The organism is Pseudomonas sp. ArH3a, from assembly GCF_022648765.1.
Classification (GTDB): Bacteria; Pseudomonadota; Gammaproteobacteria; order Pseudomonadales; family Pseudomonadaceae; genus Aquipseudomonas.
In genome coordinates this window covers 3787255-3895443 of sequence record NZ_CP080330.1, presented here as the reverse complement: position 1 = coordinate 3895443, position 108189 = coordinate 3787255, and the positions used below count along the sequence as shown (strand labels likewise).

Below are 108189 nucleotides of genomic sequence, written 5' to 3'. Positions count from 1 at the left end.
AGTCGTCGGGCGAAATTGTAAGGTAACTTATAGTGCTGAATGGGGCGGCGAGGGTGGTTTTTTTGTAAACGTTTTAAGTGGCGAGGGTGTGGCTTTATAAACAGGGAGCGTCTTATGCTTTTTGTTGGTTTTCTCGGCTGCTTTAATTTCGTTAAAGTTGGTTGATAAGTTTAGAACGTTGCTAGCGTTGATTCAGTAGCAATGTAGTCCACGTAAAGCAGTGACCTGTGCTGTGTTGACGGTCTTTTACGCGTGAAAAAACACTGTGTAAAAAAGTGAGAGGGGACGCTCTCATACCTGTCAGCCAGCGAGGTCGTTGAGATGGTCAATTCCTGCTTGTCATTTGATAAGGCCTGGTACTTGAATGCCAAAGCCCAGTGGTCTGAGCCTTTCATGTATCAAGAACGTACACCTGGAAAGCTCGTGCGAACGGAGCTTGCGTGGGCGCTCTGCGCATTCTACGGCTTGCCTTGCGCCCAGGCGCACGTGTTGTGCGCTGCCATAGAGCGAATAAACCTGTCTTCATTGATACATGACGATCTGCTCGATGGGGACAGTTTGCGCCGTGGAATTCCAACGGTGTGGAAGCAATATGGCGCAGAGGTCGCGCTGGTGTCAGGGATGTACGGCTACTTGGATGGGCTGAGAGTGCTCGCTGAATTAAATGATATGAATATTGTGCGTGCCGGCATAGAGAGCCTTGAGTGCCTGCACGTCGGTCAATACCTCGATGCTCAAGTAAGTGCCGGTGAAAAGTTGCCCTCCCTGGAAGAGTATGGGTGCATTGCACAGGCCAATACCGGTTGTTTTTTCGTGGTTTTATTAAAAGCCTGCCAATGTTTAAGGCCGCTGGATATTGACACGTATAGTCTGCTCGAATCGATGATGCTTCTACTGGGTGTCTATTATCGCTACGTCAATGATTACTGCGATATTAATCATATTCCTCATTTTGAAAAGAAAGGCTTTGCGATGGATCTGGAAGGCGGCCCAAAATCGTTCTTGATGATTTTGGCAAATGCCCCATTGGTCAAGGGCGCATTAACGGCGGATCAAAAAAATCAAATTATTCGGGCCTTCGGGGAGGCGGGTGTATTCGACGCCGCTCTGGCGTTGATGGAGGAAACGTATGCACAGCTTCTAAGTTACTTAGACGCTGTGAGGCAGCGCGAGGGGGCGGCTAACATCAAAGTGTTGGAGGCGTTTTTAAGTAGTGTCCATTTTCAGCCGGGGCCGGATGACAATTACTACGCGCGCGTGCTGGCGTAGCGTCGTCGCGGCCACGTGTGTCCGCGACGGTCGGAAACAGGCGCGTCGCTTAGTGATCCATCGCACTCAAGATCGCATAAGCCACCTTGACCCGCTCAGCATTCGGGTAGTTCTTGTTCGCCAGAATGACCACGCCCATGTCCTTGCTTGGCACGTACACCACGTACGCGCCAAACCCGCCGGTTGAGCCGGTTTTGTTGTACAGCACATTGGCCGGTTGCGGCTGTGCCGGCGTCAGCCAATTGGCCTTGTGCGGCTCCATCGCCATGGGCGTGGAGTTGCCCTCCAGCAACGCTTGCAGCGTGATCGGGTAAGGGTAGCGCTCCCAACCCAGGCCCTGGGTCATGCCGTTCACGGTGTAGTAACCGGCGTGGGTCGCCGCGATGGCTTGTTGCAGCGGCTTATCCAAGGTTTCCGGGTGCATGTTCACCATCACGTAGTGAGCCAGGTCCTGGGTGCTGGTCTTGATGCCGTAGGCTTCGCTGTCCAGTGCGCCGGGGCTGACGCGTGTGGGTTTCAGATTCTTGTCGTAGCCTTGGGCGTACAGGCCGCGCTTGTCAGCAGGCACGCTGACGTGGGTGTTGTTCAAGCCCAGCTTGGGCAGCAGGGTTTTCTGCAAGGCAACGTTGAACGGCTGGCCAAGGCTTTGCGCCGACAGGTAGCCGAACAGCCCGATGCTCGGGTTGGAATACAGGCGTTGTGCGCCCGGCCCGTAAGTCGGTTTCCAGTGCTGGAAATAGCCGAGCATGGTCTCGGCGCTGTCGGCAGCATCCGGAAACTGCAGGGGCAGGCCGCCTGCGGTGTAGGTCGCCAGTTGCAGGAGGCTGATCTGGTCAAAGGCGCTGCCGGCCAGAACGGACAGGTGCTCGCTGGCCTTGTCCGAGAGCTTGAGCTTGCCGGTCGCCTGGGCATAACCGCCAAGGGTGGCGGTAAAGGTTTTGCTCACCGAGCCGATTTCAAACAGGGTGTTTTCGCTGACGGGCTGCTGGGTTTCCTTTGAGGCAGTCCCGTAGTTAAAGTATTGCGCCTTGCCGTTTTGTACGACAGCAACCGCGAGGCCCGGGATGGCCTGTTGTTGCATTAACGGTTTTACGCTGGCGTCTACCACGGCTTGCAGGTCGTTTGCGGCCAGGCAGTTGCCGGCGGCGAGCAATGCGGCCAGAGCCGTTAAATTACGTACTCCAAGCAAGGACAGTTGGGGCATGATGGTGCTTCCATGAGAAGATTCGATAGAATAAAGAGCCTGCGCAGGCGAGGCCAATGTAGGCAGTTTGCCGGCTGCGAACAAACGATGATATCTCGCACCAGCCATTAGAAAATTTAGGGTCAAGCATGCTGCGTTCCCACCTGCCGCTCAATGCCTTGCGCGCCTTTGAGGCGTCGGCTCGCCATTTGAGCTTCACCCGCGCGGCCATTGAGTTATGTGTGACCCAGGCGGCGGTCAGCCATCAGGTCAAAAGCCTGGAAGCCCAACTCAATGTCACGTTGTTCAAGCGCCTGCCACGCGGTTTGATGCTCACCAGCGAAGGCGAAACCCTGCTACCGGTGGTGCGCGAATCGTTTGATCGCATCGCCCAGACCCTCAGCCAGTTCGAAGGCGGGCATTACCGCGAAGTGCTCACCGTCGGCGCGGTGGGCACTTTTACCGTGGGCTGGCTGCTGCCGCGCCTGCCGGACTTTCAGGCGCGCTACCCGTTTATCGACCTGCGCCTGTCCACCCATAACAACCGCGTTGACGTGGCCGCCGAAGGCCTGGATTACGCGATCCGCTTCGGCGCCGGGGCCTGGCACGGCACGGATGCCTGTGAGCTGCTCGCAGCCCCGCTGACCGTGTTGTGTACACCCACGCTTGCCGAACAATTGCGCACGCCAGCCGACCTGTTGAAGCATACCTTGCTGCGCTCCTACCGCGCCGATGAGTGGACTCAATGGTTCCAGGCCGCCGGCCTGCCCGCTGACACCGTGGTGCCGCGCAGCATCGTGTTCGACTCGTCGCTGGCGATGATGGAAGCGGCGCTGCAAGGCATCGGCGTGGCGCTGGCACCGGCGATGATGTTCTCGCGGCAATTGGCTACGGATGCGATTCGCCAGCCGTTCGAGGTGGGCATCACCACCGGCAGTTACTGGCTGACACGCTTGCAGTCGCGGGTTGAAACAGCCGCCATGTTGGCGTTCAAGGGGTGGCTGGAGGAACTGTCGACAGCGCAGCGAAAACTGTCTTAATGCCACTATTTTGAAACAAAATGAAACATTCTCTCGGGAGTAGAGATCTACCCCATCTCCCGCACTGAGTTCATCCATGAAAACCCCGCGCCCCGCCGACCGCATGCCCCACCTCACGCAACTACGCAATTTGAAGATGGCACGCTCCGCCCATGCCTATGTGCGGGGCAGTACGGTGCAGTTTTACGAATGGTTGCACAGCCAGTCCGGCCGCCGCTTGCCCCATGGCCCGGCCATCTGGATCTGCGGCGATTGCCACGCGGGTAATCTCGGCCCGACCGGTGATACCAAAGGCCGTATCGACATGCACATCCGCGACCTCGACCAGACCGTGATCGGCAACCCGGCCCACGACCTGGTGCGCCTGGCGCTGTCCTTGGCCACCGCCGCACGCGGTTCGGACCTGCCAGGGGTGACCACCGCGCGCATGCTTGAAGAAATGATGGTCGGCTACGCGCAAGCCTTCAAAGACAAACCCGACGAAGCGCCGCCACGCCCCTCCCAAGTCAAGGCCGGTATGCGCAGCGCTGTGGAGCGCACCTGGAAAAACCTCGCCCGTGAACGCATCGAAAGTGCCCGGCCGACGATCCCGCTGGGCAAGCACTTCTGGTCATTGTCTCGGGCAGAGAAGGGCGCCTTGCAAACACTGTGCGCCTCCGATGACATCCACCAGTTGGTCACCTCACTCAAAGGCCGCCCCAAAGACGCCAAGGTTGAACTGCTGGACTCAGCCTATTGGGTCAAAGGTTGCAGCTCCCTGGGCTTGCTTCGCTATGCCGCGCTGCTGGGCGTTGGCGACAAGGAGGATCAGGAATATTGCCTGATCGACATTAAGGAAGCCGTCGGCGCCGCTGCACCGCGAGCGGCACGTGCGAAGATGCCCAGGGATAACGGGCGGCGAGTGGTGGAGGGCGCGCGTCAGCTTTCACCGAGCTTGGGCGAGCGCATGGTCGCGACGCGTTTTCTCGACCATGGTTTTTTCATTCGTGAATTGCTGCCCCAGGACATGAAGCTTGAGCTGGATGAACTCAGCGAAATCGATGCCATGCACGCCGCCGGTTACCTGGCCCGCGTGGTCGGCATCGCCCACGCCCGGCAGATGGACCGCGATACGCGCAAGCAGTGGATGGCGGTGTTGCAGGAGAACCGCTCGAAACAGTTGGATGCACCGTCGTGGTTATGGACCAGTGTGGTGCAATTGGTGGGCAGCCATGAGCAGGGGTATCTCAACCATTGTCGGCGGTATGCGTTGGAACATTGATCTGAAAAAAAGCGACTAACCAATGTGGGAGCGGGTGGTGTTGTGTCAGGGGTAGTGGCTTATGCCTTGGGTTGCAGGCAATCCAGTGCGCGGTCGGCCAGTGTGCGGGCCATGTCGATCAGGTGTTCGGTGGCACCGGCCATGTGGCGTTGATCGCCGGTCAGGCCTTGGAGGGTGTCGGCGGCGGTGGCTGCAGCTGCAGCACAGCGCAGTAGGTCGCAGACCTGATGTCGTTTCCACACGACAAATATGGATTGCTGGCCTTTAATAACGCATGTCGACCGAGCGTCACAGATCAAATGTGGGAGCTGGCTTGCCTGCGATAGCGCCGGGCCGGCCAGCATATTTGTCACTGCAAGACCGCCATCGCAGCATAGGTATCTACACATCTTTTTATGGGTTGAGTTCTTTGGTTGTCGCGGGGGCGCGGGGTACATATCCGTTATTTGGGTAACGGCTGCTATGGGTTCCGCTCTTACAGCGGGTCACTTTTGGAAAAGAGCCCCAAAAGTAACCAAAAGGGCTCTTGCCCCACCACTCGGCACCTCGCTTAGGCTCGGTGTGCCCTCACTTCGGCTTTGGACCGTGGGCCGCCGCCATGGGCCATCCTTGGCCCATCGCGGCTAAACCGGCGTCCTGCCGGTTTACCCACGCTCCAAAGCCTGCGTTCGGCCAGCGTGGTTTAACGGGGCGCCTAAGATCAAGATCAAAAGCAAGAGCACGGCGGCCTAGTAGCCGACCTGAGTGGTTAGATCAAAAGCACGGCCGAGGCGGCCTGACAGCCGACCTGATATTTGAAACTGAACTCAATCTAATGTGGGAGCTCATTACATCAGCTGGATAGGGTGGTGCTCTGCTTCTGCTTCTGCTTCTGCTTCTGCTTCTGCTTCTGCTTCTGCTTCTGCTTCTGCTTCTGCTCTGCTTCTGCCTTGCTTTTGCTTCTACCACTCAGGTCGGCTACTAGGCCGCCGTGCTCTTGCTTTTGATCTTGCTTTTGATCTTGATCTGAGGCGCCCCGTTAAACCACGCTGGCCGAACGCAGGCTTGAATCCGTGGGTAACCCGGCAGGACGCCGGGTTAGCCGCGATGGGCCAAGGATGGCCCATGGCGGCGGCCCACGGATTCAAGCCGGAGTGAGGGCATGCCGAGCCTAGGCGAGGTGCCGAGTGGTGGGGCAAGAGCCCTTTTGGTTACTTTTGGGGCTCTTTTCCAAAAGTGACCCGCCGTAAGGGCGGAACCCTACGAAGCCGTTACCGCAGCAACGGATATGTACTCAATCTACCTAAACCATCGCAGGCTAAAAGCAACACAAAAAGTTGCGTAGATACCCATGGCCATCGCAGGCAAGCCAGCTCCCACAGTTAGATTTGGGCTAGGCCAGGTATTTGTGAAACCAGCCGAGGGTTCTTTCCCACGCCAGATTCGCCGCCGCCTCGTCATATCTCGGCGTCGAATCATTATGAAACCCATGGTTGGCGCCCTTGTAGATAAACGCCTCATACGTCGTACCCGCCGCCTTCAACGCCTTCTCATAAGCAGGCCAGCCTTCGTTGATCCGCGTATCCAACTCGCCGTAGTGCAGCATGATCGGCGCCTTGATGCGTGGCACGTCCTTGGCTTCCGGCTGACGCCCGTAGAACGACACCGCCGCGCCCAATTCGGGGTAGGCCACCGCTGCCGCATTGGTCACGCCGCCGCCGTAGCAGAAGCCGGTAATCCCGACTTTGCCGGTGCTGTTGTCGTGGTGCATCAGCCATTCGATGGCGGCGAAGAAGTCGTTCATGAGTTTTTCGGGGTCGACTTTCTGTTGCAGTTCCACGCCTTTTTCATCGTTGCCGGGGTAGCCGCCCACGGAGGTCAGGCCGTCCGGCGCCAGGGCGATGAAGCCGGCTTTGGCCAGGCGCCTTGCCACGTCTTCGATGTAGGGGTTCAGGCCACGGTTTTCGTGGACCACCACCACGGCCGGCAGTTTGCCGCTGGCTTTGGCCGGGCGCACCAGGTAGCCGCGCACTGTGCCGTTGCCTTTGGGCGAGGGGTAGGTGATGTAGTCGGCGATGATGTCGGGGTCGGTGAATTTGACTTGTTCGGCCAGCGCGTAGTTGGGGCTCAGGGCCGCCAGCAGCGCGGAGGCGGTGAGGCCGCCGAAGGTGAACAGCGCTGCGCGGTCTAGAAATTCGCGCCGGTTGAGCTTGCCGTGGGCGTAGCCGTCGTAGAGTTCCAGCAGTTCGGGGGCAAAGTCTTTCGCGGTGAGACGAGTCATCGGTGCATTCCTCGATTAGCGGTGCCAGTCAATGTAGACCAGGATCAGCGCACGCGGCCATGGGCGGAATCTGACAGTTGCCGGGTGTCGACGCGCACGAACACCGAGTCGCCGATGGCGGTGAGCACGTCTCCGGCGTACACCTCGCAGACCACGCGGCTTTTACGCCCCACTTCGCCCTCCACCCGCGCGCGCAGGCTCAGCGTTACGCCCATGGGCGTGGGTTTGATGAATTTGATGCCCAGGTTGCCGGTGACGCAGTCGATGCGCGGCAGGCTGCCGGGTTCGCGCTGCTCGGCGCGATAGTGGTAGGCCATGGCGGTCCAGTTGGAGTGGCAGTCCACCAGCATGGCGATCAGGCCGCCGTAGACCAGCTCGGGCCAGCCGCTGTATTTGGCCTCGGGCTGATGCTCGGCGATGACATGGACGCCATCGGCATACCAGCGGCTCTTGATATGCAGGCCATGCGGGTTGCTGCCGCCGCAGCCGTAGCAAATGCCTTCGGGGGCGGTGGTGTCCTGCAGGGAAGGGGTGTGCATGCAAAGTCCTTATTGTTTCTTTTGGCGACTACTCTGTTTAGCAGGGCACGCACCGAAAGGGAATAAATCCATACCGTGGCGTGTTAGCTCAGCACGTTTGTCCTTTGTTTTGCGGAGTGTTCCATGAAGTGTCGAATGTCCCTGGTCGTCCTGCTGGCCCTCGTCTCTGGTTGGTTTGCCAGCGCCCAGGCGGTGGAATACAAAGACGTTAACCGTACGGCCAGCCAGATCAGCTTTACCTTTCAGCAGTTCGGGCAGCGGGTGTACGGCACCTTCAGCGACTTTGAGGGCACCCTGAGCTTCGATACGCAAAAGCCCGAAGCGGCGCGTGCGTTGCTCAAGATCCAGCTCGCCAGCATCGATGCCGGCAGCCAGGACGCCAATACCCAGTTGCAACAGGCCGCGTGGTTCGACACCGCGACCTATCCGGTCGGTGTGTATGAATCCAGCGGCGCCACGGCGCTGGGTAATAACCGCTACAAGATCACCGGCAACCTGACGATCAAGGGCATTACGCGGCCGGTGGATATCACGGTGTTGCTCAAGGAGCAAAGCGGCATCGGTGTGTTCGACGGTGAGTTCGTGCTCAAGCGCGCCGACTTCAAGATCGGCGAGGGCGAGTGGGCGGGCAACAGCGTGGTGTCCAACGACATCAACATCAAGTTCAAGATGGTCGCGCCGCAACGCTAGCGTGCGAACCTTTTTGCCCCTGCCACGCAGCCGATCACCGCAACGGTTACCAGCAGCATGCCCAGGCTGACCTGCTCATGCAGCAGGCCCGCCGCTAGCGCCAGGCCAAAGAACGGCTGCAGCAGTTGCAACTGGCCGACGGCGGCGATGCCACCCTGGGCCAGGCCGCGGTACCAGAACACAAAACCGATCAGCATGCTGAACAACGACACATAACCCAGGCTCAGCCACGCTGGCAGGCTGATGCCGGTCAAGGTCGCGGGCGCCAGGATCAGGCTCAACGGCGCCACCACCGGCAACGACACCACCAGCGCCCAGCAGATCACCTGCCAACCGCCCAGGCTGCGCGACAACTTGGCGCCCTCGGCATACCCCAAACCGCACACCAGCACCGCCAATAACATCAGCACGTCACCGGCGGGCGCGGCGCTCAAGCCTTGGGCAACGGCATAGCCCATCACCAGCAGGCTGCCGAGGATAGAAAACAACCAGAACACCGGGCGCGGCCGCTCGCCGCCACGCAGCACGCCAAACACCGCCGTGGCCAGCGGCAGCAGGCCGATAAACACGATGGAGTGGGCAGACGTCACGTATTGCAGCGCCAGCGCTGTGAGCAATGGGAAGCCGATGACCACGCCGAACGCGACGATTGCCAGCGGCGCCCATTGGCCGCGCGCGGGGCGTTTCTCCCGGAACAGCCACAGCAGGCACAGCCCCAGCGCAGCGGCGAGGGTGGCGCGGATCATGGTCAGGAACACCGGGTTGAATTCCATCACCGCCAAACGTGTGGCCGGCAGCGAGCCGCTGAAAATCACCACGCCGATAAAGCCGTTGATCCAACCTTGGGTGCTGCTGTCGAGGGTGTTGAGGCGTGAGGTGCGTTCCATGAGGGCGTGCTCGAAAAGGATAAGTTGCGTTTGGCCATCCTAGGATTGAAGATTAAGACAATCAAAAAATTGTCATGGATACATCACCGATGCCACGCGCCCGCTACAAGTCGTTGGTCGACACCTACGCCGAGGACATCCGCAGCGGCGCACTGGCGCCCGGCACACGCTTGCCCACCCACCGGCAATTGGCCGCCGACCACGGCCTGGCGCTGGTCACCGCCAGCCGGGTGTACACCGAGCTTGAGGCCATGGGCCTGGTCAGTGGTGAAACCGGGCGGGGCACTTTTGTGCGTGAGATTTCGTTACCGCCGGGGCAGGGCAGTGGGCAGATGAGCGTCGCAACCGGCATGCTCGACCTCAACTTCAACTACCCGTCGTTGCCGGGCCAGGCCGATCTGTTGCGCACGGCTTTGCGCCAACTGGCGCTGTCGGGCGACCTCGACGCCTTGCTGCGTTACCAGCCCCACGCTGGCCGCCTGCACGAGCGCGCGGTGGTGGCGCGGCACCTGTTGAGCCGGGGCCTGAGTGTTGAGGCCGAGCAGGTGCTGGTGGTCAGCGGCGCGCAGCATGGGCTGGCGGTGACCATGATGGCGTTGCTCAAGCCTGGGGATGTGGTCGCCGTCGATGCACTGACCTATTCAGGCTTCAAGGTGCTGGCCGAAACCCTGCACCTGGAAATCGTCGCCATCCCGGTCACTGCCGGCGGCCCGGACCTGGACGCACTGCAACGCCTGTGCAGCAAGCGCCCGGTGCGCGCGGTGTACAGCATTCCGACCTTGCACAACCCGTTGGGCTGGGTGATGAGCCTGGCGCAGCGCGAGCAACTGGTCAGCATTGCCCGTCAGCACCACCTGATAATCATCGAGGACGCGGCCTACGCGTTTCTGGCCGCAGAGGCACCGCCGCCACTGGCGACCTTGGCGCCTGAGTGCACGGTGTACGTCGGCGGGTTTTCCAAGAGCGTCGCCACCGGCTTGCGCGTGGGGTTTGTTGCAGCGCCGGCGCCGTGGGTAAAGAAGCTGGAACGCACCATCATGGCCACCACTTGGAACGTGCCCGGGGTGATGAGCGCGCTGGCCGTGGCCTGGATCGAGGACGGCACCGTCGCGCAGTTGGAAGCGCAAAAACGCCAGGATGCCCAGGCGCGGCAGGCCTTGGCGGCGCAGGTGCTCAAAGGCGTGGAGTACATCAGCCACCCGTCATCGTATTTTCTGTGGTTGCCGCTGGGGGAGGACGCGCGGGCTGATCAGGTCGCCATGGTGTTGCAGCGCGAGGGTATTTGCGTGTCCACCGCCGAGCCGTTTACGGTGTCGGCGATCGTGCCGCATGCGTTGCGGTTGGCGCTGGGCTCGGTGGACATGGCGGCGCTGCGTGAGGCGCTGGTGACGGTGCGCGAAGTGGTGCGGTGGTGAGCCGCACCGATGGCGATCAGTACTTGTAAGCCTGGCGCCCGATCAGCAGCCATTGGCCTTTTTGCTTCTGCCAGACCTGGAAGTTGTCGATGTCGGTGGGCGTGTCTACGCCGCTGTTCACCGCCAGCGCGTGAAAGTGGTTGCGCACCAGGGCGGTGTCGCCGTCCAGGGTGATGGTCTGGTTCTGCATTTCGAGGGTCTTGAAGGCGCTGGTGTGGGTTTCAAGGTCCGCGATAAATTGCGCTTTGTTCTGCACCTTGCCGCTGGAGTGGCCGTAGGTGAGTTTGTCGGAGGTCAAGGCGTGAAGCTGTTTGAGGTCCAGGTGCAGCATGGCTTGGGTCAGTTGGTCGACCGCTTGGGCCACATCCTTCTCGGCGGGGGCAGGCGCAGCTGCGACGCAGCCGGTAAACAGGCACAGAAAACCGATCAGCACTTTGACGTTTGGCATGGGTGCTTCCTTATTGTTGTTAGGGGCGAACACGACAATTTAAGTTGTCGTACAACCATGCAATATTTCGAGCGGTGAAGGAAAGTGAAAATTTGAAATATTTGAAAGTGATGGGCTAAAAGGCATTTTAAGAGCCTGTTGCCCTTGTACGATATCCCAACACATTGGGTGGGTTTCAAGGACTGATCTTGCCGCTTCCTGCCCAAGTAGCACATCGCTATGCTACTGCCGAAACAACAATCGCCCGGTGAACACTATGGATTTTGACTGGCACAGCGACCCCATCACCCGCGCTACGCCCGTGACGCCACACTACAAAAATACCCAGAACGTACGCCGCTTCATGCTTTTACACTGTGGCCCCGCGTTCAAGTTCGACCGGCCATTTATGGCCTGGATTCGCAACGACATTCCCAAGACCCTGGGCGATGTGGTGGTTGAGTGGCAACGTCGAAACGAGGACTCACGCCCATGACACGCGACGAAAAATACCAGGCCGCTCAACAGCGCATTGGCTATCAGCTGAACGAATTCAAAATCGGCGGCAACTACACGCCGTGGGTGCGCGAGGGCAACCACTTGTACATCAGCGGCCAGATTCCCCGTGTGGGAGACACCATCGTGCTGCCGGGCAAAGTCGGCGACAGCCTGACCCTGGCCCAGGCGCAAATCGCCGCCGGTATCAGCGCGCTGCGTTGCCTGGGCTTGCTCAAGCAGGCGCTGGGTTCGCTGGACCAGATCAAGGCCATCCCGCGCATCAACGTGTATGTGCGCAGCGCTGAAGATTTTGATCAGCAAAGTGAAGTGGCCAACGGTGCCTCGGACCTGTTGCACGAGATTCTCGGCAGCGCCGGGGTACATACGCGTACGTCGCTGGGGGTGATGCAGTTGCCGAAGTCGGCGGCGGTGGAGATCGACATGATTGCCGTGGCTCACGGTTGACTCGCACATGATCACTCAGGGCTTGGTGGTACTGATCAACTACGCCACCTACGTAGCGCCTGGGCTGGTGTTGTTTGGCGTGTGGTTTGCGCTGACGCCCAGGGTGCTGACTGCGATGCGCATCCTGATCTTGTTGGCGGCGTTCGTGTTGATGCGTGATGCAATGACGCCGATGGGCCTGTGGGCGCTCAGCCGCGAGGTGCAGATTGCATTCAGCGCCAATGCGTTTGTGCTGGCGGTACTGGGCGGGCTGTCGGTGTTGTTGATTATGCTGTTGGCACGCATCGCGCCGGAGTTGTGGCGGCTGGTGCGCTGGACCATCGGTAACCCGGTTGTTGGCCTGGGTGCAGGGCTGATAGTTGGCTGTTTGATCGGTGTGCCGCTGCGGGTTTACCAAGGCATCGAGGCCAGCGAGATCCATGGCTACTGGGTCTGGCTGCCGGGCATGGTGGTCTTGGCCTATGGCGCTAATGCATTGGAAGAGGTGCTGTTTCGCGGGTTCTTGCAGGGTTACCTGGAGCAACAACTGACACCATTGCGTGCGGCATTGATCAGCGGCGTAGCCTTTGCGGCCTGCCATGCATTCCTGGCACTGAGCGTGACCCAACTCGGCTGGCCGGTGTTGCTGTTCACCCTGATCGAAGGGTTGGCCTGCGCGCTGGTGCGCCTGCGTTATGGCGTACTGGCGGCGACCGCCACCCACGGCACGGCAATCTTGCTGATTGCCGTGCCCTACATGGCTTGAGTTGAAACACGGCAAAATCTGTGGGAGCTGGCTTGCCTGCGATAGCTGTCTTTCAGTGACAAATAGGCCGGCTGAGCCACCGCAATCGCAGGCAAGCCAGCTCCCACATTTGGACCGCGTTTAGCCTGCTACTGATCGCCGTACCCTGCATCACTTGATTTGAAACACAGGCCAATGTGGGAGCGGGCTTGCTCGCGAAGGCGGTGTGTCAGCCAATACATCCGGTGACTGACCCAGCGCTTTCGCGAGCAAGCCAGCTCCCACATTTTTTTGCCCGCGTTTATTCTGCTGTCAGCGGCGGCGTGCGCGGTGGGATCTGGCGTTTGCTGCCGGTGGCTTCATACGCGCACGCAAACCGCAGCAGCGCCGAGTCATCATAGGCACGCCCGGCGAAGGTCAGCCCCACCGGCATGCCGATGTCTGCCATCACGCCCATCGGCACGGTGACGGTGGGCACGCCCAGATGGCGAATCGCGAGGTTGCCGTTGGCCACCCAGACGCCGTTGCTCCAGGCAATGTCGGCGCTGGCTTCGTTAACATCGGCATCCGCCGGGCCAACGTCGGCCACGGTGGGGAACAGCACCGCGTCCAGCCCCAGCGTGTCCATCCAGTCTTCCAGGTCGATGCGCCGGGTTTGCTCCAGGCCACGCAGGCCATCCGGCACGGTGCTGATCTCGTTCCACGGCGTGATGCCGCGCTCGGCCATGCGCACGTATTCGTCCATGCCGGCGGCCAGGTCGTCTTCACGGTTGGGCAGGGTGCCGGGGTCGTGTGGGAAGATTTTCGGCCCGTCCACGTCAGCCAGGCGGTTCAGGTGCGGGTCGCCGTTGGCGCGCAGGAAGTCATCGAACGCCCAGGCCGACAGCTCCCACAATTCGTCGTGCAGAAATTCCTTAGAGACCAGGCCGCGGGTAAATACGGTCGGCGCGCCAGGGCGGTCGCCTTCGCAGTTGGACACCAGCGGGAAATCCACCTCGATCACTTCAGCCCCGGCGGCTTCCAGCGCCTGGCGCGCGTCCTGCCACAGGTCGATGACGCTGGCGCGGGTGTTGATCTTTTGCCCAGTCGGCCCGCCGATCCCAGGCTTTTCGCTGGTGCCGGCGTCGGGGTCGGCGTTGATGTACATGCGCGGCACGCCGAAACGTTTGCCAGCGAGGGATTCACTGCTCACCGCCAGCTCCGCATAAGACGCTGGGCGCACCGAAGCCACGCTGGGGATTGGCACCCAGGGTTGCAGGCGCCACAGGTCGCCACGGGTGTCGGGGTCGTCGGCGACCACCACGTCGAGTACTTCGAGCAAGTCGGCCATGGTGCGCGCATACGGCACCACCACGTCCATGGTTGGCGTCAACGGCCAGTTACCGCGCACCGAAATTACCCCGCGCGACGGCGTGTAGGCACACAAGCCATTGTTGGACGCGGGGCCGCGCCCGCTTGACCAGGTTTCTTCGGCCAGGCCGAAGGCGGCGAAGCTGGCAGCCGTTGCCGTGCCCGCGCCGTTGGAGGAACCGGAGGCAAACGGTGCGGTGAGGTAGCCGGCGTTATACGGGCTTTCTGCGCGGCCATACACGCCGCGCTGCATCCCGCCGTTGGCCATCGGCGGCATATTGGTCTTGCCCAGGCAGATGGCGCCGCCGGCGCGCAGGCGTTCAATGGTGAAGGCGTCACGCTGCGCCACCAGTTTGGCGAAGGCCGGGCTGCCGGAAGCTGCCGTCAGGCCCTTGACCAAATAGCTGTCTTTGGCGGTGTAGGGAATACCGTCCAATGGCCCCAAGGTTTCGCCTTTGGCCCGACGTGCATCGCACGCCTGGGCTTCTTTGAGCGCCTCGGGATTGCGCACCACCACGGCATTCAAGGCGGTGGCGGTCTGCGCGCCGTCATAGGCCTCGATCCGCGCCAGGTAAGCCTGGACCAGTTCTACGGCAGTGGTCTGGCCGCTTTCAAGTGCCGCGCGCAGTTGGGCAATGGAAACTTCAGTAACGTGCATCACGTGTTTTTCGCCGCCTTCAAGTTGGAGGTATGGCGGCAGTCTACGTACAGATATTTCACAAAACCAGCGCGGCATAATCCGCATAGCCAGCGCGCATCACTTGCCACGTGGGCTCGTCAGCCGGAATCAGATGTTCGATACGCAGCGAGGTGAGCGTGATGTCCTGGGGCATGCCGAACGTGGTGAAGGTCGACAAGAAGTTCAGCTCGCCCCGGCTTGAGCGGATACGCGTCAACACCAGTGGCGGCATGTCGATGGGCAGTTCGGTACGGGGCGGCGCCGGCAAACTCGCCAGCAACGCCGCCAGTGCCGGGTTGCCCAGAGCCTCGCGCGTGGCGCGTTGCCAGGCGACGGTGCGGATCTCTTCGGCGTTGATCAGGTGATCACCCAGGCCGCCGGTTTGCAGCAGGGTTGTCAGCAGGTTTAGCTCGTTGGCCGCATTCGCTTTGATCCCCACCAGCTCAAATAAAACGCAGGTACTGGCATTGGTGGCGAGGACTTCCCACTGGCTGCCCAGCAGAATCGCCGGGGTGGGGTTGTTGGCGTGCAACACGTGGCTGACCGCTTCACGAATGGCGGCCATGGCCGGTGACGCGAGCGGTGTAGCGGTGTAGCGCGGCGCATAACCGGCGGCGAGGAACACGCGGTTGCATTGCTCCAGCGGGGCGTCCAGGGCCGTGAGCAACGCATGCAACGTGCCCGGGCTCGGCTTGGCGCGGCCGGTTTCGATGCAGCTGAGATGGCGCTGGGAAACACCCGTGATCAAAGCCAGGTCCAGCTGGCTCAGTTGGGCGTGTCGGCGCAATTGGCGCAGGTGTTGGCCGGCAGTTGAAGGGGTATCCATGGCCAGATTATGACCTCCGAGGTCATTGCGAGAGGCGCAACCTTATCACTATGTTGAGCCTCGATCATTTCAAGGAAGGCACCATGCACAGACCCTATATCGCCTTGGCCGGCTTGCTGGGATTTTCGTTGTACACCCTGGTCACGATGCTCACCGCGCAGCAATCGCTGCTCGCGTTCGGGTGGGAACTGATGTCTCGGCCGGACACCGCGCAGGTGGTGATCGACCTGTATCTGATGGCGCTGCTGGCGTGTGTGTGGATGTACCGGGATGCGCGAGGGCGAGGGCGTTCGGTTGCCTGCGTGGTGCCGTACTTTTTGCTGACGGTGGTGTTTGTGTCGGTGGGGCCGTTGCTTTACATCGTCGTGAATGGGTACCGAGATGAATGAACGGCTGCATTCCAACCTTGAGGATTTCGATGTGGCGAGCGGGCGTGCCCTAATGCCGTTCAGTTAAGCGCAGCTCCCACATTTAATCTTCGCTGCTTTGGGCATTGCGTTCGCTTAACTGAACGGCATTAGGGCTTGCCCCGCGTTGGGCTGCGAAGCGGCCCTAAAACCTGCCGCCGCGGTCTCACAGGTAGAAATGCAGCGCCTGTGATGGGGCTGCTGCGCAGCCCAACGCGGGGCACGCCCGCTCGCCACAACTAGCTGTGCAAGCCTGGGCCAACAGTGCCGATGTTCGGCCGGTCAGACGCCTTTGGTCGAGGGCAGCAAAATCGTCAGGATGCCCGCCAACGGCAGGAACGAGCAGATTTTATAGACGTACTCGATGCCGTGGTTGTCGGCCAGCAAGCCGAGCAACGCGGCGCCAATGCCGCTGAAGCCAAACATCAGGCCGAAGAAGATACCCGCGATCATCCCCACATTGCCCGGCACCAGTTCCTGGGCAAAGACCACGATGGCCGAAAAGGCCGAGGCGATGATGAAGCCGATCACCACGCTGAGCACGGCGGTCCAGAACAGGTCAACGTAGGGCAGGGCCAGGGTGAAGGGCGCGGCGCCCAGGATCGAGAACCAGATGACTTTCTTGCGCCCGATCTTGTCGCCAATCGGGCCACCGGCAAAGGTGCCGACGGCCACCGCGCCGAGGAACAGGAACAGGTACATCTGCGAGCTGGCCACCGACAGGTGGAACTTCTCGATCAGGTAAAAGGTGAAGTAGCTGGTGAGGCTGGTCATGTAGAAGTATTTGGAGAACACCAGCAGCGCCAATACCACCAAGGCAAAGGTCACGCGGCCTTTGGACAAACCGTGGGTGGCCTTGCCGCCTTGCTTGAGTTTGAACAGGTTGAGGTGGTGGCGGTACCAACGGCTCAAGCCGTACAGCACCATGATCGCGAACACGGCGAACAGCCCGAACCAGGCGATATGAGTTTGGCCGTACGGAATGATGATCGCCGCCGCCAGCAATGGGCCGAAGGCGCTGCCGGTGTTGCCGCCGACCTGGAAGGTCGATTGTGCCAGGCCATAACGCCCGCCCGAGGCCAGGCGCGCCACGCGTGAGGTTTCCGGGTGGAAGGTCGACGAGCCGACACCGACCAGCGCCGCCGCCAACAGGATCAACGGGAAGGTGCCGACAAACGCCAGCAGCAGGATGCCGACCAACGTGCACACCATGCCCGCCGGCAACAGCCAGGGCTTGGGGTGGCGGTCGGTGTGGTAACCGATCCAGGGTTGCAGCAAGGACGCGGTCAGTTGGAAGGTGAGGGTGATCAGGCCGACTTGGGTAAAGCTCAGCCCGTAGTTGGCCTTGAGCATCGGGTAGATCGATGGCAACACGGCCTGGATCAGGTCATTGATCATGTGCGCCAGGGCGCAGGCGCCAAGGACGCGCATGACCAAGGGGCTTATTTGCGGCGTAGTGGTTGCTGTGGCGGGTGGCGCGGTCAGGCTCGACATGCAGGCATTCCATACAAGGCAGCGAACAGGGGCAGTGCGTACTTTAGCGCGCTGCCCGTTTCTAAATGTTGCGGCGTTTATGCTAGATTCGCAGAAAATGCCTGTCTCGCGTAATTCGGGCGCTAACCATCGCAAAAAGGGCGAAATCATCAAATCACTGGATGTATTTCTGCGGGAGATCGACGAAGGCGACTGGGCTGTGATCAGTTCCGCCACCGATTACCCCGAAAACTGGGTGATCCCCGAGCATAGCCACGAGAAGCATCAACTGCTCTACGCCGTCGAAGGCGTGATGGTGGTGTATTCGGCGCTGAACCAATGGACGGTGCCGCCCAATCGCGGCTTCTGGATGCCCTGCGGGCAAGTCCATTCACTGCGCTGCGTGGGCACCCTGAAGATGCGCAGCGTGTTTGTGCGCCCGGACCGCTTTCCCAATTTGCCCAGCGAACCCAAGACCGTGAGTGTGTCGCCATTGCTGAGCGAGCTGATCAAGGCCTCGGTCAGCTTGAAGCCGCCGTACGCCGAGGATTCGCGCGACGCCCGAATCATGCACCTGATCCTCGACGAACTCGCCATCCTGCCGGCCTTGCCGCTGTCGCTGCCGCAGCCAGTCGACCTGCGCATCAACCGTATTTGCCAGGCGCTGCAACAGGAGCCGGGCGATGCCTCGACGGTGGCGGATTGGAGCGAGCGACTGGACCTGGATCAGAAAACCATCCAGCGCTTGTTTCGCAAGGAAACCGGCCTGACCTTCGGCCAATGGCGCCAACAAGCACGCTTGCTGCTGGCGCTAGAGCGCATTGCGGTAGGGGAGAAGATCATCGATGTGGCCATCGAGTTGGGCTATGAAAGCCCAAGTGCCTTTACCAGCATGTTCAAGAAGCAGTTTGGCAAGACGCCGAGTCAGTTTTTTAAATAGTGCATCACGTGACGCTTTTTTATTGCGAATGCCTCTAAAGAACTGTGAATGTTGACAGTTGGCAATCGCGCAGTGAAAAAGTAATTTTGTCAGGCTCAAGCAAAATAGTGGGTGAGCGGCATTAAAGGATAATTCACAGTGAGGTGACAGTGATGGCTGAAGATGATGAAATTAGTTTGGAAATTACATTAAATACAACCGAGCCTATGGAGATTTTTTACTCCCCCCGCGCGGGAAAAGAGGTGTCCATTAGAAAAATCAAAGCGGCCACGGTTGACTATAAAATTTCACCTAAAATAGGAATCTGCGTATCCCTGTGCGTCCGTGCGCTGGATGGTAGCGGCCTGAAGGAAAAGACGACATTCAGCGTTAAAAATGAAAGTCTATCTAAGATTGACATAGACGCGGGCGGGATGACTACGTTAAATCACGGTGAAAGCATGCAATTAACCTTCGGTCCTGATAAGTCGAGTTATTACGTAGGCCTTACCCCTCCCTACGATGACAGTCCTCATTGAATAATGCTGCGTTAAGAGTAGAGCACGTCAACCCGCGGTTTGACGTGCCGCTCAAACCTAATCAGCGCTGGTTCCGCAAGGAAACCGGCCTGACGTTCGGCCAATGGCGCCAACAAGCACGCTTGCTGTTGGCGCTGCAGCGCATTGCGGTAGGGGAGAAGATCATCGAGGTGGCCATCGAGTTGGGCGATGAAAGCCCAAGCGCCTTTACCCGCATGTTCAAGAAGCAGTTTGGCAAGACGCCGAGTCAGGTGCTCGGGTAATTTGGAGCGCTTAAATACGCACTTTATTATTGCGAATACTTATAAAGAACTGTAAGCATTGACAGTTGGCGATTGCGTCTTACATCCCCATCCTCGACCTTGTTGAAACACATCATTGTGTGAGCGATTTTCATTAAAATGCTAAATAGGGTGGCTGCGATGTTTAAGAATCAAGTCAAGTTAAAATTCACATTGACGACGGCGGGGTCTATACAGCTCTCTTGTGTGAACCTGTATGACAAAATCGAAGTGTTCGAAAGAAAGGTAAGGGGGCCGGTTTCCGATTACACGGTGACGGCTGAATTGGACGGTGCAGTGATCTTTAACGTTCGGGCAATAGACGGGAGTGATTTGAGTGTCAGCGAGACCATAGGGCTCACAAATGAAAGTGATTTTGAGCTTTTTATCACTTCCGAGGCGGAAGTGGAAACTGATTTGAAAAGTCGGCAAAAAGTGGATTTGGTGTTTGGTTCTGGTAGTGAGGGTTATGAAATCGTTATGCCGGAAGAATATAATAACTATCTATAGTCGGCTGAACTATACAGAGTTAATTAAGAAGAGCCTGCGTTGTCCACGCATCATGTTTGACTCTTCTTAATTGGGTTTTCTTCACCGTGCATTTTTTCTGCGTGATCACGCCAATACGCGTTTGCTGCGCGGAATGCAGGCAGATGGGGCAGACAACCAACTTCCGCCACAACTTTCGAACTCAGGTATCACTGATAAGCCGCCGTCAAATTAGCGTAGAAAATACAACCGATCAGCCGCGCAAACAGGCTCAGGGTTTCCGGCAGATTAGGGTCGTCAAACAGCATCGCCCGCGAATCCAGGGCGCACAGCGCGCCGAACAGGCGGCCATCGGGCAGGAAGATCGGCGCGCCGGCATAGCTTTCGATGGCGTATTGCTTGACCACCGGGCGTGCGGCAAACCGGCCGTTCTGGCTGATTTGCGGGATGAACAATGTTTGAGGGTCGATGCAGAACTCACTGCACAGCGTGGTTTCCAGGTCGAGTACGTCGTTGACATCAATGCCCATTTGCAGCGGGTCATAGGCCGAGCACACCACCCATTCCTGGTCGGTGAATTTGGCGATACCGGCAAAGCGCATGCCGGTCAGGCGGGTAACCAATTGCAGGACGCTGGTGGTGGCTTCGATTTCGGCGATGGCAGCGCGCTCATCGGCGCTGAGTAATGCGTGTGCTGCGGTGACGCTTGGAACCATGCTTAAGCACTCCAATGGCGTGGCGGCGCGGGCCGCCACGCAGGGGCAGGGGTTAATTAATCCGTGGATGCTGCTGCACCAGGTTCTGGCGCTTGGCTTCCAGCTCGGCAATTTGAGTGTCGATGTCTTCGATCTTCTGCTCGATATTGTCGTGGTGCTCTTGCAGGATTTCCTTGGCTTCGGCCATGTCCGAGGCCGCCGGTGCCGCGCCGCGCAGGGGCTTGTTGGCGGTTTCCTTCATGGTCAGGCCGGTGATCAGGCCGACCACAGCAAACACCATCAGGTAGTAGGCGGGCATGAACAAGTTGTTGGTGCTTTCCACCAGCCACGCCACGGCGGTTGGGGTGATACCGGCGATCAATACCGAGACGTTGAACGCACTGGCCAACGCGCTGTAACGCAAATGCGTGGGGAACATTGCGGGCAGGGTCGAGGCCATCACGCCGATGAAGAAGTTCAAGATCACCGCGAGGATCAGCAGGCCTGCGAAGATCAGGCCGATCTTGCCGCTGGTGATCAGCATGAACGCCGGAATCGACAGGAACAGCAAGCCGACACTGCCGGCGATGATGAAGGGCTTGCGGCCGATCTTGTCGCTGATAAAACCAATGAACGGCTGCACGAACAGCATGCCGACCATGATCGCGATGATGATCAGCACGCCGCTGTTTTCTTTGTAGTGCAGGTTGTGCGACAGGTAGCTGGGCATGTAGGTCAGCAGCATGTAGTACGTCACGTTGGTGGCCGCGACGATCCCGATGCAGGTCAGCAGGCTGCGCCAGTGTTGGGTGGCGACCTCTTTGAACGACACTTTGGGGCCGTGGGTCAGGCCTTGGAGGTCGCCTTGCTCGAGTTTGTCCATGTGCTGCTGGAAGGCTGGGGTTTCTTCCAGCGCGTGGCGCAGGTACAGGCCGATGAGGCCCAGGGGCAGGGCGAGGAAGAACGGCAGGCGCCAGCCCCAGGCTTCGAAGTCGGCTTCACCCAGGATGGTGGAAATCAGTACCACCACACCCGCGCCAAGCACGAAACCGGCGATGGAGCCGAAGTCCAACCAACTGCCAAGGAACCCGCGTTTACGGTCCGGCGCGTATTCGGCGACGAAGATCGAGGCGCCGGTGTACTCACCGCCTACCGAGAACCCTTGGGCCATTTTGCACAGCAGCAGCAGGATCGGTGCCCAGATGCCAATCGAGGCATACCCGGGAATCAGGCCGATGGCGAAGGTGCTCAAGGACATGATGACGATGGTGGCGGCGAGGACTTTCTGCCGCCCGTATTTGTCACCCAGGGCGCCGAAGAACAGGCCACCCAATGGGCGAATCAGGAACGGCACAGAGAAGGTGCCCAAGGCGGCGATCATTTGTACGCTGGGCGAGGCGTCGGGGAAGAACACTTTGCCAAGTACGTAGGCGACAAAGCCATAGACGCCAAAGTCGAACCATTCCATGGCGTTACCCAGTGCGGCGGCGGTGATTGCCTTGCGCACCTTGGCGTCGTCGACGATGGTGATGTCTTTCAATCCGATGGGTTTGACGCTTTTCTTACGTAATTTCATGCGAGCCACTCTAAAACTGAACAGGGGAGGTGCCATCGTTGCGATGGCACCGCTCTGTCAGTTCAGATACAACCAGACATGAAATAATTCACCTCTATTTGCTTTTTTTTGCAAATGAATTGAACTTCATGGCTTCAACAGGGAATTATCCGAATGCCTGTCACCGCCTCACGCCTGACCTACCGTAAGCCCGAACCCAGCGACGTGCAGCGATTGTTCGCGATCTTCGCCGACCCGCAGACCAACCTGTTCAATCCTGCGGGCCCGATGGCCAGCCTGGCCGACGCTCAACGCCTGCTCAATCACTGGCGCGAGCAGTGGGCTACCCAAGGCTACGGCTGGTGGGCGATTGCGCGCCGCGCGGCACCGGAGCACATCATTGGCTTTGGCGGCGTGGCACCCCTCAATTACCTGACCGAGCGGCGCATCAACCTGGGTTATCGCTTCGCCGTCGAGGCCTGGGGGCAGGGCTACGCCACTGAGCTGGGGCGTGATGCATTGGCGATGGCGTTCCAAACCCTCGGCTTGCCTGAGGTATTCGGGCTGGTGCGGCCTGATCACGCCGCCTCGATTCGTGTGTTGGAGAAGCTTGGCATGCAGCCCTTTGGCGCGCTCGACGATGTGCCGGGCCAGGCGCCGAGCCTGGTTTTTCGCCTGCGTCATCCTACAACCTCTGCTAGCTGAGTATTTTAGTACCCGCCTGACACCTAGATAAACCGCAATCTTTCAGATTGACAGCGTTCTGGGAGCTCGCTATAAAAGTCACAGTTGTACGACGACATATGACGTTGCGTATGTCCTATCTAACAAAAATAAAAAGTGATGCCATGAATTTGAATGAGCCCCTCAACGCCCATCGCGTCGGCACGGCCGTCGGCAACTATCGCTGGACTATCTGCGCGATGTTGTTCTTCGCCACCACCGTCAATTACCTCGACCGCCAGGTCCTCAGCCTTTTAGCGCCGCAGCTGTCGACACAATTTGGCTGGAGCAATACGGACTACGCCAACATTGCGGCGGTGTTCCAGTTTGTCTATGCGATTTCCATGCTGTTTGCCGGGCGGTTTGTCGACAAGATCGGCACCAAGGCCGCCTATGTGGTGGCGATCTGTATCTGGTCCACCGGCGCGATCATGCATGCGTTCTCGGTGCCGATGGGTGAGGGCATCGCTGCCGTGAGCGGTGCCATCGGCCTGGCGGTGATCCCGGTGTCGATTGCCGGCTTCATGCTGTCACGCGCGGTGCTGGCGATTGGCGAGGCGGGTAACTTTCCCATTGCGATCAAGGCCACCGCCGAATACTTCCCGAAAAAAGAACGCTCATTTGCCACCGGTATCTTTAACTCCGGGGCTAACGTGGGAGCGATCCTGGCGCCGATCTGTGTGCCCTCGATTGCCGGAATGTGGGGCTGGGAAGCGGCCTTTATGGTCATTGGCATGTTGGGCTTTGTGTGGGTCGCGGTGTGGGCAATGGTTTACGAAAAACCGGAACAGCAAAAACGCCTGTCGGCCGCAGAACTGGCCTATATCCGCAGCGACCAGACGGTGCAACCGTTCACGCCTGAACCCGCCGGTACAATCCCGAAAAAAGTCTCGTGGTTCAAGCTACTGACCTATCGCCAGACCTGGGCGTTTGCCTTCGGCAAGTTCATGACCGACGGCGTGTGGTGGTTCTTCCTGTTCTGGCTGCCGACTTACCTGTCGGCGCAATACGGCATGAAAGGCGCCGATATCGTGATGCCGCTGGCGGTGCTGTACAGCATGACCATGGTCGGCAGTATCGGCGGCGGCTGGTTCCCCAGCTACTTCATGGCCCGTGGCGATGCACCCTATGACGGCCGCATGAAAGCCATGCTGGTCATCGCACTGTTCCCGCTGGTGGTGTTGCTGGCGCAGCCGTTCGGCTACCTGAGCTTCTGGGTGCCGGTGCTGCTGATCGGCGTGGGCGCCTCGGCACACCAAGCGTGGTCGTGCAACATCTTCACCACCGTGTCCGACATGTTCCCGCAGAAAACCGTGGCCTCAGTGGTCGGCATCGGCGGCATGGCCGGTGGGCTGGGCGGTGTGGTGATGACCAAGATTGGCGGTTGGGTGTTCGACTACTACAAGTCCATCAACGACATTCATACCGGCTACATGATCATGTTCGCGATCTGTGCGCTGGCGTACCTGGTGGCGTGGAGCGTGATGAAGGCGCTGGTGCCACGCCATAAGGAAATCACTGATTTGTGAGCTGCGCATGCCCGCGCTGGTGGCAGCGTGGGCGTGCACTGTAGCTTCTCGGGTTGTCTTGTTGGGCTGCGTAGCAGTTCCATTTTGGGGTCGCTTCGCAACCCAACGCGGGGCAAGCCCGCTCGCCATGGTGAGCCAGATTGCTACAGTTGCAGTGTTTGCCCTTAACTGACGGGTGTTAGTCAAATAGGGCTGGTTTTTTCAACGATGTTGAAAGGGCTGGCTCTAAAAAATGGACCAGATGAGCTGCGATGGCTTCTGGCGCGTCCTCTTGTACGAGATGCCCCGCTAGCGGGATGCGCAGGTAGGTGACGTCGGTGATCCTGCTGTGGAGCACGTCGCCCTGAGCGGCCGGGATCCAAGCGTCTTCTTCACCCCATAGCAGCAACACCGGGCAGCGGATTTCGCCGAGTCGGTGCTCGATCTCGTCGGTGTAGCGTTGATCCATCTGCGCAATCTGTCGGTAAAAAGCCGCTTGGCCTTGCTCGCCGGTCCACGGCGTGACATAGGCTTGCAGTACCTCGGCAGGCAACGGCGTGTAGGCGGCGCCCTGGAGATAGGCGCGCACAATCGCTTCGTGAATGTAAGGCGGCGCTTCGCTGAATGCGTGTTCGTGACGGCGCACATGCTGGATCAGGTCAGAGCCCCAGGGGGCAATCGCCACGGGATCGATCAGGCTTAGGCTGGCGTACTCGCAGCCATTTAACAGGTGCGCGCGTAACGCGGTGGCGCCGCCAAAGTCATGGGCGAGCACGTGCGGGCGCTCCAGACGCCAATGCTCAAGCAGCGCTGCCAGCACGGTGTTTTGCGCACCCAGGGACACATCCTGGCCCGGTTTTTTTGCCGACAGCCCATAGCCCGGCAGGTCGTAATAGAACACGCGATAACGCTGCGAAAACAACGGCGCAATACGCCGCCATACATGGGACGAGAAGGGCGTGCCATGCACCATTACTAACGCGGGCCCGGCTGTGCCGATTTGCCCCCAGCGGATAGCCTGGCCTTGAAAATCAAAGGTTTCGGGCAGTGCAAGTGAGTCGCGGGTGCAGGTCATCATTGGGTCTCCCATCAGTGTTCAACGTTAAGACGGGCTTTGCGCCTGTCAGGATAATACGCACCGCCAAGACCACGCCGACCAGCACCGCCGCCAGCCCCGTGGCTTCCATGACAGAAGGGCCACGACCGTGGAACCACAGGCCGAGCAGGGTGGCGAACAGTGATTCCAGGGCGATCAATTGGCCGCTGAGCACCATCGGCAGCCGCCGGGTGGCTGCGTTCCAGGCCCAGGCACCGGCCACGGTGGACATCACTGCGATGATCAGGCTCCAGGCATACAGCGCACCTGCCTGAGGGAGGCCAAATCCCAGGGTTGGCAGCTGGAGCAGGTCGAATGCATAGAGCACCGGCAACAGGCAGGCGGCAGTGCCGCCGGCGCCCACCAACATCAACGCGGTCCAGAGGCCGGTGGCTTGGGCAGGAAGGGTTGTCAGGTGTTTTTGGTTAACCACGCTGAACCCCAGCCACAAGGCAACCGCACTCAACGAAAAAAACAGGCAGGCCAGCCACGAAACTGCACTTAACGCCGGTTGGTGCAGGCTGCTGATGTTCGAAAGCAAGAGCCCCACGGTCAGGCACAATAACGGCGCCGCCAGCCGACGCCAGGGCACTGTCTTGTTGCGGGCGTTACCGACCAGGGCCAGTAACACCGGCACCATGCCGACACAGGCAGGCGTCAATACCGGGCCACCAAACATAACGCCTGCGGCGATGCACACGCCGTACGCCAGGCAACCGGATGCGCCAAGCGCTGCGGCGAGCCAGCATTGCCCTGGGCTGAGCAATCGCAGTTGAGCGCGGCACAGGATCATCCCGCAAACGCCCAGCACACCGACCAGCAGAAACCGTACGGTCATCAGGTCATACAGGCTGTAGTCACCGGTGACGTAGGGGGCGATGAAGTTCAGCGCCCAGCCCAGTGTGGCAACACTGGCCAGTAGCACACCGGTGAAAACAGAGGTTCGCGTTGAGGTCATCAGAGGTATCCATGAGGTAATGGATTAATGGTGCACACCCACAGGGCTGTGCTACAAACGAGTTCTCGACCCAGGATGCATAACCTCAGCTTATGAATACGCTTGGCAAAAACTTGCCGCCCCTCGCCAGCTTGCTACCGTTTGAAGCGGCGGCCCGCCTGGAAAGTTTCTCCAAGGCGGCGGATGAGTTGCACATCACCCAGGCCGCTGTCAGCCGGCAAATTCGCGGGCTGGAAGATAATCTGGGGGTGAAGCTGTTTTATAGGCGCAATCGCGCGGTCTTCCTCACCCAGGAAGGGCGTGAACTGGGGCAGGTGGTCAGCCATGCGCTGCACAGCATCAGTGACGGCGCTGCGGGTTTGCGCGCGTCCACTGACCACCGTCGTGTGGTCCTGCTCTGCCAGCTGTGCGAGGCGTTTTATTGGTTGATGCCGCGCCTGTCGACGTTTCACCAGCAATACCCGCACATCGAAATCCAGGTGGTGACCTCCACCCGGCCGCTCACTGAGTTCAATGACCACTTCGACGTTGCCCTGCAAAGTACCCGGCGTGCCAGTGGCGCTCACCCCTTGATGTTCACCGCTTCTGACGAGGTGTTTCCGGTCTGCAGCCCTGCGTATCTCAGCGCCGAACAACCCCTGCCGCTCAGCGTATTGCGCACCCACACGTTTTTGCACCACAGCGCCGCGCCACCGCACTTGATGGAGTGGGGTGAATGGCTGCAAGTGTTTGGTCAGGTATTGGCCGTGGATGCGCGCAGTGCCACTTTCGACAGCTACCCGCTGATGTTGCAAGCCGCTGTGGAGGGGCACGGTGTCGCCATGGGCTGGCGTCGCACCGCCAGCCGCTTGATTGAAAGTGGGGCGTTGGTAAGACCCTGCGCCGAGAGTGTGCATTTGCCCGAGGCGATTTCGGTCTACAGGCAGCAAGGCACAGGCCCGCGCAGCGAGGTTGTGGCGCTGCTGGCCTGGCTTGAAGCGCAATTGCAGGGTGATGGCTGACAGGGGCGCGACCGCCCCTGTGCTGCAAGGGCTATGGGTTACGTGTCACGCGCCAAATGGTATTGGCCAGGTCGTCGGCGATGATCAGCGCACCTTTAGGGTCCACCGTCACACCCACCGGGCGCCCACGGGTCTTGCCGTCATCCCCACGAAAGCCGGTGGCGAAGTCGATCGGCTCACCCGCCGGTTTGCCATTGCTGAAGGGCACGAAGATCACTTTGTAGCCCACCGGGTTGTCGCGGTTCCAACTGCCGTGCTCGCCGACAAACACGCCGTCGGCGAATTTCTCACCCAGGGCAGGGATGGAGAAGTCCACGCCCAACGCTGCAACGTGGGAGCCTAGGCTGTAATCCGGCTTGATCGCACTGGCGACTTTCGCTGGGTTCTGCGGTTGCGCGCGCGGGTCGACGTTCTGGCCCCAGTAGCTGTAGGGCCAGCCATAGAAGGCGCCTTCGCGCACCGACGTCAGGTAGTCCGGCACCAGGTCCGGGCCGAGTTCATCGCGTTCGTTGGCTACCGCCCACACTTGGCCGGTGCCGGGTTGGATGGTCAGCGCGGTGGGGTTGCGAATGCCGGTGGCGTAGGGTTTGTGCGCGCCGGTGGCGGCGTCGATCTGCCAGACCATCGCGCGGTCGATTTCCACTTCCATGCCACGCTCGGTGATGTTGCTGTTGGAGCCGATGCCCACGTAGAGCTGGCGCCCGTCCTCGCTCACCGCCAGGGACTTGGTCCAGTGGTGGTTGATCTGCGCCGGCAGGTCGGTGACTTTGGTTGGCGGGCCGCTGGCTTTGGTCTGGCCATCGGTGTAGTCGAAGCGCACCAGCGCGTCTTGGTTGGCGACGTAGAGTTTGCCGTCAGCGAAGGCCAGGCCGTAGGGCGCGTTGAGGTTGTCGGCGAATACCGTTTTCAGTTCATACGTGCCGTCACCGTCGGCATCGCGCAGCAGGGTCAGGCGGTTGCCACCCTTGACCTTGGTATTGCCCTCGGCCTTGATCAGGCTGGCGATCACGTCCTTGGGCTTGAGCTTGGCCGCGCTGCCGCCACGGCCTTCGGCGACGAGGATGTCGCCGTTGGGCAACACCAGTGTTTGGCGCGGGATGGCCAAGTCAGTGGCAATGGCGGTGACGCTGTAGCCGTCGGGTACCTTGGGTTTCTGCTTGCCCCACGGCGCCGGCTCGGCAATTTTCATGCTCGGCAGCAGGCTGCTTTGTTGCTCGGGTAATTTAGGGTCGGGGCCGCGGGCCTGGGTTTTGTCGCCTTCACCGCCACAAGCCGTGAGTAACAGGGCAGCGCTCAATACGCTTAGGGTATGAAGTGTTTTCACTTGGCAACTCCTGCGCGCAGGTTGGTCAGGCCGATCCAGGTGGCGGCGATTGCCAGCACCGTGACGATCACCGACAAGATCAGGCCGCCCGGCATCATGGCGTAAGCGTCCTTGGCATGCTGAAAGGCGTTGACCAGCCCGAGCACCCAAGCGACCAACAGCAGCAGGAAATAAGCCGTGGGGCGCCCGGCCTTGTGGTCGGCACTCAGCAGGTTGACCAGCGCAAACAACAGCGCAAAGCCACTCAATACCAGGGCACCGGCGATTAGCCAGGACGCAAAGTTGGCCCACTGGATCTGGTAGGTCTGGCCGTAGGCAATGTCACTGAGCAAGGCACCGAGAAACAACGGTACGCTGCCGGCCAGCAGCATTGAATGCAGCGGGCCTGGTCTGACGGTGGGGTAGGCGGGGAGGGTAGTCATGTCGGTGGCGGCTCCTTATCGTTCAGCACCCTGGAATCAGGGCACGATGACTTCGCATAGGAAAGGAGCCTGGTGTTTGTAAGAAAGTTCACTGAGGCTTCGTGTCGTGATGTTTGTTGTGGCGAGCGAGATTCAACTTGATTCGCGCGTTAAGGTGGTTAAGTGAACCCCTGGCAGCGCCGTGCGCCTAACTTCGTATATTCTTAACGATCGCTCATTTCCAGGCCTTTCCATGACCCACCCTCGCATCGGCTTTGCCTGCCAGTACAAACACCCTGAACGCCTGCCATCAGCCAGTGCGCTCAAGATGATCGAAGGCCCTTTCAACCCGCGCACCACGACGTTGCGCTGGATGGACAGCGTTGAACCCCTGGTCGCCCGCAGCAAATTGGTTGAGGTGGTGACACATAATTTGGCAGCGCAATTACGCCTGCTCGCCTATGTCGCCGAGCTGCCGGCGACGCTGCGCATGTTGCGCCTGAGCAGTGATTTGTTGCCGTTCTACAGCCACCCGAAAGTGGCGGATGTGTACAAGGACCCGGCCATTCAACGTCAGCTGATCGAGGGGTTCGCCGCGATTGGCGACCTGGCGCGCACCGCGGATATCCGGCTGTCATTCCACCCCGGCCAATATTGCGTGCTGGGCTCGGACAACCCCGGCGTGGTGGAAAACAGTGTGGCTGAGTTCGAATACCACGCCGACATGATTCGCATGATGGGCTACGGCCGACGCTTTCAGGACCTCAAGTGCAACCTGCACATCGCCGGCCGTTTGGGCGTTGAAGGCACGCGTGCGGTGTGGGCACGCTTGTCCGAGGTGGCGCGTAACTGCATCACTTTCGAAAACGACGAAAAGACCTACGGCCTGGACCACTGCCTGCAAGTGGCCGACCTGGCGCCAGTGGTGCTGGACATCCACCACTGCTGGATCAACGAAGACGAATACATCGACCCCGATTCGCCACGCGTCGCCCGCGTGATCGACAGCTGGCGCGGCGTGCGCCCCACGATGCATTACTCCCAGCCTCAGGAAAGCCTGCAAACACTGGGTTTTGACGCCGAGCAAAAATTGGAGATGGGCGCGCTGTTGCAGGTGGTTTCCAAGCGCGACTTATACGCCCACAGCGCGCAAATGTGGAACCGCTGGACCAATGATTACGCGCTGCAGTTTCTCGAGCGCTTCGACATCATGCTCGAAGCCAAAGACAAGAACGTCGCGGCCTTGGCATTTTATGAGTATTGGCAACATCGTTCGGCGTGAAAAAATGGCATGCTGGGTGGCTAATACCGGCCCGTTAAGGTTTAGCACTGTCACTGTGGCGAGGGAGCTTGCTCCCGTTGGACTGCGTTTTAGGGCCGCTTCGCGGCCCAACGGGAGCAAGCTCCCTCGCCACAGGTTAACGGCTGCCCACGCTATCGTTTAATTGACGGGCAATAACGCTTGATGGCCCGACATAAGGAACCGCTCCATGCCAACCCTGCATCTGCTGTGCGGCAAGATCGCCTCCGGCAAATCCACACTGGCTAAGACCCTGGCCGCCGAGCACGCCGCCGTCGTGCTCAGCGAAGATCACTGGCTCGCGCAGCTCTATCCGGGTGAGATCCTGTCGGTTGCCGATTATCTGCGCTGCGCCCAGCGTGTTCGCGGGGTGTTGGGGCCGCTGGTGAGTAACCTGCTGCAATCGGGCGTCAACGTGGTGCTGGATTTTCCCGCTAACACACTGGCCAACCGCGAATGGCTGCTCGGTCTGGCGCAGACCGCTCAGGTGCCGCACCGCCTGCACTACCTCGAATTGGACGACGCCACGTGCCGCGCGCGCCTGCATGCGCGCAATGCCCTGGGCGAGCATGATTTTGCCGCAACCGATGCCGAGTTTGACCTGATCACCCGGCACTTCTGTGTGCCGAGTGAGGCCGAAGGTTTGGTGATTGAGGTGCATCGCCCATGAGCGCCGTTCAAGGTGTCGATGTGAATGGTTGCGTGCTGACGGTTGCCGATGCGCCCATCCAACCTGAATTCCAATCGTTGCTGGCCGATGTGCGCGCGTCTCTGTCACCCGCAGGGCTGGGGCTGCACAGCGTTTATCTCTACGGCAGTGTCGCCAGGGGCGATGCCAGCCCAGGCGAGTCCGACCTTGATCTCACGCTGGTACTGACTGACCCGCCGGACGCGCAAGTACTCGAGCAGTTGGAACAGCTGCGCCAGGCGCTGGAACAACGGCACGAAGGGGTGACGAAGATCGACTTCGATATCGGCCACCGCGCCGAAGTGCTGGCGCCCGAGAACCGCAATCGCTGGGGCTTCTGGCTCAAGCATCACTGCCGTTGCCTGTGGGGCGATGACCTCTCGCTGCGCTTCGAACCGTTTGCGCCCTCGCGTGACATCGCCCTGGCGCTCAATGGTGATTTTGAGCCGGTGTTGAACGGCTACCTCACGCGCATCGAACATGCCAGCAGCGCGCCCGAGCGGCTTCGCTTGCAGCGCGAAGCGGCACGCAAGTTGATTCGGTCAACGCACACGTTGCGCGCGGCCGATGCCTCAGGTTGGCCTCAAACCCTCGAAGAGCATGTTGCCTTGTTCGTGCAGCATTACCCGACCATGCGCATCCAGATCGCCTACTTCCTGTTTGAGGCGCGCAACCCGAGCGCCGAGCGCGAGGCGTTTTTCGCGCGGCTGCAGGCCTTTGTGAGCTGGATGGTTTCAGTGCAGGCATAGACAGGTATTAGATCGATTCCAACCCGTTGGCGATGTGGCAACAGATCGCGGCGTTGCAGCGCAGCACGCTTTAGGATGTGAAGCGCAGCACTGTCAGAGGGTGTCTTTCGTCGCCTGTACCGAGTCTGCCTTGATCTCCTCGGCGAACTTGCGCATCAGCCGCACCAGGTTGTCGAAATCGCCTTCGTCCCAGGTCGAGAAGATCGACACGCATATGCGCTCGCGAGCGTCATCCACGCGGTCGGTCATGGCCGTGCCTTTTTTTCGGTGATCACCGACTCGCGTACAAGCGCACGCTGTGTTCTGGGCCTAGGCCTACACCATGAATGCCTGGTTGGCCGATCACTACCGCGTCGGGCAGGTGTTTCTGGTGGGTGACGCTGCGCATATTCATCCGCCCCCCGCGCGGCGAGTGCTTCAGCGGCGGCATCAAACACCGCTACGTTGCTGTGTGCCGTATGGAGGCAGGTGATTCGCATCGGTCAATGTCTCCTGGCTCAAGGGGTGAACTCAGTTAACCTGGCTTCGCTGGGCGAAACAACGTTATGTTTGTTTCCCTGAGTTGAACGTCATCATTAAGGACGAAGGATGTCATTGATTACGCAGCGCGTAGAACTGGCCCGTAACGGCGCCAACGATAAAGTCATTTGCCGTATGGCGTCCGGCTGGGCAGTGATGGGCGACGTGCAGTTTCTACCGGGTTACTGCCTGCTGCTGCCTGACCCTGTAGTCGCCAGCTTGAACGACCTGGACAGCGATGCCAGGGCAACCTACCTGCTCGACATGGCCCGCCTGGGCGACGCCGTGCTAGAGGCGACCGGCGCGCTGCGCATGAACTATGAGATTCTGGGCGACTCCGAGCCGGAACTGCACTGCCACATTTTCCCTCGCTACGCCTCGGAACCGGCCGACAAACGTAAGATGCCCGTCTGGTTCTACGACTGGAAAACCGCTACACCTTACGCTGAAGAACAGCACGGCGACCTGCGTAAGAAAATCGCACAGTTGATCAGCCGTTAACTCGCAATGGAAGCAAGCGCATGATGCAACGAAATAAACTCGTCCCAGAACTGATGGTTACGGATCTGAATAAGAGCCTGGAATTCTGGGTGGCGCTCCTGGGTTTCAAGGTTGCCTATCAACGCCTGGAGGACGGGTTCGCCTACCTCGATCTGGAGGGCGCGCAGGTGATGCTTGAGCAAGTCGACCCGCTCGCCAATCAATGGCAAACCGGCGCGCTGGAGCCGCCGTTTGGGCGCGGTATGAACCTGCAAATCGACGTTGCGGCCGTACTCGCGGTTATTCAGCGGCTTGGCGCTGCGGCGTATCCCTTGTTCACGGCAAGCAAAGACGTGTGGTACAGGGAGGGCGAAATCGAGGTCGGCCAGCGCGAGTTCCTGGTGCAGGACCCGGATGGTTATCTGGTGCGGCTGGTTGAGCGGCTGGGTGAACGCGAGAGTAACGCTTTTCAAAAAGGAACAACGTCAAATGCGTGAACGAAAGGCTTCCCGATTACTGGTGATCAACCCCGCTGGCGACGTCCTGCTTTTCAGGTTCGTGCATAAGGACGGTGCATTGGCCGGCAAAAATTACTGGGCCACGCCGGGTGGCGGCGTCGAGGAGGGCGAAAGCTTTCACGCGGCGGCCCTACGTGAATTGCGCGAGGAGACCGGCATTGTGCTCAGCGCTGTTCAAGCCTCTGTGGCAGAGCGCAGTTTTCCGCTGATGCTGCCCAGTGGCGAAACCGTGTTGGCGATTGAGCAGTTCTTTGTCGTGCAGGCGCCCAATACCGTGCTTTCAAGAGACGAATGGACGCAGGAAGAGGCCTTGGTCATGGCCGATCACCATTGGTGGACCGCAGACCAATTGCGCTCAACCACCGATACGGTATGGCCGCAGGACCTGTCTCAAATACTGGTGGACGCGGGTGTGTTTGACGCTGCGGCGTCTTGAAAAAAGCGCGCTGGCCGGCAGGGCAGCAGTGAGGCATGTGCCTGGCTGTCGAGAATTTCTTCACTGGCCAGGCGCCCGACGATTGCCGCCAGCGCCACGCCGGGGTGCATCGAGCACACGTACACACCGCCGGCCGTGGGTAAGTAGCCGATCACAGGCAGCCCATCCACCGCGATGGGCCTGAGCCCGACACAGGCCATTTGCGGTTCAAGTGAACGCACGCCCCTGAGTTCGTTGCAGATCGCTTTGCCGGTGTGCAGTGCAATTGCTGACGGATGATCCTCCACGGCGTCGCCCCGGTAGTCTTCTGCCACCAGCAACGTGCCATCCGCCGTTTGGCGCACCTCCATTTCCGTGTTGGAGATAAGCGTATTCACGAGGCCAGGCTGTGCTGCGTAGCGGATGAACACCGACGGCGAGGCCTCAACTGCAAGCGGTGCGCCGAGCATGCCCGTCAGCGCCTTGATGCCGGTGCCGGCGGCGAGCACGATCACATCGGCCTCCAGTGTGCCCGTCGCGGTTTCGACGCCGGTTACCTGGCCATTCACCGTTCTGAAACCCAATACGCGCGTGTGCGTGAGCACTTTCGCCCCCAGCGCCTGGGCACCTGAGATCAACGCCTGCGTGGCTTGCACCGCGTCCAACGCACCCTCTTCGGCTTTGAACAAGGCATGTTCAGGCGGGTTCTTCAAGGTCGGCTCAAGCTCAAGAATCTGTGAGCGCGGCACCGGAGTGGCCGAAGAGGCGTGATCCGTGGCCTGCAAGGCTGCATCGGTGCCTGCGCCGTAACACAAGGCCCCGGTCCAGCGTATCTGCAGGTCAGGCAGTTCGCGTTGCAGGCGGCGAAACTCGCCGATGGCTGCACCGCGCAAGGCGGCGATCGGGTCGGGCGCACTGTGCGAGGTGTTGATCCAGGCGAACGAAGTGGCGGTGACGCCCGAGGCGATTTCACCGGCTTCCACCACGGTGACCTTTGCGCCTTTGCCTGCCAGGTGATAGGCCAGTGACGCACCTACTATGCCGGCGCCGATGACCACGATGTGTTGGCCCATCTCAATCTCCAACCGCCAACAGTTGCGCCGTGTCGACGACCCTGGCGTAGTCCATCGCCAGGTTACTCAGGGACAGCGCATGCACATCCTCGGCAGGCCAGAGCCGCCCCGACAAATCGGTTTGATCAAAGGTGTAGCAGGCGTCCCCGGCCACGATCACGTCAAAGCCCAAGTTGCCGCCGGAACGCGCCGTAGATTCCACGGAGTTATTGGTGATCACCCCAACGATCACCAGTTGCTTGATCGACCGCATGTGCAGCCAGCGTTCCAGGCCAGTGGCGGTAAACGCATCCGGGACGTTTTTTTCCATCACGTGTTCATGTTTGAGCGGCGCCAGCGCCTGCTGGAATTCACAACCTGGCTGGCCTGGCCAAAACACCGAGCCGGGGCTGCGCGACATGTGCCGCACATGGATGATCGGGCGTTGAGACAGTCGCCAGGTGCCCAGAAGCTGCTGGATGTGCTGTTCGGCATCCGGGTTGTTGCGACGCCCAAGCTTCGGGTCGTTCATGCCTTGCTGCATGTCAATGATCATCAGCGCTGCATTTGTCGCTAACGGTTCCATGGCACATCCTTTTGCTGATCAAGAGCGAAACATATCAGCCCTTGCGTACACCCAAACAGGGATTTGTTCGAAAGCCGCTGCCGTTTGCCTTTAAACTGCTGCACCGCATCTTAGTAAGCGCGCTTTAGCAGTGCTCTCCAGGGGGGAGTCGTACGTTGATGAACATCAATCTATTGAGCGAATCCATGCTTGGCCACTGGCGCGTACGACCCGGTGTAGCACAGTGCGAATTTCAGTTTGGTACGCGACTGATCTACGTCGAGCACCGTGAGAATGAGTCGCCCCGTGTCCGGCTCGCGGCTGTGCAGGCCTTGGTTCAGGCGGCTTGGGATGACTTGCCTGCGGCATTGCGGTTCGCCGAGTCGCATTGTGAAACCTACATGGCCGAGCGGATGCAGGTGTGCCGGGCCCAGGCGTCGTCTGAGTCTGCGTTGTTCGTGTTCTCGATTCATATTGAACTCGATAACCCTCACCCCAGCTACACCATCGGCAAGAATCCGAACTTCGATTGGCATCTCGTCCACGGCGGCGAAGGCGAGGATTTCTGGCTGCCTATCAGTCGTTTGGGGTTTGAGCAATTTGAATGTGACCCTTAAACTTTCTGCGCCAACCCGAGTTCATGCCTTATGCCTGCCCACATTCGAATAGCTCTACCCGATGACGCGCCTCTATTGCCCCGTATCGAACTGAGCGCAGCTGAGGTATTCCGCGCGCTCGATGGCTTGAGCTGGCTGGCGGACACCGCCACGATGAGTGTCGAGCGTCACCGGCAGTTGATCGCGCTGTCAACCTGCTGGGTTGTCGTCGACGCTGACGCTCAGCCTCAAGGCTTCCTCAGCGCAGAGCGCCAGGGCGACGCGCTGCATATCCATGAGGTGTCGGTCGCGCAAGCAATGCAGGGCCAAGGCTGGGGACGCAAACTGGTCGAAACCGCGATGGAGTCTGCGCGCTCAACCCCGTTGCGTTCGGTGACCTTGACGACGTTCAAGCACGTGCCGTGGAATGCGCCGTTCTACAGTCGCTTAGGTTTTAAACCTGAAGTGGATCAGCGCCTGGCAGACATTCTGGCAGACGAATATGCCCACGGCTTTGAACCGGATAGCCGGTGCGCCATGGCGTGGCGCACCGTTTGACTGCCCGTCAACGCAGCTTCTCGAGCATCTGGTAGTACCACATCCCCACGGCCAGCATCGGGTTGCCGAACACATCGCCCAGCGGCACCTTGATGTGTTTGCACCCGGCAAAAGTGTCGAACTTTTCCAGGGTGCCGGTCAGTGCCTCAGCCATGATTTCGCCCATGATGTGGCTGGTGGCGATGCCGTGCCCGGAGTAACCCTGGCAGTACCAGGCGTTGTCCGACAGCTTGCCCAGCTGCGGGATGCGATTCATTACAATGCCCATCGCACAGCTCCATTGGAACTCGATGTCCACGCCCTTCAGCGCCGGGAATGTGCGTTCGATGCACGGGCGCAACTCCGCTGCGATGTCGCGTGAGTCGCGCCCGGAATAGTTGGCGCCGCCACCAAACAGCAAACGTGCGTCGCCCGTCAGGCGGTAGTAATCGAGCACAAACCGGCAGTCGTACACCGCCAGGTCGTGCGGGTTGATCTGGCGTGCCAGTTCGCCCAGCGGCGCGGTGGTGACGATGCCGCCCATGGCCGGGAAAATCTTGCCCTTGAGCTGTTTGGCTTCGAGCTTGTGGTACACGTCGCCGGCCAGCAGCACCTGGCGCGCATCGATGCGGCCCTGGGCGGTGATCACGGCGGGTCGCTCGCCATGCACGATGTCCAGCACTTCGCAGTTCTCGAAAATCAGCGCGCCCAGGCTGTGCGCCGCGCGTGCTTCACCCAGGCACAGGTTGAGTGGGTGCAGGTGCAGGTTGCGCGTATTTTTTAGCGCGCCTAGGTACAGCGGGCTGTCCAGATGCTGGCGCACAGCGGCCTCATCGAGCAGGCTGACTTGATCGCCCATGCCACGCCGTTGCGCTTCATCGTGAAAGGCGCGCAGCTCGGTCATGTGCGAGGGTTTCATCGCGGTATGCAAGTGGCCGTGCTTGAGGTCGCAGTCAATCGCGTACTTGCTGACGCGTTGCTCGATGATGTCGTGGCCGCGCCAGCGCAGGTGCCAGATAAAATCGTCCACGTCATCGCCTAGGCGGCTGCGCATTTGCGCGCGCATGGCCTCGTCGCCCGACAGGCTGCCGGTGACTTGCCCGCCATTGCGCCCGCTGGCGCCCCAGCCGATACGGTTAGTCTCGACAATCGCGACCTTGAGCCCGCGTTCAGCCAACTCGACGGCGCTGGCAACGCCGGTAAAACCGCCACCGATAATCACCACGTCAACGCTGACCTGGCCTTGCAACGCTGGGTACTGGGTGGCGTCGTTGAGGCTGGCGGTGTAATACGAAGCGCTGCGCTGGGCAGCACCGATGACAGGGCGCATAGCGGCGGTCATGGGATGATCCTTCTGATAAATGAATGCCGGGCAGGCAATTTCGACTTAATCAGAAGCACGCATCGGGCGGGCGCGCATGACGGCAATGCCACAGCGCCCAGAAGGCCAGGATGATATTGAACAGAGGATTTTCGCAGGAACGCGCCTGCACCTTCGCGAAGGAGGGAAGCAGGTGACGACGGATCAAGCATGGGCGCGAAATCATGGTCGCCGATGCTCCCATCGTGCGCAGGTGCGTTCAATCGTCGTTTGTGAACCTTCAGTTATGGCTTTGTTAAACAATCAACGCGTCGACACAACGACCGTTCACACCACGCTTGCGCGATACAGGCTGCTGGTATGGCCCACACCTGCGGCCTTCAACCGCTCGACCAGATCTTCCCGCGCCGCACGCCCACCGGAACGCACGTACTCGAGCTCCGACGCGGTGATCAACACCACCGGTACCAGGCGCACGGGCGACAGCGGCATGTCTTCCAGGCGGGTCGGGAAGTCGGGTTCCGGCCCGCCGAGCAGCACGCCGGCGGCATCGTCGTCGGTGACGAACAACTTAGGCACTTGCTCGCTCATCTGGTGCGACAGGCTGAACCCCGGCAGTTCCAGGGACAGTACGCCATGGTTGTCCAACTGATGCGTGATGCCGCCTGCATTAGCCACGGTTTTGGCCACGTGTTCGATCAGTTCGAACGCCCAGCTACGGCGTAAAGGGTCGACATCACCCAGCTCGCCACGCGCGTCGTTGGGGATGTCTGCGGTTTCCAGGAACAGTTCCATTTCGAACCCATTGCCCAGTCCTTCGGCATCGTCGAAGGGGTCAGACAGGCCCTCGGTGGCGAGAATGATGGCGCCGTCACGGCGCACCACGCGGTAGGCCTGGCGGGTGGACGGCCAGTGAGGGCCGCCGGTGAAGCTTGGGCTGATCATGTATGTCAGCACATCACGCTCCACAGTGCCCACGGCCTGCCAATGCCGGTCCAGGCATGCTTCGCTGGCAATTCGGGCGGCCGTATTGGCGGCATCCGCTGGGGTTTCAACCGGGTCAACCGGCGTCGGCAGGGCCGCTTCGGTTTCGGGCTTTTTGGCTGCGCCGAACAGCTTTTTGAAGAAGTTCATGTGCATTCCTTTGCTGGAGATGAGTGCTTTACAGGTGATTGAGCGCGTTCACGTAGGCGCGAAACATATCAGCCATTCCGTCGGCGTAAATAGCTATTTCTGCGGCGGTACGCGGGCTGCCGGAAAAATCCTTACCCACCGAACTGAGCGTGGTCAGGATCAAGTCACAGGCCAGCGCGCGGGTTGGCTCAGGCACTTGCGGCAGCAATTCCAGCATGAAGGTCTCAAAGGCCTGCTGGCCCGCCGCGCGGACTTCCACGGCTTCGGGCGCATCCCGGTACAACGGCGCGGCGTCGTTCAGCGCCACGCGCATCTGCGCTTCTTCGCATTCGGAATGGATAAACGCATGCACCAAGGTGCGCAGGCGCTGCAGCGGCGGTACGTCGGTTTTATCCAGAATGTTACGCAGCATCTGCGTGGTCTGCTGCCACTCATCGCTTTGCAAACGGAACAGGATCGCGGCCTTGTTGGGGAAGTATTGATACACCGAACCCACACTCACGCCGGCCTTTTCCGCCACCCGCGCGGTGGTGAAACGGGTGGCGCCTTCCTTGGCCAAAACCTGAATAGCCGCTTGCAGGATCGCGGCCACCAGCTCAGTGGAACGCGCCTGCTGTGGTTGCTTGCGTGAGGAAATACGGACGGTCTGCCGGGTTGTCATCAGGAGCTCCAGCGGCGGGGCTAACGCGAATAGCGAATGCGAGGAATCACTCGCATACTTTTAATGCGACGAATTAGTCGCATCCTAGCCCCAGCCAGCTTAGCCTCAACCTGACGGAAATCAATCATGGCAACCCTGACCTCTGCGCCACTGGCGCCCTTGATCGAACGCCTTTACGCACAAGCCGGCGCGGCGACCAGCCCGCTCATCAACAGCGTATCGCGTGAAGAACGCGAGCGGATGATGCACAGCAAAACCGACTACCTTGAGCTCTACACGATGCTCAAAGACCTGTGGCTGCCGGTCTCCCGCGACACCGGCCACTTGCTCTACATGCTGGCGCGCAGCAGTAAGGCGCGGGCGATTGTCGAGTTTGGCACCTCGTTCGGTCTGTCCACGTTGTTCCTGGCCGCCGCGCTGCGCGACAACGGCGGCGGCGTGTTGATTGGCAGTGAGTTCGAGCCCTCGAAGATCGCCCTGGCGCGCAAGCATTTCATTGAAGGCGGCGTGAGCGACCTGATCGACATTCGTGAAGGCGATGCACTGGTCACCCTGGCCACAGACATGCCGGAAGCGGTCGACTTGCTGCTGCTGGACGGCGCCAAGGCCCTGTATGGCGATGTGCTGAACCTGGTGGAAAACCACCTGCGCGCCGGCGCGCTGGTGGTGGCTGACAACACCGACTACTGCCCGCAATACCTGGCGCGCGTGCGTGATCCTGCGAATGGCTATTTGTCGGTGGCGTTTGCCGATGACATCGAACTCTCCATTCGCCTGCGCTAAGGCTTAGCGTTTGCTGAACGCCAAGCGCGCGGCAAACAACACAAAGATCAGGCCGGTGGTGCGGTCCATCCACCGGATGACCTTTTCCTTGCGCAGAAATCCGGACAGGGGCCGGGTGGCGCCAATCAGCACCAGCGACCACGCCAGGCCCAGTACCACATGAATGCTCACTAGGCCGAAGGTCCAGGCAACCAACGAATGGCCTTGGGGAATGAATTGCGGCAAAAACGACACGTAGAAAATCCCCACCTTGGGGTTCAGCACATTGCCGAGCATGCCCTTGAGGAACCAGTTGCCACTGGGCTTGTTTTCGGCCTCAACCGTTGACAGTGAGTGGCGCGGGCGCAGCAGCATGTTCAGTCCCAGCCACGCCAGGTACGCGGCGCCGCAGTACTTGAGCAGGTTGTACGCCAACTCCGACACCGCGATCAGCGCGCCCAGGCCAAAGGCCACGGCCGCGCCCCACAACAGGCAACCGGCGTTGATGCCCAGGGTGGCCTGCAGCGCCTGGCGCTTGCCTTCTACCGTGGCGGTTCGCAATACCAGCGCGGTGTCGAGCCCGGGCGTGAGCGTGAGCAGGGTGGCGGCGAAGGTGAAGGCGAGGAGGTTATCGGTGATGGACATGGGCGCATGACTTCAACATGAGGTGGACGAAACGTTAGCACCGATCGGCAGGCAATTCGGAAAACCCTGAGACTTCCCGGCGAAAATCTTCATAATGGCGGCCAATTTGTTTAGCTCGTTCTGGTGTGCCCGCATGGAAATTAAGGTCAACTTTCTCGACAACCTTCGGCTTGAAGCCAAGTTCGATGACTTCACGGTGATTGCCGACCAACCGATTCGCTACAAAGGCGACGGTTCGGCCCCGGGTCCGTTCGATTACTTCCTGGCTTCGTCGGCGTTGTGTGCGGCGTACTTTGTGAAGCTGTATTGCCAAACGCGCAACATCCCTACGGACAATATTCGCCTGTCGCAGAACAACATCGTTGATCCGGAAAACCGCTACAACCAGATCTTCAAGATCCAGGTCGAGTTGCCGGCGGACATTTCCGACAAGGACCGACAGGGCATCCTGCGTTCCATCGACCGCTGCACGGTGAAGAAAGTCGTGCAGGCCGGGCCGGAGTTTGTCATTGAGGAAGTCGAAAACCTCGACGCCGATGCTCAGGCGCTGTTGATGCCAAGTTCCACGTCAGAAGCCGGCACCTACATTGCGGGCAAGGACCTGCCGCTGGAGCAGACCATCGCCAACATGTCGGGCATTCTCGCCGGCCTGGGCATGAAGATTGAAATCGCTTCGTGGCGCAATATCGTGCCTAACGTGTGGTCGCTGCATATCCGCGATGCACACTCGCCGATGTGCTTTACCAATGGCAAGGGCGCGACCAAGGAGGGCGCACTGGCGTCGGCGTTGGGCGAGTTTATCGAGCGGCTCAACTGCAACTTCTTCTACAACGATCAGTTCTGGGGTGAGGAGTTGGCCAACGCGCCGTTCGTGCATTACCCGGATGAGCGCTGGTTCCAGCCGGGGCGCAAAGACGAGCTTCCGACTGAAATTCTCGACGCCTACTGCCTGAAAATCTACAACCGCGATGGCGAACTGCGTGGCTCGCACCTGTACGACACCAACTCGGGCAATGAAGCGCGCGGTATTGTTTCGCTGCCGTTCGTGCGCCAGTCCGACGGCGAAGTGGTGTACTTCCCGTCCAACCTGATCGAAAACCTCTACCTCAGCAACGGCATGAGCGCGGGCAATACCCTGGCCGAAGCCCAGGTGCAGTGCCTGTCGGAGATTTTTGAGCGTGCGGTCAAGCGCGAGATCATCGAAGGCGAGTTCGCACTGCCCGACGTACCCGTTGAAGTGCTGGCCAAATACCCGGGGATTCTCGCCGGTATCCAGGGCCTGGAAGCCCAGGGCTTCCCGGTGTTGGTCAAGGACGCGTCCTTGGGTGGTGAATTCCCGGTGATGTGCGTGACCTTGATGAACCCCCGCACCGGCGGCGTGTTTGCCTCGTTCGGCGCCCACCCAAGCCTGGAAGTGGCGCTGGAACGCAGCCTCACCGAATTGCTCCAGGGCCGTAGCTTCGAGGGCTTGAACGACTTACCGCAGCCGACCTTTGAAGGCCACGCGGTGACCGAGCCGAACAACTTCGTCGAGCACTTTATCGACTCCAGCGGCGTGGTCTCGTGGCGTTTCTTCAGCGCCCAATCGGATTACGAATTCGTCGAGTGGGACTTTTCGGGCCAGGGTGAAGACTCCAACGCCCAGGAAGCCGCGACCTTGTTCGGTATTCTGGAAGGCATGGGCAAAGAGTCCTACATGGCGGTGTACGAACACCTCGGCGCCACCGCGTGCCGCATCCTTGTGCCGGACTACTCGGAAATCTACCCGGTGGATGATCTGATCTGGGACAACACCAACAAGGCACTGTTTTTCCGCGCCGACATCCTCAACCTGCACAGCCTCAGCGATGACGAGCTGAAGGCCTTGGCTGAGCGTCTGGTGGAAAGCGAGCTGGACGATTACACCGACATCACCACCTTGATCGGCATCGAGTTCGACGACAACACCGCGTGGGGCCAACTGACCATCCTTGAGTTGAAGCTGCTGATTTATCTGGCCTTGCAGCAATACGAAGACGCCAAGGAGTTGGTGGAAATGTTCCTGCAGTACAACGACAACACCGTTGAGCGCGGGCTGTTCTACCAGGCGGTGAATGCGGTGTTGGAGATGCACCTGGACGAGGACTTGGCGCTTGAGGATTATGAGGCCAACTTCCGCCGCATGTTTGGCAACGAGCGGATGGATGCGGTGATTGGTTCGGTGAACGGCACGGTGCGCTTCTATGGCTTGACGCCGACCAGCCTGAAGCTGGAAGGGCTGGACCGGCATTTGCGCTTGATCGAGAGCTACAAAAAGCTGCACTCGGCACGCGCCGACATCACTTCAGCCTGACGCTAAACCCCTGTGGGAGCAGGCTCCCACATTTGATCATTCCCACCCTCTGCGTGGGAATGCATCCCGTGACGCTCTGCGTCACCCTTTCCAGGCAGGGCGCGGAGCGTCCCAGGCGGCATTCCCACGCGGAGCGTGGGAACGATCAATGGGTTAGATCAGCGCCAACGCCTGGGCCAAATCGGCCCTCAGGTCTTCCACATCCTCAACGCCCACCGACAACCGCACCAACCCATCGCCAATGCCCAGCTGCGCCCGCGTCGCCGCTGGAATGCTAGCATGGGTCATGATCGCCGGGTGTTCGATCAGGCTTTCCACGCCGCCGAGGCTCTCGGCCAGGGCGAAGATCTTGACGTTTTCCAGGAAGCGCGTAGCGCCGGCCAGGTCGCTGTTCAAATCCACCGAAATCATCCCGCCAAACCCACGCATTTGCCGACGTGCCAGCTCATGCTGCGGATGTGAGGCCAGGCCTGGGTAGTAAACGCGCGACACTTGCGGCTGCTTTTCCAGCCAAGTGGCCAAATCCAGAGCATTGCTGCAATGGCGCTCCATGCGCAGCGCCAGGGTTTTTACCCCGCGCAGGGTCAGGAACGCATCGAAAGGCCCGGCAATCGCGCCGACTGAGTTTTGCAGGAAGCCCAGGCGCTCGGCGAGTTCCGGGTTATGGCCGACGATGGCGATGCCGCCGATTACGTCAGAGTGGCCGTTGAGGTATTTGGTGGTGGAGTGCACCACGATGTCGAAACCCAGCTCCAGCGGGCGCTGGATCCATGGGCTGGCGAACGTGTTGTCGGCCACGCAGATAATGCCGCGGTCACGGCAGATGCGTGCGATGGCGCTCAGGTCGGTGAGGCTCAGCAGCGGGTTGCTCGGGGTTTCGACCCAAACCATGCGCGTGTCGTCCTGCAATGACGCTTCAAATGCCGACAGGTCGCTCAGGTCGACAAAGCTGAAACGGTGCCCGGCGCTGCGTTGGCGCACTTTATCGAACAGGCGGAAGGTGCCGCCGTACAGGTCGTTGCCGGAGACGATATGCGCGCCGGCATCGAGCAGTTCCAGCACGGTGGAAATCGCCGCCAGCCCCGAGGCAAAGGCAAACGCCTGGCTACCGCCTTCAAGGTCGGCCACGCAACGTTCCAGGGCAAACCGCGTGGGGTTGTGGGAGCGGCCATAGTCAAAGCCCTTGTGCACGCCGGGGCTGTCTTGCAAATAGGTGGAGTTGGCATAGATCGGCGGCATCAGCGCGCCCGTGGTCGGGTCGGGTGATTGCCCAGCGTGGATCACGCGGGTGGCAAACGCACTTTTATCGGGCTGACTCATGCGAGGGATCTCCGTAGGTGATTAAGCAGGTCGACGCGAGTAATCAGGCCGTGGAAGCCTGAGGCGTCGGCGATGATGGCGACCAGGCCGCGATCCAGTTCCGCCTGCAGTTCAGTCAGGCTGGCACTCGGAGCCAGGGTTTGCAAGGTGTCGGACATGGCGCTGGCGACGAGCATGGAAAAGTCCGCCGCGTCATGGTGCAGCCCCAGCAGGATGTCGGATTCATCGATTACGCCCACCAGCTTCTGGCCATCGACCAGCACCGGCAGTTGCGAGACGTCGGCCAGGCGCATGCGCTGGAAGGCGGTGAGCAGCGTATCGTCGGGGCTCACGCTGATCACGCGGCCGTCTTCGAAGCGGCGCGCGATCAGGTCGCGCAGGTCGCCGTAGTGTTTGTATTGCAACAGGCCCGCGTCGTTCATCCACTGGTCGTTGTAGACCTTGGACAGGTAGCGCGTGCCGGTGTCGCAGACGAAGGTGACCACGCGTTTCGGGACGGTTTGCTCGCGGCAATACCGCAGCGCAGCGGCGAGCAGGGTGCCGGTGGAGGAGCCGCCCAGAATGCCTTCAGCCTTGAGCAGTTGGCGGGCGTGGTCGAAGCTTTCTTCATCGCTGATCGAATAGGCGTGCCGCACGCTGGAAAGCGTCGGCAATTGAGGGGATGAAATCTTCGCCGATGCCTTCCACGGCCCACGAACCCGGGGTGTGCATCTTGCCGCTGCGGCTGTATTCGGCCATCACCGAACCCTCCGGGTCGGCCAGTACCATGGCCAGCTCCGGCTGTACCCGTTTGAAAAAGCGGGTCAGGCCGGTGAGGGTGCCGGCCGAGCCGACACCCACCACAATCGCGTCCACATCATGCTGGGTTTGCGCCCAGATTTCCGGGGCGGTACTGGTTTCGTGGGCCAGCGGGTTGGCCGGGTTGTTGAATTGGTCGGCGAAAAACGAATCGGGAATGTCCTTGGCCAGGCGCGCGGCCACATCCTGGTAATACTCGGGGTGGCCCTTGCCGACATCGGAGCGGGTGATATGCACCTCGGCGCCCATGGCCTTCAAGTGCAGCACTTTCTCGGTGGACATTTTGTCGGGCACTACCAGCACCACCCGATAGCCTTTGGCTCGGCCGACCAGCGCCAGACCCAGGCCGGTGTTGCCGGCGGTGGCTTCGATGATGGTGCCGCCGGGGCGCAGGCGGCCATCGCGTTCGGCGGCGTCGATCATCGCCAGGCCGATGCGGTCTTTGATCGAGCCGCCGGGGTTTTGCGATTCAAGCTTGAGAAACAACGTGCACAGGCCGGTATCAAAACGGCTGACCTTGACGAGCGGCGTATTGCCGATCAGTTCGAGCACGGCGGGGCGGGAAAGGGTGGGCATGTCGTCACCTGATACGCAAGAGGATTGGGTGCGGGACAGCAAAAATGCAAAGCATGGCTTGGAACATAGGCCGGGATCGCGCCGGTCGCAACCGGGCGGTCCTGTGGATGTCTTTTTTTGGCGCATGAACGGGTTTTAATGATTAAGCGCCGCTGATTGAGACCTGCTGCAACCGCTCTATTACGGCCGTGCTGGCGGTTTGCATCGGGGCGCGCAACGCACTGCCGATCAACCCTTGCAGGGCCAGCGCGGCCTTCACCGGCGCCGGGTTAGGCTCCATAAACAGGGTGTTGATCAACGGCACTAACTTGAAAAAAGTCGCCCTGGCTTCGGTGAGCCGGTTATCCCGCACTTGCTGGCACAGCGCCACAAAGTCCTCGGTGCGCACATGTGCTGAGGCCGCAATCGCACCGCTGGCGCCCAGGCACAGCGCGTTGAAAATCTGCAGGTCCTCGCCGCACAACAGGTCCACGTCGCCACTGGCGAGCAGCGCCAAGGTGGTTGCCAGGTTGCCGCCACAATCCTTGATTGCGACGATTCGCTGATGTTTGACGATGTTCAGCAGCGTAGCCTGTTCGAAGGTCACGCCGGTTCGGTAGGGGATGTCATACAGGATGATCGGCACGCTGGACGCATCCGCCACCGTGCGGAAAAACGCCTCAAGGCCGGCCTGGGACGGGCGGATGTAACTTGGCGCCGGCACCAACAAACCGGCCACCGGGCGCTGCAGGATGTGGGCCAGGAACTGCAGCAGTTCGATTTGGTTGTTGCCCGCCAGGCCCATCACCACGCGGTGCGCGGGCACCAGTTGCAGCACCGCATCCAGCACGGCCAGCTGTTCCTGGCGGCTTAAGGCTGCGGCTTCGCCGGTGGTGGTGCACACCATGATCCCGGCCACGTGCTTTTCCAACAGGTGGCTGACCAGTCGGCGCAGGCCGATAAAGTCGATGGCGCCGTCATGAAACGGTGTGACGATGGGAACCCAGATACCTTGAAACGATGACATGCACTTTCTCCTGATGGTTGACCGCTTGAGTCACCGTCAGAAGGGCAGAGGCAATTGTGCAAAGGGAGGGAGGTCCGTCGCGCTCAATGTCCTGTCAGCTCATCTGACGGGACAGCGCGCCCCGGTCACATGAGCGACTGTTTCTTCGATTTGAGGGCGTGCGCCACGCAACCTTGCGCCTTGGCAATCAAGCCAATGGCGCAAAGGTTAACGAACGACGATGCATACATGCGTGGGCACACCCTGAATAAGGCCTCCATCTTCAATGGATGTGACGGAATGTGTCAACTGCGCGCTCGTACCACGCAAGCCAACTCAGTTAACTCACCCGCAGGCGGAGTGCACGGCCTTCACGGCGCTGTCGGGAAAGGCCTTGGCATGAAGAGGGCGGCTTCCAGTGCGGTGCCGTTGTACCAGAGGCAGAGCGTGTTTTTGGGAGTCATCTCAGGTCTCCTCGGTGTTTATCCATCAAAGCTGCTGCTCGATAGCCGCCTTATCGATCACCGACCAGACGCGGGCGATTTTCCCATCGACGATTTCATAGAATACGTTCTCATCGAAGCTCACCGTCCTGCCGTTGATCGGTAGCCCGAAGAATTCGCCTCGTGGGCTCACATTGAAGTTCAAGCGGCTGGCAATGGTCGGTGGGTCGGCGATCAGCAGTTGGACACGAAACACCAAATCCGGGATTTCGCGAAAGTCCCGTTCCAGCATGGCGCGGTAGCCCGCCAGGCCTACCGTGTTGGCGTTGTAAGTCACCTGCGAATGCACGAAATCGCCGAGGCGTTGCCAGTCCTGCTGGTTGAGGCAGTCGATATAGCCTCGGTAAAACTCGGCGAGTTCGTTACGGCGCATGCTGCGTTCTCCCAGGTTAAAAGCGCTCATCCAGAATGGCCGGCAAGGTGACGTCCTTGACGAAACTGGCGGACGACAGGCTCAAGATCATGCGTACCACCTGCACCACATCGTGCACCGGGATCAACTGGCCTTCACCGCGTTGTTCGGCGAGCGCGCGCGGCGTGCTCAACGGGTCTTCGGTATTCAAGTCGCCCAGGTTCAGGCACGTGACCGCCAGGCGCTGCTGCCGATAACCTTCGCGCAGTGCATCGGCTATACCACGCAAGGCAAATTTGGAGGCGCCGAAGGCGACTTCCGGCCGGCCACTTTGCGGCAGGCCGGAGGTCGAGCCGGTGAGGATGATCCTCGGGTTGGCGCTTTTGAGCAGCGCTGGCAACAGGCGTTTGATCAGCAGGAGGGTTGCAGTGATGTTGCAACTGACGATGGCTTCCAGCTGGTCGTCGCTGTCGCCCAGAAAACTGTACGCCGGGTCGAAGGCCAATTCTTCCCAAATTCCCAGGTTGTAAATCAGCGTGTCCAGGCCGTGCTCTGACACCGCTTCTTCAATAACTCGCGCAGCTTTGGCCGGTTCCGCCAGGTTGGCCTCGACCCACTGCACTTCTACACCGGCCTTGTGGTCCAGGTGCGCAGGCTGGGAGCGCGAGACGCCGATCAGCGTGTCCCCAGGTTCACCCAGCCCCTCGATAAATGCTTTGCCCAAGCCTTTGCTTGCGCCTACTACCAGGGTTCTCATCGACGTTTCCTTATGTCTGATTACGACTCGCCAGTGTCAACCGAGCTCGGCGCTGACTTCTTCGGCCCACAGACTACCTGGCGCTGCCGCGAGTGGGTCAATACGCCCGATCTCGTCCAGGCAGCGCGCCATTGTGTTGTCGCGTAGATGCTGCTGAAACACGCACAGGCACTGCGCAAACAGCGGCAGCGTAGCGTTGATAAAAACGCGCTGATTGTTGAAGTCGTGATTGAAATAGACTACCTCACGCGTTTGGCAGTCGAGTGCCAACACATCCCCAGACCCGGTATGCCCCAGCGGAAAATAGTGATCGGCAACCCCGAAAATCATCCGCCTGCGGGTCGCTTCTGTGTCGCTGTAAACGGCAAAACTCAGGAAGGGCGCGGCACCGTCCGGCAGCCCTTGTTTAACCAGAAACTCGGCGTCTTCTTCAGGCATAACGGGAAGCTGGCCGGCTTCCCAGAAAATGAACTCATCAAGCTGCAAGTCCAACCCTGGCGGCAGGGAAGGCAGCGCTGCGACAAACCGCGCTTTAAAGTCAAACTCGCTCATAGACCCTCGCAGCAGTGTTGGGATACTCGCCGGCGGCGACTCACGCCCGGCGGGCCATCAACAACACCGTCGCCGCCGCCGACAACAACCCCGCGCAGCAGCGATTAAAAATCCGCTTGCCACGTGGCTCCGCAAACCAGCGGCGCATATGCAGGCCCATATACGCGTAGGCGCTGATGGCAATCCATTCCAGCATCAGGAACATCGCACCCAGCAGTGCAAATTGCGGCGTGATCGGCTGGCCCGGCACTACAAACTGCGGCAGGAACGCGGTGAAGATCAAAATGGCCTTCGGGTTGCCCGCCGCCACCAGAAACTCCTGACGCGCCAACGCCCATAATCCCACCTTGCCCGCAGCGGCCTCAGCCTCTGCCTGCGGATTAGCCCGCCACAGCTGAAACGCCAAATAAAACAGATACGCCGCGCCCAGAATCTTGATTGCGTAGAACAACAACTCCGAGGTTTGCAACACCACCGCCAGGCCAGCGGAAGCGAGGGCGATCATGCCGGCGAAGGCCAGCAGCCGGCCGAGACCGGCGAGGCAGGAGGTACGGTAGCCGTAGCGGGTGGAGTTGCTGACCGACAGCAGGTTGTTGGGGCCGGGCGCCATGTTCAGGGCGAAGCAGGCGGGGAGGAAGAGGGCGAGCGTGGCGAGGTCCATGTGAACTCCGGTATCGACGGGGGCATAGGTGGTCACGAGGATAAGAGATGGGCAGGCGCTAAAACAACTGATGCGTTCAAGTTCGCAGGGCCAGTATCGATTAAAAGCCGCTGGCCCCACGTGATTGATAGCTCAACGCTTCAGGGTTTCACATTCGTTACGCAGGTTGCTGTCGCGAATGTTGCCGCAGCTTTGGCCATTGATTTTGGCATTGCAATAAGCGCGTTGATCGCTGTCGCTGATGTTGCCGCAACTTTGGCCACTCATTTCTGCAAGGCACGTGGCTCGAAGGTCGCTGCCGCGAATGATGCCGCAGCTTTGGCCATTGAGTTTGGCATTGCAATAAGCACGTTGATCGCTGTCGCTGATGTTGCCGCAACTTTGGCCACTGGTTTTGGCGTTGCAGTAAGCGCGCTGATCGTCGTCACTGATGTTGCCGCACCCGGCATATGCGTAGGCACTGAACATTAATAACATCCCAATGATGACTCTCATTTTTCTCTCCATGGCGTGCCAGGAAATAGCCTGAAGCTAAACGATCCCATTTATCTTGCTGTGGTGCGATGTAATCAAATTGACATCATTTTTGCGGGAAGTTCCATGGGAGGGATCGGGCATTCGCAGCATCCAAGCCCACAGAGGCGACGGCGATCATGCCGACGCGTTCTCTACGGGCGCAGTGCTCACTTCTACGGTGATAGGCGTCGCCTGGGTCCAACCGATAGTGAACACACCCACGGCAAACAGCAGAGGGCCACCGTAGAGTTTGTAGACTAACCAAACATTCCCCGCAGCAAAAAAGGCAATCAGAGCGTCAACGGTTGCCATCGTGGTGATCAACAGTGTGAGTAGAAGAACGTAGGTTCGCCATTCAGCCGGCGAACGCTTCAATCGCCCGCCGAACACTGCTCGCAGTAAATTGATACGCCATCCTGCCTCCAGGATTACGAGCAGCAGCGCGTACACTCCGAGCGCGACTGAAGGCCCGTACAGCAAGAAGTTTTTGCTGCCGATAATCCGATTGCCGAACGTCAGCCCGAGCACGATGACGCATAAAAAGCTGTACATGAAATGCAAAACGTAAGCGCGCCATAGCAGGCTGAACGCCAGGGAAAATCGCCGTTTTATCATGACTGCCTACATCCTTGTTGTTAGCGTTGCGGTTGAGTATTGAGTCAGTGAGTTATTCTGGGTGAAGGGTGTTGTTTTTAATCAGGGCCGCGGAGTGGGCTTCGATTGAACTGCACTTAATGAAGTTTTTGCTTAGGAAGTCGACAACCTGCGCTTTCTCTTTAAAAGCGGAAACTTCGGTGGCGTGGCGTTGGATTTCTTTGTTCAGGTTCTCTGCCAGCGCTTCATACGAGGCGCTGAGCTGGTGTGACAGGGCGTAATGCGTGTTGAATCTGGATTCATACTCTTTCTTCGCTTCTGGCTTGACCACCATTAGTGCGGCCGTATAAAACCCAGCGCAACGTATGTTCGCCATGGCAAGCGGCTCAAGGTTCAAGTCTTTTTGATCCGCTGACACGGTATGAGTCATGGCTGAAAGAGAAATTAAAAGTATCTTCAGGGGCTTGCATTGCATGTCTTCAGATCCGGTATAACGACTAAGAGGCCCTCGGTGGGGCCAACACCGCTTTCGTGAATGGGCAGACTGCTTCTGGCCTGGAATTGCCACTCACCGCCAGCATCAACTAGAGGAAATTTTTCGATAGGCCAGTCTACGTGCCCTGTGGCGGTGAGACTGTGACAATGTTTTGTTCTCGGCGCAATGAACCAGTAGAGCGGCCAGCTCAGGGTCCGTAGGAAAACCATCCTCCAGCCATTTAAGCGCCAGCCCCGCCCAATAGTCGGAATCTGACGTCAGCGCTGTGATCACCAGCGGTTGCAGTGCGATCCCGGTAGGCAGCGTGTATTTTTCGCTGAGGGCGCTTACCGCCTCTGGCAAATCAAGTGCTGCTGTTGCGAAAGGCTTTCAAGCAGCGGTAATAACCAGACATAGCTGAAGGGGTCTTTCATCTTCTTCCCGCGATGGCTAATGACTGACTTTCACTTCATTGCAAGGTCGGTTTGGGTGGGTGCACAACCGATAAGCATCAAACCGACGGCCAGCGGAAAGCGTAAGCGCGACCTTAATACCCTTTGAGGGTGAGTGACCGCAACCCAACTATGAAGGTGGCGAGACGGGCGACTGACCTTGCCGACAAAAAGTATGGCTTCACGGTCGAGGCCGACGGCACGCTTAAAGTGCTCGATACCGCCAGCCAGCTCAGTCGTTCGGATACCCAGCGGCTTACGGATCTGCTGAACAACACCCTTGGCCTCAAAGCGGCTGCGGTGAATTATCGCGATGCCTCTATCGCCTGGTAGACGCCGATTCACCTTGGTCCGGCAGCTACATGGGCTACTAGAGCCTGACCAAGGAAAACTTTGCTAACACCATTGACCTGGCGCCCTTGTTCAAAGACACGCACACCATAGTTCCCGAAGAGTTCAGGAGCGCGACGTTTTACACGCTGTTGTCCGACAAAGGCCAGCGGGCCACGCGCGAGACGGAAGCCGCGATGCTTGAACGGCGGGCAGCGCAGGGGTTTGTTGCGCAGGCTTGATGGGCAGGTCAATCGGCCGATTGAGGTCTGTCGCGAAGGACGGCAACCAGCCAGAGGCAGGTTTAACCGCCGAATGACGGCTAAGAAACCTGGTCACCTATCACGATGATAGATACGCCAAACGTTACGTCAGGTAGGCGGGTAACCTCAGCCAATGCCCGTAAAGGGGCCGGCAAGTCGACAAGGGTCAGTGGACTCATTGGACGGTATTGCAGCTCGTACCCCCTCAAGGCCCGGTGTGTAGCGCGATGAACGTCCGACCAGTCATAGGCAAAGAACCCACGCTTGGCAAATTCAACGAAAGCGTTTGCGCTGGGCATGGAGGTGGCCCGATCTACAGCGGACACCTGCGGCAATGAAAGCACCCATTCTTCTGAATTCTCGACGCTGGGAAGTGCGGAGTCAGGAATCGGCCCCGGACCACCCGTAGTGAAGAGCGCAACCTGCCCGAAGGCGTCAGAGGCGACCCATCCAAGATCTAAGTCATGAAGATCGAGCGGAGTCATCATTTGGACCTACTTTAGAAAAGGGGACTGGTTGATTTGCCCACACTACAGCTGCCGTGTGGAGGGATGGGGTCCTTGATCACCGCTTCATTCTATCCGGGCCATGGGTTGCCTGCTTTTAACCCAAGCGCTTGATAAAAATGCACGCGAGGGCGCTTTTTCACTGGGGTTCCAACGCGTCCCACAAACCACGGTGCCCCATGGCTGCCATTAAGGTTGCGTAGAGCGAACACGCATTGCTCGAACGTAACCTTGGCCGCATCGCTGGCACTCAATCAGCATGTCCATCCTCTCTAACAGGATTTCGGTGCAGTCTAAACCGGTCCTTGAGCCTATTTTGTTTGTCGGATCTTTGAAAATGCGGCGTAGACCACCCTTGTGTTTCACGTGGTCTGACCCTTATTTCACTTATCTTGCAGCCGTTTTTTTTCAAGCGCTCTCAGTACCGCATTGATGTGCCAGGTTTCCGGCCCAATCGCAATAGCGCCGCTCGGGTCAGATTCCAGCTCAATGCCGGTTGCTATTCCTTCGATAGCAAGCAAGCGCTGGGCATGCTCAAGGTACCTTCGCGTACCTGTAAGCCAACGTCGACCTGTGCTCGACAGGAGCGCAAAGCTTTGCGGGTAAGAACACTGCAACTTCTGTCGCAGATTGATGACCGCCTCTTTACTTTCACGAGAGAAGACCGGGACCAATACGTAGCACTTACCAGCCGCTGCATGAACGTCGCGTTTGTCTTGCAGGTACTCGTCAACACTGAAACAGCTGGCTACCGTCTCATGCGATCCGGTTCTGACGTCGACCAGATGGGCATTCACGCCGACAAGGCAATACTCGAACTTGCCGTGCACCACATAGTCCTCGGTGTTACAGCGAATCACCCAGAAGTTGCCGTCCGAAGACAGCTCACACGACTGAATGACGAATCGCTGCGCACGGCCATCTCTGATGGAACCTTTAAATAGCTCAAGGATGCTGGCGCTGGCTTGTTGTGCGGATACCATTTGTTGTGCTCAGGCTATAAGGAAATTGGCAAGAACAGGAACGACTCAGGTTGCCACGATTTTCTCTATCGTGGTCGACCATTCCGTCGTGCGCTCAGCGCCAGATTCAAAGGTGCGATGGCTTCCACGGTCCTCCACGAGGCTCATGGCTCGCGACAAAAGAAGGGATGGCCCTCGGCGTTCGGCCTCAGCATAAACAGCGTCCCAGCCCGTCATGGATAAAACCTCATCGTGCGTAAGAATTATGAGTTGCGAGGTAGGAAATACCTGCGCAGGATGGTAGTTGATTGCTATGACCAAGGAGAGAACGTTTGGCAACGCCCCCTATTGCTCACACCCTGCGCGCACTGTCTGAACTGGATTATTACGACTGCCGGTCAACCCTGCTGCCGGTTGAGGTCACGGCGCTTGAAGCTTGGAACATCGTGACGGCCGAGCCAGGATGGCTGTTTCAGCAGGCATTCCGAATCCGCGACGCGATTTGCGCGCTGTTTGGCGTGAAACGCATCGGTGGGTTCTCCGGCACTCGGCGAGAGCGTGTGCAGGTGGGCGAGCGGCTGGACTTTTTTCTGGTGGAGCACAGTGCCCCCGACAGGCTGGTGCTGACTGAGCGCGACCGCCATCTGGATGTGATGATTTGCCTGTCGATCAGCGAGCGTGTGGTTACGGTCACTTCATCGGTGGTCACCCATAACGCCTTTGGCCGTGTCTACATGGTGCCGGTCGGCCCGGTGCACAAGCTGATCGTCAACCGTGACCTGAGGCGACTGAAACGCAAGCTTGAAGGGTAGGGCAGTGGCTCATTTGCCGTTTTCAGCGGCTAAGTAATACGCCAGCCACGCATTGGCGTGGCCGTGGCCCATGCCATGTTCGGTTTTAAGCCAGGTCGGGCCTTTTGTTTTTGTGTCGTCGGTCATGCTGCAAACTCGCTTTTTTGCTCAGGTGTTTTTGTTCAGGTCATAACGGAACATAAGCCGACTATCTATCGCTTTTCGCCCCACCCAGCCATCTCAAATGAATGTCCTTCTTACCTGGGTATAAGCGTATGGTGGGTTAAACCCCTCAGATTAGGCATTCAACATGGACGGCAATTTAGGCGTGCGCTTAAAGGAAGAGCGCAAACGGCTCTTACTTTCCCAACACGACTTCGGTGCCCTCGGTGGCGTAGCCGAGAATGCACAAGGCCACTATGAGCGCGGTGAACGGCTGCCAAAATCCGATTACCTGATGGCTATCCGCAAGCGCGGGGTTGATGTGCTTTACCTGCTTAGCGGTGAGCGTTCGCTCATGAGTTCGGATGACCTCAGCGAGCAAGAGACGGAGATCCTCAACCAGTACCGTACGCTGCAGAAGCAGGATCGCGGTGCGATTGCACAGATCACTTCCTCACTGTCCAAAGACGCATAGGGCTTTGGGGCGCGTCACTGATGAAACCTGCGCCCCAACGCATCCAACCTCGATCATCAGGCCTGCATCCAAAAGCAGTGCATCAGGCGGAGGCCGCCGATGGCGCGATAGAGTGCCGTCAGCACCACAGGCAGGCGGCGTGCCACGCGGGCCGCCTGGGGCGTGAAGCAGGTATTCGGTGTTTTTTAAGCTTCAGGGATGCCAAAACTTTATCGGCATCCCTGAGCGGGACGTTAAGAACGTCTATCCGAACGGATAGACGCAGCGCCAAGGCTGATTAGAAGTCGTACTTGGCGGTCAGCGCGTAGCTGCGTGGGTTGCCGTAGGTGTCGTTGGCGCCCCAGGTCGGGCTGGTGGCAATTGCCGAGTAGTAGGTGCGGTCGAAAATGTTGTTGACGTTGAGCTGCAGGTCCAAATGCTTGCTCACCCGGTAGCCCGCCATCACGTCCGCCACGGCATAGCTGCCTTGCTCCAGGCGATAGCTGCTTTTGTCAGCCAGGACGACGTCGTTATACATGCGGCTCTGCCAGTTCACGTTGCCACCGACGCGCAGTTTTTCCAGTGGGCCCTGGAAGCGATAGGACGAGGTGATCTTGAACAGGTGCTCGGGGGTGTCCGTGTCGAAGCGCTGGTTGTTGTTGGCGGCGTTGCTGTCCTTGATGTAGTGGGCGCGGGTGTAGGTGTAGCCGGCACCGACTTGCCAGTTTTCGGTGAGTGCGCCTTGCAGTTCCATGTCGACACCTTGGCTGCGTACCAGGCCGGAGGCTTCGTAGCAGGTAATGGTCGGGCATCCAGCTTGGCTTTCAGGCAGTGTGGCGCGGTTTTTCTGGTCGATACGGAACAGCGCCAGGCTGGCGTTAAGCGCGCCGTTGAAGTATTCGCCCTTGATACCGACTTCGTAGTTTTCGCCGACGATGGGGGTCAGGGGTTTGTCCGAGAAGTCCTTGTTGGACTGCGGGCTGAAGATGTCGGTGTAGCTGGCGTAGACGGAGTGGTGCTCGTCCAGGTCATAGATCACACCGGCGTAACGCGTCAGGTTTTTGGTGATCTTGTAGTCGCCGTCGCCTTGGCGGTCATCGTAGTCGTACCAGTCCAGACGCGCGCCGAGGATCACTTTGAGCGGGTCGGCCAGGTTGAGGCGAGTGGTCACGTAGACGCCGTCCTGGGTGGTGATGCTGTGCCCTTTGCCGTCGCGCACGAAGTCGGGTTTCGCGCCGTTAAGCGGATAATTGGTGTCGTAAGGGCTGTATTCCTTGGACGTGGCGTCGTAGATGCGTTTGCTGGTGCCGACCACCAATTCATGGGTACGACCGAAGGCATTGACCGGGCCGCTGGCAAACGTATCCAGCCCGTACTGTTTGTCATCCTGGTGCGATTGATAGGCGGTCCTCGCCAGTTCAGTTTTGTAGCGCGACTGGTAGCTGCCGGTGAATACGCCGTCGAGTTGTGATGACGAGCCGGCGACGTGGAGTTTCCAGCCGTTTTCGAAGCGGCGTTCGATGTCACCGAACACGGTGTCGATGGTCAGTTTCTTGTTTTCCCAGTCACTGCCGGGGTTGGTGGAGCGGGGCAGGTTCAGGTGATGGCCGTCGGTGCCGATGGGCAATCCACCCCAGAAGAAATTAGTCTGGTCCTCCTGGCGCGAGAAGCCCAGGGTGGCGGTCGTGTCTTCGTTGAGGTCCGCTTCGGTGATGCCGTAGAACAGGCCGTGATTGCTGTTTTCCTTATCGCGGAAGGTGTCCGCATCGCGATACGAACCCACCATACGGCCGCGCAAGGTGCCGCTGTCATTCAAGGCACTGGAGGCGTCGATTTCACCACGGTAGTCATCCCAGCTCCCGACCGCGCCCGTGAGCGACACTTGCGGCGTGGCCGTCGGCCGTTTACGCACGAAGTTGAGCGCCGCCGAAGGGTTGCCTGCGCCGGTGACCAGACCGGTAGCACCGCGAATCACCTCCACGCGGTCAAACATCGCGAGGTTAGGTTGCACGCTGTTGGCGTAGCCGGAATAGGCGCTTGGGATGCCATCGAACATCATGTTATCGATGTCGAAACCACGCGACTTATAGCTCTGTCGGCCGGGGCCGTCGGCTTGGCTGAGAAACAGGCCGGGGGTGTTCTTCACCACATCGTTGACACTGGTCATGGCTTGGTCGTCCATGCGCTGACGGGTAATCACCGTCACCGCTTGCGGCGTTTCGCGCAGGCTCAGCGGCAGTTTGGTCGCAGTCGCCATCGACCCCGTGGTGTAGGACTGGCTGCCCTCGGTGGTCGTACCGAGTGGTTGCTCAGTGTTGATCTGCGTCGCGCCCAGCTCAACCACCGCTGGCGGCTGTTGCGCATCGGCGGCGAAGGCCGCTGGTGAGGTGGCGATACACACCGCCATCGCGATCAAATTGGGTGAAAAACGCTTGCTCACGTGTTGTTGCACAGACATGGACTGACTCTCCCCGAGCGCCGTCCCTGGCGAATAATAATGATGTTAAGAATTATTCGCATCAGTCTGGCAGATTGAAGCAGCGGGAAAAAGCCATCGGCGAGAATTAGTTAACGAATTTTTCACATCTTGGGGGCGAGCGTTTTGCCATTCACGTTGGGAAGTGGGCGCGAACATCAGGTTTACGCCCATCCCGAAGGGTGCCTGGGGTCAGCCGTAAAGCCCTGCCCACGTCCAGGTCCAGTCAAGACTCGACCCCACCACTTCCGCCAGCATGTGCAGCAAAATCGGCACCAGCAAGCCGCCGCTGGCAATTCTCGCCCAGGCGAATAGGCAGCCCAGCACGAAGATCAATGTCATCGTGGTCGAGCTGGCGTATTGGGTATGCAGGCTGGCGAACAGTGCGGACGTCACAATCACCGCGATCCACTTCCACGCCACGCTGCGCTCGTAGGGAAACAGGCGCAGCAGGTAGTGGCGCATCATCAGCTCTTCGGCAATCGGTGGAAGGATAATCAGCGAAGCCAATTTGATCAGGGTTTGCCACTGGGTCAGGCCGCTGTACATCTGCGCCATGAACGCTTCACGCGGCAACCCCAGTGCGCTGACGGCCAGCCCGCACAGCGCATACGCGGCAACCAAGGCAATCGCGCCCAGGCGTAATGGCTTGCGGATGTGGTCGCCATAAAACGTAGCGGCCAGGTCATGTCGGTGTTGCACCACGAACAACCCGGACAGCAGCAACCCGACGACGCCCATGTTGGTGACGAACATCAAGTAGGTCTGCATCGCTGGCGGCACCAGCAGCAGGCCGGGAATTGGCGCCAGCAGCATAATCAACGCCGCCAGGACGAACATCCCGAGGCGTCTGAAGAAGCGGAAGTTCGAAGGCGAGGTTGGGCGGAGGGTGGATTCCGAGGGGGCAATAACGTGCGTCACAGTCGCTCCATGCGTATGGGGAAAAAGGCATTTTGCCACTAAGTCACCCGGTTAACCTCACATGTCCTTGGTTATTGACGGTTCCCGGCTTGAGGGCTTTCCCGCCCGGGAATCGCCACCCGGCTCGTCGCCTTCACCTCACGCAACGCCAGGCTCGATTGGATCGATGCAATGCCTAACTGGCGTCGCAACACGTTCTCGACAAACTCACTGTAACTGTCCAGATCTTCGGCCAGCACCTGTAACAGATAGTCCGCATCGCCGGTGATTTTGTGGCAGGCCAGCACCTCGGGCAGCGTCTTGACCACCGCCTCGAAGGCATCCGGGGCATGGTCGGTGTGGATGGCGAAGCGCACATGCACGAACGCCATGATATCCAGCCCCAGCATCTTGCGATCGAGGTTGGCCTGGTAGTCCTTGATCACGCCTTCTTCTTCCAGGCGTTTACGTCGGCGCCAGCACGGCGTGAGGCTCAGGGACAGGCGCTCGCTGAGTTGCGCATTGGAAATACTCGCGTCTTCCTGCAGCAACGCGAGGATGGCGAGATCGGTGTCATCAAGAGCGACCTGCTTGGTTTTATTTTTCATAATGCGCCATCGCTGAGGTAAAAATTCCCTATAAACCTAACAGTGCGCGAACTAAAAGCAAAGAAAGCCCAGCAACCCCGGAACAAAATAGACCCTGTCTTTTACTGGCGGATGTTAAAAAATGCTGACTGTTTTTAGTGATGCCCACCGTTTGCACCATGGCACCGAATTGAAGGACGGTGTACTCAAACCCTCATTCGAACAACCGAGCCGCGCCGACACCGTGCGCGATCGCGTCCAGCACGTCGGGCTCGGCGATATCATCGTGCCGCGCACCTTTGACCGAGCGTGTTACGTCAACGCCCACAGCGAACGCTACGTGTCATTCCTCGAAACCGCCTGGGCGCAATGGTCTGCGATTGGTCGCAGCCATGACGCGCTGCCGCTGGTGTGGCCGGTGCGTGACCTGGCCAACCAACAGGTGCCGGACTTCATCGACGGCAAGTTGGGTTTCTTTGCCATGGACGCCGGTTCGCCGATCACGCCCACCACCTGGAATGCGGTCAAGACCAGCGCCGACATCGCGCTCACCGGCCTGGCCCTGATCGACGAAGGCCACAACAGCGCGTTCGCCTTGTGCCGGCCACCGGGCCACCACGCCGCCCGTGAATACATGGGCGGTTATTGCTACCTCAACAACGCGGCGATTGCCGCGCAGCAGGCCATCACCCAGGGCGCCCAGCGCGTGGCGGTGCTGGACGTGGATTTCCACCATGGCAACGGCACGCAGAATATTTTCTATCAACGCCCGGACGTGATGTTCATCTCCCTGCATGGCGAACCGGCGGTGTCTTATCCGTATTTTTCCGGGTTCAGCAGCGAGCGCGGCGAGGGTGCCGGGGAGGGCTTCAATCTGAATTACCCGCTGGCGAAAAACACCACCTGGGCCGCTTACAAAACCGCGTTGATCGACGCGTGCCGGCACCTGCGCGATTTCGCCCCCGAAGTGCTGGTGATTTCCCTGGGGGTCGACACCTTCAAGGACGACCCTATCAGCCATTTCCTTCTGGAGACCCAGGACTTCCTCGGCATGGGCGAGATCATCGCCAGCGTCGGCGCACCCACGCTGTTTGTGATGGAAGGCGGCTACATGGTCGATGAGATCGGCATCAATGCCGTCAACGTGCTGCACGGTTTCGAAAGCAAGACCGCCTGAACCCAAAAATAAAAAACCGCTCACTTCTTTTCTGCCAAAACTCAAAAACATAACAAGAGGTTTTGTAATGAAAACAACCACGCCTGGGCTTACCGAAAAGCCTGCGTTGCAACGCACCCTGAGCAACCGCCACATCCAGTTGATGGCCATGGGCGGTGCGATCGGCACCGGCCTGTTCATGGGCTCGGGCAAGATCATCGCGCTCTCGGGCACCTCGATCATCCTGATCTACATGATCATCGGCCTCTTTGTGTATTTCGTGATGCGCGCCATGGGCGAGCTGCTGTTATCCAACCTCAACTTCAAGAGCTTTGCCGACTTTGCCGGTGCCTACCTGGGGCCGCGCGCGGCGTTTTTTCTCGGCTGGTCGTACTGGCTGAGCTGGAGCGTGGCGGTGGTGGGGGATGCCGTGGTGGTGGGTGGGTTTTTCCAGTACTGGTTCCCCGGCGTACCGGCGTGGATGCCGGCCGTGGGCATGTTGCTCACGCTGTTCGCGTTGAACGTGCTCACGGTCCGTTTGTTTGGCGAGGTGGAATTCTGGTTTGCGATCATCAAGATCATCGCCGTGGTGACGCTGATCGGCGTGAGCCTGGTGTTGATTGCCAGTGCGTTTGTCTCGCCCACCGGCGTCACCGCCTCGTTAAGCCACTTGCTGGATAAACAGGCGGCGTTCCCCAACGGCGTGTTCGGGTTCTTCGCCGGTTTCCAGATGGCGATCTTCTCCTTCGCCGGCACCGAGCTGATCGGCACGGCGGCCGCTGAAACCCGCGCGCCAGAGAAGACCCTGCCCAAGGCAATCAACTCAATCCCGCTGCGCATTATCCTGTTCTACGTGCTGGCGCTGGCGTGCATCATCGCCGTGACGTCCTGGCAGCAGGTCTCGTCGAGCAAAAGCCCGTTTGTGGAGCTGTTCCTGGTCGCCGGTTTTCCAGCGGCGGCGGGCATCGTCAATTTTGTGGTGCTGACGTCCGCCGCCTCGTCGGCCAACAGTGGCGTGTTTTCCGCCAGCCGCATGCTCTTCGGTTTGGCCGACCTGGGCGATGCGCCAGGCATTTTTCGGCGGCTGTCGAACAACAGCGTGCCGTTTATCAGCCTGGCCTTTACCACGCTGTTGATGTTGCTGGGCCTGGTGTTGCTGTTTGTGGTGCCGGAGGTGATGACGGCCTTCACCATCGTGTCCACCGTTTCGGCGATCCTGGTGATTTTTACCTGGTCGACTATCCTCGCGTCCTACATCGCCTACCGTAAAAAACGCCCGGATTTGCACGCACAATCACTCTATAAAATGCCCGGCGGCGTGCCGATGGCGTGGTTTTCCCTGACGTTTCTCGGCTTCGTGCTGTGCCTGCTCGCGTTACGGCCGGACACGCGACTGGCACTGTGTGTGATGCCCGCATGGTTTATCTGGCTAGGGATTGCCTACCAGTTGTCGCGCGTTCGTAAACGTTTCGTTGCACAGGTAGCCATGAACGCCAGTGCGCGCGACACGCAAGCCACGCACTGACCCGCTATGGCGTAAAGAGGGGAGCTAAAACCTTACAGGTGATCCGCATCGAGCAGGCCGGCCTTGATGTGCTTGAGCGCGCCGAAGGGAGTTTGGCTGTGACTGGCCGGCGTTCGCGGCTCGGGCATTTCAGCATGCGCCATGCCCAGCGCACCGAACTGCAACGGCGGTGTTTCAGCAAGTGCCCCGGGTTAAACGCTGCGTACACACTGCGATACATAAGCCTAGGCAAACACGATCTCATACGGCTCGCGCATGCGTTCCAGCAGGTCCTGGGCGAGCATGGGTGCCAACCCGATGGCCGGGTCGCCGACCAATTGGCTGGCGTACGCATGCACGGCGTGCAGTTTGCGCGCCACGCTCCAGGTGTCCAGGCGCACTTTGCGTGCACGCTGCCACGGGATCATCGCACCGTCGCGCGCGGGCGAGTGCCAGGCCCAAATGGGCAGCTCATAGAGCCGCGCGCCTACCAGGCTACAAGCCTTGGCAGTGGCACGGCCGACGGCGTCATGGTCGTCTTTGCCGTCGTTGCGCCAGGTGGTGAACACCACATCACCGGCTTGCAGGTAGCGCGCGATAAATTGGCTCATCGGCTGCTCACGGGCGGCCAAGGCATCGTCGCAAAAGCCACCACGAATCCACTTCAAACTATGCAGTGGCATACCCAGACGACGCAAAGCCTCGGCGCTCTCCTGGGGGCGAATCACACTCAGGCGGCTCGCCGGCCAGGCGTGGGAACCCGGATGGCTGGCGCTGCCGTCGGTGATTGAGATCAGCAGGAGCGGATGCTCCAGGGTGCTGAGCAGTTGCAGCAAGCCCCCGCAGGCCAGCACCTCGTCCCCCGGGTGCGGCGCGATAACGACGACGCGTGCGCCTCGGGGCACCAGAGAGGAGGGGCTGATAATGGGGATTTGCGCCAACTGCGGGGCGCTGTTCCAGATTTGCGCGGGGCCGCGACGGCCCTCGCTTAAGGCGGCGAGTTTCATGGGTGTCACATCCTTGTCGATTCGTGCTGGGCCGTTTCCCGAGAATGGGACGACGCTTTTTGTTGTACCGCAGGCTCCGCTGCGGTGAGGTGCTGCCATCCAACTGGGATGGCCAGCAAGGCTTGCTCAGCATAGTCAAGGATTCGGCACTTTTACATCTTGCAATCTCGTTTTTTTTAAGTGGTCTGCATCAGGCTCTTCAAGTAATCGCCGAAGCCGCCTTGGGCACGGCATTCCAGGCGTGCGCTGGTGATCACTTGCGGCGAATGGCTCCAGGCGATCGATGCGCCACAGCGTTCCAAGTTACGCACCAGTTGCACATCTTCTTGGCAGACCAACGGCTCGAACCCTCCGGCCCGCACATAGGCACCGGCACTCACGCCCAAGTTGGCGCCGTGGATATGCCGATGGCCGTCGCGGGCCTGGTAGGCCTGGGTGTAGCGAATTTGCGCCGCTGGGTCAAAGCCTTCGCTCCAGGCGTCCACGGTCACGGTGCCGCACACTGCGTCGACACCCAATGCCAATTGCGCCACCAGCCAGTCGGGGGCCACGCGGCTGTCGGCGTCGGTGCAGGAGATCCAGCGCGCCCCTTGATTCAACAAATGCCGCGCACCGACGCCGCGTACATGCCCGACATTGCGTGCTTGCACGTGCAGGCTCTGCACCGGGTATGCCTGGGCAATCGCCGCACTGCCATCGCTGCAGCTGTCGAGCACCGCCAGAATTTCTACCGCCTCGCCCAGCAACCCAGGATGGCTGGCGGCAATCAATGCGGCTTTCAGGCATTCAGCCAGCAGCGCTTCTTCGTTATGCACCGGGATCAGAATGCCGATCATCGCAAGCCCTCTACGGACGCGACCGAGGCGCCGTCACGGCTCCACAGGTCGAGTAGAAAATCACGCTCGTGATGCTGCACCACAACCGGCATGCCCAGCCGTTGTTGCAACAGGGCATGCACTTGTTCGGCGGTTTGCGGGCAGCCCTCGATGGTTGGGCGCCAATGGCAGGCCAGCAGTTGCCCGTTTTCGGTCAACGAGGCGAGGGCGCGGTCAACCAAGCGATGCAAGTCCTCGGCGTCGAGGTAGTAGCACAGCTCGCTCAACACGATCAGTTCGAACGAGCCCGCCGGCCATTGCTCGGGCAGGCGGCTTTGCTGCACCTGGGCGTGGGGAAAGCCCAGTAACCGGGTTTTTGCCAGCGCCACGGCAGCGGCGGCCGTGTCACAGCACACCAGCCGATCACAGCGCGGCGCCAGTTCAGCACTCAGTTCGCCATTGGCGCAGCCGGGTTCGAAGATCGACGCGTAGCGTGGCCGGGGCAGTACCGCCAGGGTCAAGGCGCGTTTGCGCTGCTCGTACCAGCGTTGTCGAAACGCCCAGGGATCGTCATTGCCGTCGAACAGTTGATCGAAATACGGCGTGGCAACACTCATACAAACACCACTTCAAAAGGTTGCAGCAAACGCTCCACCACATAAGGTGCGAGCACGGGCGGAAGGCCGATCTGCGGGTCGCCCTCCAACTGGCTGGCGAAGGCGTGGATGGCGTGGCGTTTGCGCGCCACCGCCTCGGGTGTCAGCGGGATCTTGCGTGCGCGGTGCCACGGCACTTGGCTGTCTTCGGGCGTCGCCCAGTGCCAGGTCCATACCGGCAACTCATACAACGTCGCGCCCACCGCCTTGGCGGCTTTGGCACTGGCGCGGCCGACGGCTTCGTGGTCGCAATGACCGTCTTCGCGCCAGGTGGTGAACACCACGTCGGTGGGCTTGAGATAACGCTGGATGAACGCGCTCAATTGCTCCTCGCGCGCAGCCACTTGGCTGTCGGCGAAGCCCGCGCGCAGCCATTTCAAACTGTGCAGCGGCAAGCCGAGGCGATGCAGGGCCTGGGCCGATTCCTGCGGGCGCACCACGCTCAAGCGTTCCACCGGCCAACGCCTGGAGCCTGGGTGACTGGCGCTGCCGTCGGTCACGGAGATCAGCTGAATCGGCCGGCCAAGCATGGCCAAGCCTTGCAACAGGCCGCCACAACCGAGCACTTCATCGTCTGGATGAGGGGCAATGATCACCGCGCGATGGCCTTCGGGCACCAACTGCGCGACGCTTATTTCGGGCAGATCGGCCATGTGCGACGACGTCTGCCACTGATGCAGCGGGGTACCTTGGCCGACGATCGGATTAGCTTTCATAGATGCCACCTCCGTGCGGAGTCTGCAGCGGCCAACTCGCCCAACGCCGCCAAGTCGCGTTCTGCATGACTTTGGCGCATATACACCGGCAAGTCGGCCATCAGTTGGGCAAAGTGCGGGTCCTTACAATACGGCCCTGCACCGACCGCGCGACCGACATGGCGCATGACCTGCTCAACCGTATCTTCGACGCAGGCACGTGCCAGCTGGGCAAGCTGTCGCGCACAGGCCTGGGGTTCGCGGTCGATCTGTTCAGCACTGTCGCGTAACACACAAGCGGCGCTGTTGAGCACGCTGTCTACCGCGCCCAAATGGGCGAGCGCATGCGGTTCCGGGTGTTTCGCGCATTGCTCGCGCAGCACCTCGGCCAGACGTTGTGCGCCGCCATACCAGCACGCGGCGATGCCGATTCCGCCTTGCCAGAAGCCTGGGCGTGACAAGTAATCCCCCGGGCCGCCGACCGCGATGCCGCGGGCGTCGTCGAACACCACCTCGACACTGCCCGTGGCAGCCATACCCACGGCATTCCAGCCTTCGTCAGTCACGCTGATGCCGGGTTGCTGCATGTCCACGGCGACCAGTTGCTGGCGATCCTCTTCGTCCCAGGCGGTCAGCAGCCCATGGGTGACTACCGCCGCGCCCGAACACCAGGCTTTACGCCCGTCGACGACCAACCGGTGGCCGTCGCGCTGCACGCGCACCTTGGCCGTGGGCGGCTCGGCGGCCCAGGTGCCCCAAACGCTGCCCAAAGGCGGCAAGGGGCTGTTGAGCTCAGCGATGATCGCCAAGGCATCGGTATGGCCTTCGAACAACTTGCACAGGCGCAAATCATGCCCGGCCACTTGCGCCAAACGGCTGAAGCGCTCCAGCGTCTGGCCGCTGCCGGGCAACGGCAGCTGGTCCAGGCCTTCCTCCTGAAGCGCCTTCAAGGCACTCCCCAAAGCCTGCGTGTGCGCATAGCTCCGAAAGCCTTGAAGGAATCCATGCAACGCCATTTCACACCTCGTCGTGTTGCAGTTCAAACAACAGCAGCGAGCGGCCGGTGACGGCGTATTCGTGCTCGAAATCAAACCGTTCCTGGCCCCGTACCGCCGGGTCGTTGGTATCGAGCATGCAGGTCCAGAACTCACCCTCGGGCACCGGCGGCAGGCGGAAATTGACCATGTCGTGGTGGGCGTTGACCACCAGCAGCAACGTTGCATCGCCACCCGGGCGACGAATTCCGGTTTCCTGGGCGCGGCCATCCATCAGCATGCCCAGGCAGCGGCCATGGCTGTCTTGCCACTGTTCGGTGGTCATCTCGTTGCCATCCGGCGCCAGCCAGGTGACATCTTTCACGCCGATGTCTTCGTTGTAGTCACCGACCAAGAAGCGACCACGGCGCAGAATCGGATAGGCCAGGCGCAGCTTGATCAAGCGTTTTACAAACTTGAGCAGCGCCTTGCCGTCGTCGTCCAGCTCCCAGTTGACCCAGCCGATTTCACTGTCCTGGCAATAGGCGTTGTTGTTGCCGTGCTGGGTTCGCGCGAACTCGTCACCGGCCACCAGCATCGGCGTACCTTGGGCCAGCAGCAGGGTGGCGAAAAAGTTACGCATCTGGCGCAGGCGCAGCGCGTTGATTTGCGGGTCATCGGTGGGGCCTTCGACGCCGTGGTTCCAGGACAGGTTGTTATTGCTGCCGTCCTGGTTGTTTTCGTCGTTGGCTTCGTTGTGCTTGTCGTTGTACGACACCAGGTCGTGCAGGGTGAAACCATCGTGGGCGGTGATGAAGTTCACCGAGCTGTACGGGCGCCGACCGCGCTGATTAAACATCTCGCCCGAGGCGGTCATGCGCGCGGCGAAGTCTGCCAGCTGGCCGTCGTCGCCTTTCCAGAAGGCGCGCACGGTGTCGCGGAAGCGGTCGTTCCACTCCACCCAGCCCGGTGGGAACTTACCCACTTGGTAGCCACCGGGGCCGCAGTCCCACGGCTCGGCGATCATTTTTACCTGGCGCAGCACCGGGTCCTGACGGCAGGCCACGAGGAAGCTGTGACGCTCATCGAAACCATCGCGGTAGCGGCCCAGAATGGTCGCCAGGTCAAAGCGGAAACCGTCCACGTGCATCTCGGTGGCCCAGTACCGCAGCGAGTCGGTGACCATTTGCAATACGCACGGGTGACTTAGGTCGAGGGTGTTACCGGTGCCGGAATCGTTGATGTAAAAGCGCTTGTCATCGGGCATCAGGCGATAGTACGAGGCGTTGTCGATGCCACGCATGGACAAGGTTGGGCCGCGCTCGTTGCCTTCGGCGGTGTGGTTGTAGACCACGTCGAGGATCACCTCAAGCTTGGCCTCGTGCAGGTGCGCGACCATCTCCTTGAACTCGGCGATCTTGCCGCTGGCCAAGTAGCGCGGGTCCGGCGCAAAGAAGGCAATGCTGTTGTAGCCCCAGTAGTTGGTCATGCCTTTTTGCAGCAAGTGCTGGTCGTTGACGAACGCATGCACCGGCAGCAGTTCGACCGATGACACGCCCAACTGGCGGATGTGCTTGAGCACGTCGTCTTCCATCAGCCCTGCGCAGGTGCCACGCACCGACTCGCTGACCGAAGGGTGGCGCATGCTGATACCGCGCAAGTGGGTTTCATAAATAATCGTGCGGTCCCACGGCACCCGCACCGGCTGGTCGTTGCCCCAGGTGTGCGCCGGGTCGATGACCTTGCACTTGGGCACGAAGGGTGCGCTGTCGCGTTCGTCGAAACTGAGGTCGTCATCGGGGTGGCCGATGGTGTAGCCGAACAACGCCTCGGACCATTTGAGTTCGCCCACCAGTTGCTTGGCGTAGGGGTCGATCAGCAATTTGTTGTGGTTGAAGCGGTGACCATTGGCCGGGTCATACGCACCGTACACGCGGTAGCCGTAAATCAGCCCAGGGTGGGCGTCGGGCAGGTAGCCGTGGAAGGTTTCGTCGGTGTATTCCGGCAGTTCGATACGTTCCAGCTCCACTTCGCCGCTATCGTCAAACAGGCACAGTTCGACTTTGGTGGCGTTGGCTGAGAACAGCGCAAAGTTGACACCCAGGCCGTCCCAGGTGGCGCCTAGGGGGAAGGGCAAACCTTCACGAATCCGCGACGGCTCGTGTTCCGGCGTCGGTTGGGTTTTATCGGGTTTGCTCATTGAGTTGCTCCTGCAAGGATGTTTTTCGGGCCGAGCGAGATCGTGCTGGCGATTGTTCAGCTGACGCATGTGTGATTGAAAACGAACCTCCTGCCGGCAGCGCCGGGAGGAGGCCCCTAAGGTTGAAAGGCTTAAGGCTTAGGTTTTTTTGGCGCGGGCGGCTTTTTCGCCACAGGCGCTGCCGGTGTGCTGGGGGCCGGTGCCGGTGGTTTGGTTGGCTTGGCTTTGGGCGCAGGCTTAGGCGCGGTTTTCGGCTTGGCGCCAGCCTTGGGCTTGCTCGGGGTCAGGGCTTCGGCTTCGGCCAGCTTGCGGGCCATCTCCCAGTGGCGTGCATCTTCACCGTGGGGTTTGCCTTCTGATTCCCAGATCTGATGCGCCAACTCGCGTATGCGTTTGTCTTCAGTACTCATCACAATGCTCCTCACAGAAAAGTTTCAGCTTTCTTGATCATCAGGATTAATAAAGACATTGACCGGGAAATCCCCCAGGGCAGCGCTGATTAACAGCTCCTTGTTTGGTGTGACTGCGCCTGTATGAAAAAGTCCCTTCCAGTTTTGTGTTGTGTCGGCGAACGGCAATTTCACCCGTGTATCGCCCCAAACCTGCGCATGGATGCGGGGCTGCTCACCCTTTTCCAGCAGGCGCTGGGGCCAACGTGGCACCACCACCAGCAGGCGTTTGCCTTGATGTTCGCGACAGAATGCGACGACGTGTTCAGCGTGTGTGCCGGTGACCTCCAGCGGTGTGTAGCGCCCGCTGCGAAAGAGCTCGGGATCAGCCTTGCGCAAGGCTAACACCTGCGCAATCAGCGCCTGTTTGACACGCCCGTCGCGCCAGTGGGACAACAGTTCGTCGATGCCCGATGGATTGTTCAACGCGTGTTGCCGTGCGTTGAAATCCACTGGGCGGCGGTTGTCCGGGTCCACCAGGCTGAAGTCCCAGAACTCATCGCCCTGGTACAGGTCCGGCACACCCGGCACGGTGAGACGAAGCAAGGATTGCGCCAGGCCGTTTACCGCACCGGCCGGGGCGATGGCCTGGGCGGCAGTGGCGATGGCAGCGCGCAGCGCCTGGCCCGGTTCGCTGAGCAACAGCCGCGACAGGAAGGCCTCGACGCCTTGTTCATAGGCGTCGTTGGGTGCGCTCCAGCTGCTTTGCAACTTGGCTTCGCGCAGGGCTTTTTGCTGCCATTGCCAGAGGCGTTGTTGATAGCCCTGCATATCCGGGTTCGCGTCCAACGGCCAACTGCCGAGCAGCACTTGGTAAAGGATCAGCTCATCACCGGCTGACGGCGTGTTGGCGTCCTGGCGCAACGGGGCGGCGAGGGTGCGCCAGTGCTCGACCTGTTCGGCGTACCACGGCGCACACTCGCTGAGTACCGCCAAGCGTGCGCGGGTGTCTTCGCCGCGCTTGTGGTCGTGGGTGGCAGTGGCCAGCAGGTTGTCGGGAAAGGTCTGCAAACGCTGTTGGTTGATGGCGTGAAACTCGGCCACCGGCGCGCTGAACTGCTCGGTGCTGAAGCCCACGTCGTTACGCGACAGCAGCACCGCCGAGCGATAGAACGCGGTGTCTTCCACAGCTTTGGCGGCGGCCGGGGAGGTCAGTTGCTGGAAACGCACGCAGGCATGCTTGAGCATCTTGCGTTCACGGCCGACCGAGCGATCGCGCCACGGTTGGCCGCCGAGCCATTTTTCCAGGTGGTCGAGCACTGGCCAGTCGCCCTCGCTCAAGGTGCTGCGGGCACCGGCCAGGGCCTGCAGGAAAAACACATCATCGCGTTCGCTGCGCCCGCGCGCGCTGATGTAAGTGCGGTACACCGGGAAGTGCACGATCAATTCCTGCAAGGCGCGGCGGATCGCGCCCAGGGTCAGGTCACGGGTCATTACGTCGTCACGGGCCACTTGCAGCAGGGCCTGGGCCACGCTTTCAAAGTCACCGGCCAACGAGCCGTTGAGGATCTGCTGGCGTGCCAGCCAGGCTTCTTCGATAAAGGCGGCGGGGCGTTCGCTGTGGCGCGTCCACAGTTCGGCGAGCGGCGCAAAGCCTTCGGGATCATGTTGCAGCAGCGACAGCTGGTTCATGAATTCGTAGCCGGTGGTGCCGTCCACCTTCCAGTCTTCGCGCAGGGTTTCGCCTTCGCCGAGGATTTTCTCCACGAAGATCGGCAAATGCCGCTCAGGCGCCAGTGAATCCACCCGACGCCGCAGCTTGCGGCAGTAACCGCGCGGGTCGGCCAGGCCGTCGATATGGTCGATGCGCAGGCCGTCTACCAACCCTTCGCTGATCAGCTCGAAAATCTTGCCGTGGGTGGCTTCGAACACGGCGGTGCGCTCTACGCGCAGGCCGCCCAGCTCGTTGACATCGAAGAAACGCCGCCAGTTGATATCGTCCGCAGCGGTGCGCCAGCTAGCGAGGCGGTAGACCTGTTGTTCCAGCAGGTTATGCAGGCGATTGAAACCTTCGGGTTGGCGCCCGTCGAACGCGGTGAGCCGCTGTTCGATGGCGTGCAGCACGTCGCCTTCGGTGGCGCGCTCAACCAGCGCCTGCTTGAGCCAGGCGGCTTCGTGGTAGGCGTCATCTTGATAAGCAAGGGCACTGAAGCGTTCGGCCAAAGGCTTGAGCAGCGCGTCGGTGCCGAGGATTAACGCGTAATCGCGTGGGCAAATCGGGAACCGGTGTTCGTAATGTTCGAGGTGAAACGTGCCGTGGCCGGCATCAAAATGCAGCGTCAGCGTGCCGGTTTGCAAGGCTTCGCCGTAATCACTGCCCAGGAACGGCATCAGCAGTTGGCCCTTGAGCAGCGGGTCGGGCGAGTGCCACTGGATATCGAAGAACTCGCTGTAGGGGCTCAAACGGCCCCATTCCAGCAGGTCCAGCCACCACGGGTTATCGGCACCGCCCACGGCCATATGGTTGGAGACAATATCGAGGATCAGGCCCATCTGATGCTCACGCAACGCGGCGACCAGGCGACGCAAAGCCGGTTCGCCACCCAGTTCGGGGTTGACGGTGGTCGGGTCGACCACGTCGTAGCCGTGCATAGAGCCGGCGCGCGCACTGAGCAGGGGCGAGGCATACAGATGGCTGATGCCCAACTGGGCGAAGTACGGTACCAACGGCACCGCGTCATCCAGGGTGAAACCTTTATGAAATTGCAGGCGCTGGGTCGCACGCAGGGGCAGTGCTTTCATCGGTCACGCTCATAGGCTTGGTTGCGCGCGACGGCCAACAGCTCGAGGCGGCGGGCGGCGCCGGCGTTGTCGAGCAGGCTGGCGGCTTCACCCGGCAGGCGGCGGCGCCAATTGGGGTGGGTGTCGGTGGTGCCGGGCAGGTTGGCTTGCTCTTCGATACCCAGCGCGTCTTCCAGCGGCAGCAACACCAGCGGCGCACGGGTGTGGCCCAGGTAGCGCACGCTGGCGTCGATCATATGGTCGGTGTCATTGCGGATTTCATCGACGAAGTTCTGCGGGTCCTGGCTCAAGGCCTGGCGCAGTGCCTGGCGTTCATGCAGGCGGTGCTCGCTCCATTGCTCCACGGTGGGTGCGTCGATCAGGCCGAGTTGGATGTTCCACTCGATGTCGCGGCTGTGCCACCAGCCGTTGAGGGTGGGCAGGTCGTGGGTGCTGGTGGTCGCCAGGGCATTGTCCGGCCAGTCGAGGATCGGCTTGAACTGGCCATCGTGGCCTTGTTCGAACAGCAACACGCGCATGCCCAGAATCGAACGGCCGATGAGTTTCTCGCGCAGCCCATCGGGCACGGTGCCCAGGTCTTCACCCAGCACAATTGCCTTATGGCGTTGGGACTCCAATGCCAGCAGCCGCAACAAGTCATCCACCGGGTAATACAGGTACGCGCCTTCACGCGGCGAAGCCTCCATGGGGATGACCCACAGGCGTTGCAGGCCCATCACATGGTCAATACGCAGGCCGCCGGCATGGGCGAAGTTGGCGCGCAGCATCTCGATAAAGGCGCGAAAACCATGGCGTTTGAGGCCTTCCGGGGAAAATGCGGAAATGCCCCAGCCTTGGCCGGCGCGGTTGAGGATATCCGGCGGGGCGCCCACGGTGAGGTTGGCCAGCAGCTCATCCTGACGGCTCCAGGCCTGGCTGCCGCCGCCGTCGGCGCCTACGGCCAGGTCGGCGATCAAGCCCACGCCCATGCCGCTGCCACGCGCGGCTTGTTGCGCACGTTCCAGGCAGCGCGCGATCAGCCATTGGCTGAAGGCGTAAAAACCGATTTCATCCGTGTGTTCTGCGGCGAATTGCACCAGCGCTGGGCTCTGCGGCGTGCGCCAGGCCTCGGGCCAGTGGCGCCAGTCGAGTTCTTCACCGGCAGCAGCGCGAACGGCCTGCACGGCTTCAAAGCGGCAGTGGTTTTCCAGGGCTTCGCCGCCGGTCTGGCGGAAGCTCAAGAAGTCGGCATGTTGTGGATGCTCGCCGTGGCGGAAGTCTTCGTACAAGGCGCGTAACAGGCGTTGCTTGGCCTTGGCGGCGGCGGGCCAGTCGATCAAGGTGTTTTGCTCAAGTGCGTGCAGCTCCTCGGCCAAGCCGAGGGCTTCAATGGCATTGCGCACTTCGCGCTCGCCAAGGATGCAGGCGGGCGAGGCGTACAAGCTGTTGAGGAACAGGCGGCTGGAGGGTGAATACGGGCTGTAGCGCTCGGTGTCGGCGCTGAACATCGCGTGCATCGGGCTGATCGCCAGGGCATCGGCGCCGCGTTCGGCGGCGCAGCGCGCCAGGTGTTCCAGCGCCTGGGTGTCGCCAAACCCGCCGTCACCCAGGCGGCGCAACGCATACAGCTGGGCGCTCAAACCCCAGGCGCGGGAAAGTTGGCTGTCGACGGCTTCGGCCACGCTGTAGCAGTGGGTGGGCGCCACGGCGAGGGTGAACGTCTGGTCATCGATGTGCACTTGGTGATAGCCCAGGGCAATGATGCCGGGCAGCACGGCGTCGCCGTCGAGGCGTAGCTCTAGAGTTTCGCCGCCTTCCAGGCTGACCCGGCACGGCGTGTCCGCAGCAAAGTAGCGCGCCAGGTCCAGGCCTTCGCCGGTATCGACGGTCATCAGCGGTGGCAGGTGTTTGTCCTGTTGCACCCGCTCCAGTTCCAGCAGGCTGGCATCGATCTCGGCGTCGGTATCGGCCGGGTGGCCCAGGCCTTTGAGGACGGCGCGCAGGGCGTCGGGTTTTACATGTTGCGGGCGGCCGTTTGCGTCGATCCAATCGACGGCCAGGCCCGCGCGGCTGGCGAGTATTTCCAGGTTCGCTTCGCTCAAGGGTGCTCTCCAACAGGGAATAGGGCGACGCGTGCACTGAACGGCGCGAGGTGCGCCTCATCCGTGGCAGGCGTTTCGAATATCAGATGTGGCGGGGCCGGATGATCCAGCGGTTCAGCGCTCAGGTTCACGTCGATCTGCAACACACTGCCGTTGCCCAGGCGCCAGCGCGCGGTGACGGCGCCGTCAGCCAGCACCTGCGCGCCCAGGGCTCTGCTGGCGGGTAAATGCGGCACGATATGCAGGTGACGCAGGCTCAGTAGGTGGCGGTAAAACTGGCTGTGTTCGTTCTCGGTAAAGCTGGGCGCCGATTGCAGGAAGGTCGGCAGGGCGTTCGGGTCGGGGATGTGTTCGCGCCGTTCAGGGTCTTTGAACGCAGCAAAATCGGCGAACTCGTTGCGCCGGCCTTCGCGCACGGCTTCGGCCAGCTCGCCGTGGTGGTCGGTGAAAAACAGGAACGGCTCGTCGGCGTTGACTTCATCGCCCATGAACATCAGCGGGATCATCGGTGACAGCAGCAATAACGCGGTGGCGGCCTTGAGTGCCTGGGGCGAGCAAAGCTGATGCAGGCGTTCGCCCAAGGCGCGGTTGCCGATCTGGTCGTGGTTCTGCAAAAACGCCACAAAGGCGCTCGGTGGCAGGTCCGCGCTGGGTTCGCCGCGCGCGTGGCCATGGCGGGTGGTGTGGCCCTGATAGATAAACCCTTCGCCCAGGCAGCGCGCGAGTTTGTCGGTAGGGTTTTCGGCGAAGTCGCTGTAATAGGCGTCGGTTTCGCCGGTCAGCAGCACGTGGAGGACGTTATGGAAGTCATCGTTCCACTGCCCATCGAAGTCGTGCTTCAGCAAGCTGGCCTGGTTCAGTTCGTTTTCCAGCACCAGCCAGACATGCCGGCCGACGTCCACCTGTTGGCGCACGCGTTGTGCCAGCTCTATGAGAAAGCAGGGATTGTCGATGGCGTGCACCGCATCCAGGCGCAGGCCGTCGAAGCGGTATTCGAGTAACCACATCAGTGCATTGTCGAGGAAGAAGTCGCGCACCTCGCGCCGTTCAAAATCAATCCCGGCGCCCCACGGCGTGTGTACGTCCTCTTGAAAGAAGCCCTTGGCGTATTGGCCCAGGTAATTGCCGTCGGGGCCGAAGTGGTTGTAGACCACGTCGAGGATCACCGCGAGGCCGTGCTCGTGGGCGCTGTCGATCAGGGCTTTGAGTTGTTCGGGGGAGCCGTAGCAAGAGTGGGGCGCGTAGGGCAGGACCCCGTCGTAACCCCAATTGCGCTCGCCGGGAAATTGCGCCAAAGGCATCAATTCAATCGCGGTGACGCCCAGTTCGGCCAAGCGTGGCAGCTGTTTTTCAACCGCTGCGTAGCCGCCCAGGGCACCTACATGCAGTTCGTAGATCACCGCTTCGTGCCACGGGCGACCCTGCCAGTGGCCGTGCCGCCACTGATAGGCGAGCGGGTCAACGACCACGCTCCAACCATGCACGTCCAAGGCCTGGGCCCTGGACGCTGGGTCGGGTACATCGGTTTCGCCGTCGATGTTGTAGCGGTAGCGAGTGCCCGCCGGGCACTGTATTTCTACCTTAAACCAGCCGGCTGCCTGAGGCAGCATGGCAATCGACTTACCGTCTTGCAATTCAACGCTGACATATAACGCGTCTGGCGCCCACAAGGCAAAACGCGTGTGTTGCGCGTCCAGCATGATTGCGCCGTGGGGCCAGGTTTCCAGAGTCCGTGACGGCATCTATGAAGCCCTCCCTTGGTTTTTTATGTGGCTATTTAGTTGATTTCCCCAGTGCCTTAGCCACTAACTGTTCGTACAGCTCGGCGTAGGGTTCCACCGCCTGGCACCAGTTGAATGGCTGGGTCATGGAGCGGCTGCGCATGGCGTTGAGCAGGCCTTTGTTGGCAAACACGCGGAACGCGCGGCTCAGCGCCTCTTCGTAGCTCTCTACGGTGGATTCATTGAACAGGAAGCCGGTGACGCCATTTTCAATGGTGTCCGCCAGGCCGCCGGTATTACGCGCCACCGGCAACGAGCCGAAGCGCTGCGCGTACATTTGGCTCAGGCCGCACGGCTCATAGCGCGAAGGCATCAACAGGAAGTCGCTGCCGGCGAACATGCGCCGGGCGTCGGTTTCATTAAAGCCGATGCGCACGCCGACTTGGCCGGGGAAGCGCAGGGCCAGTTCACGCATGGCGTGTTCTTCTTCCGGCTCGCCGCGACCGATAATCGCGATCTGGCCGCCGTTTTCGACGATAAAGCTGCTGACTGCTTCGGTCAGGTCCAGGCCCTTTTGATACACCAGGCGCGAGACCACGGCGAACAGTGGCCCAGTGGATTCGTGCAGGCCGAACAGCTCGCGTACATGGGCAGCGTTGACGGCCTTGCCGTCCCAGTCACCGATGTTGAAGTTGTGGGTCAGGTGAGCGTCGGTGGAGGTTTCCCAGCTTTCGTCGATGCCGTTGGGAATACCACTGAGCAGGCCTTGCTGGGTCTTGCTGGCGAGGAAGCCATCAAGGCCGCAGCCGAATTCCGGGGTGGTGATTTCCTGGGCGTACGTGGCGCTCACCGTGGTGATATGGCTGGAATACGCCATGCCGGCCTTGAGGAACGACATCTTGCCGTAGAACTCCATGCCTTCTTGTTGCAAGGCATGCGGCGGAATGCCCAGCTCCGGCGTGGACGCCAAGCTGACCACGCCTTGATAGGCGAGGTTATGAATGGTGAACAAGGTTGGGGTGCGTGAACCACGCCAATGCATATAGGCCGGGGCCAGGCCGGCAGGCCAGTCGTGGGCGTGCACCAGGTCCGGGCACCAGTGGATCTGCGCGAGGTTGGCGGCCATGTCGGCGGCGGCCAGGCCCAGGCGGGCGAAGCGAATATGGTTGTCCGGCCAGTCGCGGCCGTTGTTGGCGCCGTAGGGCGTGCCTTCGCGCTCATAGAGCTCGGGGCAGATCAGTACATAGATGACCAGGCCATCCTTGAGGTCCATGCGCCCGATCTTGCACGGCGGCAGCGCCGCGTGGCCGCCCAGTTCGCCGATGATGTGGATGGGGTTGTCGCTTTCCATCACCTGCGGGTAACCCGGGATCAGCACGCGCACATCATGCAAGTGGGCCATGGCACGGGGCAGGGCAGCGGACACGTCGCCCAAACCACCGGTTTTCACCAAGTCGGCGAACTCGGAAGTGACGAACAAGACTTTCTTTCGATTGGGGTTACTCACGATCGGCCGCACAGTGTTGGGCAGGTCGGCCAAAGATGTTGGCCCCCCAGCCGGCTGACTAAAACGCTCTCCCTGAGTATCTACTGCAGCACTGATCATAGCTCTCTCCCACATATTTGGTTGGCTAATGGCTCGCTGCCATTAGCTCCGATGACCGCATCCTGCGGCCAGGCGCACAAGCACTGTACAAACTGGCAAGGCGTATGCCAGTTGCACGATTAGCCTAAAAAGAGTGGATGAACGGGCATTTGGCGTGAACCGCGTGCACTCGCCTCCCTTAAAAACTGGACCTATGGCAGAGTTGGAAAGTTTCGATTTTTTGCGGGGTTTTTGTTTTGGAACGGACCCATCGGTCATGAGTCTAGGACAGATCCCAGAGCCTGTATGGTTTATGTGGGAATTTTGTAGGACAAAAAACTTGTAACGGGAGATGGACTGGTTATTAGGCGAGGCGAGTAATGCTGTGGCGAGTGGGCTTGCCCTGCGTTGGGGCGCGAAGCGGCCCTAAAATCGGCATCCTCGGTACAGCAGGTACACCGAGAGCACATTAATGGGAGCGCTTCGCACTCCAACGCAGGGCAAGCCTGCTCGCCACAAAATGGTGCGAAGCAGGATCAGTCGAGCACGCGAACGGGCGTGCCGCTGGCCCAAGCCTGAATATTTTCAATCATCTGCTGGTAGAACTGCCGGTAATTCTGCTCGCTCACATACCCCACATGCGGCGTGGCCAACACAGTGGGCAGGCGCCGGAACGGATGATCAACCGGCAGTGGCTCTTCGCTATAAACGTCCAGCGCCGCCCCGGCCAAGCGCCCGGCGACCAACGCAGCGACCAGCGCCTGCTCATCCACAATCGGCCCGCGCGCGGTATTCACCAAGCGCGCAGTCGGCTTCATCCAGCCCAGCGCTTCGGCATCCACCAGCCCACGGCTGCGATCGCTGAGCACCAGGTGCACGGTGAGGATATCGGCCTGTTCAAACAATTGGCGCTTGCTGACCCAGGTCACGCCCGCCTCAGCCGCACGCTGCGGCGTGAGGTTTTCGCTCCAGGCAATCACGCGCATGCCGAAAACCTGGGCGAACTGCGCGACTTTCTGGCCAATGCTGCCCAACCCGAGAATCCCCAAGGTCTTGCCGTACAGGTCGCCACCCAGGCCAACCTGCCATCCGCCGTCCCTCAGGGCATTGGCTTCCTGCAGCAGGTTACGGGTGCACGCCATGATCAGCGCCCAAGTCAATTCCGGCGCCGCGTGTTTATAGCTGTCAGTGCCGCAGACCTGAATGCCCAGGGCCTTGGCGGCCGGAATGTCGATGGTCGCATTGCGCATGCCCCCGGTCACCAGCAGCTTGAGCTTGGGCAACCCCTGCAGCAGGGCTTTGTCGAAGGTTGTGCGCTCGCGCATCACGCAAATGACCTCGAAAGCCTTTAACCGCTCGATCATCACCGCGGTATCCGCCGGGTAATCGTGCAGGAAGTGCACTTGGCCCGCCGCGTCCAAGGCCGACCAATCCACCACGCCACTGGCCACATTCTGCCAATCATCAATGACTGCGATCTGTACCGACATTCACGAGTACCTCGAATAAAGTTGGATTAAAGGGCGTTCAAACCCTTTAGCAGGGCTTTATTGAACTGAGCCGGTTCCTCCATCTGCGGTGCATGCCCAAGCCCTGGGAATTCCACCAGGGTTGCATGGGGGATCAGCTTGGCCACTTGCTTACCCAGCACGTCGTAATGACCGAGCTTGGCCTTGACCGCAGGCGGCGCAATATCGCTGCCGATGGCGGTGGTGTCGGACGTGCCGATCAGCAGCAAGGTGGGCATCTGCACATCCTTGAACTCGTAGTACACCGGCTGGGTGAAGATCATGTCGTAAATCAGCGCCGAGTTCCAGGCGACCTGGGTGTGCCCCGGGCCTTTATTCAGGCCGGCGAGCATGTCGACCCAGCGGTCGTACTCGGGCTTCCAGCGCCCGACGTAATAGGTGTTAAGTTCGTACTGGCGGATGCCTTCGGCGCTGAGTTTCAGCTCGCGCTCATACCATTGGTCGACGCTGCGATAGGGCACGCCCAAGGCTTTCCAGTCTTCCAGGCCGATCGGGTTGACCAGCGCCAGTTGCTCGGTTTGCGCCGGGTACAGCAGCGCGTAGCGGGTGGCGAGCATGCCGCCGGTGGAGTGGCCGACCAGGGTGGCTTTTTGAATGCCGAGTTTATCCAGCAGTTGGTGGGTGTTGATCGCCAGTTGCTGGAAGCTGTATTGGTAGTGGTCGGGCTTGCTGGAGGTGCAGAAGCCGATCTGGTCTGGCGCGATCACGCGGTAACCGGCGTCGCTCAAGGCTTTTATCGACGCGTCCCAGGTGGCACCACAGAAGTTCTTGCCGTGCATCAGCACCACGCTGCGCCCGTTGGCCTTGCCCTTGGCGGGCACATCCATATAACCCATCTGCAGGGTTTTGCCTTGGGACTGGAAGTTGAAGTGCTCGACCGGGTAGGGGTACTGGAAGCCTTGCAGCTCAGGGCCGTAGGCCGGGCCTTCGGTGGCCGCAAAGACCGCAAGGGCGCTGCCGAGCAGCAGGCTGGCGGCGCACAGTGAACGGATCAGCGTCATGGGTCAGGCTCCGGAGGCAACAGTGTCCGGATGCTGTGGCGGGGGGATTAAGCGAGGATTAACGGGGCGCGGCGAAATGCGTCGACGCCCCGTACTAGACGGGTTAGAGGGCTTTCAACCCTTGCAGCAATGCCGCGTGAAACTGCTCAGGGTCTTCGACTTGCGGCGAATGGCCCCGGTCGGCGAATTCCACCAGCGTTGCGCGGGGAATCAACTTGGCGACGTGCTTGCCGAGTACTTTGTAGTTGCCGATTTTTGCACTGACTTCTGGTGACGCCAGGTCCCGGTTGAGGGCTGTGGTGTCGGAGGTGCCAATGAGCAGCAGGGTTGGCACCTTCAAGTCCTTGAACTCGTAGTACACCGGCTGGGTGAAGATCATGTCCCAGATCAACGCTGAGTTCCACACGACTTCTTTCTGGCCAGGGCCGTTGTAGAGCCCCACCAGCATGTCTACCCAACGATCGTACGCAGGTTCCCAGCGCCCCAGGTAGTAGTTGGTCTGTTGATAGCTACGCACGCCTTGGTAGGTCAATTTGCTGTCGGCCAGCGCCCATTGGTCGACGGTGCGGTAGGGCACGCCGATGGCTTTCCAGTCTTCCAAGCCAATGGGGTTGACCATCACCAGCTGTTCGGTTTGCGCCGGATACATCAGGGCGTAGCGAGTGGCGAGCATGCCACCGGTGGAATGGCCCAGGAGTGTGGCCTTTTTAATCCCGAGTTTATCCAGCAGCTGATAGGTGTTAAGTGCCAGTTGCTGGAAGCTGTATTGATAGTTCTCAGGTTTGCTGGAGGTACAGAAACCGATTTGGTCCGGCACCACCACGCGGTAACCGGCGTCGCTCAGAGCCTTGATCGAGCCTTCCCAGGTAGCGCCGCAAAAATTCTTGCCGTGCATCAGCACAATGCTGCGGCCGTTTGGTGTGCCCTCAGGCTTCACGTCCATGTAACCCATTTGCAACGATTGGCCTTGGGACGAAAACTTGAACCGTTCGACCGGGTAAGGGTATTTGAACCCCTGCAGCTCGGGGCCATAGGTGGTGTCTTTGCCGGTGGCGCAGCCGGTAAGGGCTGCTACGAGTAACAAACTGCTGAGATAGAGCGTGCGCGTCAGTCGCATGGGGTGACTCCGAAATCAAAAGCCGGATGCTGTCGGGGAACAATTAATCGAGGATTAACTGATTTGGGCACTCGGTAGACACAGGCAAAACGCCCTAAAAAACAGAATATTCCTACCGGAAAACTGCCACGTTATCGGGCGTATGAGTCGCAAATTAGAGGCCGGCAACGATTGCGTCTAGCTGTCAGATTTGACAGTTGCGACCAACGGTCAGCCGTTATGAAGAGGCGAGCTGGCTCAGCGTCAGCACCGCCAGCACCGCGTATCGGGCGCCTTTTGCAACACTGACCAGCAGCAGAAAACGCCAGAACGGCTCGCGCATCACCCCGGCCACCAAGGTCAGCGGGTCGCCGATAATGGGCACCCAACTAAGCAACAGTGACCAGTGCCCCCAGCGTTGATAGTGCCGGCTAGCCTTTTCCAGGTGCCGGGGGCTGACGGGGAACCAGCGCCGCGCCTTGAAGCGCTCAACAGAACGCCCCAGCCACCAATTAACCACCGAGCCCAGCACGTTGCCGACGGTGGCGATCGTGAGCAGCACCCACAGGCTGTAATGCCCGCTGATCAACAGGCCCACCAGCACTGCCTCCGATTGCATCGGCAACAGCGTTGCAGCACCGAAGGCGGCGAAGAATAGGCCCAGGTAACCCGCGAGCATCAATCAACGAGCCGGGTAGTCGGCCACCACCACGTCTTTACCCTCACGGGTCAGGCCGATGACCTGATAAGCGTCGCTCATACCGTCCATTTCCATGCCCGGTGAACCCATGGGCATGCCCGGGGCGGCAATGCCGAGCAAGTCGTCACGCTTGCGCAGGGCCATTACCTGCTCGGCGGGCACATGGCCTTCGACGAACTTGCCGTCGATCACGGCGGTATGGCACGAGCCCAGGCGCGGCGCCACGCCCAGGCGTTGTTTAACCGCGCTCATGTCGGCTTCCACATGGTCGTTGACCTTGAAGCCGTTGCTTTCCAGGTGGCTGATCCACTTTTTGCAGCAGCCGCAGTTGGCGTCGCGGTGCACGTCGATCGGGATCAGGTCGGCCGCCTGGGCCAGGGTGGAGGTGAGCAGGGCGCACAGCAGCGCCAGTCGCACGGGGGTTTTCATAGCGTGTCTCGTGAGCAGGAATGGCGGCGATCATGACGGCGTCATCGCAGGCAAGCCAGCGCCCACACGGGGGTGGGGGCGACGTTAATGTTTCAAGATTATACGACGGCTGCGTTTTCCAACCGCTGCTTGAGCTGGTCCAGCGCGATAGCAGAAAGCTCGGCCATGCGCTCATGCAAGGTGGCGAGCTGCAACTCGGTTTCGTAGGTCAGCACGCGTTTGAACAGCGTTCCGCCGCGATGGGCTTGCAAGAAGTACTCAATAGAACCGTCCACCGCGAGGGAGGTAAACACGGTTTTGAATTCACTCGGGCGGCGGGCGATCTGCACGCGGTAGCTCATGGGCACGCGCACGCCCAGCAGGTCGATGACTTCGGTAAAACGGGTGCCGACCGGCAGTGAACCGGTGGTGCCGGTGTCGGCACTCAGGGAGGTAGGGTGCCACTCGTGCCAGCGGTCGGGCTGGGTCACGTAGTCGTAGACGACTTCGATCGGGGCTTGGATGAAGCGTTCCTGGCTGATCCGCTCCATGCGGACAGAATGATCAGCAGCGTGCATGACACACCTCCTGTGTGGCGAGATCTCGCACTGGGAGCTGTCAGAATAGTCCCACTCCCGTGGTTTGCACGGGAGTGTTTCACTCATTTATCAGCGAACCTTGAAACGGCTCATCAACGCAATCACCCGGCCATTGGCATCCAGCAGGCTTTGCGTATTGGTTTCAGTGGCATGGCCACTTTCCACCAGCTCTTCAACCATATGTCGGATCTGCACCATGCTGCGGTTGATCTCCTCGGTTACCGCGCTTTGCTGCTCGGCGGCGGTGGCGATCTGGGTGCTGAGGTTGTTGATATGGCTGACCGAGCCGGCCATCTCATCCAAACCGGTGTTGACGCGTGCCGTGGCATCCGCCGCCGATTGGCAACTGGCCTGGGTGTTTTCCATCGCCGTTACCGACGAACTCACACCGGTGGTCAGGCGCGCCAACATCTCGTTGATCTGCGAGGTGCTGGCCTGGGTGCGTGCGGCCAGCGCTCGGACTTCGTCGGCCACCACCGCAAACCCACGGCCTTGCTCGCCAGCGCGCGCCGCTTCAATCGCGGCGTTGAGTGCCAAGAGGTTGGTCTGGCCGGCAATCGCGCCGATCACGCCGAGGGTTTCAGTGATACGCGCGGCGTCCTGGCGCATGTTTTCCACGGTATGGGTAGCGCTGGCGACTTCGCCGATCAGGGCGGTGACGCTGGTGGAGGCTTCACCCACCACCACACGGGAGCGGTCGGCGTGTTCGTTGGCGCGTTGGGTGAACGACGCGGTTTCAGCGGCGTTTTGCGCGACGGTGTCGGCGGTGGAGCTCATTTCGGTGATGGCCGTGACCGTCTGATCGGTCTCCGAGGCGTGCCGTACCAGAATCTGGTTAGTGTGCTCCGAAGTCTGCTGCAATTGCTCAAGCCCCGAGGCCATGGCGCCCGTGGCCTGAGTGACTTCGCCGATCATGTTTTGCAGGTAGATGATAAAGCGGTTCACCGAGTGGCCGATGGCGCCCATTTCATCTTCGGCACGGATGGTGATGCGCTTCGTCAGGTCGGCATCGCCGGCAGACAGCGCGTCGATATTGGTGCGCAGCGACTTCATGCGTTGCACCAGTTGGCGAATCGCAAAGAACGCCAGCAGTACCAGCAGCAACACCATCGGGATTTGCAGCAGCGCCAAGCTACCGAGTACATCATCACGCTGGGCGGTGATCAGCGAGGTAGGCAGGGCGGTGGCGAGGAACCACGGCGTGCCCTCGATCGGGCGCATGTAAAAGGTGCTGGACACGCCCTGGTTGTCGAACTCACTGCGCTGCAGCGCCTGGTCGCGATGGGCGAGGGCCTTGCTGACATGGGCGGCAAACGCCGAGGTGCCGGTCAGTTCGCTGATGTTCTTGAGCACCACTGGGCTGCTGATGCGCGTGCTGTTGCTGATGATCTTGCCGTCGCCTTCGACGATCAGCATCTGGCCGCCGATGTCTTTTTCCTTGTTGGCCACCAGCTCATTGAAAAAGCCCAGGGTCACGTCGATGGTGGCGACGCCGTAAGCCGCGCCGTCACGCTGAATCGCCATGGCGCAGTTGGTGCGCGGTTCCTGGCTGGCGTCGTCTTTGTAGGCAGCCGCCCAGGCGCACTGGCCGCGCGGCGAGGCGAGGCCGCCTTTGTACCAGCTCTGGTCGTAGTAATTGGGCGCGGCGTCGCTGTTCCAGAAGGTATTCACGGCCAGCTTGCCCGAGGCATCGCGGTGCCAGAACGTGCTGTGTTTGTTGCGCCCCGGCGTGCGCTGGTTGGGCAGCGGCCAGATGCCACCGCCGAAGACTTTCAGCTCGCCATACTGATCCACCAGGCCGGGCAGCACCTTGTCGATGGCGTCACTGTCGAGCAGCGGGATGGTTTGGGTGATGCTGCGTTGCTGGGCTTGAACCTTGTTGAGTTCGCCCTGAATCTGCACAGCCACCTCGGCGATGCGGTTGAGCACCACCTGTTCTTCGGTGTGTTTTAGCGTGGGGGCGACCAACTGGCCGATACCCACGACGGTTAACACTGATAGCACCAGGACGAACAGCACCAGAAACAGGGTGTAGCGGGTTTGAATGGAGCGTAGTGGGGTCATGGGGTCGTCCTTACGAAGCATTTATTATCGACGCGGCTTTGTTAGAGCTTCGTCGGGCTATCGGCTTGGTAAGGAAGAGCTTGAGGTACTATTGTACAAAGTTGAACGGTTGACGGCGTCCTTTCCCACATGGGCGGCTAAGCCACCCTGTCGGAGGGGATTTAAACGCCGGCTTTGCCCGGCGTCACCTCAGTGAAAGCCGAGCCTTGGCTGCGGCGCCAATGATCATTGGCGCTATTGGTTCACCAGGCCCATCCCGGCCTCGGGGTAGCGTGAACCGGCCGTAGCGCCCGCCTCGAAGATCGATGCCAGTGCTGACAGCTCAGCAGCACTCAGCGTGACATCCACTGCCGCCACGTTCTCTTCGAGGTACTTGCGCTGCTTGGTCCCGGGGATTGGGATCAGGTAATCGCCCTGCGCGAGCACCCACGCCAACGCCAGCTGCCCGGCTGTGATGCCTTTTTCAGCGGCCAGCGTCTTGACCCGGTCCACCAATCGCAAGTTTTTTGGAAAGTTCTCCCCCTGAAACCGTGGGCTGGAGCGGCGGTAGTCGTCGGCGGCGAAGTCATCCGGGTTTTTCAGGGCGCCCGTGAGAAAACCTCGCCCCAACGGGCTGTAAGGCACAAAGGCGATGCCCAGGCGTTGGCAGGCTGCCAGGCAACCGTTGTCTTCCTGGTCGCGGCTCCACAGCGAGTATTCGCTTTGCAGGGCGCTGATCGGATGCACCTTGTGCGCGCGCTCCAGGCTGGCGGCCGAGGCTTCGCTCAGGCCCAGGTAACGCACCTTGCCTTGCTTGACCAGTTCGGCCATAGCGCCGACGGTCTCTTCGATGGCCACTTGGGGGTCGATGCGGTGCTGGTAGTACAGGTCCAGCGTTTCCACGCCCAGGCGTTTCAAGGTGCCCTCAATCGCCTCGCGGATATATTCAGGGCGGCCATTCACGCGGCGCACTGTCGGGTTCGCCGGGTCACGCACAAAGCCGAATTTGCTCGCCAGGAACACCTGGTCGCGTTTGCCAGCGATGGCTTTGCCGATCAGCGTTTCATTGGTGTGGGGGCCGTACATGTCGGCGGTGTCCAGCAGGGTGACGCCCAACTCCAGCGCGCGGTGCAGGGTGGCGACGGCTTCCTGGGTATCGCTGCCGGTGGTGTAGAAGTCGGTCATGCCCATGCAGCCGAGGCCGATGGCGGAGACTTGAGGGCCGTTCTTGCCGAGTTGACGGGTGTGCATAGGTTCAGCTCCTGGGTTGCGAAGGCCTCTATTGTTATCCTCGACAAAACCGAGATAAACCGGCTAAAAGCGCTATCACTGTTCGTAAATTCTAAATAATGGCGGGAGGCGTCGTCCCTTGGACCGATTCAACGCGATGCGCGTGTTCACCCGGATTGTTGAGTTGGGCGGGTTTGCCAAGGCGGCCGACAGCCTGCAACTGCCCCGGGCGTCGGTGACCATCCTGATCAAACAGCTGGAGGCTCATCTGGGCGTGCAACTGTTGCAGCGCACCACACGCCAAGTCAGTCCGACCCTGGATGGCGCCGCGTACTACCAGCGTTGTGTGCAATTGCTGACAGACCTGGAAGAAACCGAGGCGGTGTTCTCCGTCAGCCGCCAGAACCCGCGCGGCACCTTAAGCATCGACATGCCCTCGGGCATCGGTCGGCTGATCGTGATTCCAGCGTTACCGACGTTTACGGCGCGCTACCCGCACATCGCGTTGGAAATCGGCCTTAATGACCGCACAGTTGACCTGATTCGCGAGGGCGTGGACTGCGTGCTGCGCGGTGGCCTGGCCCTGGACGAATCGCTGGTGGCCCGGCCTTTGGCGATGATGGACCAGTTGACGCTGGCCAGCCCCGACTACCTCAAGCGTTTCGGTGTGCCCGCTACAGTGGACGACCTGGCTGGCCATCAAATGGTCGAGTACGTGTCCAGCGCCAGCGGCAAACGCTTCGGCCTGGAGTTTCAGGTGGGCACCGAACTGCGGGAGATCAACCTGCCCAAGGTGGTTGCGGTGAACAGTTCCGATGGTTATTTCGCAGCGTGCGAGGCTGGCTACGGGTTGATCCAGGCGCCGTATTATCACGCAACACGTCAACTGGCGCAGGGCACGCTGGTGGAAGTGCTGGCTGAGGTTGTGCCGCCGAGGATGGCCTTGACTGCGCTGTACCCGCCGCATCGCCAGTTATCACCGCGGGTGCGGGTATTTGTCGATTGGCTGGTGGAACTGTGCGCGCAGCCGGGTATTGGCTTGCAACGCTAGCCTTGAGCCTTGCGATAGGCGCCGGGCTGCTGCCCGGTTACCTTGTGAAACGCACGCGTAAACGCCGCCACCGATTGGTAACCCACCGCCAGCGATACATCGGCCACGGTCTGGTCTTGCTTGAACAGCTGGCATGCATGCCGCATGCGCATCATCAACAGCACTTGCCCCGGCGATTGCCCACACAACTCGTTAAACCGTTTGAAAAACGCCGAGCGCGACAGCCCGGTGCAAGCCGCCATGCTTTCCAGGGTCCAAGGCTCTGCCGGGCGCGCAATCAATTGCTCCAGCAGGTTGGCGAACGTCGGTTGCCGGGCCAGTGCAGCCAGGCCGCCAAGCTCGGCGTTATCGAGCACTTGCTGGCGCAGCACATACAGAAACAACAAGTGGCAAAGACGTTCGAGCAAGGCGGACGAGGGCGCCGGGCTACGCTCGCACTCTTGCAGGATCAGTTCGAACAGGTTGCGCGCGGCAGTCAGCGAAGGGTCGCCAGCGCGCAGGATGATCCAGGCGGGCAGGGTGTCGACAATCATGGCCGACAGGCCGGAATGAAAGTGGAAGAACCCACATACCAGGCCCGCGCCGTCATTGGCGGCGCTGTCCAGCGCGAGCATCGGCCGGCGCGGGCATTCCCGTGCGACCGCCGCCGTTGCGGCGCCAGACAGCTGGTAAACCAGGTCACGCAACAGAAACACCGCGTCGCCATTGTTCAAGTGTTTCGGGTCAGGTTCACCGTCAATATGCAACCAGCACTGGCCTTGTACGATCAGGTGGAAACTCGCGCTGGCCAGGCCATGGGTGCTCGCATGCCAGCTGCCACAATAGCGGCCCACATGGAACAGGCTGGTGTTGAGTTCGAGGCTGTCTAATAACCAATCGACAAGGGCACTGGACGAATTCATCTAACGGAAAGACTCTAGAGCAAGTAATCGCTACTTTAGACTATTGAGGCGATTTTTTATAACCAACAGACTGGGTACACGAACCCATCAGGAGACCACTCCATGTCCCGTGTACCGTTGCTCACCCCTGAAACCGCGCCGCAAGCCGCGAAACCGTTCCTGGAAAACGCTCTGAAAACCTCGGGTTTTATCCCTAACCTGCTCGCCGTACTCGCCAACGCACCGGCTGCGCTGGAAACCTACGTCACCGTGTCCGGCCTCAACGCCAAGTCCGAACTGAGCCTGGCCGACCGTGAAGTGGTGCAACTGATTGCCGCCACCACCCACGGTTGCGACTTCTGCGTGGCCGGCCACACCGCTGTGGCGCGCAACAAGGCCAAGCTGCCGGAGGCAGTGATCGAAGCCTTGCGCCAGTTGGGTGAGTTGCCAGATGCGCGCTATGAGACACTCGCCGCCTTCACCCGTGAAGTGATCGCCACGCGTGGTGATGTCAGCGACGCAGGTTTCGAGGCATTTCGCGGCGCCGGTTACACCGACGGCCAGGCCCTGGAAGTTATTTTGGGCGTAAGCCTGGCAACCCTGTGCAACTTCGCTAACGTGTTTGCCCGTACCCCGCTGAACCCGGAGCTGGCGCAATACCGTTGGGAAAAACCGGCGAGCTGAGGCGCACACGCGCAGGTGTTGGTCCCCACGCAGTAAAAAGGAGAAACATGAATGCTTGACCCAATCTTGAGCCGTTGGCTCGACGTTCAAGCGCAGGCCCTGGATGTGGGCAGTTGCGATCCACAGGAAGTGCTGCCAAGGCTGGCAGAAGCCAACGTATTACGTATCGGCGTGCCCAAGGCCCTTGGTGGCCTGGGCGGCGATGTGACCGGCGCGGTGGACGCCATCGCCAATGTCGCCAGCCATTCCCTGGCGGCGGCGTTTGTGTGCTGGGGCCAGCGGTCTTTTATCGAGTATTTGTTGCAGAGCCCGAATGAGCGGCTGCGTGAGCAACTGTTGCCGGACTTGCTCAGCGGCAAACTGGCCGGGGCCACGGGGCTGTCGAATGCGATGAAGTTTTTGTCCGGCATCGAGACGCTGCAAATCAGCGCCGAACCGACTGATGACGGCTGGACCCTCAACGGTCGCCTGCATTGGGTAACCAACCTGCGCAAGAACGGCTTTGTTGCCGCCGCTGCGATCGAACATGCCGGTGGTGGCGCGCCGTTTATCCTGGCGATCCCCGATTCGGTTGCGGGTTTGCAACGCTCGCGCGACCTGGAGCTGTTGGGGCTGCAATCAAGCAATACAGCAGCCCTGGGTCTGGAAGGGGTTGAGCTGAGTCGTGACTGGTTGTTGCATGAGGATGCGCGCAAGTTTCTACCGGCAGTACGCCCGGCGTTTCTTGGGTTGCAGTGCGGTATGTCCATCGGCCTGGCCCGTCGCTCCCTGGCGGAAGTAGCCAACCACTTGGGCTCGAGCCGCACCGTATTGCGCGATGAGTTGGAAGCGCTACGCGTGACGCTGGACCACTTGGTCAACGAATTGAAAAAAGGCCTGCTGGCCGGGCGATTTGCAGCAGAACCGGTGCCGTTGTTCAAGCTGCGCATTGCCCTCGCGGAAACCGCCGCCAGTGCTGTACAGCTTGAACTGCAGGCCAGCGGCGGCAAGGCGTACCTGACTGCCCACGGCAGTGGTTTCGCCCGGCGCTGGCGCGAGTCGGCCTTTGTGCCCATCGTCACGCCCAGCCTGGTGCAACTGCGTACCGAGCTGCATCGCCAGGCTAATCTATGAACCAGGCGGTATTGAGTGCCCAGGCGGTTTGCCTGGGGTATGCCAGTGGGCCGGTGTTGCAAGGGCTTGACTTGCACTTGCAGCCGGGTGAGGTGGTGTCGATCCTGGGTCCTAGCGGCGTCGGCAAGTCCAGCTTGCTGCGGGTGCTGGCCGGCTTGCAGGCGCCCCAGGGCGGTAGCGTGCGGGTGCTGGGCGAGCCGCTGGATGGCCCGCATCCGCGCGTGGCCGTGGCTTTTCAAGACCCTAGCCTGTTGCCGTGGCTGAACCTGGAAAAGAACGTTGCCTTTGGTTTGGATTTCGCTCGCCAGCCGCACTTGAGCACTGAGGAGCGTCGCCGCCGCGTGGACCACGCCATCGCGGCGGTTGGGTTGGAACATGCTCGTGCGCAGTTCCCGGCGCAGCTGTCCGGCGGCATGGCCCAGCGCACGGCGTTGGCGCGCTGCCTGGCGCGCCAACCGCAGGTGTTGCTGCTGGATGAGCCGTTCGGCGCGCTGGATGAAGTCACCCGTGCCGATATGCAGCACTTGCTGCTCAAGGTCAACCGCGAGCAAGGCTCGGCGGCCGTATTGATCACCCACGATATTGATGAAGCGCTGCTGCTGTCCGACCGCATCCTGCTACTGGGCAACCGCCCGGCGCGGACCTTGGGCGAATGGCATATCAACCTGGCACAACCGCGCGAAGAGCAAGTTGAGGCCATCGGCGCGCTGCGTATCGAGATTCTGAAAACCTTACGGCAGGCGAGCCGCCCTCAACCCAACCCTCTTGAACAACTGGAGCCCAACTATGTGTCTGGATGACCTGACCCACTCGCGCCGTGACTTTCTCAAACTCTCGGCGGTGCTCAGTGCTGCCGGTGCTTTACCGCTGTTGAGCAGCTTGCAAGCGCGCGCGGCCAGCGAGCCGGACGCGCCGGTACGCATCGGCTACTTGCCGATCACCGACGCCACGCCGCTGCTGGTTGCGCACAACAACGGCCTGTTCGAAGCCGAAGGCATCAAGGCTGAGCGCCCGGTGCTGTTGCGCAGCTGGGCCCAGGTGATCGAGGCGTTTATCTCCGGGCAGGTCAACGTGATTCACCTGTTGTCGCCGATGACGGTGTGGGCGCGCTATGGCAGCAAAGTGCCGGCTAAAGTGGTGGCCTGGAACCACGTCGGCGGTTCGGGCTTGACCGTATCGCCAGGCATTACCGATGTGAAGCAACTGGGCGGCAAGTCGGTGGCAATTCCGTTTTGGTACTCGATCCACAACGTGGTGGTGCAGCAACTGTTTCGCGATAACGGCCTCACGCCCGTGGCGCGCGCAGCCGGTTCTGGGATTGCCGCCAACGAGGTCAACCTGATTGTGTTGCCGCCCTCCGACATGCCGCCGGCCCTGGCCAGCAAACGTATCGACGGCTATATCGTCGCCGAGCCATTCAACGCCCTGGCGGAAAACCTCAAAGTCGGCCGCGTACAGCGCTTCACCGGTGACGTATGGCGTAACCATGCGTGCTGCGTGGTGTTCATGCACGAGCACGACCTGACCAACCGCCCGCAATGGTCGCAGAAAGTGGTGAATGCCATCGTCAAGGCGCAGGTGTGGACCCGTGATAACCGCGAAGAAGCGGTGAAGCTTTTGTCCAAGGACGGCCCGAACCGCTACACGCCGCATGCCGAACCGGTGTTGAGCAAAGTCCTCGCGCCGGCGGCCAGCGACCGTGCCGCTTACCTGGCTGACGGCGCCATCCAGCACGCCCATTGGGACGAGCACCGCATCGACTTCCAGCCGTACCCATTCCCCAGCTACACCGAGGAACTGGTGCGCCGCTTGAAGGACACCTTGATCGAGGGCGACAAGAAATTTCTCGCCGACCTTGACCCGGCGTTCGTCGCCAAAGACTTGGTGGACGACCGTTTTGTGCGTAATGCCATCGAGTCGGTGGGCGGCATGAAAACCTTCGGCTTGCCGGATGGCTACGAGCGGCAAGAGGAGATTGGCGCTTGAGTAAAGGCACACTCCCGGGCTGGTTGCTGGGCCTGAGTGGTTTGGCAGGCTTGCTGTTCTTGTGGTGGTTCGGCGTCAAAGTGTTTGGCGTCGCCGATGGCTTGTCGGCGCGCTTTTCGCTGGCGGCGACCGTCAGCAGCCTGTGGGAATTGTTCGGGCGCGGCGAGCTGTACCTGCATATCGCCGTGAGCCTCAAGCGCATCTTCGTCGGCCTGTTTCTCGCCCTGTTGGTGGGCGTGCCACTGGGCCTGCTGGTGGGCAGTTCGCGCAACCTGGAAGCAGCCACCACGCCAGCCTTTCAGTTTTTGCGGATGATCTCGCCGTTGTCCTGGATGCCCATCGTGGTGATGTTGATGGGCGTGGGCGACCAGCCGATTTACTTCCTGCTGGCCTTTGCCGCGGTGTGGCCGATCATGCTTAACACCGCCGCCGGCGTGCGCCAGTTGGACCCGCGCTGGTTGCAGTTGAGCAAGAGCCTGAGTGCCACACGCTGGGAAACCTTGCGGCGCGTGATCATTCCCGGCGTAGTCGGGCACGTGCTGACCGGCGTGCGCCTGGCCATTGGTATCGTGTGGATTGTGCTGGTGCCGTGCGAGATGCTTGGGGTCAGTGCGGGCTTGGGCTATTACATCCTTGATACCCGTGACCGGCTGGCCTATTCGGAGTTGATGGCGATGGTGCTGCTGATCGGGCTGCTGGGGTTTGCCCTGGATGCGTTTGCGCGTTGGCTGCACCAACGCTGGGTGCACGCGAGCTGAAGGTCAAACGTCTCGCTTTGCGCCCTGCAAAGCGAGACGCATGGGCGATCAGCGGTGCTCGTAGCCTCGGCCGTCGTCATAGCGGTGGTCGTGCCAGCCACCACCACCGCCGCGTGGGAAAAAGAAGCAGCCGCTCATGCTCAGCATGATCAGCAATGGAATCAGCAGTGTGATTCGACGAAGCATTTCAACATCCTCTAGAGTACTGACAGGGTCAATCTGGCGCTGAACGAGCCAAAGCTTTTCATCGCCTGTAACATACGACCCTGTCGACCCCCATCCATCCCCGTCACTGGGTATGTGCTTGGCATGCTCGACGATACAAAGTGAATACATTTATCCGGTTCAGGAACCCGTCATGACCCAAAAGCAACGTTTGAAATATTCGATTCTGATTTCCCTTGTAGTACTGGGGACGATGTTTGGCCTGTCCTACCTGCAGAACACCGGGGTTATCAGCGAGAAAACGTTCCAGTACATCGCCATTGCCGTGGCGGTGACCGTGGTGGTGATCAACGGCATCATGCGCCGCAAGGTCAAGCCTAACTTCTGAGGGGGAGTCAGGCGCGACCTTCGAGTACCTTGGCAGCCTCGTCATGGAGGCGGTAGCTTTTGTCCGCATTGAGGGTGATTACGCCCTCGCTGCACAGGCGCTTGAGCACCTCACGCACGCTGAGAAACGACAACGGAATGCCCAGCTCCAGCAAATGGCTGTGCACGCCGCGCACTCCCAGGGTGCGCTGGTTGTCGGCGGCGGTGAGCAGGGCATCGATGACCTTCAGCCGAATCAGGCTGGTGCGCAAACCGAAGTATTTGAGCAAATGGCGAATACGCTGGTTGCCGTGCTCCGGCGCTTTGCCAAATGCTTGCGCGCCGCTGCCGAAAGTGGCGTCGGCGGCAGGTGTTTGTCCGTCCGTGGGCAGTTGCGAGTTGTACATGCAAAAAACTCCTTATCAGAGCCTGATCAGGAAAATGATGGCGCTCTTATCTAATAAGACGAACGAGCGAGCAAAATCATGAAGTGCGCGATGTAGAAATTTTGTCGGTATCAGCTTTGTCACAGCGCAGATGACATAAATAGATACCCTGCGCGACTAAATCACAGCCGGCATTTTGCGTCCTTACGGTGGGGTAGTTACCCCTGGTGAGGGTGTTCAATTTGACTGTGGAGCTTGCGTGATTATTTCCAATGGGTTGTCCAGGGTGTGCATGGCCGGGGTGTTGCTCGGGTTGAGCCTTGCCGCATCGGCGCGCGAGCACGTCACACAAACGTCGGCAGAGATTCGCCGCACCACCTTCGGCGTGCCGCACATTCGCGCTAACAACGAACGCGGCCTGGGCTACGGCATCGGCTATGCATATGCCCAAGACAACCTGTGCCTGCTGGCCAATGAAGTGGTCACGGTCAACGGCGAACGCGCCAAGTTTTTCGGCCCTGAGCAGGCGACGCTGGAAGAGCGCAACAACCTCGCCAGCGATGTATTTTTTACCTGGCTGAACACCCCCGAAGCGGTTGCTGCCTTCTGGAACGCGCAGACGCCGCAGATCCAGCAGCGGATTGAAGGCTATGTGGCGGGCTACAACCGATACTTGAAAGAGCAAGGCGCACCGGCGCAATGTCACTCGGCGTGGGTGCGGCCGCTGGTGGTGCAAGACTTGGTCAAACTCACCCGCAGGCTGCTGGTGGAAGGCGGTGTCGGCCAATTCGCCGAAGCCTTGGTTGGCGCCGCACCGCCTCAGACGACCGCCAGCGTGCAACCCAACTTGAAAGCCTTTGAACTGGCCGCTGCCAACCAGCAACGCTTTAGCCTGGACCGCGGCAGCAACGCTGTCGCCGTGGGCCGTGACCGCTCGTTCAATGGCCGTGGCATGTTGCTCGCCAACCCGCATTTCCCCTGGGTGGGCGGCATGCGTTTTTATGAGATGCACCTGACCATTCCCGGCCAGTTGGACGTGATGGGCGCCGCGCTGCCGGGCCTGCCGGTGATCAACATCGGCTTCAACCAGCACGTGGCCTGGACCCACACCGTCGACACCTCCAAGCATTTCACCTTGTACCGCCTCACCCTTGATCCCAAGGATTCCACACGCTACTTGCTCGACGGCAAATCCATTGCCCTGGAGAAAACCTCGGTAACCGTGCAGGTCAAGCAAGCCGACGGTAGCCTTAAGGCCCAGCCGCATACCGTCTACAGCTCGCAATTCGGCCCGGTGGTGCAATGGCCCGGCAAACTGGATTGGGACAACCACTATGCCTTCAGCCTGCGCGACGCCAACCTGGGCAACGACCGCGTGCTGCAGCAGTGGTACGCCATGAACCGCGCCACCAGCCTCAAGGAACTGCAAACCTCAGTGCATACCCTGCAAGGCATCCCATGGGTCAATACCGTGGCCACCGATGACCAGGGCCAGAGCCTGTACATGAACCTGTCGGTGGTACCCAACGTCAGCGCCGCCAAACTCGCGCAATGCAGCGACCCACGGGCCGGCCTGCAGATGATCATGCTCGACGGCGCCCACAGCGCCTGCGCCTGGGACATTGACCCACGTGCGGCGCAGCCCGGCATCTTCGCCGCTGACCAACTGCCGCAACTGCAACGCACCGACTACGTACAACACTCCAATGACTCCGCGTGGCTGGCCAACCCCAAGGCGCCGCTCACCGGTTTCTCCCCAGTAATCAGCCAAGACCACATCGGCCTCGGCCCGCGCGCGCGATTCGCCGTGCAACGCCTGCAATCCCTGGAGAAACAACCGATCGGCGTGGTCGACCTACAAAACATGGTGATGGACAACGAGGTCTACCTCGCCAGCCAAGTCATGCCCGACCTGCTTGAGTTTTGCGCCAAACACCTCGGCACCGACGCGGCGACCTTGCAGCCATTGTGCAGCAGCCTGAAAAGCTGGGACCAACGCGCCAACCTCGACAGCGGCCTGGGGCTGGTGCACTTCATCAACCTGTTCGAACACCTGCAGCAACTCCCCGACGCCTGGCGCGTCGCCTTCGACCCGGCGCACCCGCTGACCACGCCACGCGGCCTGGCCATCGACCGCGAACCCGTCGCCAAAGCCCTGCGCGAAGCCATGCTGGCCTCCACCGCAGACGTCAGCAAGCTTGGCCTGACCCGCTGGGGCGACATCCAAGTCTGCGGCCAAATCCCCATCCACGGCGGCCCTCAAGAACTTGGCATCTACAACGCCATGCAAACCGTGCCCCGCGAAGACGGCAAGCGCGAAGTGGTCAGCGGCAGCAGCTACCTGCAAATCGTCACCTTTGACGACAAAGGCCCCCAAGCCCTGGGCGTACTGGCGTTCTCCGAATCCAGCAACCCCCAATCGAAATATTCAAAGGACCAGACCCAAGCCTTCTCCGAGAAAAAACTGCGCCCGCTGCCCTTCACCGAAGCCCAGATCCAGGCCGACCCGCAGTATCAGCAACAGCTCATCAAGGAGTAGGGCAGGGGCGCAACCCCTTGATGCCAATACGAAATATTTTTGAAATCAAGGGGTTGCAGCCAAAAGCAAATGAGTACATAATGGCGCCCATCGAACGCAACGAAGCATTAAAAACTTCAATGCATTCAATAAGTTAGAGTAGAGGCAGGGTTCTATAGCCCACTCAAGTTTTTATGCGGTGAATGTCAGTGGTAAGGGCATTGATCGTTTGAGGCCGAGTAGCAAAATGGTTATGCAGCGGATTGCAAATCCGCCTACGCCGGTTCGATTCCGACCTCGGCCTCCACTCTTAAAAGCCCCGCAGCCATTAGGTTGCGGGGCTTTTTTTATGCCTGCGGATTTTGCGCGGCGCGACAATTGGGACAATCCTGGGACACTGAGATAAATTGCATGTCCCAAGGACGAACGGCAAAATCCGCAGCATGGCGACTATAGAGCAGCGTCCCAACGGGACATGGCGGACCAAGATCCGCAAAAAAGGGTATCCGGCACTGTCGGCTTCGTTTGACACGAAAGCCGAAGCGCAGCGGTGGGCATCTGAAATCGAGGGGGATATGTCGCGCAAGCGCTTCGTCGATACCAGGGAGGCCGAAGCCACCACTGTTGCGAAGGCTTTTGAGCGATATGCGCGGGAAGTATCTGCGCAGAAGAAGGGCGCACGCCAAGAGCTAACCCGAATAAAGACGTGGTCTGAAGGCAGATACGGCAGCAAGTCGCTCGCCGAGCTTCGATCATCCGACCTGGCCGACTACCGTGATGCGCGATTGGCTGCTGGCACATCGACGAATACGGTGCGGCTATCGCTGGCCTTGATAAGCCATCTGTATACGGTGGCGATCAAGGACTGGGGCATTGAGGGGCTGAGCAACCCGGTTGCCAAACTTAGGATGCCCAAGGGAAGTCGTGAGCGTGATCGCCGACCCACCGCCGCTGAATTAAAAGCTGTGATCAAGGCCGCTGGTGAAATCCATGCGGAGATGCCGGCGATAATCGAGATTGCTGTTGAGACGGCTATGCGGCGCAGCGAACTGCTGACGCTGCGTCGAGTGGATATCAAGGGTAAGCACGCGCTGCTAGAAGACACCAAGAATGGCAGTCGCCGTCTTGTGCCACTGTCAACCCGTGCCCGTGCACTTCTAGATTCGCTGCCCGCACGTATTGATGGCCAGGTGTTCTCCCTGGCTCCGCACTCAGTCAGCCAGTATTTCCTGCGAGCCTGCCGAGCGGCAGAGGTGCAAGATTTGCACTTCCATGACCTTCGGCATGAGGGTACGTCTCGCCTGTTTGAAAAGGGCTTGTCGATCATGGAGGCGGCGTCTGTGACTGGACACAAAACCATGGGAATGCTCAAGCGGTACACCCACTTGTGCCCTGACACCCTGGCCGACAAACTCGGTTAACCGACACGGGCGAGCGTCGGTGGTGTCTGACGCTTACGCCCGGGTCGTGACGGCGCGTGCCGACCTTCCTCGCACTCCTGCAAGAAGCGTCGAACCGTGCTTAATCTCCAACAGATCCGGCTGCCCTGTTTGAAGAAGGGCGGGAGCCAGGCGGCACCTGCCTGCCGTGCGCTTCGAATCGACGACTCCGAGCGACCAAGCAGCTTGGCCAGCTCCGGGATGTGAATTACCTCTTGTTCCATAGCAAGCTCCTGGCCCTGCCGAGACTGGGCACACGTTTTAATTTGGGGTGTCCTTGCCGCGCTGGGCGGCAGAAGGTGGGTTAGATGGCCATCTCGGCCTGAGTCTCTCGCTGCCAGATTGGGGAACTGTTGTGCGACTCAATGCGGTCGGCGATGACGTTGGCGCGTTGGCCGGCAGTTGGTGGGGCGTACATGCCGAACCGGCTGATGCTTCCACCGTTCACCGCGGCGTTCGTGCTGTCGGCTGATGCGAACGGCAGGTGCTGGAATATCGCGGGGTCGAGCATTCGAAGACCGTGAAGCTTGCATGCTGGGCGGCCCTGGTCATCGCAGATCGCGTCCATCGCGACACCCATCCGCTTCCACCATGCTCCAGTGCCCGGTGAAGCCCATTGCCCAGAACTGCCCAGGGCAACCGTTCGCCAACACCTTGCCAGCCGCTGCAACCGCTCAAGCGATTCGTGCAAGTGCCAGACAGGCACGCCGCGAAGTTCCTCCGGCCACTGCCGAACAAGGTCGTCGTTGGCCTCTTCGTCGCCGTCAATGACATCCGGAATAAGCGCCCAAGTGAATCCGGGGTGTCGGTGCCAGTCTTCTACCCAGCGTGTGTAGCCTTCTACGTCTACTTGCCCACCCTTTTTCCACACCGTGAACGCGCCGTTATCGAAAACAAACGATTTGCATGCATCGGCGACAATCCCAAGATCGTCCTTGCGCGGGAACGGCACCAGCGCGTGCCGACCGGCCAGGAACTTTGCAGCATCCTCTCGCTTACCGCCGACCGGCGTTCCGTGGTAGTGGATCATCCGCTAAGCCTCGTTGTTTCGATCTCGACGCCTTGGTGCGTGGCGATGATGGTTTGATCGCCGCCGAGGGATTCAGCCAGGCGGTCTGCAATCTGTTCGTGCCAGCCATTTTTGATCAGCGCAGTCGCCGCTCGGATGTGTTCGACGTGGATCATTGCGGGAGAACGCAACTCAAGCCGGTAGATGATCGTTTCGCCGTCGGACGGGCAGACGGCTGCGAAGGCGTGTCGATAAATATTCACGCGCATACCTCGCCCGCCGCGCACCGGCAGGCATGTAGGGGGATTGGGGTTAGGGGAGTGCCTTGCCGATTTCCGCGGCTGCCCGAAAGATGGCGCGGCGGGTAGCGGCTGCCGGATCCATGCCGTGCAACTCGCTCAGCTTCACGTTATTGCTGTGAAGGCTGTAAACATCGGTGATATTGGCGACCGGGTAGCGGTCATGAATCTTCACGCCTGTGTATGGCTCAACTCGCAATGAGAGCAGGACGGCCAGGCGCAGCGCATCACCATCGTCCTCAAGCGGATTCCATCGAGTTGGCTCGTTGTCTTCTACATAGAACGGAGCGCCGCCATACCATCCAATATCTAAACCTGTAGCCTTCGCAGCCAGGCCTAGCAAGTCCTGATCTTTCAGGGTGGCGATCATGGCTGCTGCTCCTTTTCGAAGTGGAACACCACCGGCGCGCCTGTCTCGGCGATCAGTCCATAGGACTTGGCCAGGCGGTAGATGGGGTGGTAGCTGTTGAGGGAGTTGATGTGACCGGCGACCCAGGTCCGCCAGCCTTCCAGGGTTTGGCCGCCCTTGCTGATGTTGCAGGGCGCGCAAGCCGGCATCATGTTCTCCAGCACGTCGTGCTCGGGACGCAGGGGCTTTCCTGATACCAGCTTCCAGTTGCCGGCGGCGGTCTGCTTGGACAGAAGCTCACGCACTACCGGAGCGAGGTGGTCGGCGTGCCACCGGTCACCCAGCAGCACACCGCAATAGGCGCAGTGACCGCCGTACTTCAGGCGCACTTGCTCGCGCTCAGCTTTCTTCAGGCGCATAGGTATCCTTGCCGCTATAGCGGCTGACTTTGAAGGGGGAGGGGTTACAGAGAGGGGTTGAGGCGTTTCAGTTCGGTGTCGTATGCGACCCAGCCATCGGCATATCCTTCATCCCAGTCGTGACTGTTGTGGGTGTTCACGCTCTTTCGCTCCGGCAGCACCACCGCTACCGGCGCGGGCTGCTCGGCTGGATCACGCTCGGCGCCGTCCGCGAACATGAATACAACTCCAAGCTCTTTGGCGATGGATACCTCAAGCCTAGCGCCACGAGACGCAGTCCATCCAGGCAGTAGAATGATTGCCTCGCAGCTTGCAAGACAGCTAATGTCGTAGCGAAGGTAGTCAGCCCAATCCGCACCCGGAACAAGTCCGTGATCGGCCGGGTTCTCTACATGCCAGCCAGCAGCACGCATCTTATCTGCCATGACATTGAAGGCCGGGAAGTTGTAGTCGGCAATCCCGGTCATTGGACCGGCGATATACACGCGCATTTCCCGGTCATTTTCGAGAAGAACACGCGGCACGCCGTCAATCGTTTGGTTGGTGCTCACCCGGGTATCCCCTTGTTTGCTGGCAGCTCGCCGTCACGTTTGATAGCAGCGGCAGTGCTAGACACCTCAAGCCATCCGCCGCAGCGGCACTTGTATTGCTCGCCACGCACATCGGAGAACTCCTCTCCCTCGATCCCTATGACGTCCTGACAGTGCGGGCAGCGACAGCAGATCGACATATCGCCGTCTCGCACGATGTGGTCCACGTTGTATATGTAATCGTCCGGCATAAATACCTCAGCAAATCAGTGGCGCCAGTGCCAGCAGGCACCAGCAGTAGGCGGGGAGTTGGGTTAGGGCTTCGACTCGCATTCGTCACAGCGCCACTCAGCATGTGGAACGAGAGGGCCGAACAGCCAGAAGCGTTTAGCCAGCCGGGTTACTTTCCAAAGCTGACCCCATTCTTTGCAGAGGGGGCAGGTGCCGAATGCTTTATTGTTCATCGCCACCACCCTCTGCTGGCTTGAGTGCGGCCTTAGCAATCGACCCATCTTCGACAGATGCAGTACCTGCATCGTCATGCAGAAAGTTGACCGGCTCGCCACTGCATGTGTCCCAGGCATCAGGATCGGCCAGAAGCAAATGGTCGCCATCGGCATAGAACTTGAGAGCCTGCTCAAGACGATCCGCCCGCTCATCCGCTGCGGTCAGGCGCTGTTGCAGTTCATGCTCACGATCTGCCGACTCGCAGGCCTTTCGCTTCCAGTTTGCGGCATCACGCGCCAGAGTAGATTCCTGAGCCAGCGCCGCGTCACGCTCGGCGGTTACGCGCTCCAGATGATGAAACCCGCAAAGCTCTCCATTAGGGTCTACATAGAGGCCTTTACCAATCGGACCTTCTGTAAATCGCTTCACTTCACTCATGATCAGCCTCTGGCTTTGCGGTGGTGGATAGGGCGGCGTCAAGTCGCAAGATGAATTCGCCAGAGAAGAAACCCGGCTTTGCGCGCACTTCGACTAACAGGGCGCGCAGGGAGTTTCGCTCTTGCTTCAACTGCTCGATATGCATGCCATGCTCGATGCAGAAGCACTCAGGAACAACCTCGCCCGCATCGGCGTGGGTGTAAGCATCGATTGCGCCGACCACATCCGATAGCCGAACAAACGTACCGTCATCGGCTTCGAAAGTTTCAAGCGCGGAAACGTATGCCTTGAGTTCGGCCACCGGCCGCGCAGCTTGCGGTGACACAGGGGCGGCGGCGAGCATGGCGGCCCAGCACAGTTTCGCGCGGAACGCTGCTTGCTGGCAGCCGCTCATCTCTTGGTACTGCTCCCAGACTTCCTCATCGGAAAAGCACTCGTCCGGCTCCGACTCGAAGCCGTTTATCACCATGGATTCGGTCGGTTCAACCGGCACCAGCTTCCATTGATTGCTCATACAGCCTCCCTCGTTACCAGATCATGGGCATTCACAGCCGTCATGCCGAGGCGGTGCGCGATGGTCAGTTCAAGCTTTGCTCCTTCTGAGTGCTCCCAGCCGGGCAGGGTAGCCACGGTGTCGCAGTCCATCAGTGCGGCAATGTCGCGGCGCATGCAGTCGTTCCAGGTACCGCCGTCGGGGTTGATTTCGGCGGGGTTGGTGACGGTGTGGCCACCGGCGCGCAGGTTATCGGTCATTGCGGCGAAGGCCGGGAAGTTGAGGCCGGGCAGGCCGGTCATTGGCCCGCTGAGGTAGATGCGCTTCATGCGACCTCCTTGTCATGCCCTGGGCAGCCGCCGCCGGCAAAATCGAAGCCTTCACACGGCGGGCCAAAGGGAAGTACCTCTTTGCCCTGGGCCAGCGCTTCGAGCAGGTGGTCCTTTGCCTCGTCGGCGGTGCACTCACGCCCATCCACACGGAACATGCCCTTGAGTTGGCGCTTGCTGAAGTCGCGAATTGCACCGCGCACGCTCAGGTGAATGTGAAAGGTGCGTCCCTTCGGCCCGAAAGGATCGGCCGGTTTGTTTTCTGTAGGCATGGGGAGTCCTTGCCGAGCAACGCCCGGTCGGTGTGGTGCTACGATGGCGCCTTCCTACAAGCGGACAGGGCCATGACCAAGCACGATATTTACGATGAGATAGAAGGTTTTCAGGTCTGGAACTACATGGAGTGCGACAAGGACGAGGAAGGCCGGGAGACCTGGCGTATCAACGTCGAGGTAAAGCGTGGTGGTGAAGTGGTGGTGCCGGTTGTTGCGGGTGAGCGAACCTATGTTGACCGTGGCCTGGCGCAGGTGGCTGGGCGTGAGGTTGGCGCCAAGTTCATTGCTGGGCAGTGAGTTATTCGTGTAATCGTTTCTGATATGTTTTGGTCAGCGCTGCGTTTACGCTGTTTCCGCGTTTAAGCACGACTCGGGCGAGTTTGGCTCGGTCTTTCTCGCTATGGCTTGCCTGACTGAGCAGGCCGAAGTAGCTGTTGGCTGCTATGCCACGTGCTTCCAGATCCGGCGGCAAACAATCGCGCTGATCAGGGCCTGGGTTACCCCGTACCGCCTAGCCAGGACGACGCCGCCGAATTCGCGACTGTGTGGTTTGAACAGAGACCTGATTTCGATGACTTGGGCCTCGGTCAGTTTGGCTGCCGGATGTCGCTCACCTGTGCCGTCGGTCCCGTGGAGCTTCTTGTCGGCCTCGTTTTGGGTTGGCGTGCCATAGGCGAGATTTCCAACGTGGCCGTTGGTTTTGTCGCCGTCCAGATGGCGACAGATATGCCCTTCCGGCACCGGCCCGATAAAGTGCATGGCGACCAGGCGATGGATCAAGAAACCTTTGGAGACCTGCCTGTTCCACAGCTTCACCTTTGGATATCCCTTCCTGTCGAAGTAGTGGCTCTTTATGTGAGGGCCGCGCCTCACCCGCCCGTGATCGCTGACCTCGTATCCGGGCCAGTCCAATATCTGCCGCCATTGCTCTTCAGGCATATCCAATCCTCACGAAGTGACGTAGATACGGCGGACAGGCCGCGCGAGCTGCTCGCTGAGCTTGCCGAAGTGGTTGAGCCAGCCAACTCCAAAGGCCATGCCGTAGGCGTAGTCGGCGGAGCGCTGCGAGCTCGTCCAGTGATAAGACTGGGTGAACACCGCCGGCACGGTGATTTCGAGGAAGGACGCCTCGCGGCGCGCCATCAAGTAGAAGTCCTTGTGACCATCGCGCTCGAAGGTTGCGCAGAACTGGGCGGCCGGGTGGTCGTGCTCACGATTGCTGCTTGCCAGGTGGGCGGTGTTGGCCTGTCCATCCCATGGGGATTTGGAGCCACCGAGATCCTCGCCGTAGCCGCCCCACTCATGGGATGCCTCAGCATCGGCGCCGGCCGCCACGATCAGGTAGTAGGGCTTGTCACCGCCCGGGAACAGGCCGCCGTTTACGCCGCCTTCACCCGGCCAGTATTCGCCGATGGCCGGGATGCCGCTTGCGGTGATAGCGGGCTCAGCGGCAATTGCCAGGGTTGCAAGCTTCAGTACGACGGCTTGGTCTGGGCTGCTGATAACGAGATCGCCGCGGGTGTACGTGGTCAGTTCATTTGGGCACATGGGATGCTCCTGTGAGCGAAGTAGGGTGCAGGCTGCCGGCGCTGCCCGGCGTGCTTCTGGTCTGGGCGTCGTCCTGACGCTCCCGGAATCGCCTGCAAAAAAGCAATGAATAAGCGAATTATTGAATTGGAATGCTGCGGACAGGGCGCACGCTGCGCTCGCCGAGCTTGTAGCCGTAGCCCTGGTAGCCATCGCTGAAGTCCATGATGTATGCGAGGTTGGCTGAGAACTGCGTGCTCAGGTAGTGCCAACGATCCCCGCGAATCTCCACTAGGCCATCAGCCTTGGCCGCCATCAACAGCTGGCCTTCCAGGCACGAAGGGATATGCCCGCCCAGTTCAAGGGCCTTGATAGCGATCACGCTGCCAGCCTCGGCCATGGCGCGGGTGTTCGCTTCACCGTCGCTGTAGCTGTCTGCGCCTTCGATCTTCACGCCGTACTCGCCCCACGGGCCGCTGAGCTCGTCAGGTAGCAAAATGAAGGCGCGCTCGACGCCGTTGAGCCAGTAGCGCGTGACGAACACGCCACCGGCCAGAGGTTGGCCGCGCTCAGGGAGTTCGGCGGCGAGTACTGCTTGCTGTGCTTGCTTGGTCATGGGGTTACTCCGGGGTAAGCGCCGCCCTCCGGAATGCCGGATGCAGCGAGTAGGGTGGGTTATGCTTCTTCGGCGTCGAGCCGTGATGCTTGGCGCTGGCCTATGGCGTAGAGTTCTGCCGCCACGTTTTCGTTAACTTCGATTTTGTGGCGCGAACGGAGCGCTTCACGCGCACCGTCTCTGCCGAGGGAGTGGACATAGCGAAGGGAGCCGGCCATCACTGATGCCTGTTCGGTGTCTTCAGTCCGGGCCATGAGGTCGGCGAGCATTTGCTTCTCGCCAGCCCGTACTCGGTGCCTCAGCTCTTCTTCGCCAAGCTCCTTGCGTTTCGCCGCGCTCTTTGCAGATCGCGCTTTCTGATCCATGGCCATGGCCTACCTCTTCTATTCCGCTGGCCGGCAGTGCGAGCCAGGTTTGACGTTTGCGTTGCTGGATGCGGGCTATGCGGCGCATGAAGTGCTGCCCTGGCGCGCTTTGGGGTAGTCAATGCCGTGGGCGGCGATGATCCGCTCGAAGGTCTTATTACTGATAGCGAGCCTTCCGCAAACCACTCGCCGCGATAATCCAAGCTCCTTGAAAGCCTTGATTCGCTCGGCGAACTTGGCATCGCGCTCAGCAATTTCCTTTTTCCGCTCCGGGCCGTTGTGCCCGCCGTGCGTTGAGCGCTTGAAGGTAAAGCCGAACTCTTTTGCCAGAGCCTTTACTGTTTTGCTCGTCATGCCTAAGGCGAAACGTGCCTCGGTCTGCGTGTGCGTGGGCGCCAGGGCTTTCACTTGTTCGGCCTGCTTTGCGCGCCTATCAGCTCTTGCATCAATCGGATCAGCCGGTAATGGGGGTGTTTCAACCCGGCGCCGAACAAACGGATTCGGCGCCGGCGGCATCTGGTTGCTGTAGGTGATTGGTTTGGGCTTGTAGCCGATTGGCGCTGCTTCTTCGATCTGGCCGCCGCTGGCCAGGTACTCGGCGACCTGGGCCGCCAGTTCATCTGAGGCCGGTCGCAGTTCCTCGATCATGCTGAGGTAATTGCTGATCATGATCAGGCTCCTAGGCGATGGGCTTGCGCCCGAGCTTTGTCCGCGACCTCATCAACCATCCTGCCAAGCTCTAGATTGAACTGGACCAGCTCTTGATGAAGCATCGCGATGTACTCCTCATCGCGCTCAATGGTTTCGATATACAGTCGGCAGTCTTCATCCTGTCGTGGATCGAATGAAAGGAAATCCCACCACTCCCGGCCCGTGACGAACATGCAGCCCTGAACCTGCGGCTTATGCTCCTCGGGCATGCCTTCGAGCCAGGTGCGGACGTGGACGGCCTCATTGAATGGGCATTTCGACTCAATACCTCCGTCCTCGCCAATCAAGCCGTCCGGCGAACAGCCAAGCCAGTCGTATTTTGGATGAACTACGAAGCCCGACTTGATGACGCTATTACCAGTCAGGATTTCGTAGAAGTCGTGGCTCGACTGCTCAACCTCGGTTCCCCAGGCCATCGACTTGCTGCTGACCGAATGTTTCGATCGGTTGGCCAGGCGCTCAAAAGCCAGCTCGCGCATGTAGGTGGTACGGGCCGCAAGCGGCTTGCGTTTGCCGTGTTTGTCACGGTCGCCCCATGCAATCACATCCTTGAATCGGCTGGCGGTGAGTCGCCCGCTGCGGTCCTGGTGCCACTGCTCGGTGCGCTGAAGGTCTACAGAGGCGTTCATTGGTTGCCGCCTTGCTGGTCGTCATCGGAATGGTCAGCGCCATCGTTGAGGGTGGTGAACTCCGCTTCAATTGTCTGCGCTATGGTCTTCAGCTCGTTATGGCGGGTAACGCCAATGGCGCCGCGCTGCGCTGGCTTCAAACCCTTCCAAGCTTTCTCGTAGCCCTCAAGGCCTTCCTCTTGGGCGGTCTTTTTCAACTGCTCAAACAAGTCCGCAGATGCGTCAGTTTGATCGCCTTGAGGTACTGCTGACGCAGCCACGTCGGCTGGCTTGGTAGATGCCTGAGCTTCGCCCCGTGGTGTCACGTCGATTTCTTCCGCTGCTGGCATCTCGTCGTTGGTGTATACGCCGAGGATTACATCAGGCGTATGGAGACGAGCCCATTTGCGAATCGCTAAGTAGGCGATTTGCTGTTTGGGGTCAGTCGCCCACTGGGTTGAAAAGCGCGGATAGGCCTGGCTCATCATCACCTTGACCTCGCGGGGCTTGCTCTCGCCGATCATGGTCAAGCGGACGATAATGCCCAAGCCTGCTTCATCATCTTTCTTCCAGGCTGCCGTGTAGTATTTTCCGCCCTTTTCGGATTTGTTCTCCGTGACCCTTCCAAGGATTTTGTCCCAGTCGCCAAGGTACTCATATTCGGGACGGCCTTGGATGGGGGCGCGGGAAATCACGACGGCATTGATTAATTGCGCCTCGTAGCCGAGCGCGCCGCCTTGGGTTAGGTGGGTTTTTTGAGCCACTGCAAAGGGGCTGATACCCCATTGCATGGACTGCATGACGATGGCCATACAGTCTGCTTGGTTGCCACGGAAGTGCTGGGGAACTGCGGTTTTGCCTCCTGCCATCATGGCGGCAAGATCGGTCATTGATTGCATGCTTTCGCGGTTTAGGATGAGGGCTGTAGGGCTGGCAAAATCTGTCGAAATTGCGGACAGCTGGGTAGATGCGTTCATACTTACTCCATAGCCGACGACTCTGGTCGGCCTCCGGGGTGGTTTCAGGGGGCGCTTTAGAACGACAGGGCGCGCAGCCAGGCCGAAGCCTCGTCATGGGTTACGCAGAAGGCCATGGCCACGACCTCGACCACTTCACTGGCGCTTGGCATGCTCGGATCAACAGCTACGTCTGCCACTGGATCCAGATCAATTGCCGCAGCAACCGCTGGCGCTTGGTCAGCAATCACTGGAGCTGCAACGACAGCTGCTGCTGGAGCGGGCGCGGCAGCTTGTGCTCGCAGGCGGGCCAGTTCTTCCTGGTCGCGCTGATACTGCGCGTCACGCTCGCGCTGCTGACGCTGCTGTTCTTCCTGCTGCTCGCGCTGTTGGCGTTGCTGTGCTTCCATGTCGCGGCGTTGCTGGTCCAGCTCGTCCTGCTGCTTCTTCAAGCGCAGACGGTCTTCCTCGGCGCGCTGCTTGCGCAGCTCTTCAGCCTCTGCGTCGGCGATGCGTTGCTTCTCGCGCAGTTCGTCCAGCTCCTTCTGCTGAGCCAGCAGCTTGGCAGCGGCTTCCTCTCGATCAATGGCGGCCTTGTGCAGCGCCTCCAATTGCTCAATGGCGTTGTCGCGAGCGATGGTGCCTTCGGCTTCAAACTCGCCGTATTCCTCGGGCAGAATTACCGAGTCTTTGACATTCTGGAGAACGCTTGAGACGTCGGCAGCGCTGCGGCTTGCGTATGCGGCAGCGACAGAGCTGAAGCGGGTAATCTTGGCCCGGATGGCTTCGACACGCTCAGCCTCGACACGCTCGCGCTCTGCCTTGGCATCAGCTACGCGTTTTTCTTCGGCCTTGATTGCTTCGTCAACAGGAGTCTCGATTGCCAAGACTCGATCTTTCAGCGTCTCGCCGAACTCCTTTACCTGGTTGACGCGAGCCTGGGCGTCTTTAACCGCCTGCTGGTAGGGAGCCAGTGCCGTTTTGGTGGTGTTGGCTAGGGCATAACGCACGTCGCGGATATCGACGCGAACTTCCTTTGCATTCGCCAAGCCTTCGCTGGTCGAGCAGTCAACCACCAGCTTCCCGTAGGTTGCCTCTAGGCGAACGATTTGCTCCTCGTGCGGCCGATACTCCGCGATGTCGGTGACGGCGACAGCAGGGGCAATGGACTTCTTGGATTCTTCGGTTTCGCTCATTTCGAGCGATTCTTGTGCGGGTGCTTTTTTAGGATTTGTGGACATGACGATCCCTCGCCGCGCCTGGCGCAGCATTGAAAGTGTTTGTGGTGTGGTTACGCCGTCAAGCGGCGGTAGAGGTGGAGGCGTTGTAGTTGGCGTAGATTTTGTCGATGCGCACTTGGTAATACCTGTGTTCGGCTTCGTCGATGGCTCGGAGCATGAACGCCAAGGTTATGCACGACCGCGCCGCTGCACTGGCGTTTGGCTTTCCGAGGTCGCGAATCAAGTTATCGACCTCGGTTTCTATCCAGCCCACGGCGATCTGATGGTCTCGCTGTGCGATGTTCATTCAACACCTTCCGCTGGTGGGCAGATCAACTCCATCTGCGCCATGGCTGCACCGATGCGCATCTTTAGGTTTGCGCACTCTTTGATACGGCGAGCCTCACGATCTTCCAGGTCGTCAGCCGTGTACTCGTGGAACAGGTCGACGTGTTGCTTCTTGCCGAAGTTCGGTAAGTCCCAGCGCCTGTCTGATTCCCTTGCCTGGGCGCTATCCGCGTAGCTGGTTGGCATGTCGAGTCTCCAGGCTCCGGGCGAGGGCACAGGCTTCGTTGTGGTTGCGGCGAAACCCTTTCACCTTGCCGGTGACTGAGTCGACGACGTGGAAGAACTCATTGCCGGCCGGGATCACCCGAAACAGCGGCGACGTCTTCGGTGCGCTGGAGCCGACCAGGCCCAGGCAAAGCGCCAAGGCCATATTGCGGCGTTGATTCATTGCGAGCGCTACGTCGCAGTAAGCGTGCTGACTTTGATTCATGGTCAACTCCATTCGTTGGTTCACCTGCACTCGTCAACACACATGCCTCCCGCTGGTTGCCGATGGGCGCGGGGGAGGAGTGCTGACGGGTAGAGGCGGGGAAGGGTGCAGGCGCCCGGCACTGCCCGGGATGTGTCGAGTCTGGCCAGCTATG

Annotated in this window: 121 protein-coding genes, 1 tRNA gene and 4 pseudogenes; 43 read left to right on the top strand and 83 right to left on the bottom strand. The window is 60.2% G+C overall.

Annotated features, from left to right (window positions below; translation table 11 throughout):
* The first annotated feature begins 360 nt into the window (after positions 1–360).
* Complete coding sequence (locus K0P33_RS17865; RefSeq protein ID WP_242150150.1) at positions 361–1269, top strand: polyprenyl synthetase family protein; 909 nt, start codon at positions 361–363, stop codon at positions 1267–1269.
* A gap of 49 nt (positions 1270–1318) precedes the next feature.
* Here K0P33_RS17865 and ampC read toward each other — a convergent pair whose 3' ends face one another.
* Positions 1319–2473, bottom strand: a complete 1155-nt coding sequence (gene ampC, locus K0P33_RS17860) for a class C beta-lactamase (RefSeq protein WP_094953556.1) — start codon at positions 2471–2473, stop codon at positions 1319–1321.
* 128 nt (positions 2474–2601) lie between these two features.
* Here ampC and K0P33_RS17855 point away from each other — a divergent pair, with 128 nt between their 5' ends.
* Both K0P33_RS17855 and K0P33_RS17850 read left to right on the top strand, forming a co-directional pair.
* Positions 2602–3492, top strand: coding sequence for a LysR family transcriptional regulator (locus tag K0P33_RS17855; RefSeq protein WP_242150147.1), 891 nt, complete (start codon positions 2602–2604; stop codon positions 3490–3492).
* 76 nt (positions 3493–3568) lie between these two features.
* Positions 3569–4753, top strand: coding sequence for a DUF2252 family protein (locus tag K0P33_RS17850; protein WP_094953558.1), 1185 nt, complete (start codon positions 3569–3571; stop codon positions 4751–4753).
* Between the two features lie 59 nt (positions 4754–4812).
* On the opposite strand, the gene K0P33_RS17845 is transcribed toward K0P33_RS17850, so the two are convergent.
* From K0P33_RS17845 to K0P33_RS17835, 3 genes are all read right to left on the bottom strand, one after another.
* A complete protein-coding gene (locus K0P33_RS17845) occupies positions 4813–4995 on the bottom strand; it encodes a hypothetical protein (RefSeq protein ID WP_242156163.1) in 183 nt (60 codons plus the stop codon).
* A 1130-nt stretch (positions 4996–6125) separates the two neighbouring features.
* Positions 6126–7013: a YghX family hydrolase gene (gene yghX / locus K0P33_RS17840; protein WP_094953559.1), complete on the bottom strand. Its 888-nt coding sequence runs from the start codon at positions 7011–7013 to the stop codon at positions 6126–6128.
* 44 nt (positions 7014–7057) lie between these two features.
* Positions 7058–7552: a PaaI family thioesterase gene (locus K0P33_RS17835; RefSeq protein ID WP_242150144.1), complete on the bottom strand. Its 495-nt coding sequence runs from the start codon at positions 7550–7552 to the stop codon at positions 7058–7060.
* A gap of 135 nt (positions 7553–7687) precedes the next feature.
* Here K0P33_RS17835 and K0P33_RS17830 point away from each other — a divergent pair, with 135 nt between their 5' ends.
* Positions 7688–8242, top strand: a complete 555-nt coding sequence (locus tag K0P33_RS17830; protein ID WP_242150141.1) for a YceI family protein — start codon at positions 7688–7690, stop codon at positions 8240–8242.
* On the opposite strand, the gene K0P33_RS17825 is transcribed toward K0P33_RS17830, so the two are convergent.
* A complete protein-coding gene (locus K0P33_RS17825; RefSeq protein ID WP_094953562.1) occupies positions 8239–9129 on the bottom strand; it encodes a DMT family transporter in 891 nt (296 codons plus the stop codon). The two genes, K0P33_RS17830 and K0P33_RS17825, sit on opposite strands and share 4 nt — an antisense overlap.
* A gap of 89 nt (positions 9130–9218) precedes the next feature.
* Between K0P33_RS17825 and K0P33_RS17820 the strand changes: the two genes are divergently transcribed.
* A complete protein-coding gene (locus K0P33_RS17820) occupies positions 9219–10544 on the top strand; it encodes a PLP-dependent aminotransferase family protein (RefSeq protein ID WP_094953563.1) in 1326 nt (441 codons plus the stop codon).
* A 16-nt stretch (positions 10545–10560) separates the two neighbouring features.
* Here the strand turns inward: K0P33_RS17820 and K0P33_RS17815 are convergent, their stop codons facing one another.
* Complete coding sequence (locus K0P33_RS17815; RefSeq protein WP_242150138.1) at positions 10561–10992, bottom strand: nuclear transport factor 2 family protein; 432 nt, start codon at positions 10990–10992, stop codon at positions 10561–10563.
* 256 nt (positions 10993–11248) lie between these two features.
* Between K0P33_RS17815 and K0P33_RS17810 the strand changes: the two genes are divergently transcribed.
* The 3 genes from K0P33_RS17810 to K0P33_RS17800 are packed head-to-tail and all read left to right on the top strand — an operon-like array spanning position 11249 to position 12679.
* On the top strand, positions 11249–11467 hold the full coding sequence (locus tag K0P33_RS17810; protein WP_094953564.1) for a DUF6434 domain-containing protein: 219 nt from the start codon (positions 11249–11251) through the stop codon (positions 11465–11467).
* A complete protein-coding gene (locus K0P33_RS17805) occupies positions 11464–11934 on the top strand; it encodes a RidA family protein (protein WP_094953565.1) in 471 nt (156 codons plus the stop codon). Before K0P33_RS17810 ends, K0P33_RS17805 begins: the two co-directional genes overlap by 4 nt.
* A gap of 7 nt (positions 11935–11941) precedes the next feature.
* Complete coding sequence (locus tag K0P33_RS17800; protein ID WP_094953566.1) at positions 11942–12679, top strand: CPBP family intramembrane glutamic endopeptidase; 738 nt, start codon at positions 11942–11944, stop codon at positions 12677–12679.
* 280 nt (positions 12680–12959) lie between these two features.
* Here K0P33_RS17800 and K0P33_RS17795 read toward each other — a convergent pair whose 3' ends face one another.
* Both K0P33_RS17795 and K0P33_RS17790 read right to left on the bottom strand, forming a co-directional pair.
* Positions 12960–14669 carry an amidase gene (locus K0P33_RS17795; RefSeq protein WP_242150135.1) on the bottom strand — a complete coding sequence of 570 codons (1710 nt, stop codon included), beginning with the start codon at positions 14667–14669 and terminating at the stop codon, positions 12960–12962.
* Positions 14670–14724: 55 nt separating this feature from the next.
* Positions 14725–15513, bottom strand: a complete 789-nt coding sequence (locus K0P33_RS17790; protein ID WP_242150132.1) for a helix-turn-helix transcriptional regulator — start codon at positions 15511–15513, stop codon at positions 14725–14727.
* An 83-nt stretch (positions 15514–15596) separates the two neighbouring features.
* Here K0P33_RS17790 and K0P33_RS17785 point away from each other — a divergent pair, with 83 nt between their 5' ends.
* Positions 15597–15902 carry a DUF2834 domain-containing protein gene (locus tag K0P33_RS17785; RefSeq protein WP_242150129.1) on the top strand — a complete coding sequence of 102 codons (306 nt, stop codon included), beginning with the start codon at positions 15597–15599 and terminating at the stop codon, positions 15900–15902.
* A 300-nt stretch (positions 15903–16202) separates the two neighbouring features.
* Here K0P33_RS17785 and K0P33_RS17780 read toward each other — a convergent pair whose 3' ends face one another.
* Positions 16203–17414 carry an MFS transporter gene (locus K0P33_RS17780; protein ID WP_094950155.1) on the bottom strand — a complete coding sequence of 404 codons (1212 nt, stop codon included), beginning with the start codon at positions 17412–17414 and terminating at the stop codon, positions 16203–16205.
* Positions 17415–17511: 97 nt separating this feature from the next.
* Between K0P33_RS17780 and K0P33_RS17775 the strand changes: the two genes are divergently transcribed.
* The 4 genes and pseudogenes from K0P33_RS17775 to K0P33_RS17760 all read left to right on the top strand — a co-directional run bounded on the left by K0P33_RS17775 (position 17512) and on the right by K0P33_RS17760 (position 19642).
* Positions 17512–18333 carry a helix-turn-helix transcriptional regulator gene (locus K0P33_RS17775; RefSeq protein WP_094950154.1) on the top strand — a complete coding sequence of 274 codons (822 nt, stop codon included), beginning with the start codon at positions 17512–17514 and terminating at the stop codon, positions 18331–18333.
* A gap of 152 nt (positions 18334–18485) precedes the next feature.
* Positions 18486–18851, top strand: a complete 366-nt coding sequence (locus tag K0P33_RS17770) for a hypothetical protein (RefSeq protein WP_094950153.1) — start codon at positions 18486–18488, stop codon at positions 18849–18851.
* Positions 18852–18913: 62 nt separating this feature from the next.
* Positions 18914–19114 (top strand): annotated as a pseudogene (locus K0P33_RS17765) (helix-turn-helix transcriptional regulator); the annotation flags it as partial.
* A 225-nt stretch (positions 19115–19339) separates the two neighbouring features.
* Complete coding sequence (locus K0P33_RS17760) at positions 19340–19642, top strand: hypothetical protein (RefSeq protein ID WP_242150126.1); 303 nt, start codon at positions 19340–19342, stop codon at positions 19640–19642.
* Positions 19643–19830: 188 nt separating this feature from the next.
* On the opposite strand, the gene K0P33_RS17755 is transcribed toward K0P33_RS17760, so the two are convergent.
* Both K0P33_RS17755 and proP read right to left on the bottom strand, forming a co-directional pair.
* Positions 19831–20337, bottom strand: a complete 507-nt coding sequence (locus K0P33_RS17755) for a GAF domain-containing protein (protein ID WP_242150123.1) — start codon at positions 20335–20337, stop codon at positions 19831–19833.
* Between the two features lie 52 nt (positions 20338–20389).
* Entirely contained in the window at positions 20390–21892 is a 1503-nt protein-coding gene (proP, locus tag K0P33_RS17750) for a glycine betaine/L-proline transporter ProP (protein ID WP_094950150.1), read from the bottom strand.
* 153 nt (positions 21893–22045) lie between these two features.
* Here proP and K0P33_RS17745 point away from each other — a divergent pair, with 153 nt between their 5' ends.
* Entirely contained in the window at positions 22046–22576 is a 531-nt protein-coding gene (locus tag K0P33_RS17745) for a GNAT family N-acetyltransferase (protein ID WP_242150120.1), read from the top strand.
* A 143-nt stretch (positions 22577–22719) separates the two neighbouring features.
* On the top strand, positions 22720–24123 hold the full coding sequence (locus K0P33_RS17740) for an MFS transporter (protein ID WP_242150117.1): 1404 nt from the start codon (positions 22720–22722) through the stop codon (positions 24121–24123).
* A gap of 178 nt (positions 24124–24301) precedes the next feature.
* On the opposite strand, the gene K0P33_RS17735 is transcribed toward K0P33_RS17740, so the two are convergent.
* The gene (locus tag K0P33_RS17735; protein ID WP_094950147.1) at positions 24302–25177 is read right to left on the bottom strand and encodes an alpha/beta hydrolase; all 876 of its coding nucleotides are present in this window, start codon (positions 25175–25177) and stop codon (positions 24302–24304) included.
* Positions 25134–26156 (bottom strand): EamA/RhaT family transporter, encoded by a 1023-nt coding sequence (locus tag K0P33_RS17730; protein WP_242150114.1) that lies wholly within the window; start codon positions 26154–26156, stop codon positions 25134–25136. Before K0P33_RS17730 ends, K0P33_RS17735 begins: the two co-directional genes overlap by 44 nt.
* A 92-nt stretch (positions 26157–26248) precedes the next feature.
* Between K0P33_RS17730 and K0P33_RS17725 the strand changes: the two genes are divergently transcribed.
* Positions 26249–27157 (top strand): LysR substrate-binding domain-containing protein, encoded by a 909-nt coding sequence (locus K0P33_RS17725; RefSeq protein ID WP_242150111.1) that lies wholly within the window; start codon positions 26249–26251, stop codon positions 27155–27157.
* Between the two features lie 31 nt (positions 27158–27188).
* Here the strand turns inward: K0P33_RS17725 and K0P33_RS17720 are convergent, their stop codons facing one another.
* Entirely contained in the window at positions 27189–28481 is a 1293-nt protein-coding gene (locus tag K0P33_RS17720; RefSeq protein WP_242150108.1) for a sorbosone dehydrogenase family protein, read from the bottom strand.
* The gene (locus K0P33_RS17715; protein ID WP_242150105.1) at positions 28478–28903 is read right to left on the bottom strand and encodes a DUF2231 domain-containing protein; all 426 of its coding nucleotides are present in this window, start codon (positions 28901–28903) and stop codon (positions 28478–28480) included. Before K0P33_RS17715 ends, K0P33_RS17720 begins: the two co-directional genes overlap by 4 nt.
* A 232-nt stretch (positions 28904–29135) precedes the next feature.
* On the opposite strand from K0P33_RS17715, the gene K0P33_RS17710 reads away from it, so the two are divergent.
* The 3 genes from K0P33_RS17710 (at position 29136) to K0P33_RS17700 (ending at position 31619) form a co-directional block, all read left to right on the top strand.
* Positions 29136–30164: a UV damage endonuclease UvsE gene (locus K0P33_RS17710; protein ID WP_242150102.1), complete on the top strand. Its 1029-nt coding sequence runs from the start codon at positions 29136–29138 to the stop codon at positions 30162–30164.
* 208 nt (positions 30165–30372) lie between these two features.
* Entirely contained in the window at positions 30373–30852 is a 480-nt protein-coding gene (locus K0P33_RS17705) for an ATP-binding protein (protein WP_083358595.1), read from the top strand.
* The gene (locus K0P33_RS17700; RefSeq protein WP_094950142.1) at positions 30849–31619 is read left to right on the top strand and encodes a nucleotidyltransferase domain-containing protein; all 771 of its coding nucleotides are present in this window, start codon (positions 30849–30851) and stop codon (positions 31617–31619) included. The genes K0P33_RS17705 and K0P33_RS17700 overlap by 4 nt, the downstream gene beginning before the upstream one ends.
* A gap of 93 nt (positions 31620–31712) precedes the next feature.
* Here the strand turns inward: K0P33_RS17700 and K0P33_RS17695 are convergent, their stop codons facing one another.
* Complete coding sequence (locus tag K0P33_RS17695; RefSeq protein ID WP_176462917.1) at positions 31713–31868, bottom strand: hypothetical protein; 156 nt, start codon at positions 31866–31868, stop codon at positions 31713–31715.
* Positions 31869–31890: 22 nt separating this feature from the next.
* Positions 31891–32013, bottom strand: coding sequence for a hypothetical protein (locus K0P33_RS31340; protein ID WP_277933799.1), 123 nt, complete (start codon positions 32011–32013; stop codon positions 31891–31893).
* On the opposite strand from K0P33_RS31340, the gene K0P33_RS17690 reads away from it, so the two are divergent.
* The 4 genes from K0P33_RS17690 (at position 31954) to K0P33_RS17675 (ending at position 33572) form a co-directional block, all read left to right on the top strand.
* Positions 31954–32091: an FAD-dependent monooxygenase gene (locus K0P33_RS17690; RefSeq protein ID WP_242156067.1), complete on the top strand. Its 138-nt coding sequence runs from the start codon at positions 31954–31956 to the stop codon at positions 32089–32091. The two genes, K0P33_RS31340 and K0P33_RS17690, sit on opposite strands and share 60 nt — an antisense overlap.
* Positions 32092–32207: 116 nt before the next feature.
* On the top strand, positions 32208–32639 hold the full coding sequence (locus K0P33_RS17685; protein ID WP_242150098.1) for an HIT domain-containing protein: 432 nt from the start codon (positions 32208–32210) through the stop codon (positions 32637–32639).
* Positions 32640–32659: 20 nt separating this feature from the next.
* The gene (locus K0P33_RS17680) at positions 32660–33115 is read left to right on the top strand and encodes a VOC family protein (RefSeq protein WP_242150095.1); all 456 of its coding nucleotides are present in this window, start codon (positions 32660–32662) and stop codon (positions 33113–33115) included.
* A complete protein-coding gene (locus K0P33_RS17675) occupies positions 33108–33572 on the top strand; it encodes an NUDIX domain-containing protein (RefSeq protein ID WP_094950138.1) in 465 nt (154 codons plus the stop codon). The genes K0P33_RS17680 and K0P33_RS17675 overlap by 8 nt, the downstream gene beginning before the upstream one ends.
* Here the strand turns inward: K0P33_RS17675 and K0P33_RS17670 are convergent.
* Together K0P33_RS17670 and K0P33_RS17665 are read right to left on the bottom strand one after the other, a co-directional pair.
* The gene (locus K0P33_RS17670; protein ID WP_242150092.1) at positions 33527–34624 is read right to left on the bottom strand and encodes an FAD-binding oxidoreductase; all 1098 of its coding nucleotides are present in this window, start codon (positions 34622–34624) and stop codon (positions 33527–33529) included. The two genes, K0P33_RS17675 and K0P33_RS17670, sit on opposite strands and share 46 nt — an antisense overlap.
* 1 nt (position 34625) lies before the next feature.
* The gene (locus tag K0P33_RS17665) at positions 34626–35189 is read right to left on the bottom strand and encodes a cysteine hydrolase family protein (RefSeq protein WP_242150089.1); all 564 of its coding nucleotides are present in this window, start codon (positions 35187–35189) and stop codon (positions 34626–34628) included.
* A gap of 158 nt (positions 35190–35347) precedes the next feature.
* Here K0P33_RS17665 and K0P33_RS17660 point away from each other — a divergent pair, with 158 nt between their 5' ends.
* Positions 35348–35785, top strand: a complete 438-nt coding sequence (locus tag K0P33_RS17660) for a hypothetical protein (RefSeq protein ID WP_242150085.1) — start codon at positions 35348–35350, stop codon at positions 35783–35785.
* Positions 35786–35815: 30 nt separating this feature from the next.
* Positions 35816–36322 carry a GNAT family N-acetyltransferase gene (locus K0P33_RS17655; RefSeq protein WP_242150081.1) on the top strand — a complete coding sequence of 169 codons (507 nt, stop codon included), beginning with the start codon at positions 35816–35818 and terminating at the stop codon, positions 36320–36322.
* 7 nt (positions 36323–36329) lie between these two features.
* Here K0P33_RS17655 and K0P33_RS17650 read toward each other — a convergent pair whose 3' ends face one another.
* The 3 genes from K0P33_RS17650 to K0P33_RS17640 all read right to left on the bottom strand — a co-directional run bounded on the left by K0P33_RS17650 (position 36330) and on the right by K0P33_RS17640 (position 39417).
* Positions 36330–37643, bottom strand: coding sequence for an FAD-binding oxidoreductase (locus tag K0P33_RS17650; RefSeq protein ID WP_242150079.1), 1314 nt, complete (start codon positions 37641–37643; stop codon positions 36330–36332).
* Between the two features lie 306 nt (positions 37644–37949).
* Positions 37950–38756 (bottom strand): suppressor of fused domain protein, encoded by an 807-nt coding sequence (locus tag K0P33_RS17645; protein ID WP_242150076.1) that lies wholly within the window; start codon positions 38754–38756, stop codon positions 37950–37952.
* A gap of 28 nt (positions 38757–38784) precedes the next feature.
* The gene (locus tag K0P33_RS17640; protein ID WP_094950131.1) at positions 38785–39417 is read right to left on the bottom strand and encodes a TetR family transcriptional regulator; all 633 of its coding nucleotides are present in this window, start codon (positions 39415–39417) and stop codon (positions 38785–38787) included.
* Positions 39418–39543: 126 nt separating this feature from the next.
* On the opposite strand from K0P33_RS17640, the gene K0P33_RS17635 reads away from it, so the two are divergent.
* Positions 39544–40200: a class I SAM-dependent methyltransferase gene (locus K0P33_RS17635; RefSeq protein ID WP_242150073.1), complete on the top strand. Its 657-nt coding sequence runs from the start codon at positions 39544–39546 to the stop codon at positions 40198–40200.
* A 3-nt stretch (positions 40201–40203) separates the two neighbouring features.
* On the opposite strand, the gene K0P33_RS17630 is transcribed toward K0P33_RS17635, so the two are convergent.
* On the bottom strand, positions 40204–40824 hold the full coding sequence (locus K0P33_RS17630) for a LysE family translocator (protein ID WP_094950129.1): 621 nt from the start codon (positions 40822–40824) through the stop codon (positions 40204–40206).
* A 133-nt stretch (positions 40825–40957) separates the two neighbouring features.
* Here K0P33_RS17630 and K0P33_RS17625 point away from each other — a divergent pair, with 133 nt between their 5' ends.
* Positions 40958–43156: an OsmC domain/YcaO domain-containing protein gene (locus K0P33_RS17625; RefSeq protein ID WP_242150070.1), complete on the top strand. Its 2199-nt coding sequence runs from the start codon at positions 40958–40960 to the stop codon at positions 43154–43156.
* 153 nt (positions 43157–43309) lie between these two features.
* On the opposite strand, the gene K0P33_RS17620 is transcribed toward K0P33_RS17625, so the two are convergent.
* From K0P33_RS17620 to K0P33_RS17570, 11 genes and pseudogenes are all read right to left on the bottom strand, one after another.
* Entirely contained in the window at positions 43310–44476 is a 1167-nt protein-coding gene (locus K0P33_RS17620; protein ID WP_094950126.1) for a cystathionine gamma-synthase, read from the bottom strand.
* A pseudogene (locus K0P33_RS17615) lies at positions 44473–45850 on the bottom strand (cystathionine beta-synthase). The gene K0P33_RS17620 and the pseudogene K0P33_RS17615 overlap by 4 nt, the downstream one beginning before the upstream one ends.
* Positions 45851–45992: 142 nt before the next feature.
* Positions 45993–46856 (bottom strand): 4-hydroxy-tetrahydrodipicolinate synthase, encoded by an 864-nt coding sequence (gene dapA, locus K0P33_RS17610; protein ID WP_242150067.1) that lies wholly within the window; start codon positions 46854–46856, stop codon positions 45993–45995.
* Between the two features lie 327 nt (positions 46857–47183).
* Positions 47184–47299: pseudogene (locus K0P33_RS17605) on the bottom strand (VOC family protein); the annotation flags it as partial.
* 25 nt (positions 47300–47324) lie between these two features.
* Positions 47325–47711 (bottom strand): ester cyclase, encoded by a 387-nt coding sequence (locus tag K0P33_RS17600; RefSeq protein ID WP_094950159.1) that lies wholly within the window; start codon positions 47709–47711, stop codon positions 47325–47327.
* A gap of 16 nt (positions 47712–47727) precedes the next feature.
* A complete protein-coding gene (locus K0P33_RS17595; RefSeq protein WP_242150062.1) occupies positions 47728–48447 on the bottom strand; it encodes an SDR family oxidoreductase in 720 nt (239 codons plus the stop codon).
* Positions 48448–48483: 36 nt separating this feature from the next.
* Positions 48484–48999: an SUKH-4 family immunity protein gene (locus K0P33_RS17590; protein ID WP_242150059.1), complete on the bottom strand. Its 516-nt coding sequence runs from the start codon at positions 48997–48999 to the stop codon at positions 48484–48486.
* A gap of 40 nt (positions 49000–49039) precedes the next feature.
* A complete protein-coding gene (locus K0P33_RS17585) occupies positions 49040–49660 on the bottom strand; it encodes a LysE family translocator (RefSeq protein ID WP_094950121.1) in 621 nt (206 codons plus the stop codon).
* Between the two features lie 132 nt (positions 49661–49792).
* Entirely contained in the window at positions 49793–50155 is a 363-nt protein-coding gene (locus tag K0P33_RS17580) for a hypothetical protein (protein ID WP_242150056.1), read from the bottom strand.
* Positions 50156–50311: 156 nt separating this feature from the next.
* Positions 50312–50791, bottom strand: coding sequence for a septation protein IspZ (locus tag K0P33_RS17575; RefSeq protein ID WP_242150053.1), 480 nt, complete (start codon positions 50789–50791; stop codon positions 50312–50314).
* Positions 50792–50843: 52 nt separating this feature from the next.
* On the bottom strand, positions 50844–51245 hold the full coding sequence (locus K0P33_RS17570; protein ID WP_242150050.1) for a hypothetical protein: 402 nt from the start codon (positions 51243–51245) through the stop codon (positions 50844–50846).
* Positions 51246–51829: 584 nt separating this feature from the next.
* Here K0P33_RS17570 and K0P33_RS17565 point away from each other — a divergent pair.
* The gene (locus tag K0P33_RS17565) at positions 51830–52030 is read left to right on the top strand and encodes a hypothetical protein (protein WP_242150047.1); all 201 of its coding nucleotides are present in this window, start codon (positions 51830–51832) and stop codon (positions 52028–52030) included.
* A gap of 1149 nt (positions 52031–53179) precedes the next feature.
* On the opposite strand, the gene K0P33_RS17560 is transcribed toward K0P33_RS17565, so the two are convergent.
* Positions 53180–53779 (bottom strand): hypothetical protein, encoded by a 600-nt coding sequence (locus K0P33_RS17560; protein WP_242150044.1) that lies wholly within the window; start codon positions 53777–53779, stop codon positions 53180–53182.
* Positions 53780–54090: 311 nt separating this feature from the next.
* Between K0P33_RS17560 and K0P33_RS17555 the strand changes: the two genes are divergently transcribed.
* Complete coding sequence (locus K0P33_RS17555) at positions 54091–54570, top strand: DUF2867 domain-containing protein (protein ID WP_094950113.1); 480 nt, start codon at positions 54091–54093, stop codon at positions 54568–54570.
* Between the two features lie 9 nt (positions 54571–54579).
* Here the strand turns inward: K0P33_RS17555 and K0P33_RS17550 are convergent, their stop codons facing one another.
* A complete protein-coding gene (locus K0P33_RS17550) occupies positions 54580–54696 on the bottom strand; it encodes a DUF4287 domain-containing protein (RefSeq protein ID WP_242150042.1) in 117 nt (38 codons plus the stop codon).
* A 163-nt stretch (positions 54697–54859) separates the two neighbouring features.
* Here K0P33_RS17550 and K0P33_RS17545 point away from each other — a divergent pair, with 163 nt between their 5' ends.
* Positions 54860–55186 (top strand): helix-turn-helix transcriptional regulator, encoded by a 327-nt coding sequence (locus K0P33_RS17545; protein WP_094950111.1) that lies wholly within the window; start codon positions 54860–54862, stop codon positions 55184–55186.
* 277 nt (positions 55187–55463) lie between these two features.
* Here the strand turns inward: K0P33_RS17545 and K0P33_RS17540 are convergent, their stop codons facing one another.
* The 3 genes from K0P33_RS17540 to K0P33_RS17530 form a co-directional block, all read right to left on the bottom strand.
* Entirely contained in the window at positions 55464–57623 is a 2160-nt protein-coding gene (locus K0P33_RS17540; protein ID WP_242150039.1) for a TonB-dependent siderophore receptor, read from the bottom strand.
* 210 nt (positions 57624–57833) lie between these two features.
* The gene (locus tag K0P33_RS17535; RefSeq protein ID WP_094950109.1) at positions 57834–58481 is read right to left on the bottom strand and encodes a type II CAAX endopeptidase family protein; all 648 of its coding nucleotides are present in this window, start codon (positions 58479–58481) and stop codon (positions 57834–57836) included.
* A 152-nt stretch (positions 58482–58633) separates the two neighbouring features.
* Complete coding sequence (locus K0P33_RS17530; protein ID WP_094950108.1) at positions 58634–59149, bottom strand: Lrp/AsnC family transcriptional regulator; 516 nt, start codon at positions 59147–59149, stop codon at positions 58634–58636.
* A gap of 121 nt (positions 59150–59270) precedes the next feature.
* On the opposite strand from K0P33_RS17530, the gene K0P33_RS17525 reads away from it, so the two are divergent.
* A complete protein-coding gene (locus tag K0P33_RS17525) occupies positions 59271–60305 on the top strand; it encodes a histone deacetylase family protein (RefSeq protein WP_242150036.1) in 1035 nt (344 codons plus the stop codon).
* Positions 60306–60372: 67 nt separating this feature from the next.
* Positions 60373–61809, top strand: coding sequence for an amino acid permease (locus K0P33_RS17520; protein WP_242150033.1), 1437 nt, complete (start codon positions 60373–60375; stop codon positions 61807–61809).
* 224 nt (positions 61810–62033) lie between these two features.
* Here the strand turns inward: K0P33_RS17520 and K0P33_RS17515 are convergent, their stop codons facing one another.
* From K0P33_RS17515 to K0P33_RS17425, 19 genes are all read right to left on the bottom strand, one after another.
* Positions 62034–62795 carry a PIG-L family deacetylase gene (locus K0P33_RS17515; RefSeq protein ID WP_094950105.1) on the bottom strand — a complete coding sequence of 254 codons (762 nt, stop codon included), beginning with the start codon at positions 62793–62795 and terminating at the stop codon, positions 62034–62036.
* A 176-nt stretch (positions 62796–62971) separates the two neighbouring features.
* Positions 62972–63631: a glycosyltransferase family 2 protein gene (locus K0P33_RS17510; RefSeq protein ID WP_242150030.1), complete on the bottom strand. Its 660-nt coding sequence runs from the start codon at positions 63629–63631 to the stop codon at positions 62972–62974.
* On the bottom strand, positions 63628–64227 hold the full coding sequence (locus K0P33_RS17505; protein WP_242150027.1) for an SAM-dependent methyltransferase: 600 nt from the start codon (positions 64225–64227) through the stop codon (positions 63628–63630). Before K0P33_RS17505 ends, K0P33_RS17510 begins: the two co-directional genes overlap by 4 nt.
* On the bottom strand, positions 64224–64982 hold the full coding sequence (locus tag K0P33_RS17500; RefSeq protein WP_094950102.1) for a PIG-L family deacetylase: 759 nt from the start codon (positions 64980–64982) through the stop codon (positions 64224–64226). The genes K0P33_RS17505 and K0P33_RS17500 overlap by 4 nt, the downstream gene beginning before the upstream one ends.
* Positions 64979–65977 (bottom strand): acyl-CoA dehydrogenase family protein, encoded by a 999-nt coding sequence (locus tag K0P33_RS17495; RefSeq protein ID WP_242150024.1) that lies wholly within the window; start codon positions 65975–65977, stop codon positions 64979–64981. Before K0P33_RS17495 ends, K0P33_RS17500 begins: the two co-directional genes overlap by 4 nt.
* A 1-nt stretch (position 65978) precedes the next feature.
* On the bottom strand, positions 65979–68135 hold the full coding sequence (gene glgX / locus K0P33_RS17490; protein ID WP_242150022.1) for a glycogen debranching protein GlgX: 2157 nt from the start codon (positions 68133–68135) through the stop codon (positions 65979–65981).
* 131 nt (positions 68136–68266) lie between these two features.
* Positions 68267–68545: a DUF2934 domain-containing protein gene (locus K0P33_RS17485; protein WP_094950099.1), complete on the bottom strand. Its 279-nt coding sequence runs from the start codon at positions 68543–68545 to the stop codon at positions 68267–68269.
* Positions 68546–68569: 24 nt separating this feature from the next.
* On the bottom strand, positions 68570–71326 hold the full coding sequence (locus tag K0P33_RS17480; protein WP_242150019.1) for a malto-oligosyltrehalose synthase: 2757 nt from the start codon (positions 71324–71326) through the stop codon (positions 68570–68572).
* Complete coding sequence (malQ, locus tag K0P33_RS17475) at positions 71323–73407, bottom strand: 4-alpha-glucanotransferase (protein WP_242150016.1); 2085 nt, start codon at positions 73405–73407, stop codon at positions 71323–71325. Before malQ ends, K0P33_RS17480 begins: the two co-directional genes overlap by 4 nt.
* Complete coding sequence (treZ, locus tag K0P33_RS17470; RefSeq protein WP_242150013.1) at positions 73404–75149, bottom strand: malto-oligosyltrehalose trehalohydrolase; 1746 nt, start codon at positions 75147–75149, stop codon at positions 73404–73406. The genes malQ and treZ overlap by 4 nt, the downstream gene beginning before the upstream one ends.
* A 31-nt stretch (positions 75150–75180) precedes the next feature.
* Positions 75181–76734 carry a glycogen synthase GlgA gene (gene glgA / locus K0P33_RS17465; RefSeq protein WP_094950095.1) on the bottom strand — a complete coding sequence of 518 codons (1554 nt, stop codon included), beginning with the start codon at positions 76732–76734 and terminating at the stop codon, positions 75181–75183.
* 515 nt (positions 76735–77249) lie between these two features.
* The gene (locus tag K0P33_RS17460) at positions 77250–78203 is read right to left on the bottom strand and encodes a D-2-hydroxyacid dehydrogenase family protein (protein WP_242150010.1); all 954 of its coding nucleotides are present in this window, start codon (positions 78201–78203) and stop codon (positions 77250–77252) included.
* Between the two features lie 26 nt (positions 78204–78229).
* A complete protein-coding gene (locus K0P33_RS17455) occupies positions 78230–79243 on the bottom strand; it encodes an alpha/beta hydrolase (protein ID WP_094950093.1) in 1014 nt (337 codons plus the stop codon).
* Between the two features lie 103 nt (positions 79244–79346).
* Positions 79347–80360, bottom strand: a complete 1014-nt coding sequence (locus tag K0P33_RS17450; RefSeq protein ID WP_242150008.1) for an alpha/beta hydrolase — start codon at positions 80358–80360, stop codon at positions 79347–79349.
* A gap of 217 nt (positions 80361–80577) precedes the next feature.
* Positions 80578–81018 carry a YqaA family protein gene (locus tag K0P33_RS17445; RefSeq protein WP_094950091.1) on the bottom strand — a complete coding sequence of 147 codons (441 nt, stop codon included), beginning with the start codon at positions 81016–81018 and terminating at the stop codon, positions 80578–80580.
* Between the two features lie 3 nt (positions 81019–81021).
* Positions 81022–81468, bottom strand: coding sequence for a DUF411 domain-containing protein (locus K0P33_RS17440; protein WP_094950090.1), 447 nt, complete (start codon positions 81466–81468; stop codon positions 81022–81024).
* A gap of 98 nt (positions 81469–81566) precedes the next feature.
* On the bottom strand, positions 81567–82025 hold the full coding sequence (locus K0P33_RS17435) for an SRPBCC family protein (protein WP_094950089.1): 459 nt from the start codon (positions 82023–82025) through the stop codon (positions 81567–81569).
* Between the two features lie 90 nt (positions 82026–82115).
* Complete coding sequence (locus K0P33_RS17430) at positions 82116–84110, bottom strand: methyl-accepting chemotaxis protein (RefSeq protein ID WP_242150004.1); 1995 nt, start codon at positions 84108–84110, stop codon at positions 82116–82118.
* 234 nt (positions 84111–84344) lie between these two features.
* Positions 84345–85340 (bottom strand): aldo/keto reductase, encoded by a 996-nt coding sequence (locus K0P33_RS17425; RefSeq protein WP_242150001.1) that lies wholly within the window; start codon positions 85338–85340, stop codon positions 84345–84347.
* Between the two features lie 118 nt (positions 85341–85458).
* Here K0P33_RS17425 and K0P33_RS17420 point away from each other — a divergent pair, with 118 nt between their 5' ends.
* Entirely contained in the window at positions 85459–86370 is a 912-nt protein-coding gene (locus K0P33_RS17420; protein ID WP_242149998.1) for a LysR family transcriptional regulator, read from the top strand.
* Here the strand turns inward: K0P33_RS17420 and K0P33_RS17415 are convergent.
* Positions 86367–87272 (bottom strand): AraC family transcriptional regulator, encoded by a 906-nt coding sequence (locus K0P33_RS17415; protein ID WP_242149995.1) that lies wholly within the window; start codon positions 87270–87272, stop codon positions 86367–86369. The two genes, K0P33_RS17420 and K0P33_RS17415, sit on opposite strands and share 4 nt — an antisense overlap.
* Positions 87273–87374: 102 nt before the next feature.
* Here K0P33_RS17415 and K0P33_RS17410 point away from each other — a divergent pair, with 102 nt between their 5' ends.
* The 5 genes from K0P33_RS17410 to K0P33_RS17390 are packed head-to-tail and all read left to right on the top strand — an operon-like array spanning position 87375 to position 91792.
* The gene (locus K0P33_RS17410) at positions 87375–87935 is read left to right on the top strand and encodes a carboxymuconolactone decarboxylase family protein (protein ID WP_242149991.1); all 561 of its coding nucleotides are present in this window, start codon (positions 87375–87377) and stop codon (positions 87933–87935) included.
* A 51-nt stretch (positions 87936–87986) separates the two neighbouring features.
* Complete coding sequence (locus K0P33_RS17405) at positions 87987–89048, top strand: acyl-CoA dehydrogenase family protein (protein WP_242149989.1); 1062 nt, start codon at positions 87987–87989, stop codon at positions 89046–89048.
* Complete coding sequence (locus K0P33_RS17400) at positions 89045–89848, top strand: ABC transporter ATP-binding protein (RefSeq protein ID WP_242149986.1); 804 nt, start codon at positions 89045–89047, stop codon at positions 89846–89848. Before K0P33_RS17405 ends, K0P33_RS17400 begins: the two co-directional genes overlap by 4 nt.
* The gene (locus K0P33_RS17395) at positions 89835–91034 is read left to right on the top strand and encodes an ABC transporter substrate-binding protein (RefSeq protein WP_094950082.1); all 1200 of its coding nucleotides are present in this window, start codon (positions 89835–89837) and stop codon (positions 91032–91034) included. Before K0P33_RS17400 ends, K0P33_RS17395 begins: the two co-directional genes overlap by 14 nt.
* Positions 91031–91792 (top strand): ABC transporter permease, encoded by a 762-nt coding sequence (locus tag K0P33_RS17390; RefSeq protein WP_094950081.1) that lies wholly within the window; start codon positions 91031–91033, stop codon positions 91790–91792. The genes K0P33_RS17395 and K0P33_RS17390 overlap by 4 nt, the downstream gene beginning before the upstream one ends.
* 48 nt (positions 91793–91840) lie before the next feature.
* On the opposite strand, the gene K0P33_RS17385 is transcribed toward K0P33_RS17390, so the two are convergent.
* Positions 91841–91978, bottom strand: coding sequence for a hypothetical protein (locus K0P33_RS17385; protein ID WP_176462913.1), 138 nt, complete (start codon positions 91976–91978; stop codon positions 91841–91843).
* 172 nt (positions 91979–92150) lie between these two features.
* Here K0P33_RS17385 and K0P33_RS17380 point away from each other — a divergent pair, with 172 nt between their 5' ends.
* On the top strand, positions 92151–92345 hold the full coding sequence (locus K0P33_RS17380; protein WP_053255884.1) for a hypothetical protein: 195 nt from the start codon (positions 92151–92153) through the stop codon (positions 92343–92345).
* 7 nt (positions 92346–92352) lie between these two features.
* On the opposite strand, the gene K0P33_RS17375 is transcribed toward K0P33_RS17380, so the two are convergent.
* On the bottom strand, positions 92353–92730 hold the full coding sequence (locus tag K0P33_RS17375) for a fe2+ zn2+ uptake regulation protein (RefSeq protein ID WP_094950080.1): 378 nt from the start codon (positions 92728–92730) through the stop codon (positions 92353–92355).
* A 238-nt stretch (positions 92731–92968) separates the two neighbouring features.
* Here K0P33_RS17375 and K0P33_RS17370 point away from each other — a divergent pair, with 238 nt between their 5' ends.
* The 3 genes from K0P33_RS17370 (at position 92969) to K0P33_RS17360 (ending at position 96648) form a co-directional block, all read left to right on the top strand.
* Complete coding sequence (locus tag K0P33_RS17370) at positions 92969–95248, top strand: acylase (RefSeq protein WP_242149983.1); 2280 nt, start codon at positions 92969–92971, stop codon at positions 95246–95248.
* Between the two features lie 212 nt (positions 95249–95460).
* Positions 95461–95534: transfer RNA gene (locus tag K0P33_RS17365), tRNA-Cys, on the top strand.
* A 136-nt stretch (positions 95535–95670) separates the two neighbouring features.
* Positions 95671–96648, top strand: coding sequence for a site-specific integrase (locus tag K0P33_RS17360; protein ID WP_242149980.1), 978 nt, complete (start codon positions 95671–95673; stop codon positions 96646–96648).
* Here K0P33_RS17360 and K0P33_RS31435 read toward each other — a convergent pair.
* From K0P33_RS31435 to K0P33_RS17315, 10 genes are all read right to left on the bottom strand, one after another.
* Complete coding sequence (locus K0P33_RS31435; protein WP_347341792.1) at positions 96645–96890, bottom strand: hypothetical protein; 246 nt, start codon at positions 96888–96890, stop codon at positions 96645–96647. The genes K0P33_RS17360 and K0P33_RS31435 overlap by 4 nt on opposite strands.
* An 80-nt stretch (positions 96891–96970) precedes the next feature.
* Positions 96971–97696, bottom strand: a complete 726-nt coding sequence (locus K0P33_RS17355; protein WP_242149978.1) for a hypothetical protein — start codon at positions 97694–97696, stop codon at positions 96971–96973.
* The gene (locus K0P33_RS17350) at positions 97693–97944 is read right to left on the bottom strand and encodes a hypothetical protein (protein WP_242149976.1); all 252 of its coding nucleotides are present in this window, start codon (positions 97942–97944) and stop codon (positions 97693–97695) included. Before K0P33_RS17350 ends, K0P33_RS17355 begins: the two co-directional genes overlap by 4 nt.
* Before the next feature lie 43 nt (positions 97945–97987).
* Positions 97988–98344 (bottom strand): hypothetical protein, encoded by a 357-nt coding sequence (locus K0P33_RS17345; protein ID WP_242149973.1) that lies wholly within the window; start codon positions 98342–98344, stop codon positions 97988–97990.
* Entirely contained in the window at positions 98341–98742 is a 402-nt protein-coding gene (locus K0P33_RS17340) for an HNH endonuclease (protein ID WP_242149971.1), read from the bottom strand. Before K0P33_RS17340 ends, K0P33_RS17345 begins: the two co-directional genes overlap by 4 nt.
* A 44-nt stretch (positions 98743–98786) precedes the next feature.
* The gene (locus K0P33_RS17335; protein ID WP_242149968.1) at positions 98787–99293 is read right to left on the bottom strand and encodes a DUF4406 domain-containing protein; all 507 of its coding nucleotides are present in this window, start codon (positions 99291–99293) and stop codon (positions 98787–98789) included.
* Positions 99294–99725: 432 nt separating this feature from the next.
* The gene (locus K0P33_RS17330) at positions 99726–100157 is read right to left on the bottom strand and encodes a hypothetical protein (protein WP_242149965.1); all 432 of its coding nucleotides are present in this window, start codon (positions 100155–100157) and stop codon (positions 99726–99728) included.
* Positions 100150–100671, bottom strand: a complete 522-nt coding sequence (locus K0P33_RS17325) for a hypothetical protein (RefSeq protein WP_242149963.1) — start codon at positions 100669–100671, stop codon at positions 100150–100152. Before K0P33_RS17325 ends, K0P33_RS17330 begins: the two co-directional genes overlap by 8 nt.
* On the bottom strand, positions 100668–100979 hold the full coding sequence (locus K0P33_RS17320; protein ID WP_242149960.1) for a DUF4406 domain-containing protein: 312 nt from the start codon (positions 100977–100979) through the stop codon (positions 100668–100670). The genes K0P33_RS17325 and K0P33_RS17320 overlap by 4 nt, the downstream gene beginning before the upstream one ends.
* Entirely contained in the window at positions 100976–101251 is a 276-nt protein-coding gene (locus K0P33_RS17315) for a hypothetical protein (protein ID WP_242149958.1), read from the bottom strand. The genes K0P33_RS17320 and K0P33_RS17315 overlap by 4 nt, the downstream gene beginning before the upstream one ends.
* A 72-nt stretch (positions 101252–101323) precedes the next feature.
* Here K0P33_RS17315 and K0P33_RS17310 point away from each other — a divergent pair, with 72 nt between their 5' ends.
* Positions 101324–101551, top strand: coding sequence for a hypothetical protein (locus K0P33_RS17310; protein WP_242149955.1), 228 nt, complete (start codon positions 101324–101326; stop codon positions 101549–101551).
* A 1-nt stretch (position 101552) separates the two neighbouring features.
* Here K0P33_RS17310 and K0P33_RS17305 read toward each other — a convergent pair.
* The 12 genes and pseudogenes from K0P33_RS17305 to K0P33_RS17250 all read right to left on the bottom strand — a co-directional run.
* Positions 101553–101693 (bottom strand): annotated as a pseudogene (locus tag K0P33_RS17305) (reverse transcriptase); the annotation flags it as partial.
* Positions 101694–101695: 2 nt separating this feature from the next.
* Entirely contained in the window at positions 101696–102193 is a 498-nt protein-coding gene (locus tag K0P33_RS17300; RefSeq protein WP_242149951.1) for an HNH endonuclease, read from the bottom strand.
* Positions 102194–102202: 9 nt separating this feature from the next.
* A complete protein-coding gene (locus K0P33_RS17295) occupies positions 102203–102802 on the bottom strand; it encodes a DUF1566 domain-containing protein (RefSeq protein WP_242149947.1) in 600 nt (199 codons plus the stop codon).
* Positions 102803–102920: 118 nt separating this feature from the next.
* Complete coding sequence (locus K0P33_RS17290; protein WP_242149944.1) at positions 102921–103397, bottom strand: hypothetical protein; 477 nt, start codon at positions 103395–103397, stop codon at positions 102921–102923.
* A gap of 59 nt (positions 103398–103456) precedes the next feature.
* Positions 103457–103768 (bottom strand): hypothetical protein, encoded by a 312-nt coding sequence (locus tag K0P33_RS17285; protein ID WP_242149942.1) that lies wholly within the window; start codon positions 103766–103768, stop codon positions 103457–103459.
* Positions 103769–103837: 69 nt separating this feature from the next.
* Positions 103838–104431, bottom strand: a complete 594-nt coding sequence (locus K0P33_RS17280) for a hypothetical protein (protein ID WP_242149939.1) — start codon at positions 104429–104431, stop codon at positions 103838–103840.
* Positions 104432–104433: 2 nt separating this feature from the next.
* Positions 104434–105102 carry a lambda exonuclease family protein gene (locus tag K0P33_RS17275; protein WP_010568110.1) on the bottom strand — a complete coding sequence of 223 codons (669 nt, stop codon included), beginning with the start codon at positions 105100–105102 and terminating at the stop codon, positions 104434–104436.
* Complete coding sequence (locus tag K0P33_RS17270; protein WP_242149936.1) at positions 105099–106058, bottom strand: RecT family recombinase; 960 nt, start codon at positions 106056–106058, stop codon at positions 105099–105101. Before K0P33_RS17270 ends, K0P33_RS17275 begins: the two co-directional genes overlap by 4 nt.
* Before the next feature lie 56 nt (positions 106059–106114).
* On the bottom strand, positions 106115–107308 hold the full coding sequence (locus K0P33_RS17265; protein WP_242149933.1) for a hypothetical protein: 1194 nt from the start codon (positions 107306–107308) through the stop codon (positions 106115–106117).
* 28 nt (positions 107309–107336) lie between these two features.
* Entirely contained in the window at positions 107337–107564 is a 228-nt protein-coding gene (locus K0P33_RS17260) for a hypothetical protein (RefSeq protein ID WP_242149930.1), read from the bottom strand.
* A complete protein-coding gene (locus tag K0P33_RS17255; RefSeq protein WP_242149927.1) occupies positions 107561–107791 on the bottom strand; it encodes a hypothetical protein in 231 nt (76 codons plus the stop codon). The genes K0P33_RS17260 and K0P33_RS17255 overlap by 4 nt, the downstream gene beginning before the upstream one ends.
* A complete protein-coding gene (locus K0P33_RS17250; protein ID WP_242149924.1) occupies positions 107769–108035 on the bottom strand; it encodes a hypothetical protein in 267 nt (88 codons plus the stop codon). The genes K0P33_RS17255 and K0P33_RS17250 overlap by 23 nt, the downstream gene beginning before the upstream one ends.
* Between the last annotated feature and the right edge of the window lie 154 nt (positions 108036–108189).

Bases quoted from the DNA above. Each gene is read 5' to 3' on its own strand.
- K0P33_RS17430 (WP_242150004.1), bottom strand. From the start codon at position 84,110: ATGACCCCACTACGCTCCATTCAAACCCGCTACACCCTGTTTCTGGTG.
- K0P33_RS17755 (WP_242150123.1), bottom strand. From the start codon at position 20,337: ATGGTTCCAAGCGTCACCGCAGCACACGCATTACTCAGCGCCGATGAG.
- K0P33_RS17380 (WP_053255884.1), top strand. From the start codon at position 92,151: ATGACCCAAAAGCAACGTTTGAAATATTCGATTCTGATTTCCCTTGTA.
- K0P33_RS17785 (WP_242150129.1), top strand. From the start codon at position 15,597: ATGCACAGACCCTATATCGCCTTGGCCGGCTTGCTGGGATTTTCGTTG.
- K0P33_RS17515 (WP_094950105.1), bottom strand. From the start codon at position 62,795: ATGAAACTCGCCGCCTTAAGCGAGGGCCGTCGCGGCCCCGCGCAAATC.
- K0P33_RS17640 (WP_094950131.1), bottom strand. From the start codon at position 39,417: ATGACAACCCGGCAGACCGTCCGTATTTCCTCACGCAAGCAACCACAG.
- K0P33_RS17855 (WP_242150147.1), top strand. From the start codon at position 2,602: ATGCTGCGTTCCCACCTGCCGCTCAATGCCTTGCGCGCCTTTGAGGCG.
- K0P33_RS17655 (WP_242150081.1), top strand. From the start codon at position 35,816: ATGCCTGCCCACATTCGAATAGCTCTACCCGATGACGCGCCTCTATTG.
- K0P33_RS17460 (WP_242150010.1), bottom strand. From the start codon at position 78,203: ATGTCGGTACAGATCGCAGTCATTGATGATTGGCAGAATGTGGCCAGT.
- K0P33_RS17355 (WP_242149978.1), bottom strand. From the start codon at position 97,696: ATGATCCACTACCACGGAACGCCGGTCGGCGGTAAGCGAGAGGATGCT.
- K0P33_RS17580 (WP_242150056.1), bottom strand. From the start codon at position 50,155: ATGAGAGTCATCATTGGGATGTTATTAATGTTCAGTGCCTACGCATAT.
- K0P33_RS17745 (WP_242150120.1), top strand. From the start codon at position 22,046: ATGCCTGTCACCGCCTCACGCCTGACCTACCGTAAGCCCGAACCCAGC.
- K0P33_RS17560 (WP_242150044.1), bottom strand. From the start codon at position 53,779: ATGGTATCCGCACAACAAGCCAGCGCCAGCATCCTTGAGCTATTTAAA.
- K0P33_RS17300 (WP_242149951.1), bottom strand. From the start codon at position 102,193: ATGCCTGAAGAGCAATGGCGGCAGATATTGGACTGGCCCGGATACGAG.
- K0P33_RS17360 (WP_242149980.1), top strand. From the start codon at position 95,671: ATGGCGACTATAGAGCAGCGTCCCAACGGGACATGGCGGACCAAGATC.
- K0P33_RS17705 (WP_083358595.1), top strand. From the start codon at position 30,373: ATGCCAACCCTGCATCTGCTGTGCGGCAAGATCGCCTCCGGCAAATCC.
- K0P33_RS17850 (WP_094953558.1), top strand. From the start codon at position 3,569: ATGAAAACCCCGCGCCCCGCCGACCGCATGCCCCACCTCACGCAACTA.
- K0P33_RS17395 (WP_094950082.1), top strand. From the start codon at position 89,835: ATGTGTCTGGATGACCTGACCCACTCGCGCCGTGACTTTCTCAAACTC.
- K0P33_RS17310 (WP_242149955.1), top strand. From the start codon at position 101,324: ATGACCAAGCACGATATTTACGATGAGATAGAAGGTTTTCAGGTCTGG.
- K0P33_RS31340 (WP_277933799.1), bottom strand. From the start codon at position 32,013: ATGAATATGCGCAGCGTCACCCACCAGAAACACCTGCCCGACGCGGTA.
- K0P33_RS17825 (WP_094953562.1), bottom strand. From the start codon at position 9,129: ATGGAACGCACCTCACGCCTCAACACCCTCGACAGCAGCACCCAAGGT.
- K0P33_RS17830 (WP_242150141.1), top strand. From the start codon at position 7,688: ATGTCCCTGGTCGTCCTGCTGGCCCTCGTCTCTGGTTGGTTTGCCAGC.
- K0P33_RS17455 (WP_094950093.1), bottom strand. From the start codon at position 79,243: ATGACGCTGATCCGTTCACTGTGCGCCGCCAGCCTGCTGCTCGGCAGC.
- K0P33_RS17820 (WP_094953563.1), top strand. From the start codon at position 9,219: ATGCCACGCGCCCGCTACAAGTCGTTGGTCGACACCTACGCCGAGGAC.
- K0P33_RS17255 (WP_242149927.1), bottom strand. From the start codon at position 107,791: ATGCCAACCAGCTACGCGGATAGCGCCCAGGCAAGGGAATCAGACAGG.
- K0P33_RS17735 (WP_094950147.1), bottom strand. From the start codon at position 25,177: ATGACCTGCACCCGCGACTCACTTGCACTGCCCGAAACCTTTGATTTT.
- K0P33_RS17590 (WP_242150059.1), bottom strand. From the start codon at position 48,999: ATGAGCGAGTTTGACTTTAAAGCGCGGTTTGTCGCAGCGCTGCCTTCC.
- K0P33_RS17775 (WP_094950154.1), top strand. From the start codon at position 17,512: ATGCCTGTCTCGCGTAATTCGGGCGCTAACCATCGCAAAAAGGGCGAA.
- K0P33_RS17780 (WP_094950155.1), bottom strand. From the start codon at position 17,414: ATGTCGAGCCTGACCGCGCCACCCGCCACAGCAACCACTACGCCGCAA.
- K0P33_RS17295 (WP_242149947.1), bottom strand. From the start codon at position 102,802: ATGTGCCCAAATGAACTGACCACGTACACCCGCGGCGATCTCGTTATC.
- K0P33_RS17570 (WP_242150050.1), bottom strand. From the start codon at position 51,245: ATGCAATGCAAGCCCCTGAAGATACTTTTAATTTCTCTTTCAGCCATG.
- K0P33_RS17250 (WP_242149924.1), bottom strand. From the start codon at position 108,035: ATGAATCAAAGTCAGCACGCTTACTGCGACGTAGCGCTCGCAATGAAT.
- proP (WP_094950150.1), bottom strand. From the start codon at position 21,892: ATGAAATTACGTAAGAAAAGCGTCAAACCCATCGGATTGAAAGACATC.
- K0P33_RS17620 (WP_094950126.1), bottom strand. From the start codon at position 44,476: ATGAGTCAGCCCGATAAAAGTGCGTTTGCCACCCGCGTGATCCACGCT.
- K0P33_RS17340 (WP_242149971.1), bottom strand. From the start codon at position 98,742: ATGCGCCTGAAGAAAGCTGAGCGCGAGCAAGTGCGCCTGAAGTACGGC.
- K0P33_RS17290 (WP_242149944.1), bottom strand. From the start codon at position 103,397: ATGACCAAGCAAGCACAGCAAGCAGTACTCGCCGCCGAACTCCCTGAG.
- K0P33_RS17275 (WP_010568110.1), bottom strand. From the start codon at position 105,102: ATGAACGCCTCTGTAGACCTTCAGCGCACCGAGCAGTGGCACCAGGAC.
- K0P33_RS17730 (WP_242150114.1), bottom strand. From the start codon at position 26,156: ATGACCTCAACGCGAACCTCTGTTTTCACCGGTGTGCTACTGGCCAGT.
- K0P33_RS17650 (WP_242150079.1), bottom strand. From the start codon at position 37,643: ATGACCGCCGCTATGCGCCCTGTCATCGGTGCTGCCCAGCGCAGCGCT.
- K0P33_RS17770 (WP_094950153.1), top strand. From the start codon at position 18,486: ATGGCTGAAGATGATGAAATTAGTTTGGAAATTACATTAAATACAACC.
- K0P33_RS17680 (WP_242150095.1), top strand. From the start codon at position 32,660: ATGATGCAACGAAATAAACTCGTCCCAGAACTGATGGTTACGGATCTG.
- K0P33_RS17625 (WP_242150070.1), top strand. From the start codon at position 40,958: ATGGAAATTAAGGTCAACTTTCTCGACAACCTTCGGCTTGAAGCCAAG.
- K0P33_RS17320 (WP_242149960.1), bottom strand. From the start codon at position 100,979: ATGAAGCGCATCTACCTCAGCGGGCCAATGACCGGCCTGCCCGGCCTC.
- K0P33_RS17685 (WP_242150098.1), top strand. From the start codon at position 32,208: ATGTCATTGATTACGCAGCGCGTAGAACTGGCCCGTAACGGCGCCAAC.
- K0P33_RS17695 (WP_176462917.1), bottom strand. From the start codon at position 31,868: ATGACCGACCGCGTGGATGACGCTCGCGAGCGCATATGCGTGTCGATC.
- K0P33_RS17315 (WP_242149958.1), bottom strand. From the start codon at position 101,251: ATGCCTACAGAAAACAAACCGGCCGATCCTTTCGGGCCGAAGGGACGC.
- K0P33_RS17550 (WP_242150042.1), bottom strand. From the start codon at position 54,696: ATGACCGACGACACAAAAACAAAAGGCCCGACCTGGCTTAAAACCGAA.
- K0P33_RS17325 (WP_242149963.1), bottom strand. From the start codon at position 100,671: ATGAGCAATCAATGGAAGCTGGTGCCGGTTGAACCGACCGAATCCATG.
- K0P33_RS17630 (WP_094950129.1), bottom strand. From the start codon at position 40,824: ATGTCCATCACCGATAACCTCCTCGCCTTCACCTTCGCCGCCACCCTG.
- K0P33_RS17665 (WP_242150089.1), bottom strand. From the start codon at position 35,189: ATGGAACCGTTAGCGACAAATGCAGCGCTGATGATCATTGACATGCAG.
- glgA (WP_094950095.1), bottom strand. From the start codon at position 76,734: ATGATCAGTGCTGCAGTAGATACTCAGGGAGAGCGTTTTAGTCAGCCG.
- K0P33_RS17330 (WP_242149965.1), bottom strand. From the start codon at position 100,157: ATGAGTGAAGTGAAGCGATTTACAGAAGGTCCGATTGGTAAAGGCCTC.
- K0P33_RS17385 (WP_176462913.1), bottom strand. From the start codon at position 91,978: ATGCTTCGTCGAATCACACTGCTGATTCCATTGCTGATCATGCTGAGC.
- K0P33_RS17500 (WP_094950102.1), bottom strand. From the start codon at position 64,982: ATGAAAGCTAATCCGATCGTCGGCCAAGGTACCCCGCTGCATCAGTGG.
- K0P33_RS17585 (WP_094950121.1), bottom strand. From the start codon at position 49,660: ATGGACCTCGCCACGCTCGCCCTCTTCCTCCCCGCCTGCTTCGCCCTG.
- K0P33_RS17400 (WP_242149986.1), top strand. From the start codon at position 89,045: ATGAACCAGGCGGTATTGAGTGCCCAGGCGGTTTGCCTGGGGTATGCC.
- K0P33_RS17725 (WP_242150111.1), top strand. From the start codon at position 26,249: ATGAATACGCTTGGCAAAAACTTGCCGCCCCTCGCCAGCTTGCTACCG.
- K0P33_RS17505 (WP_242150027.1), bottom strand. From the start codon at position 64,227: ATGAGTGTTGCCACGCCGTATTTCGATCAACTGTTCGACGGCAATGAC.
- K0P33_RS17415 (WP_242149995.1), bottom strand. From the start codon at position 87,272: ATGAATTCGTCCAGTGCCCTTGTCGATTGGTTATTAGACAGCCTCGAA.
- K0P33_RS17480 (WP_242150019.1), bottom strand. From the start codon at position 71,326: ATGAAAGCACTGCCCCTGCGTGCGACCCAGCGCCTGCAATTTCATAAA.
- K0P33_RS17345 (WP_242149973.1), bottom strand. From the start codon at position 98,344: ATGATCGCCACCCTGAAAGATCAGGACTTGCTAGGCCTGGCTGCGAAG.
- treZ (WP_242150013.1), bottom strand. From the start codon at position 75,149: ATGCCGTCACGGACTCTGGAAACCTGGCCCCACGGCGCAATCATGCTG.
- K0P33_RS17660 (WP_242150085.1), top strand. From the start codon at position 35,348: ATGAACATCAATCTATTGAGCGAATCCATGCTTGGCCACTGGCGCGTA.
- K0P33_RS17375 (WP_094950080.1), bottom strand. From the start codon at position 92,730: ATGTACAACTCGCAACTGCCCACGGACGGACAAACACCTGCCGCCGAC.
- K0P33_RS17545 (WP_094950111.1), top strand. From the start codon at position 54,860: ATGGACGGCAATTTAGGCGTGCGCTTAAAGGAAGAGCGCAAACGGCTC.
- K0P33_RS17535 (WP_094950109.1), bottom strand. From the start codon at position 58,481: ATGTTCGTCCTGGCGGCGTTGATTATGCTGCTGGCGCCAATTCCCGGC.
- K0P33_RS17285 (WP_242149942.1), bottom strand. From the start codon at position 103,768: ATGGCCATGGATCAGAAAGCGCGATCTGCAAAGAGCGCGGCGAAACGC.
- K0P33_RS17270 (WP_242149936.1), bottom strand. From the start codon at position 106,058: ATGAACGCATCTACCCAGCTGTCCGCAATTTCGACAGATTTTGCCAGC.
- K0P33_RS17265 (WP_242149933.1), bottom strand. From the start codon at position 107,308: ATGCTGCGCCAGGCGCGGCGAGGGATCGTCATGTCCACAAATCCTAAA.
- K0P33_RS17520 (WP_242150033.1), top strand. From the start codon at position 60,373: ATGAAAACAACCACGCCTGGGCTTACCGAAAAGCCTGCGTTGCAACGC.
- K0P33_RS17600 (WP_094950159.1), bottom strand. From the start codon at position 47,711: ATGCGCCGTAACGAACTCGCCGAGTTTTACCGAGGCTATATCGACTGC.
- K0P33_RS17440 (WP_094950090.1), bottom strand. From the start codon at position 81,468: ATGAAAACCCCCGTGCGACTGGCGCTGCTGTGCGCCCTGCTCACCTCC.
- K0P33_RS17405 (WP_242149989.1), top strand. From the start codon at position 87,987: ATGCTTGACCCAATCTTGAGCCGTTGGCTCGACGTTCAAGCGCAGGCC.
- glgX (WP_242150022.1), bottom strand. From the start codon at position 68,135: ATGAGCAAACCCGATAAAACCCAACCGACGCCGGAACACGAGCCGTCG.
- K0P33_RS17675 (WP_094950138.1), top strand. From the start codon at position 33,108: ATGCGTGAACGAAAGGCTTCCCGATTACTGGTGATCAACCCCGCTGGC.
- K0P33_RS17645 (WP_242150076.1), bottom strand. From the start codon at position 38,756: ATGAACTTCTTCAAAAAGCTGTTCGGCGCAGCCAAAAAGCCCGAAACC.
- K0P33_RS17530 (WP_094950108.1), bottom strand. From the start codon at position 59,149: ATGAAAAATAAAACCAAGCAGGTCGCTCTTGATGACACCGATCTCGCC.
- K0P33_RS17435 (WP_094950089.1), bottom strand. From the start codon at position 82,025: ATGCACGCTGCTGATCATTCTGTCCGCATGGAGCGGATCAGCCAGGAA.
- K0P33_RS17815 (WP_242150138.1), bottom strand. From the start codon at position 10,992: ATGCCAAACGTCAAAGTGCTGATCGGTTTTCTGTGCCTGTTTACCGGC.
- K0P33_RS17525 (WP_242150036.1), top strand. From the start codon at position 59,271: ATGCTGACTGTTTTTAGTGATGCCCACCGTTTGCACCATGGCACCGAA.
- K0P33_RS17450 (WP_242150008.1), bottom strand. From the start codon at position 80,360: ATGCGACTGACGCGCACGCTCTATCTCAGCAGTTTGTTACTCGTAGCA.
- K0P33_RS17790 (WP_242150132.1), bottom strand. From the start codon at position 15,513: ATGGATACCCCTTCAACTGCCGGCCAACACCTGCGCCAATTGCGCCGA.
- K0P33_RS17835 (WP_242150144.1), bottom strand. From the start codon at position 7,552: ATGCACACCCCTTCCCTGCAGGACACCACCGCCCCCGAAGGCATTTGC.
- ampC (WP_094953556.1), bottom strand. From the start codon at position 2,473: ATGCCCCAACTGTCCTTGCTTGGAGTACGTAATTTAACGGCTCTGGCC.
- K0P33_RS17740 (WP_242150117.1), top strand. From the start codon at position 22,720: ATGAATTTGAATGAGCCCCTCAACGCCCATCGCGTCGGCACGGCCGTC.
- K0P33_RS17670 (WP_242150092.1), bottom strand. From the start codon at position 34,624: ATGGGCCAACACATCGTGGTCATCGGCGCCGGCATAGTAGGTGCGTCA.
- yghX (WP_094953559.1), bottom strand. From the start codon at position 7,013: ATGACTCGTCTCACCGCGAAAGACTTTGCCCCCGAACTGCTGGAACTC.
- K0P33_RS17425 (WP_242150001.1), bottom strand. From the start codon at position 85,340: ATGCACACCCGTCAACTCGGCAAGAACGGCCCTCAAGTCTCCGCCATC.
- K0P33_RS17260 (WP_242149930.1), bottom strand. From the start codon at position 107,564: ATGAACATCGCACAGCGAGACCATCAGATCGCCGTGGGCTGGATAGAA.
- K0P33_RS17510 (WP_242150030.1), bottom strand. From the start codon at position 63,631: ATGATCGGCATTCTGATCCCGGTGCATAACGAAGAAGCGCTGCTGGCT.
- K0P33_RS17810 (WP_094953564.1), top strand. From the start codon at position 11,249: ATGGATTTTGACTGGCACAGCGACCCCATCACCCGCGCTACGCCCGTG.
- K0P33_RS17800 (WP_094953566.1), top strand. From the start codon at position 11,942: ATGATCACTCAGGGCTTGGTGGTACTGATCAACTACGCCACCTACGTA.
- K0P33_RS17485 (WP_094950099.1), bottom strand. From the start codon at position 68,545: ATGAGTACTGAAGACAAACGCATACGCGAGTTGGCGCATCAGATCTGG.
- K0P33_RS17445 (WP_094950091.1), bottom strand. From the start codon at position 81,018: ATGCTCGCGGGTTACCTGGGCCTATTCTTCGCCGCCTTCGGTGCTGCA.
- K0P33_RS17710 (WP_242150102.1), top strand. From the start codon at position 29,136: ATGACCCACCCTCGCATCGGCTTTGCCTGCCAGTACAAACACCCTGAA.
- K0P33_RS17635 (WP_242150073.1), top strand. From the start codon at position 39,544: ATGGCAACCCTGACCTCTGCGCCACTGGCGCCCTTGATCGAACGCCTT.
- K0P33_RS31435 (WP_347341792.1), bottom strand. From the start codon at position 96,890: ATGGAACAAGAGGTAATTCACATCCCGGAGCTGGCCAAGCTGCTTGGT.
- K0P33_RS17575 (WP_242150053.1), bottom strand. From the start codon at position 50,791: ATGATAAAACGGCGATTTTCCCTGGCGTTCAGCCTGCTATGGCGCGCT.
- K0P33_RS17350 (WP_242149976.1), bottom strand. From the start codon at position 97,944: ATGCGCGTGAATATTTATCGACACGCCTTCGCAGCCGTCTGCCCGTCC.
- K0P33_RS17700 (WP_094950142.1), top strand. From the start codon at position 30,849: ATGAGCGCCGTTCAAGGTGTCGATGTGAATGGTTGCGTGCTGACGGTT.
- K0P33_RS17410 (WP_242149991.1), top strand. From the start codon at position 87,375: ATGTCCCGTGTACCGTTGCTCACCCCTGAAACCGCGCCGCAAGCCGCG.
- K0P33_RS17495 (WP_242150024.1), bottom strand. From the start codon at position 65,977: ATGGCGTTGCATGGATTCCTTCAAGGCTTTCGGAGCTATGCGCACACG.
- K0P33_RS17715 (WP_242150105.1), bottom strand. From the start codon at position 28,903: ATGACTACCCTCCCCGCCTACCCCACCGTCAGACCAGGCCCGCTGCAT.
- K0P33_RS17805 (WP_094953565.1), top strand. From the start codon at position 11,464: ATGACACGCGACGAAAAATACCAGGCCGCTCAACAGCGCATTGGCTAT.
- K0P33_RS17540 (WP_242150039.1), bottom strand. From the start codon at position 57,623: ATGTCTGTGCAACAACACGTGAGCAAGCGTTTTTCACCCAATTTGATC.
- K0P33_RS17565 (WP_242150047.1), top strand. From the start codon at position 51,830: ATGAAGGTGGCGAGACGGGCGACTGACCTTGCCGACAAAAAGTATGGC.
- dapA (WP_242150067.1), bottom strand. From the start codon at position 46,856: ATGTCATCGTTTCAAGGTATCTGGGTTCCCATCGTCACACCGTTTCAT.
- K0P33_RS17595 (WP_242150062.1), bottom strand. From the start codon at position 48,447: ATGAGAACCCTGGTAGTAGGCGCAAGCAAAGGCTTGGGCAAAGCATTT.
- K0P33_RS17280 (WP_242149939.1), bottom strand. From the start codon at position 104,431: ATGATCAGCAATTACCTCAGCATGATCGAGGAACTGCGACCGGCCTCA.